Below are 115,343 nucleotides of genomic sequence, written 5' to 3'. Positions count from 1 at the left end.
CCCGCTGCATCGAAACTACCCCAAGCGGCTTCGAACTCCGCGGCGTCGATCCGCAAACGAGGTGCATACGCGCCGATGGCCGCCAGCCCTGACACAGTCATCGTGCCGCCTCCCGTTCAAGAATATGGACAACGGCGCTGCCGCCGCTCCCACCCACGTTGTGAGTGAGCCCGTACTTCGGGGCCGCTAGCTGTCGGTCCGCGGCGCTGCCGGTGAGTTGTTTGAACGCCTCGACAAGCTGTCCGGCCCCGGTTGCGCCGATAGGGTGGCCTTTCGATTTCAGTCCGCCAGAGACATTGACCGGCAGCGCCCCGTCAGGGTCAGTCGTTCCCTCCTCAAGTAACTGCGGTGCCTCGCCACGGTCGCAGAAACCGAGGTCCTCGTAGGCGAGTAGTTCGGCAATCGCAAAGCAGTCGTGCACCTCAGCGAAATCAATATCAGCAGGGGCAATCCCGGCACGGTCATACGCCGTGTCTGCAGCCGTCTCCGATGCAGAAATCGTGGTATAGCTGTCTCGCTGGAAGAGGCCGACCCGGTCACTGGCCGCCCCGACCCCGGCGACCCGGACCGGCTCGTCCGTATACTGTTCGACAACGTCCTCGCTCGCGATGAGAGCGACCGCCGCTCCGTCAGAGGTCGGACAGCAGTGATAGAGGTTCAATGGGTCCGCGACAACGGGTGCGTTGGTAGCGTCTTCGAGGGAGCATTCGAAGCCCAAGTGCGCCTTCGGATTTTTTGCGCCGTTTCGATGGTTCTTGACCGCTACCATCGAGAGATGGTCCGCGCTGGCCGCATACTTCTGGAAATACGCACTTGCCATCTGTGCGTAGACGCCCGAAAAGGTCGTCCCGGTCAGCCGCTCCCATTCCGTTTCACCGGAGACGCCGAGCCAGTACTTCGTCACATCGCTGCTCAGGTCTGTCATGACTTCGACGCCGCCGGCCAGCGCCACGTCGGCCATCCCGCTTTTGACTGCCTGCACCGCCTGTCGGACGGCGTAGCCTGACGCAGCGCAGGCGTTCTCAACGCGCACGCTGGGGACTCCGTGCAGCCCGGCGTGTTCGGTTGCTGCCGGTGCTGAGAGACCGAGTTGTCGACCGCCCACGCCGAGTGAGCCGACGATTGCTTCATCTATTGCATCCGTGTCGATGTCGTGGTCGACACTGTCGAAGGCTTCGGTGACTGCGTGGTCGAACAGTGATCTGTAGCTCTCTTCGGGCATCGAGCCAAACGGTGTCTGCCCTGCGCCGATGAGATACGCGTCCCGCATACCTGAAACACTGAAGGGACTGAAAAATAGCTTTGCATCACTTCCGGCAGCCCCACAGCAGGAGCACGGCTGGTGACAAGAGTGGTCAATCCCAAACCATTTTATCACTATCATTCCACTCTATCATTGACGATGGTGTACAAGCCACTGGAGGCGTCTGACCGTACAGAGCTGCGTGCGTTGCAAACTGACCGATTACAGGGGATTGTCACACACGCCTACGAGAACGTCCCCTTTTACCGGGAGAAACTCGACGAGGCGGGCGTCTCGCCCGACGATATCCAGAGCATCGACGACATCACGAAGCTGCCGATGACGACGAAAGAGGATTTCCGCGACGAGTACCCCGACGGCCTGTTCGCCGTCGACGATGAGGACGTCGCCCGCATCCACGCGTCGTCCGGGACGACCGGGAAGCCGAAAATCGTCTCGTACACGGACGACGACCTCGACACATGGAGTGAAGTTGTCGCACGTTCGCTGGCTGCGAGCGGTACCGAAGCGGGCGACACCGTCCAGAACGCCTACGGGTACGGATTGTTCACCGGCGGATTGGGGCTCCACTACGGAACCGAAGAGCTGGGGGCCTCGGTTATTCCCATCGGGAGCGGCCAGACACAGCGACAGGTCGAGTTGATGACCGACCTAGAGAGCGATGTGTTCACGTGTACTCCGTCGTATGCGCTCTACCTCGCCGAAACGGCCGAGGAGATGGGCCACGACCCCAGAGAGCTGCCGATTTCGACGATTATCTTCGGAGCAGAACCGTGTACCGACCCCATTCGGGCGGAAATTGAAGAGCGACTGGGCGTCGACGGCATCGATATTTACGGACTCTCGGAGATCATCGGTCCCGGTGTCTCGTGTGAATGCCACGAAGCGCAGGACGGACTCCACATCTGGGAAGACCACTTCTACCCGGAAGTCATCGATCCACACACGAAAGAGCCGGTCAAGGAAGGCGAGGAGGGTGAGCTCGTCCTCACGACACTCACGAAAAAAGCGTTGCCGGTCTTCCGGTACCGGACTGGCGACCTGACGACACTAAATTACGACGAGTGTGCGTGTGGACGGACGATGGTGCGGATGGACAACGTCACCGGCCGGACCGACGACCTTCTCATTGTCCGGGGCGTGAACCTCTATCCCAGCGAAATCGAACACGCTGTGCTGGACATCGACGGCGTCGCTCCGCACTACCGGATCGACCTCTACGAGGAGGACAACCTTGACGTCCTAGAACTCACCATCGAACGAACTGCGGATCAGGGGCCGGGCGACGACGCACTCGAAGACGAAATCATCGAACGTCTCGAAAACGTGCTCGCATTCACCCCAGACGAACTCGAACTCGTTGCGCCCGGCAGCATCGAACGAACGCAGGTCGGCAAGGTAAAACGCGTCTACGACCACCGTGATTAGCTGTCAGGGCCGGTAGACTCGCCCACGAAACGTCGCAATGCGTTCGCCGTCTTGCGCCGTCACCGTCACCTCGTACTCTGCGGTGCTGTCGGAGAGATGTGTCTCCTCAGCGGTCGCAGACACCGTTTCACCGGTTTCGACGGCCTCCAGATACGAGATATTCGTCTCCAGTGCAACCGCCGCCTCGCCGTGAGAGTTCGACGCGGCGGCGAACGCTGCGTCGGCGAGTGAGTAGATTGCACCGCCGTGAGGTGTGCCATGGAAGTTCAGCAGGCCCTCCGTAATCGTCAGTTCAGTCTGTGCGTACCCCGAGTCGAGTTCAACTACGTCGATGCCGAGAGTTTCGCAGTACGCATCCGATTCGATACGCTCTCTGACTTCGTCGGCGACGCCGGACATACGGGTCGTGATTTCATCACTAATAATAAATATATATCGGTCACTGCCAGTGCTGTCAGCGGAGCGTAAAAATATAAATGGCTGCTATTAGATGACAAACTATGGCGTACAGCTACGAGCCACACCACTTCGAGGACTTCGAAGCGGGACAGGAGTTTATCAGCGTCGGCCGGACGGTTACCGAGTCAGATTTCGTCATGCACTCTGCCCTGTCCGGCGACTGGACAGAACTGCATACGAACAAGGAATACGCGGAAGAACAGGAGTTCGGTGAGCGGATCGCACACGGGCCGATGACGTTCGTCCAAGCGACCGGGTTCGTCTATCGGACCGGGATCGTTGAGCGGACCGCATTCGCCTTCCTCGGGATGAACTACATGGACCTCCCGAACCCGGTCCACATCGGTGATACGCTCCAACTGGAGATCGTCGTTGACAAAACCAAAGAAGTCGGGCGCGACGACGCCGGATTAGTTGTCCTCGACACCGAAATGGAAAATCAGGACGGGACCGTCGTCTTCGAGGGCGATATGAAGTTCCTGATAAAGAAACGCGAGTGAGTCAACTGACGCGTCCGAAAGCGATGCATCGGTAGCGGATGGAACCGCAGTGTTGCAGCGTAAATGGCAAATCCCGCGCTTCCGCCAGCCAAACATTAATAATCAATAATAACAACTAAGACGCCGCGCACTCCCTCTGTTATTGCAATGGAGTACACCGGTCCGACAGACCTGTATATCGGCGGAGAATGGCGAGAAGCGACCAACGGCGACAGCATTGAGACAGAGGACCCGGCAACTGAACGGACTTACGCAACAGTACAAAAAGCCGAGACGCCCGATATTGACGATGCGGTACAGGCGGCACAGGCGGCCATCGAAGACGGGTCCGAGTGGGCGACGATGGACCCGGGAACGCGCCGGGCCAAAATCCATGCGATGGCCGATGCCATCGAAGAGATGAAAGACGAACTCTCCATGGTTGAGTCCCACGATAACGGGAAAACGCCCTTCGAGGCCGGGCTGGAAATCGACATGGTCACGGATACGTTTCGCCATTACGCCGGGTGGACGGACAAGATACGCGGTGACGAGATTCCAGTCGAGGACGGCCGACTCAACTACACCGTTCGTGAGCCAGTCGGTGTGACCGCACACATCGCGCCGTGGAACTACCCGTTCCAGCTCGCCGGCCGCGGTCTGGCACCGGCACTGGCGGCGGGGAACAGCGTTATCCTCAAACCGTCCGCCATGACGCCGCTGTCGGCACTGTACTACGCGAAAGCCGCGGAAAAAGCGGGTCTTCCGGACGGCGTCGTCAACGTCGTTCCCGGGAAGGGGTCCGAGGCTGGTGACGCACTCACCGGGCACGAGGGCGTCGACCACGTCACCTTCACCGGGAGTACGGGTGTCGGAAAGACCGTCCAGCGCACCGCTGCCGACGCAGTCGCCGACGTGACGCTCGAACTCGGCGGAAAAGGCCCAGCCGTCGTGTTTCCCGACGCTGACCTCGATGCCGCCGCCCGCGGCATCCAGTACGGGATTTTCATGAACGCCGGGCAGATGTGCTGGGCGAACTCACGTATTGTCGTCCATGAGGATGTCTACGATGAACTGGTCGACCGGATGGCTGAAATCGCCGAAAACATCCCACTCGGCGGCGGCATCGACGACGACGGCCAGATGGGACCAGTCGTCAGTGCGGACCAGCAACAGGAGATCCTCGACTACATCGAGACTGGCAAGGAGGAAGGGGCGACTGTCGTGGCCGGCGGCGGCGTTCCTGCGGACAGAGATACCGGTCACTTCGTCGAGCCGACCGTCTTTGCCGACGCGGACAACGAGATGACGATTGCACAGGAGGAAATCTTCGGCCCCGTTCTCACCGCAATCGAAGTTAGCGACGAGCAAGAAGCGATTGACGTTGCGAACGACTCACCGTTTGGCCTCACCGCCTGTGTCTGGACGAACGATCTGACTCGCGCACACACCGTCACAGACAGACTAGACTACGGGATGGTGATGGTCAACGAAACGCCCAACACGTGGCCACAGACTCCATTTGGCGGCACGAAACAGAGCGGCCACGGCCGAGCACAGGGCGAGCAAGCCATCGAGAGCTACACTGAGGTGAAAAACGTCCACATCAACCTCGGCTGACACTTCCTCAGACGAATCGGGGTCGGGCCACCAGTAATAGTGCCATGGGTAGAACCGCCGCTCTGTTTCATACTCTGAAACTTCGAAGGCAGGAGCAGAGAGTAGTACCTGCTTACTCGAACTTCGTGAACTGCTGCAGACACTCGTTGCAGTAATGAATCGACTGACACCGTGACGGCCCGCGTGGGTGTTTCCGCTCGGTGTCGGTCGAGCCACAGTACGGGCACTCCGCGCCCGTTTGTTCGCCGCTGGTCGTCACGCTGGGGTCGGGTTCACTCATCCGTCGAAGCTCATCCCGAAGTCCCGCAACGCTTCTTTGCCCTGTTCAGTGACCAGATCAATCGACCAGTCCGGGGCCCAGACCAGTCGGACCGAAGCGGTCTCGATTCCGTCGACGCTCTCGGCAGCCGCCTCGACCTCTTCGAGGATAATCTCGCGCGCCGGACAGCCGCTGTAGGTGAGCGTCATGTCGACTGTAACCTCACCGTCGGACACGTCGAGTCCGTATATGAGGCCCAAATCGACGATACTGACCGGCATCTCCGGGTCCTCGACCTGATACAGAGCCGCCCACACGTCGCGTTCGATGCCGTCGGCGTCTTCGCCCGTAGCTGGCACGTCGTCCGCCGCGTGGTCCGTGGTCTCGTAGTCAGTGTACGAACACGCGGTAGCATCAGCGTCCCCGCGGGGCCGGTCGTAGTCGCTACTCATCGTCTCTCGCCATTATCAGCGTCGCTTTATCCCGTCCCAAGTTCCGGTAGCTGGAAGTCATCTGTTCGTGAAGGTCGTGCCAGTGGTCCGTGTGTTCGTTGTCCCGGCCTGCCGGCGTTGCGGGGGTCGCGCCGGTCGGCACGTCGAATCCCAGTCCGGTCAGGAACGAGTCGACGCGAGTCTCCCACTCGGTGCACATCTCGTCGAGGGTCATCGTTCGGATGCCCAGCCGTTCGATGTCGTCCTCTACGTCGCCGACAGGTTCGAACAGCGTGAGGGCGTACGAATAGAGTTCATCGATAGCCGCCTGAACGCGTTCGCCGGCTTCCTCGTCCAGTGCCATCCGGTCCAGCCAGCTTTCGGCGTGTTCGAGGTGATAGCCTTCCTCGCCCTGAATGCGACTTGTTCTGTTTCGGATAATCTCATACGATGAGTTCTCAAGCGCGGAGAGGCGGATGTCTTCGGCAACGTCGTAGAAGTACGCTCTGACGATGGCATCGGCCCAGTCACCTTCCGCAAACGGTAGCTCGACGAGCGTGCTGTGCTGGAAGTCGCTGGGGTCGCTCTCGTAGATGAGCGATTCCTCGGAATAGCCGAGTTGCTGCACCGCGTCGTACCACAGTCGTGCGTGGCCCAGTTCATCCTGTGCGTTGTTCGAAATCGAGAGGTCCGATTCCAGCGTCGGCGCACGCACCTGCCAGAACGTGTAGCGTTCGGCCTGAATCAACTCGTCATCGGCGAGTCGAAGCAGTTGTGCCTCGACTGCGCGCTGTTCTTCCTCGGAGAGGTCAGCTGGACCGCCGAGGTCGGATTCCGTTGTTGCCATTATATCTCACCTCGCTGTTTTTCCGCTTCGATCTGCTCAGACTCGGAGGCTTCGACCTCCTCAGCGGCCGGGTCGACGTTGTACGTCTGTGCGAACCGGTAGGACTTGTTGGTCGTCCCACCGAAGCTTACGTCGTCATCCGTGACTTCGCCGATATACTGGTGCTGTACGACCCAGAGACTGTTCGGGTCGTCGTCAGTGTACGCCGCAATCGCCGCCTGTTCTGCCTCGGCGGTGCTAGCGGCTTCGACATCACCGCAGTGCGTGTGATACCCGCCGGGCTGGTCCTGCTGGAAGACAGCCCACGGCGTCTCGGCGCTGTCCCCGACCTCCTCGTGTGCCTCTGCGTCAGGATCGACCTGCGTGATTTTCTCTTGCGGGGCGACCCAGAGCGCGTGGGTCGGCTTCCGCCGTCCGTGCTGGATGACAGAGAACTGCTTTGCCATCTCTCGGTCGGGGGCGTGGACGTCCCGGCAGTGAACGAAATCTGCCTCCGGACTCTGTTGTCGGAATACTTCCCAGATCATTGTTCTCAGTCCGCTGCCTGTGACTGCGGGCCGCTGTTCGTAGTCGTCTGGTCGTCCATCATGTCACGGACCCACTGCACCGCTTCCTGCGCCTGCCGACGACCGGAAATCTGTTCGATGCTGCCGGCGTATTCGTTCTGTGAGACAGTGAAGAACTCGTCCCAGTCGAGATCGTCTTCGACGACCTCGTAGGTCCCGTCACCGTTGTCCCGGATGCGTGGCTCATCGGGCATCTCCAGCCCGTATTTCTTGGCCTTCGGGATGTACGTGTTCAGGAACGCGTTCCGAAGTTCGTCGTTCGTACACGTCTTCAGCCCGACTTCCGCGGCAAAGTCGTGATGGGTGCTCTGGTCGTCGGTCGGTCCGAAGAACTGCAGGATTCGGGGCCACCACTCTTCGAAGGCCTCCTGAACCATGCGCTGTTCCTTCCGGGACCCGTTCATCAGTTCGCGGAGGATCGACTCGCCGTGCTTGACGTGCATCCCCTCTTCGAAGCAGATTTTGTCCATCGCGTGGGCGTATGGCTCCCAGCTTGACTTTTTGAGCGTTGCCTGACGGCGCATCGCGGCCCCGTCGACGAAAAAGGCGATCATCGGCGTCTCGACGTAGCTCTCCATCGGGTAATGGAAGCAGTTCAGGAACTTCCCGTCCCCGTTTGCCAAGTCGTCGAGCATCTCTTCGCGGGTCTTGATACCGAGCGATTCCGCCGCTCGGTAGAGCATCTGTCCGTGGCCGATTTCGTCCTGTACCTTCGCGCTGAAGGCCATCTTTCGCTCGATGCTCGGTGCTTTTCTGATGAAGGGCCGTTCGAGGAACGCACCCATGATCTCGCTGTTGGCGTGGAACTCGAGCATCCGCGTGGCTGCCGTCCGATACTCTTCGGGGAGGTCGTCTTTCGGGCTGAACTCCCGGGGTCCAGCACGGTCTTTGACTTCGGCAACGTTCATATCTATCCTATAGATCGTGAGGAATGTTCTTACTAATTCGCCCCTATATAGACGGGTTTTATAAGCATATCCGCACAGATACGAGGCAATGATAGAGGAGTGTCTTATGGTCGAGTTTCGCATCGAGGGCGACAACTGTCCACTGGCAGATGCGAGCAGTGTCACGGGCACACCCATCGAGGCGGCCCCGCCGCTCCTCCGGGATGACCGTAATGTGTTGCTGCGGTTCAGTGCCAAGGCGAGTGAGGATCTTATCGACTACCTCGACGAGGACGACCGGATCCGCTATCTCTACCAGTCAGTTACCGATGGTCGGTATAATTACCGGTGTCTGTCACTCCAGCAGTGTGTTGTGCATAAACTCATCAGCGCAGGCTTCATGGTGGAATCGCTGACGTATCGCGACGGAAACGCGATTTTAGCTGGCGCTGTGGTGGGCCATGAAATCCTCCAGACTGTCATGGAGACGGCCGGTGAAACCGTCGGCGTGAAACTACAGCGGGTGTACGCACTGCGTGCAACAGAGGACGCCTCTATCGCACAGCAGTGGGACCTGACACCGGCACAGGAGGAAAGTCTCCGCTACGCGGTCGAGATGGGCTACTTCGTCGTCCCACGACAGACCACCGCTAGTGAAGTCGCCGCCGAACTCGGTATCAGTAAGTCCGCGTTCCTCGAACGGCTCCACCGCGCACAGCACTCGTTGTTCACACAATTGTTCGGCGGCGTCGGCGAGGGCCCGCCGGGCGACGACGGAGAGTAAAGTACCCGCGCGTGTGATGTACGACCATGCGCGTTGAAGACGGCGCTGTTCGACGGATCGTTTTCGATCGTCCCGATGTCAAAAACGCAATGACAGGGGCGGTTGCGACTGAGTTAGCTGATGCGCTCGCTGACCTCGACCCGGAGACACACGATGCCGTCGTCCTCACTGGGGACGGCGATGCGTTCAGTGCCGGCGGGGATATCGAGGCGATGAGCGAGCGTGAGGAGTCGACGACTGAAGCCTACGAGCGAGTCCGGACAACACTGGGCCGCGTGGCAAGCAATATCCTCTCAGCACCGGTGCCTGTCGTCGCGAAGGTCAACGGCGATGCAGTCGGTGCCGGACTGTCGCTGGTGGCAGTGGCTGATTTCGCATACGCCGCCGAGTCCGCACGGTTCGGTGCGTCGTTCATCAGCGTCGGTCTCGTACCGGACATGGGTGCGACTGCCATCCTCCCCCGGCTAATCGGGCTCAGGAAAACCAAAGAGCTCGCGTTCACCGGGAAGCTGATCGACGCCGAGGCCGCCGCCGAGATGGACCTGATCAACGAGGCGGTCGAACCGGCCGAACTCGATGCGCGGACAGCCGACCTGCTGGAAACGCTTCGGGCACAACCGACGGCGAACCTCGGGCTGGCGAAGGAAGCGATTCACGACAACATCGGCCAGCCGTTACAAACCGGGCTGCGCCGAGAAGCACGCATCCAGTCACTGGCGTACGATACGCCAGCACATACACATGGTGTCGAGGCGTTTCTGGACGGACGCGCCCCGGATTTCGACTAGCGGTCGAAAAAGTCTTGGGCGTTTTCGAACAGAATCTTCCGCTGGACATCCGTATCAAAGTCGGTGTCGCGAGCGAACGATTCGAGCCACGTTTCGGGGTCAATCATCGGATAATCGGTGCCGAACATCACCTTGTCTTTGAGGACTGTGCCGGCGTAATGGAGTACTTGGTCGTCGATATACTTCGGCACCCAGCCCGAGAGGTCCATGTACACGTTGCCCTTCTGCTGACAGATCGCTAACTGCTCTTTCTCCCACGGGAACGCGGGATGAGCGATGAGGATGTCAAGGTCCGGATGTGCAGCGGCCACGTCGTCGATAAGCATCGGGTTGCCGTACTTGACTTTCAGGCCACGGCCGCCGGCACTACAGGCCCCCAGTGTTGAGTTCCCGCCGTGGAAGACGACGGGAACGCCGAGGTCTTCGATGGTACTCCACAGCTGGTCGTGGCGTTCGTCCGAGGGGTCAAAGCCCTGTGCGATCTGCTGGAACTTAAATCCGGAGAGGTCCAGATCCTCAACACACCGAATCGCCTCCTGCACGCAGTCGTCTTTCAGTGGATCGACGCTCCCGAACCCGACGAAGAAGTCGGGATACTCGTCCCGGACCTCGGCGACGTAGTCGTTCGGGACGGGGGGATTCCCGGTGTTCGTCTCCGCGTCCCAGCCAAGCAGGACAGCGCCGCCGACACCCGCTTCGTGGTACTCCGCAAGCATCTCTTCGTAGTCCCACGTCTCCAAGTCAGTGCCAAAGCGGTCGGCGGCATCTTGCATCATTTCGCCGCCGGCGTCGTGGAGGAACTCACTGGTCGGCTGGTGTGCGTGCGTATCGAACAGTTGCCTGTCGGCTACGCCGGGGAGATCAGTTGTCACAGAGGGAGCTTTTACCCAGTCTCATAAAAATCCATGCCTGTTTGTACTGTGCAGAATACCCATCGGAGTGAACGCGTAATCGTGACGCCGATAGCTGATTCGAGAAGCGCCGCTGTTGACTGCGACAGACGGAGGACGTGCCAGTGGAACGGTCACCCCCGGCATAGCCGGGCGTCTATCCCTTACCATCTTACCGCTGGGGGGAGAAGGCACAGCTATGGTTCGTCGCAGTGTGCTGTTTGCACCGGGAGACAATGCAGAGTTGATGCGAAAAGCGGCTGGTGGCGACGCCGATGTCGTCGTCTTCGATCTGGAGGATGCGGTTGCACCGGCCGATAAAGAACAGGCGCGTGAATCTGTGCGGTCAGTACTCTCGGCTGTCAGTTCAGACAGCCACATCTGCGTTCGCATCAATCCCGTGGGCGTCTGTGCCACAGCTGACCTTGCAGCGATACTGACGGACGCCAGCCCTGACAGCGTGATGCTCCCCAAGGCTGGCTCCGCCGAGGACATCACAGCATTGAGCCGGCTTCTCGGAGAAAACGATACAGACCTCCCTGTGCTTGCGCTGGTGGAATCTGCTGCTGGCGTCCTCAACGCTGCGGAGATCGCGGCTGCTGCCCCCACCGATGCACTCCTGTTCGGGGCCGAAGACCTTGCGGCCGACGTGGGTGCGACCCGCACCAGCGACGGACGTGAGGTGCTCTATGCGCGCCAGCGGGTCGTCGTTGCGGCTAGCGCCGCGGGGATCGATGCAATCGATACGATCTATCCCGATTACGGCGATCTGGATGGCCTCCGTGACGCAACTGAGTTCGCTGCCCAGCTCGGGTACGACGGGAAGATGGCGATCCATCCGGATCAGGTCGCGGTCATCAACGACGCGTTCACTCCCAGTGACGATGAGATCGCGTGGGCCGAACGTGTCGTCACGGCCGACGACGAGACAGATGCTGGCGTTTTCGAGGTCGACGGAGAGATGATCGATGCACCGCTTATCGCGCAGGCAGAGCGCATCCTCAAGCGCGCTCGCGAAGCCGGACAGCGATAGTTCGCCGCGAACGCCGCCCGATATCTGTATTTCGGACCGATCCAAGAACGTTTGCGTGCTCTTAGCGCGGTTTGCGAGCGGCTTGACAACTTTCCGCCATCAGTCCGGTCGTATGTAGCCAACGACAACAACTATCTGGGACTCGACTGTGCTATCGTGTATGAAAGACGTCGTTCGCCAGAACTTCGATGCCAGCGTCGACGCCTACACCACATACGAGCGACGGACCAATCGCTTCACTGCGCTCGCGCGACTGCTCGCAGCCGAGATGGGCGCTCGGACGGACGGTGAGTTCGGGACTGTCCTCGATGCGGGCGCAGGAACAGGTGTGAGTACACGCGTATTCGCCGAGACAGCAGCGAACGCCATTGCTCTTGACATCAGCCGGGAGATGCTGCGTGAAATCGGGTCTGCTACCCGACTCCAAGCCGATTTCGACCACGTGCCGCTCAGGGACCAGTCAGTCGACGGCGTCGCGTTTACCGCCTCGCTCTTTCTGGTCCCTGACCCAGTAACTGCGGTACGGGAGGCCGCCAGAGTCCTCCGCTCAGACGGCGTGGTCGGCGCTGTCGCACCGCTTGGCTGGGTCTGTCCTGACGGCACGGACGTCTTCAAACAGTTCGAACGCGACTCACGCTCCCCGACCAAGACAGCGGCTATCCGAGACGCCCTCGCGGGCGAGTTCGCGACCACAACAGGGACGTGGCGGTTTTCGACGACTGCCGAAAACATCCGACTGTTCCACGCGATTCCGGCGATGGCCGCACGGCTCTATCCGAAGCTGGACACCGAAAAACGAGTGCTACAGGCCCGCGACCTCCTCAGTGCTCTCGACGGCACGTTCGAGCAACGATGGCGCTGGGTTATCGGTGTGCCCGAATAGGTAACTGGGATTCGCGGTTCGTTATCGAGCGGTCCCAGCGTCACTCGGCGTTGTCGCGTCGCAGCGACAGCACGGTGCGGTCGAACTCACAGACGAGGGTGTCGTCTGTCTCTGTGAGTTTGAACACTTCGACGTGCATCGTGACGATCCCGCGTTCACCGTCACTAGTCTCGCGTTTGTCGGTCACGGTCGACTGCACACGGATCGTGTCGCCGTGAAACACCGGATTCGGGTGCTCGACGCTGTCGTAGGAGAGATTCGCGACAATGGTTCCGTCGGTTGTCTCTGGGATGGTCAGCCCGACAGCTAAACTCATCGTGTAGAGTCCGTTGACCAGTCGCTCGCCGAACTCCGTCTCGGCTGCGAACTCGGCGTCGAGATGAAGCGGCTGCTGGTTCATCGTCATATCGCAGAACTGCTGATTGTCGCGCTCGCTGATCGTGCGGCGCTTCTCGTGTTCGATGGTCTCGCCGACCTCGAACTCTTCGTAGTAGCGTCCTGTCATAGCTCAGAGGATGGTGCCGTGTTTCTTGTCCGGGAGGTCTTTCTCGACGGTCTCGTAGAACGCAAACCGGTTCGTCAGTTCCGTTCTGAGGTCGCTGGGCGGAACGATGTCATCAACGACGACTTCGCTTGCCATTCGATGAATGTCGATATCCTCGCGGTAGGCTTCGCGGAGTTCCTGCTCCTTTTGCTGTCGTTCATCCTCGTCGTCGATCTCGGAGAGCTTGCGGGCGTAGACGGCGTTGATAGCCGCTTCCGGCCCCATGATCGCGATTTCGCCGCTCGGCAGGCCGATTGTCGACTCGGGGTCGTAGGCAGGGCCGGACATCGCGTAGATACCCGCACCGTATGCTTTCCGCACCACGACAGATTGTTTGGGTACTGTCGCCGAGGACGTGGCGTAGATCATCTTCTTGCCCTGTTCGAGGATGCCTTCTTTCTCAACCCCCGAGCCAGCCATGAATCCCGGCGTATCACAGAGGTACAATAGCGGGATGTTGTAGGCGTCGCAGGTCCAGATGAACTGAGCGGCTTTCTCCGCCGCGTCCGGGAAGATAGCCCCCGCGCGCTGGGCTGGCTGGTTTGCGATGACCCCGATTGGCCGGCCGTCGATCCGGGCAAACGACGTGATGATCTCTTTGCCGTACTCCGGTCGGAGTTCGAGCGTCGACCCGGCGTCGACGACCCGCTCAATCACGTCGAACATGTCGTAGCCTTTGTTCGGCTTGTCCGGGACAACGGCGTCGATGCCCTCCGGCGACCGCTTCGGGGCCGTCCCGCTGGTCTGGGGCGGGTCTTCGTCGGCGTTGTCGGGCAGATAGCTGATGAGTTGGGCGACGAGTTCCCGGGCGTGTTCCTCGTCGTCGGCGATGAGATCTGCACTGCCGGAGTGCTGTGCGTGGACGTCAGGGCCACCGAGGTCTTCGAGGCTGATTTCTTCGCCGGTGACCATTTCGACCATCCGGGGGCTGGCGATAGCCATTGCGCTCATATCCCGAACCATGACTGTGAAGTCCGCGAAGACAGGCGTGTACGCTGCGCCGGCGATACACGGCCCATAGAGGACACAGATTTGTGGGACTCGTCCGGAAAGCATCGAGTGGTTGTAGTAGTACTTCCCGATACCCTCGCGATTGGCGAAAAAGCCGGTCTGTTGGTCGATACGGCCTCCCGAGGAGTCCATCAGGTACAGCACCGGCCGCCCGGTTTTCAGCGCCCGCTGTTGCATCCGAAGGAACTTCTCGACACCTTTGGCGGCCATGCTGCCGCGTTTGACCGTGTAGTCGTTGGCCATGAAATGCAGGTCACGGCCCTCGAACTCCGCGGCCCCTGTGATGAGTCCGTCAGCGGGGAGCTGGTCGTCGGCGTCGAACTCCGCAAACTTCCCGTCCTCGAACAGGAACTCATCACCGAACCACAGATCAATGCGGTCCCGGACGAACAGCTTGCCCTCCTCTGGCAACTGTTCTTTATATTTTTCCGGCCCGCCTTCCAGAATCTTTTCAATCTCCTTGCGCAGCGTTTCCTCCCGTTCGGTCGGGCCGAGGTCGTCGTCGACCGGTTCCGTGGATTCGGCCCGTCCGTTGCCGTCGTACGTGGCACTGCCGACCGCTTCGCCGCTGTCAACGACGAGAGTGACGTCGTCCTCGAAATGCGCCGCGAGTGCTTCGGCAATGGCCTGTGCTTCCGATTCGGTCGCGTCGTCTGATATTCTGACTTGCATACTCACTCCTCTAATACAACCAGCGTGTCGCCCATGTCTACAGAATCGCCCTCTGCGACCGGAACGGACGCGACGGTTCCGCCCGTGGACGCCACCACGTCGTTTTCCATTTTCATCGCCTCCAGCACGCAGACGACATCGCCAGCAGCGATATCGTCACCGGCTGTGACTTCGGTCGAGAGAATGGTTCCCTGCATCTCAGCCGTAATCGCACCCGCCGTGGCCACGTCCGCTGTGCCGCCACCGGATGCGCCGCCGGCAGTACCACCGCCGGAGCCGCCACTGGCGTTTCCACCGCGCGATGCACGGGGGAGGCCATCTGTGACGACGACATCGAAGCGTCTCCCGTCGACCTCAACAGCGATTTCATCCGTCGATGCCGACAAGGAGTCGCTCCCGACCTCCTCGGTCCCCCACCGCGAAACGGCTGTGTCAAGCGCCTCGTCGTCGAGTTCTTGGTCGAGGTATTTCGTTGTGTGCGTCCCGGCGATGAAGGTGTCGTCGTCGAGCATCAACCGATGGAACGGAATCGTCGTATGGACACCCTCGACCGTGAAATGGCCGAGGGCACGCCTCGACCGAGCGAGGCAGTGGTCCCGGTCCTCGCCAGCGACGATCAGTTTCGCGATCATCGAATCGTAGTCTCCACCGATATCATCGCCCTGTGTGACCGCGTGGTCGAGACGAACACCGATACTGCTTGGCGGCGCGTACGTCGTCAGCGGTCCCGGCGTCGGCGCGAAGTCCTCGGCAGGGTTCTCCGCGTTGATCCGGTACTCGACGGCGTGGCCGTCTATCGACACGTCGTCCTGTGTGAAGTCCAGTTGCTCGCCCGCGGCAACCCGGAGCTGCCAGCGAACGATATCGATGCCCGTCACAGCCTCGGTGACGGTGTGTTCGACCTGAATTCGGGTGTTCACCTCCATGAAGTAGAACTCCCCGTCTTCAACGAGGAACTCCACTGTCCCGGCGTTCGTATAGCCGGCTTCACTGACTCCGCGTCTGGCGGCTTCGCCGATTTCCGCACGCAGGTCGGCATCAAGTGCCGGGCTCGGGGCTTCTTCGATGACCTTCTGGTGGCGGCGCTGCAGCGAGCAGTCACGTTCTCCAAGGTGACGGACGTTACCGTGTTCGTCTGCAAGTACCTGCACTTCGACGTGTTTCGGAGCTTCGAGGTACTTTTCGACGTACACCGAGTCATTGCCGAAGTACGCTTCGCCCTCGCGCTTCGCGCTCTTGAGCGCCTCCGCAACCTCAGCCTCGCTCCGGACGATCTTCATGCCGCGACCGCCTCCGCCACCCTCTGCCTTTATCGCGATAGGATAGCCGTACTCTGCACCCAGTTCGCGTACCTCGTCAGGCTCACTGACGAGGTCCGTCGTGCCGGGGACGACTGGGACACCGGCCTCCTGCATCACTGTCCGGGCCTTTGTCTTTTCCCCTAGCGTCTCCATCGCGTCGCTTGGCGGGCCGACCCACGTGACCCCATCGGTGGCCTCGACGCGGGTAGCGAACGCGGCGTTCTCCGCGAGGAAGCCGTACCCGGGATGGATTGCATCGGCCCCGGATCGCTCAGCGACATCGAGGATCGCTGTCTGGTCGAGGTACGACTCACTTGCGGGTGCTGGACCGATGTTGTATGCGTCGTCGGCGTACTCGACGTGGCCAGCGTTGCGGTCGGCGTCGCTGTAGACGGCGACCGTCTCGATACCCAGCTCTTCACACGCAGCCATCACACGGACCGCGATTTCGCCGCGGTTTGCGACAAGGACTTTCTCGAACATTAGTAGGATCTGGGGAAACCGAGATGCTGCCCGATGTGGTTGTATGCCATCTGCTGGGAGACCGGGGCCAGCCGCGTCAGGTTGATTTCACGCCACCACCGCTCGACATCGTACTCCTTCGCATAGCCCCAGCCGCCGAATGCTTGCATCGATTGCTTGACCGCTTCGATGCCAGCACTGACGGCCGTCGCCTTCGCGACGTTTGTCTCGTACCCACACTCCTCGCCCTGATCGTAGAGCCAAGACGCCTTCTCACGCATGAGCGCCGCCGTTTCCATGCGGGCGTACGCCTTGGTGATCGGGAACGAAACCGCCTGATGACTCCCAACGGGCGCGCCGAACACCTCTCGGTCGCTAGCATACTCGATAGCAGTGTCGGCGGCTAGTTTGCCGATGCCGGTTCCGGCAGCCGCAAAGCCGATGCGTTCCGGGTTCAGCATATCGACAAGGGTCCACCAGCCGTCGTCTTCCTCGCCAAGCAAGTTTTCCTCGGGGACCCGGACGTCCTCGATGAAGACCTCACAGGACTTCGAGTAGTTGATCCCGTGTTTGGGAATCGGCGACACGTCGATGCCGGGATCGTCCATATCGACGATAAACAGGCTTATGCCGTCAGTCCCGCGCTCGACCTCGTCGCGTGGGGTCGTGCGCGTGACGAGAATCATGTTGTCAGCCCGGTCCGCGAAGGTGATCCATGCCTTGTTCCCGTTCAGGACGTACTCGTCGCCGTCTTTCTCGGCGCGAGTCGCGACGTTTAGCGTGTTTGTCCCGGCCTCGGGCTCTGTGATGCCGATAGAGAAGTTCCGTTTGCCGTTGGCGATGTCCGGCAGGTAGGTCTGCTTTTGCTCTTCTGTCCCGTCCTCCCTGATACCGACGGCGGCCATACCGGCAGTGAGCACCAGATACCAAGTGCCCGCCATGCCACAGCCTTCGGCACAGAGCGTCTCCATGACCAGCCCCATCTCCTGAATGCCCATACCGGCCCCCTCGTACTCCGGCGGGACCAGCAATCCGTGGAAGCCGGCTTCGGCCAGTTCGTCCCAGAATTCCTGTCCGAACTCGCCTGCCTCTTCTTTTTCGCGCCAGTACTCCGGGCCGAACTCGGCCGCCACGTCCGCTGCGGTCGACCGAATCATCGAACGTTCCTCAGTGGATTCGAAATTCATTGGTGTTGTGTCTCTGTTATCGCTCGTGGTGCTTGATACCTTGTGTCAGGTCTCGACTTCGGCTTCTGCTTCGGCGTCGTCGTGGAGTTCTGTCCGTCGAATTTTCCCGGTCACAGTCTTGGGGAGTTCCTCACGGAATTCGATTTCGCGCGGGTACTCGTGGGCTGAGAGTTCGTTTTTCACGTAGTTCTGGATGTCCTCTTTGAGGGGGTCGGACGGCTCAGCGTCTTCGCTTGGCACGACGTAGGCCTTGACGATGTTCCCCCGCTCTTGATGTGGTTTGGGAACGACCGCCGCCTCGGCGACCGCGTCGTGTTCGCCCAGCGAACTCTCGACTTCGAACGGCCCGATGCGGTAGCCAGAGGAGAGGATCACGTCGTCTGCCCGCCCCTCGAACCAGAAGTAGCCGTCTTCGTCTTTGTGTGCAAGGTCTCCTGAGAGATACCATGTCCCGTCTTGCCCCTCGACGAACGCCCGCTGGGTCTTTTCTGGTTTGTTCCAGAACTCGGCGAAGAAACACGGGTAGTCGCCACGCTGAGCGATTTCGCCCGTCTCACCGGGTTCCAGAACGTCACCTGTTTGCGGGTCGACGATATCGGCCTCGATTCCGGGGAGTGGTTTCCCCATCGACCCGGGACGGAGCTCCATTGTCGGGTAGTTGTTGATGATCATGTTGCCAGTCTCAGTCTGGCCGTACGTGTCGAGAATCGTGACACCGAGTTTGTCCTCGCCCCACTCAACAACGCCGGCACTGAGCGGTTCGCCGATAGAAAGCGCATGACGCAAATCGAGGTCGACATCGTCAAGCACCTCGTCGTTTTCACGGAGCATCCGGTACGCTGTCGGGACCGAGAACAGGACGCTGATCGGGTATTCATCAAGTAGGTCGGCCCACTCGTCGGTATCGAACTCGCCCTCGTAGGTGAACAGCGACGCACCCCAGAACCAAGCGCCGAGCGTGTTGATGGCACCCGTCAGCCAGCCGAGGTCACCGGTCGACCAGTACAGGTCGCCGTCTTGCAGGTCAACGGCGTACTTCTGTGTTGCCGCGACACCGGCGATCCAGCGCTGTTTGTGGAGGACGCCTTTGGCCAGCCCGGTCGTCCCCGAGGTGTAGTACAGCAGCGCATCGTCCTCTCCGCTGGTCTCAGCGACATCGTACGCCGTGGTCGCGCCGTCGAGCGCGGTACTGAAAACCACGTCGTCAGCGGGCGCGCCACCGCCACGGTCAACAGTAATCACGTGTTCGACCGCAGGCGCGTCGTCCAGTGCAGCTTCGACTGTGTCGCGATTGTCAGTGGTGGTGACGACTACCTTCGCGTCGCAGTCGTCGAGACGGTACGAGATTCCATCGGGGCCGAACCGCTCGTTAACGCTTCCCCAGACAGCACCGTGTTTGAGTGTTCCGACCAGTGCCACGTAGTGCTCGGGGATTCGGGGCATATACGAAAAGACCCGGTCGCCCTGTGCAACCCCGAGATCGTCAAGGACATTGGCGAACTGGCTTGAGCGGTCAGCAAGCTCCCAGAACGTCATCTTCGACAGCTCTCCGTCGGTCCCGACCTGATAGAGCGCGACCTGTCCCCGGTCAGTCGCGTGTCTGTCAGCAACTTCGTGCCCGATGTTCAGGTCGTTCGGTGCGTCCCAGTCCGCGTCCGCGTAAATATCGTCCCAAGAGAATTCGTTCCGCGCTGTGTCGTAGTCCGGGAGGTTGTGGCTGGTCACCATACACCGCTCGGAATACCGGATTCCGGTATAACTGTACCGGTTATTTTCTTCGGTATATATATCGCACTAATAATTGGTTGTTTTCCTTTGTAGGTATTATTTCGGGACCGTGCTGCGAAAACAGTCCTGATTACGACATAGTCGAAGATATATACATGCGAGAGACACATTCAGCGGAATGGTTCGTAGGCAGTCGTCTCTTCGGTAGCGGAGTCAAGCAGTGTCGGGCTCATCCCACAGGACACGAGCCACGTCGCGGACGCCGCTCGGGAAGGAGTTCTCGAACGTGACTCGCGGCGCGATATACGTTTCCTTCCAGCGTGGGTCCCATGCCGAGTTCACGTACAGGCGCGAGCCGGTTTCGTTGTCCCGTCGGTAGTGAGGCCGTGTCGCTGCCGGTGCATCTGGCTCGCTGAACACCCAGTCGCGAGCGGGGTGCGATTTCAGCCAGAGGTCGGCCAGAACGCGGCCGAAGTCCTGTGGCGGAACGTCTTCGTCGACGATAACGACCGTGTCGAACAGCGACGAGAATGAAAAGAGGATATTCGCGAGTTGCCACTCGAAGCCGCCGTAAAGCACGTCACTGGCCACGAAACAGATCCCGAGTTCCGCCTCTGCCGGCAGCATCAGCCATTCGACCGGCGAGATGCCCCAGTAGTTGTTGAGCCGGTGGTACAGGGATGCGGCCGTCGCTAACCCCGTGAGCCGGAGATCATCTGCGAGCGGGCGACCGACTGGTGAGAGAGGGATAACCGGGGTTTCAGTTGTGCGGACGCGCTCGACCGACAGCGAGAGCGGGCCGCTCTCGACAACGTACTCCCAGCCCTCTCGGCGGTCGGAGCGAAAGTCGGGCTGGCGGTCCACAACCGTCGTCTCCATGACGACTTCCGTCGCGCTCGGGACGAGTCCGCCGTTGGTCGGAACGAGCGGGACGGTTCCGGTCACCCCACAGGACTGGATCGGCGTGGCAGTTTGGTCAGTGACAGCAAGCAGGTATGCCGTCGTGATCGCCGCCGGCGGCACGCCGAGTGCTATCGTTATTGTGGTCCCCTCAGCGACAAGCGACGACAGCGCGTCTGGAACACGCACCCTGAGCTTGTCGCCGCCTACGACCGAACCGTGGACCGGCCCCCAGTGTGTGCCGTCAGCGGTCGAAACCGATGCAACACCAAGCGTCACCGCGGGCCACGTGTCCGTTTCGCTCTGTGGGAACTGCAGGTCCTGTACGTCGATGTCTGTCGCCGAGGCTGCTTGCCCAGTGTATGTCGGCTCCGCAGTCCCGCCGGTCGGGCCGAGGGTGCTGATTGTCTCTAGCAGGTCGACAAGCGTGGCTTCCGGGTCAAGTCCGAGGCCGAGCGACAGCCGCGACCACGGCCGGGCCTCACGCTGCTGCGTCTGGTCCGGTCCGCTGAACACGCCGCTAACGAGGTCGATACCTGTGGGACGCTGGAACCGAAGTGCCGGTCCACTCGCGCGCAGCGCCTCCGCCGCCAGCACGTCAACCGGGACCTCGAATGGGCCGTCGAGTCGGACGAGGTCATCGTCGCCGGCCAGTCCACGGACGTACTGCGTGAACGGGATCACTGTGATTGCCCCTCCCGCTCGTCAAGCCGGTCGAACCGTGCAGCGTCTAGTCCCGCATCGACTAGCCGCTCCTGCGCTTTCTTCCGGGTTTCTGTGGTCGCCGTCATGTCGGGTGCGTCGCCGTCAGTCGTTGCGTCAATGTAGGCTTTGGCCGTCTTTGCCTTCGAAGTACCCACATCCGCGCTGCCCTTCTCGTCCGGCGTCTGGTAGATGTTGAGCGGAACTTTCGGCATCCGCTCGACGCCGAATTGATGGAAGTCGTCGTCCGGGTCGGCCTCAAGCGCGATCGCTGTCAGGACTGCCCGCGGGTCGAGCGGGTCGACAGCAGCGTCGACAAACACGAAAAAGTCGATGTGGAGCATCCCCCACGTCGTGAAGATAAAGTTCGCCAGTTCGTGGAGATAGCCCGGATACGGTCGATCCGTCGCGATGACCCAGACGGTGCGGGAGGTGAATCGCCACGGGACCGCCATCGAAACGTCGAATCCGGCGGCCCGGAGGCCGACAGTCGCGTCGGGACCGGCTGCGACGAGCCGGAGCGTACTGGTCGAGTTTTGCCCGTATCCGACACCGCTCCCCTCGACGCAAAACGGTATCCGCGGTTCGTGGCGGTGGGTAATCGCATCGACTTCGAACACCGGCATCGAACGTCGCGGGCCGTTCATGTAGCCGAAGTAGTCGCCGAACGGTCCCTCATCGAGGCGGTCGTCGGGTCGAACGTGCCCTTCGAGAACTAGCTCGGCCGTCGCCGGGACGTACAGATCACTGGTTTCACACTGGACAAGGTCCACAGGCGCGTTTTTCAGGCCGCCCGCGAAGGCCGCTTCGCTCCGACCTGTCGGAATCCACATGTCTGCAGTGCACTCGGCGGTGGGTTCCGCACCGATGACGACCGCGACTGGCATCGGTTCGCCCCGGGGCTCGTAGTCGTAGTAGTAGCGGTTCGGAACCTGCTCACCGGCTAGTAACAACAGACTGGCCTGAGAGCTGTCGTGGATCATCATTCGATGACTCGACCAAGTTCCCCACTCCGTGTCGGGGTCCGGAGCGACGATGGTGTGATGGTTCGAGTACCGCCCCCCGTCGCCTTCGTGAATATATGGCCACGGGAACGACAAGAGGTCGACCTCGCTTCCCGTCCGCACTGTCTCTTTACAGGGGGCCTTGTGACTCGCAACAGTTCGGGGCGCTTGCGGCGCGTTGAGGCGCTCGATCACTCGGTCGTAGTACGTACGACCTGATAGGCCACTCGGGAGTCCCAGCGCTTGCGCGAAGTGATCCCAAGGGCGAGTCTGGGGGCCGCGATACGGGTCGCCAACCAGTTTTGCCGCCATCTCTGTCCCTGCAATAGACTCGAACACCGGAATCGGGCCGTCGCGGATATTGGCGAGCATCGTCGCTGCACTTGCTTCAAGATCCCACGACACCGGCTGGTCAAACGACCGGAGCCAGCCGGTCGTGTCGAGCAAATCGAGGTACGCACGGAGCGAATTAACGGACATCTGTCACTCTCGTTTTTCGAGTACGCGCCTGAGTGGGTCGTCATCGAGGTCGTGGCGGACCTCCGCGTAGGTGTCAAGTAGAGCCGGGCGTTCTGTGGCGAGGTGGTCGAACGCGATCTCGCGAAGCGCATCGGACGTTGACTCGTACTCGCCAGTCTCGACGAGATACTGCAAGAGAACCTTCAGATCGTCGGACCGAGTATTGAGGATATTCGACGCCGTCTCCTGTTCGGCCGCCAGATGTGCCACGAGCTCTTGATCGATACCGGTCGCAGCAGTCTCATCGAGCAATTCGACGTATCTGGTCTCGCTGACGCTCTCGTGTGGCCCGGCGACGATTGTTAGCGGTTCCGGGTCAGTGAGTGCATCAGGGTCCCGGGAAATCCGAACGCGTGCCTCGAAAATGCGTTTCGTCTGGGCATCTGTGATCTGCAGTGTGGTTTCTGTCTGTGCTTCCTCGGGGAGATGGTCTGCTGACGTGATGTAGTGGCTCGACATTACCTGCCCTCAGTTGTTTTGCTGATGCTCTTAGCAACCTCTTGTTCCACTGGCATATATGTACCGTCGTCGGGACATCCTTGCACCGATTCGTGCGTCTCGGTCACAGTTTGATACCCTCATCAGACTTGAGCGTGAGCAGACGAATTCGGGCGGAACGTTCGCTGGTGGCCGGGCTTTTCGGCTGTTTGCCATCGACGACGCAACCGTCTGGACGTGCTAACAGCGGAACCAGTGGGGTGGCTAACAGCGGAACCGGTGGGGTCACGGACTTTTTTTCAGGAGTTCTGACAGGCCCGTTTTGATTGAGCTGATGGATTGCTCTAGCTCGAATTCCTTGTACTTCCCACCGCCTTTCCCCCGGTTGTACTCCGTTGAGGACACGATTCCAAGCTGTGTGAGTTCACCGAGATAGTCACGGACCGACCGCTCTGAAACCGGGTCCAGACCCTCATCACGCGCTAGTTCCTGATACGCGCCCAGAATATCCCGTGTCCGAGCTGGGGTGTCATTGTCTTCGGCGAGCCCAGTGAGTGCATAGAGAACGAGTTGCCCGTGATCAGAGTAGTTACGAATGCCCTCGACGACCTGATCAGTTTGAAGTCGTTGCCGGGCTTCGCGTACGTGGTGTTCAGTGACGAGTTCATCGTCATACTCTCGCGCAAGGTCACCAGCTTCAAGCAGGAGATCCAGAGCCTGACGGGCGTCCCCGGAGTCTTTCGCACCGTACGCAGCACACATTTCTATGACACCGTCATCGAGAACATCGTCCTGAAACGCGACGGCCTCACGCTGTTTCAGCACGAGCTGTAGCTCATTGGCGTTGTAGGCCGAAAACGACACTTCCTTTTCACAGAGGCTCGACCGGACTTTCGAGGACAGTTGGTTGCGGAAATCGAGGTCGTTCGAGATACCGATGACACCCAGCTTCGCCTCGGAGATATCACCGTTCGATCTGGCGCGGGGAAGTTTGTACAGCAGCGAATCGTCTTCGATGTGATCGACCTCGTCAAGAACAATAAGTACCGTTCCGCCCAGATCATCGAGTGCGTCGAAAAGGAATTGGTACACTGAAGCCTGTGGATATCCGGTGTTGGAGATTTGATTCGCCGGGTCACGAAGTGTGTTGACGATTGCGACCGCGGCCTGATAGCTCGAATTGAGACCATCACAGTTGACTTCGACCGTACTGAGGTCCAGCCCGTCAACATCTGCTGCATCACGTTCCAAAGCGGAGAGCAGGTACCGGGTGGCAGCAGTCTTTCCGACGCCGCTTTTCCCGTACAGAAAGATGTTTGACGGGGTTTCGTCGTTGATGACTGGCTGAAGAGCAGCGTGATACTTCTGGAGCTCCTCGTCACGCCCGACAAGCTCCTCAGGGGTCCACTCTTCGAGTAGTGCCTCGCGTTGTTCGAATATTGTGGAGGTCGGCGAAAACGTAATGTCGCTCATTTGTATGTAGTTGCAACACGAACTGTCTTAACCTTTGGTTCCGCTGCTTCCGCTGTTCGACTAAGTATATAAATGCCCAACCCCGGTACTTCCGCTGTTAGGTGAGTGGTGGAACACCTTGTTGACTACTCCCCCACCCCACTACTTCCGCTGTTAGCACGGTCGCCAAGAAGTGCCTTCTTCGAGGACCGGAACCCGATAACGCTGAGTGGTTGAACAGCGGAATTTCAGCGGTGAACCGACCACACCCACCCCACCACTTCCGCTGTTAGGCGAGAAAACGAGAATAGGCTAAGAGAGCGTGCCGTTTCTCCCGTCTGCGTAGGTCGAGTATCTCGGATTGTAACTGCGAGGGTGTTCACTGCCACTGTTAGAGCGAGTTTATCCCATAGAGCGGTCATGACTCTGGTATCTCCTGCTCCCAGTATCTCTGCCGTGAATTGTCGAAACAGAGTACACCATATGGGATGGGGGATACGCATACCCCCACCCCACTGGTTCCGCTGTTAGGACTGAGAGTCGGTGGGGATGCATTCGGACTGCAATCCGAACTACGGGCAGAATATTTCTAGAGCTAGTGAATAAGTTCAAGTGTGTCGGCAAAAAACCAGAACCGTAGCACGTTACCACAGTATAGCAAAGCACCCCCTCACATGGGGGTGGTGCCGTCTATTTATCTCCTAACAGCGGAACCAGTGGGGTGGGGGTGTGAAGCCAGTCCTGTTACAGCTTCTGAGACTGACATCTACTCCTTCCCTGCCACAGAATCGACTCAGACAATCACAACCATCCGTTCTCGAAATACACCTGATCGAAATACACCTGATGCTCTATTCCAAGCAATCACGGGGTGCGTGTATGCCCACTCATATCCACACAGTGCAGATAGTCCTCGGCGTTCCTCGCCAGTCCGCTTGCAGGCGACGACTGCACCGACGCTCAGGACCAACCGCCGATATCCGCTATGGAGTCGGCTTGCCTCTCACCGGGGTTCGAAGACGTGGACCGGCCAGTCGCTCTCGTAGTCGAGCGCAATTTCACGCTCTGTAGCCGTCGGCTCCCGTACCGTGAGCTCGACCTCGTCACCGATAGCGACATCGGCATAGTCGGCGGCCACGCGGCCAAGCAGGCGGCCACCGTCCGAGAGTTCCACGACGGCGACCGTGTAGGGCGCGTCCGCCGCGAACGCCGGCGGTGGCGTGTGGACTGCCGTGTACGAGAAGATCTGGCCTTCGGTGGACTGTGGTTCAACATCGACAGCCCGACTGCCACAGGCGTAGCAGGCCGGCCGCGGCGGCAACAGGACCTGTCCACAGTCCGTACAGACCCCACCCAGAAGTTCGCCATCAGCGAGGGCATCGAAGAAGCCCGGCAGTGTCCGCGGGTCGGTCGTATCGAGGGGACTGTCAGTCATTGTGCCTCCGCCGTCGTGAGCACGTGGCCAACGGTAACCGCGTCCGCGACGCCTCCTTCGTTGAGCAACAGGGCCGTCTCGGCACCTTCGACCGCCCGGTCGCCTGCGGCCCCCGTGAGCTGTTCGTAGGCTTCGAGCGCCTGCAAGAGCCCGGTCGCGCCGATGGGGTGACCGCGGGCCTTCAGACCGCCGCTCGGGCTCAACTGCACGTCCGTCCAGCCGTCAGCCCGCTCCGCTGGCGGCCGGTAGCTCTGATAGCCCGCTCCCTTGGGGGCGAAGCCGGCGGCCTCCGCAAGCAGCGCCTCGCAGACGGTGAATGCGTCGTGGACCTCCGCGATGTCGACGGCCGCGGCGTCGATGCCCGCTTCCTCGTAGGCCGTCTCGGCGGCATTCCGAGCACCTGCGATGTCGGTCATGTCCCGTTCGGCGACTGCGATGTTGTTCGCGGAGGCCCCGCTGCCCGCGACGCGAACTTGTGGCTGGTCGAGGTCAGCCGCCAGCTCGGCGGTCGTCACGAGGACGGTCGCAGCGCCGTCTCCGACCGGCGCACAGTCGAAGAGCTTCAGCGGTGGGGCGACGGGGTCAGATTCCATGACCGTCTCGACGTCGATCTCCTTTGGAAACTGTGCCCGTGGGTTGCGAGCGGCATTGGCGTGGTTCTTCACCGCGATCTCGGCGAGGTCGCGCTCCGTGGCGTCAGTCTCGTGGAGGTAGCGCTGGCCGAGCAGTGCGTACTGGCTCGGCGCGGTGATGCCGGAGCGTTGCTCGATGGCACGGTCAAACGCCGCCGACAGTGCATCCGTCGCGCCGCTCGTGCCTGCGGATGTCATTTTTTCGACGCCGCACGCGAGTACGGCCTCGTGTTCGCCGTTGCGGACATCCTTGACTGCGTGCCGTAGCGCGAGCGCGCCCGCGGCCGCGCATCCTTCGACCCGCTCGGCGGGCACATGACGGAGGCCGGCCCACTCGGCCAGCAGCGTCCCCTGCATGATCTGGTGTTCATAGGTCTCCGACTGGTTGCCGACGTACACTGCCTCGACGATCTCGGCAGGGTCGGGCAGTTCGTCGAACGCCTCCGCAAGAGCGACCGAAAACAGGTCGCGGCCCGGGAGGTCCGTGCGACCGAGCGGCGAGGCACCGACCGACGCGATGACTGGGTCTGGCATCTGTACGTCCCACATCTCTGCGACCCTAGTTAGTCATTCCCATTTTTTAGATAGTTGAAACATTACGCCGTCGGACCACGAACAGAAGACCGCAGGTGCCGCCGGGGGCGCTCGTCTGTGATTTAACTCCCTCCGAATCGGCGTTCGGATCGGCTTTTAGGTCGCGGTATCTTGTGTCCGAACTGTCAGTCGTCGGCCGAGGCACCGCTTGTCTGCAGTTCATGCTCGGAAAGCTCTGCGGACGGAGCGAGGAACGTGGCAGGATCGAACGCGGTCAGTTCTTCACCCTCCGAGACTTTCTCAGGCCAGTCGGGATTGGCGAGTGCACTCGTCGCCAGCGTTACTAGATCGGCCCCGCTATCGACCTTCTCGCGGGCCGCGTCAGGCGTTCCAAGCCCACCGTTGTCGATGATGACCGTCTCATCCGCGGCGTACTCGGCCGCGGCCTCGGCCAGCGTCGGTCCGTCGTCGCCAAACGCCGGCGTGGTCGCATCGGGTTCAGTAACGTGGATGTAGTCGGCACCGGCCGACGACAGTTCCTCGAAGAACACCGCTGCGGCGTCTTCACCCTCGGGCCACTGGTGGTCCTCATCAAGGGCGGTCGACTGTGAGACACGGATACCAACGACGAAATCGGCGGGCGTGGCCCCGTCGACTGCTGCGACAACCTCACGTGGATAGCGAACTCGATTTGCGGGTTCGCCGCCGTACTCGTCATCACGCTGGTTGAATTCAGCCGAGAGGAATTCATGAAGCAGATATCCGTTTGCACCGTGTATCTCGACCCCGTCGAATCCCGCTTCGATGGCGTTTTCAGCCGAGTTGACGAATGCGTCACGGATATCGTCGAGGTCGTCGACTGTGGCTGCTTTGGGCGTCGGGAATTCACCGCTCCCACCGTAGGCTTCGGCCTTTTCTCCGTCCGGTTGCACCGCTGATGGGGCGATTGTCTGTTCCCCATCGACATGCGGGTTCCCCTGACTCTGCGCACCGGCATGCATCAACTGGGCGAAAATCGGGACATCAGCGTCGTGGACTGCCTCGGTGACCTGTTGCCATGCGGCTGCCTGCGCGTCGGTCACTAGACCGGGCTGGTTCAGGTACCCTTGACTGTATGCTTTGTCGGGATACGTCCCCTCCGTGATCAGGAACGAGAATCCACCTTTCGCGAACCGCTGATAGTACTGTGCCATCTCCGCCGTAGCACGGCCGTCGTCGGTGGCGCTCACTCGTGTCATCGGCGCGAGACCAATCCGGTTGTCAAACGACAACTCATTGAGTGTCGTTGCGTCGAATACTGTCACAACGCCCGGTAAGCGGATAACACAATTAACGGCTGGTTCAGCATACGCCGAATCAGTCGCCTGCAGCTATCAAAAGTCAACGGTGCTCCAGTCTGGAGTCACACTTCTGTTTTCGTTCTGACGTGGTTGCGGGAGACGGAAGGATACCCTCCGAACGCACGGAGATAGAGGCTAGCTGCTCACTACGTGTATCGGTCAGTCATGAGGGCACTGTACAGGTACTGTCTGCTATAGAGAGCAATTATAATCATTCATTCTTCATGCCTTGCTGGCACAGGGTATGGTTCACAGTGGTGGCGGGAACGACCATGTATCGCGGCGGTCGGTTCTGAAAGCATCGGGGACTGCGCTCACGGTTGGGACCGTGGGTCTAGCCGGGTGTAGCAGTAGCAGTGGTGCTGGTGTGCGGCCGGTCAACGAAGACAGCCTCACTATCTGGCATGCCATGGGTGGTACCAACGGTGAGACGCTGCAGGGGCTGGTCGACCAGTTCCAGTCCGAGACAGGTATCAACGCGAACCTCGTCTTTCAGGACTCCTACGAGGGGGTACTGACGAACACACTGAGCGCACTCGACTCCGGCGAGGTCCCCGACGTCTTCCAGATCGACAGTCTGTTCGCCCAACAGGTCCTCGATACGGACGCCGTCGAGCCCGTTGAGAACCTGCTCTCCGACGACTATCCAGTTGATGACTTCCTGTCGAACGTGACCTCGTTTTTCACTATCGATGGGACGCTCACGTCGATGCCGTTCAATAACTCCAACGCCATCCTCTATTACAACCGGTCGGCGTTCGAGGAAGCCGGACTTGACCCGGACAGCCCGCCGACCACACTGGCGGAAGTACGCAACTACTCGCAGACGCTTGTCGACGAAGGCGTCACCGAAGCCGGTCTCACGTGGCCGAACCATGTCTGGTTCGTCGAGCACTTCTACGCCGTCGACGGACAGACGCTTCTTGACGCCGAGAACGGCCATGCCGGCCAGCCGACGACGATGCGAACGGACACCGACACGGCTCGGTCACTGTATGAGTGGTGGCATGAGATGGCTGACAATGGCCTGTTCAGCAACCCCGGAATCGAGGCTTGGGGGGAAGCAACGTCTACGTTCCTTACGGGGCAGGCCGCCATGTTGCTGACCTCGACGGCATCGGTCACTGGGATCCGGTCCGGCGCGGCGGAGAACGGATTCGAGGTCGACAACGCCTTCTATCCGACTATCGACGGCGACCGAACCGGGCCGGTTATCGGTGGCGCATCGTGGTTCGTTCCCTCCGGACTGCCACAGGGTCGCCAAGACGACATCGGCAGCTTTCTCGAATTCATGGGCCGGCCGGAGGCACAGATCACTTGGCACAAGGGGACTGGCTACTACCCGATCCGACAGACCGCTGTCGAGCAACTCGAAAGCGACGGCTGGTTTGCGGAGAACCCGATGTACCGCACCGCGTTCGACCAGCTGACACAGGCCGACAACACGCAGGCGACGAAACGGATGCTCATCGGCCCGGCTCGGCAGGTCCAGACAACGATTCAGGACATGTCAGTCGAGCTGTTCAGTGGTGAGGTCAGCGTCGACGAGGGGCTCTCCGAGCTGAAATCGGCTGTCGAAGAAGAACTAAACCGATACTACAGCTAATGTCCACGCGCGAAGTCTTCACAGACCGCCTGCAGGCCGGTGTGTTGCTGTTACCGACGATGCTCGTGTCGCTGTTGTTTCTCTATTATCCGACGGTCCGTGCGGTAGGGCTCAGCTTCTATCGGGCCTCGCTCGCTCGGGGTGACGTGTTTGTCGGGCTAGAGAACTACAGACGGTTAGCCGGCTCTTCGGAATATCTCCGCAGCGTCCTGATATCGGTCCTGTTCGCTACGTGTGTCGTTGTCGGTGTGATGGCCGTTGCCCTGTGTGTCTCCTTTCTCATCCACGAGGTCGAAGTCGGGAAAGGGCTGTATCTGGTGGCGGTTATCTGGCCGTACGCGCTCCCGCCGGCAGTCGCCGGGCTGGTGTTCCTGTTCATCGCACACCCGAACATCGGCATCTTCACGGGCTACATTGAGGCCCTTGGTGTCGATGTCAACTGGTTCAGCAACGGTCCACAGGCGTTCGTCGTCGTGTTGATCGCGGCGGTGTGGAAGCAGGTCGGGTACAATGTTATCTTCATGACAGCCGCTCTGGGAAACGTCCCCGAATCGTTGACTGAGACCGCCGAACTGGACGGCGTCTCCCGAACGCAACGACTGCTCCGCGTGTACGTCCCGATTATCTCGCCGACGCTCGTGTTTCTGGTCATCATGAACACGATCTACGGCTTTTTCGGTACGTTTGCGATGGTCGATCTCATGACAAAGGGTGGGCCCGCCGGTGCGACGAACATCCTCATCTATGACCTCTATCGGACGGCCTTCCAGTTTTACGAGTTCGGATTCGCCTCGGCGAAGTCCGTTGTGTTGTTCGTCGCTGTCGGGCTGTTGATGTACGGCCAGTTCCGGCTGAGCGACAGGTACGCCTACTACGGAGGATAATATGCTCGGATCACTTCTCACTGTGTTGACCGCCGCCGCTGAGCGCTCCCGGGCTGCGGGACGAACGGCCAGTGAACGCATCCAGCGATTCGAGACGGAGCAAGTCACGCTGCACGTGCTCGCAGCTACCGTCGTGTTTCTGATCGTACTGCCAGTGTTGATCGCGGCGCTTGTCTCGACGAAGCGGGCCGGGATTGTTACCTCTATCAGCGATTTGGCACCCGGTGGCCACGCGCTGTCGAACTACCGGCATGCCCTCATTGGTCTCGAATTCTGGCGGTTCATGCTCAACTCATTCGTGATGTCTGTTACCGTTGTCGTCGGGAAGCTGATCGTGTCGCTGCTGGCCGCGCTGGTGATCGTCTACTACAGGTTCCCGTACAAGAACGCCGTGTTCCTCTTTATTCTCTTTACACTCCTGCTGCCGGTCCCAGTCAGGTTTGTGCCACTCTATCGCTTGACGACCGAACTTGGCATGGGAAATACCGTCTTCGCGATCACTGTCCCATACCTAGCCAGCGCGACAACCGTCTTCATACTGCGCCAGCACTTCCTATCGATTCCGGCCTCGCTCGTTGAGACGGCCAAGGTCGACGGTGTCGGTCCGTTGCGGTTTCTGTGGTCGGTACTGATTCCGATGTCTCGTGCCGTCCTTGTGGGCGTGTCGGTGATCATGTTCGTGTACACGTGGAATCAGTACCTCTGGCCGCTGGTGATCGTCAACGCAGAGGACCTGCAGGTCGCACAGGTCGGCCTGAGTCTGCTTCGAGGACAGGCAAGCACCGGTGAAGTGGCTTGGTCAATGGTGATGACCGGGTCGATACTGACCCTGCTGCCCCCGCTGGCGCTGCTCGTGCTGTTCCGTCGACAGCTGCTGGAGACGTTTACGATCCAACAAAAATGAGAGGCTACCAATGACTGACGTAACCTTACAGGACGTACGAAAGGAATTCGATGGTGTCGTCGCCGTGAAAAATATCGACCTCCAGATCCCGGACGGGGCGTTCGTGACTGTGGTCGGCCCGAGTGGCTGTGGCAAAAGCACCACGCTTCGGCTGATCGCCGGGTTAGAGCAAGCCACTGACGGCGGGATACAGATGGGCAATCAGGACGTCACCGGCGTCGAACCGAAAGATCGGGACGTTGCGATGGTGTTCCAGAACTACGCGCTGTACCCCCATATGACCGCGCGCCGGAACATCACGTTCGGTATGAAGTCAGCCGGTGATTTCAGTGATGAGGAAATCGACCGCCAAGTGAAAGAAGCCACGGAGGTGCTCGACATCGACGATCTGCTTGACCGAAAGCCCGGTGAGCTATCCGGCGGCGAACGCCAGCGGGTCGCACTCGGCCGCGCACTGGTACGGGACCCCGAAGTGTTCCTTATGGACGAACCGCTGTCGAACCTCGATGCTAAACTCCGGATCAAGATGCGGGCTGAGCTGGCGAAACTCCACAGCGAGTTCGGCACCACCACGATCTACGTCACCCACGACCAGACAGAAGCGATGACCCTCGGCGACCGGGTGGTGGTGATGAACGACGGCCGCATCCAGCAGGTCGACAGCCCACAACGACTGTACGACTATCCCAAGACTCGGTTTGTCGCGGAGTTCATCGGCGACCCCGCGATGAATATGCTCTCCGTGGATATCACTTGTGACGGGACTGAATACGAGGCTATCGGGCCGACGTTTCGCATCCCCTTACCCGAGGGCGACGGATTGGAATCAGCCGCCGGAGCAGAGGCGCTGCTGGGCATCCGCCCAGAGAGCCTTTCGCTAGCCGATTCGGCCGACAGAAACTCGTTCGCCGCTGAGGTAACCGTCACCGAACCGCTCGGTGATAGCCTCTTGTTGGAGTGTCGGACTGGCGATCAGGAGTTCAAACTGCATGCCGAACCCCGAACGGCCGTAGAGCCGGGCGACCGAGTTCCGTTGACGGTCGATGCCCAGCGACTCCATCTGTTCGACCCACAGACAGGCAAAGCCATCTATCACGCGGCGGCGCAGTCACCCGAACAAACTGGCACAATCGATACCACTATCTAGGTTTCTCGGCGGATTCTCGACTCGTCGCTCGAAGCGGGGCCACTGATTTCCTTGGCTCGGTCCGTCGCTACTTTCTCGAACACGACGACCGAAAGTAACCTCAAGATGACACGCGCTCTCAGACCGTTACAGACCCGACGGAGTAACTGGATCAGTAGCCCTTCCAGTAGCAGAGCCCTGTCTCAGCACTGTTCGTAGCCAGATTACTATACAAAATCAGTTCTGTCTGACTCGTTCGCTACCTATCGTTTCAACATAACAAAGCCAGACATCCAACCGGTATTTATGCTATATATTAATATATACATCGTCTTTACAGCCAGTTCTACCGCTGTATAACCCAAATAAACTCAAGAAAACTGAATAGTATATATTGATATGACCAATCAATAGTTATATATAGATTGTGTAGGTAATAGGCCACGGAATGGTTCGAATACCAGACATATGCCGTCGCACTGTGCTGAAAAGTACATCTGCTGCCGCACTGGGGTCCATTATTGGAACTGCGGCCGGCAGGGAAAACGATCACAGCAGTCCCGAACCCCCCATCGCTTCCACACCAATCCTCGCTGCACACCGTGGCTACCGCGGCCTGTATCCACAAAACACCATCGCCGCAGTTCAGCAGGCGGCGTACGGCGGTCGTAGCAGTCATGGGTACGATACCGATATGATGGAATGTGACCTCGTCCCTGCAGGCGGAAAACCTTGGAAGGGCGAGGACTTCGAAATCGTTGTTTTCCACGACGATAAGCTCGACAACTTGACAGATGAATCCGGGTACGTCTGGGAGAACGACGTACAGACCGTTCTGAACGCTGAAATCCGTGACAGTGGACAGACGATCCCCCGATTAGACGAGTTTGTCGAAGCCACTCCGGACAGCATCCCGCTCAACATTGAGTGGAAGGCTGCTGGTGTCTCGCCTGATGATGACGCGTCAGAATCCGCCGTTGATACTTGGGATCCGTTCACAGAACAGGCGCTCGACGTCCTCTCCAATCACGAGAACGACTTTATCGTCCAGTCGTTCCAGAAGGCTGCCCTGCAATCCGTCCAGAACTCGAACCCTGAGATTCCGATAGCGTACTTGCTCTGGGATTCAATCGAAGAGGGTCTTTCTGTCGTCCGTGAACTGGATGCGGAGTACATCCAGCCGCCGTATAATATGATTATGAACACGCCCTTCTTCAACGAGGATTACTACCTCGAAGACCCGGATTTCGCTGAGATCGATCTGGTCAAGACCGCGCATGAGGAAGGTCGGAAAGTGATCCCGTACACGATAACGACATGGCATCAGGCGGAGCAGCTGGTCGAGGCTGGTGTTGACGGAATCATCGCTGACTACCCCGGAGTGCTTGACTGAGCTTTTGGGCAGAAACGCTTTTGGAAACAGGTACTCGCCTACTGTTTCCAGACCTACTGTCCGCTTTCTACGATGGCTGCCAGCTCTGAAAGGTCGGTCACGACGTGGTCAGCACTCACGTCACTTTCTTCTAAGTCTGCCCTACTGGTAACGCCGGTTAGTGGTAGCACCGTTTCCATTCCGGCCTGATTTCCCATCCTGATGTCTGTCTCGAGTCGGTCGCCGATCATGAGGCAGCGGTCTGGCTCTCCGCCGACCCGCTCAAGCGCCATCTGAAGGATTATGTCGGACGGCTTGCCAATCAACTGGTCCAGTTCCCGCCCGGTTACTCCTTCTATTGCCCCGATCATTCCTGCTGCATCGGGTATCTCACCCTCATCTACTGGACACGTGCGATCCGGATTGGTCGCAACAAAAAGCGCATCGTTCTCAGTGAGTGCAATTAGCGCATCTTGTAGCGCTTGGTAATCAAAACCAAAATCAAGTGATGCGATCACGGTACCCGCTCGTTCTGGGTCAGTTGTTGTTTTCAGTCCAGCGGCACGCAACTCCGCTACGAGAGCGTCCTCACCGATAACGTAGATCTCGCACTCTGGATACTGCGCGGATAGATAATCCGCTGATGCAGTAGCAGACGTGATTATGTCATCACTGCTGCAATCAATGCCCAGCGCGTTCAGCTTCTCGCAATACTTTTCGCGACGGTCAATCGGCTTGTTAGTAACGAATAGCGTCGACAGCCCTGCCTCACGCACTGTGCGTACTCCTTCTGCAGCGTTTTCAACTAACGAATCACCGCGATACACCGTTCCGTCGAGATCGATGATGGCACTGCTGTATGTCATCTAAAGCAACTCTGAACGGTTACCCCATTTCGAGGTTTGATCGCCGATGCATTTGCCTGATATCTTTACTGCCATACCGCCACATATATAACAAAAGTATATTATACTTTTCCATTCTAGAATTTGAATAATATATTTTCTAAAACGAGACATATTTAATAATACAGAGAACTCAGTATATCTCTCAATGCAGAGAAAGATATATTAGACACTCCTGTCTGTGTTATTGACTGATGGTACCACCAGTTGCGATAGATATCGACGGCACGATGACGACACCGGACGGCGGGATCGACCCACAACTGTTTCAGGCACTTCAGGACTGGCCCGAGCCTGTCGTTGTTGCGACTGGCAAAGCGTTCCCGTACCCTGTTGCACTCTGTGAATTCCTTGGACTTCCGACCCGAGTTGTGGCCGAAAACGGTGGGGTCGCCTGTACCGAGGACTCTCTTGCTATTCTCGGGAACGGCGAGGCTGCTCGAAACGCTGTTTCCGAGTTTGAGTCTGAAGGGCACGACATCCAACGTGGCGAGAACGACCTCCACAATCGGTGGCGCGAAACTGAGGTCTCTGTCGCCACCTCCGTTGCGTTCAGCACGCTGTCCGAATTTGCTGAAAAACACGGACAAACAGTCGTCGATACGGGCTACTCGTATCACGTCAAATCACCGGAACTCTCAAAGGCCGACGGACTCGCGTACGTCGCCGAGGAACTGGGGCGCAAACCAGATGACTTCGTCGCTGTCGGTGACTCGGAAAACGACACCGAGATGTTCCGTGCGTGCAAGCACTCGTTTGCTGTCTCGAACGCTGACGCCGCAGCAGAAGCCGCTGCTGACGAGGTCACAGACGCTTCCTTTGCCGCAGGGACCACGGAGGCCCTCGAAACACTCCGATAGCGCTGACTGGTCATACCAATTGGACGCTGATGACCACGCCGCCGATCCCGATGAGCGATAAGTAGAGCGACTTTCGCACGACCGGGGCCAACAGTGAGCGGTTGATACTCGTTGCAAACCCGATTTTCACAAGGATACTGGAGAGCGTCCCGGCCAAAACACCCTGTGCCGCTACTGTCGGCGATATCTGACCAGTTGAGGTCAGCGTCACTGCAGTCGTTGTCGTCGTGCCACTCGATACGATTCCGCTGAGGAAGCTCGTAATCAGGAACCCTGCCGTTCCGAATATCCGCTGTGCTCCAGCGGTCAGAATCAAGACGGCGAGGAACAGTAATCCGAACTTCAGCGCGTTTGCGCTGCTAAACGGCGAGTCGAAATCCAATTCTAGGTCTCCCTCCCAGTCGCTATCGTAATATGCGAGTCCGACGCCACTGATCGCGATCAGGCCGAGTGGCAGTCCGACGCTGACAGCTGACTCGGGGACGAATGCAACGATAATCGCTAAATTACGGACCGCCATCGCTGCATCAGCTATTAGTATCGTTCCAACTGCGAGTTCCGTGATACCTGCATTGTTCTTTGCACGGCCTGCGATTTCGCCAATCACGGCGGTGGAGTTCACTAGACCGCCGAAGAAACCAGTTACAGCGATCCCCTTGCTGCCGTATCGTTGCATCACGATATAGTTGACAAACCCGATACCACTGACTGCGATCACGAGCATCCAGACCAATTTCGGGTCAATCGCATCCCATGGCCCGTAGGTCCCGCCGGGCAGGAGCGGATACACGACGAACGAGATGATCGCAAACTCGCCCGCGCTACGTACTTCTTCCCGTGAGAGCTGATTCGCAAACTCGTGAAGCTCCCTTCGAAGGACCAGCAGGAACGACGACGTTATGCCAATGATGACGCCGATCAAGACGTGATTGGCTCCAACCAATATCCCGACCGCGTACGCGACGAGCAGCGAGGTCGAAGTTGTCAGTGACAGGCCGAAATCTAATTCACCATCGTCGCTAGTCCACTGTGCGACTATCCCTCGGATCCCAAGCAACCCACCTTGCACGAGTACCAACGCCCCTCCCAAGGCGAGTAGTATCCTCTCGTCAAGCGACATTGCGGCAGCGCCGACCAAGCTTGTCAGGGTAAACGTCCTGATTCCTGCAGACTTGTTGGCCCACTCTCGTTCGAGCCCGAGCAGCATACCCAGCGCACCCGCAATAAACAGGTGAAGTATCTCAGTATCGACAGTTATCCCTTCTATACCTCCGAAAACAGCCGTATTCGCGATTGCACTCGTTACAGTCATCTTAGCTTACAAACCGTGGTTCCGTCATTTTTATATAGTCTATATACTACTATGTTCTATATGGAGACAAACATACTGATGGGTAATAGGTGTTGGCCTTGAGGCTCGCTTGAATAACGCCGTGGCCCCATGCGGAAATCGAAAATCTCCCTCACCTAGTCGATAGTATACGCTACATAACATATATTGGAATCTAATACTTATTTTGGAATCGACATTAACAGTATCTAACACTCATTATTGCAGGCTTATGTTCTTGTCAGATTCAATCATAAATACTTTTTAACCCAGATTTCGCATATGTCTCCGTCGACAATGAAACAGAACCCAGTTGACCGACGATCTGTGTTGAAAATTGGCGCTACTGCGCTCGCAGCGGGCGTTGCAGGCTGTTCGCAGGAGAGTAGCCAAAGCACCGAAGCATCTGGCGGAGACAGCACTGACAGCAGTGACGGTTCCAGTAGCGGTGACGGTAGCTCCGGACAGAGTAACAACTACCCCGAGTTCGACCCGGCGAGCCCGGAGTTCCCGCAGCTGATGCAGACGCTCATCGAGGCCGGGTTCGAGACGGGGTCCCTGCAGGACCTGAAGAACATGCAGGAACGCGAGAAGCCTCGCTACGGTAACCCGGTCCAGAGTACCCCCAGTAACGAAGACGATCTCATTGACCCGGACCGGATTGCGTTTGCGATGACGCCGACGGAGGACCCGGCAGTCTACCGGGATACGATGCAACCGCTGATGGACAACATCGCTGAGGAGACAGGGAAATCGGTCAAGTACTTCCCTCTCAACTCGTACGCGTCCCAGATTGAGGCGATGCGATCCGAACGGCTCCACGTCGCCGGGTTCTCCACTGGGCCGACGCCGTTCGCCGTGAATCTGGCTGGTGCTGTCCCGTTCTCGCTCCAGATCTCGAAAGAAGGGGACTTCGGCTATCGGCTGTGGCTTGCCACACAGGCGGACAATGACGACATCTCGTCGCTTGAGGATCTCAAGGGCAAGCGTGTCGCACACGCCGAACCGTCGTCTAACTCCGGGAACCTCGCTCCGCGTGCGCTGTTCTCGAACCAGGGCGTTACCCCGGGAGAAGACTACGAAGTCAGTTACTCTGGCGGGCACGAACAGAGCATCCTCGGAGTGGCAAACGACGACTACGATGCTGCCCCCGTCTGTAGCACCTGTGTCACGCGTGTTGCAGAGGCTGACAACATTGATCCGACGGACCTCAAAGTTGTCTGGGCCAGCAATCCGTTCCCCACGACGAGCTTCTGTTACCGCTACAACCTGAAACCAGAAATTCAGGAAGGTATCAGGGCAGCATTCCTCGAGTACGACTACTCGGACACCAAGATCGCGGAGGTATTCGGTGGTCGTGGAAAGTGGACGGAGATCGACTACGCCACTGTCTACGATATCATCCTCCAGATCCAAGAGAACAACGAGATCAAGTACAACACCGAGAACATCGAAGGCTAAGAAGAGACCCGAATAATGCTCACTGTAGATAATCTGGAAAAAACGTACGACTCCGGTGATAAAGCACTCAAAGGTGTCTCATTCGAAGTCAGTGGTAACGAGATCGTTGCGATCATCGGGCCAAGCGGGGCCGGAAAAAGCACGCTCGTTCGTAGCATCAACAGACTGACCGAGCCCACTGGCGGTCGCGTCTCGCTCGACGATACAGAGGTGACTGGCTTGGGGAAATCAGCCCTTCGCGATGTCCGTCGCGATATGGGCATGATTTTCCAAGAGTTCAATCTCGTCGAGCGCCTCACGGTCATGGAGAATATTCTCTCTGGTCGCCTAGGCTATCTCAGTACATGGAACGCGTTCCGGCGGAACTTCCCACCAGAAGACATCAGGCGCGCACGGGAGATCCTCAGTCGGGTGAACCTAGAGGGCGTCGAGAACAACCGTGCAGACGAACTCTCCGGTGGCCAGCGGCAGCGCGTCGGTATCGCCCGTGCCGTCATTCAGCGGCCAAAAATCCTGCTCGCTGACGAACCGACGAGTGCGCTGGATCCTGACACCTCCCGAGAGGTCATGAGCCTCCTGACAGACATCGCTCATGAAGACGATATCCCGATCATCATCAACATCCACGAAGTCGACCTAGCGATCGACTACGCGGACCGGATCATCGGCCTCAGCGACGGTGAAATCGTCTTTAACGGCCCACCGGACGATCTGGATCAGGCAGCCAGAGACGAGATCTATCGCGGTGGTGAATCCATTGCGGACCGCGAAGAGCCGAGTGCTAGTAGCAACACCGACTCTGACGACGTCATTGCTGAACGAGGTGACTAATCAATATGGCTGCTGAATCTGGATCGGCTGTTGAAGGATCGTGGGAGCGACCCACAGCCTTCTACAACAAGAAAGTCAAGTATCTCATCTACGGGCTTATCTTGTTGTTCTTCGCGTATAGCTTCTGGAACCTTCGGATTTCCCCCAGCCGATTTCTGCGAGGAATTGGCGCCGGTGTCGAGCTCGTCTCGAGTATGCTCCCGCCAGCGTACACTCCGTCGCAACGGGAACTCCTCATACAGGGTATCCTCGAGAGTATTGTGATGACGATTGTCGCCACGACAATCGGTATCATCGTCAGCGTGCCGGTCGCTGTCATGGCTTCCAACAACCTCTCGCCGAAGCCAGTGTACTACGTCGGTCGCAGCATTGTTGCCGTCACGCGCTCACTCCACGAGCTCATTGTTGCGATTGTTATGGTCAAAGCGGTCGGGTTCGGTCCGCTCGCTGGTGTCCTAGCACTCGCTTTCAAAACTATCGGATTCTTCGCGAAACTCCTCGCAGAGGAAATCGAAGATATCGACCGTGGGCAGATGGAGGCGATCACTGCTGTCGGCGGGACGCCTGTCCAGACGTATGTCTATGGCGTTCTCCCACAGGTAATGCCCCGGATTGTTGGACTGTCGATCTACCGGCTGGACATCAACCTCCGTCACAGCACTGTCGTCGGGATTGTCGGAGCGGGTGGTATCGGGATCACGCTGCTGAACTCCTTCGATAAGTACGATTACCAGTTCAGCATGGCGATTATCGCTGTCATCGTGGCGATCGTCATGGTCGGTGAAGGTGTCAGCGCTCTCGTCCGGAGGCGGATCCAATAATGTCAAACAGCACTGACTCTTGGAGTCGGTTCGATCGACGTGAGCGCTTGCTCCGGTTCTTCGGGCTGCTGGCCGGACTTGTCATTCTCGTCGCAGCTTGGCGCGCCATGGAAGTGAATTACGGCTATGCCGTGACTGCCCCGCGTGAGCTGGCCGACCTCTTCGGCCGGATGTATCCTCCTAATGTGGGATACTCCCGGAAGATTGTGGGGCCGCTGCTCGAGACAATCAATATCTCGATTCTCGGCACGGCACTGGCCATCGTGATGGCCGTCCCAGTTGCGTTCCTCGGCGCCAGCAACACGACACCCAACAAGCCCGCGTACCTGCTGGGTAAGTTCATCATCTCGTTTACCCGGTCGGTCAACGTCATCATCTGGGCACTGATCTTCGTGGTCATCTTTGGACCCGGGGCCCTCGCTGGCGTGCTGGCGATCTCGATCAGGTCAATCGGATTCACTGCAAAGCTAATCGCGGAAGCTATCGAGGAAATCGACCGCGGGTCTGTCGAAGCGATCACTGCAGCTGGGGCATCACCCGTTGATGTACTCATCTACAGTATCGTTCCACAGATCAAGCCGGCGTTCATCAGTGTCGCGACGCTTCGCTGGGATATCAACGTCAGAGCGTCGACGATCATTGGGTTCGTCGGTGCAGGCGGTATCGGCGTCCCGCTACAGACCGAGATTAATTACTTCAATTGGGAAGCAGTCCTGACGATTCTCATCTCGATTCTGGGCCTTGTGCTCATCAGTGAAGCTATCTCGGCCTATCTGCGCAAGAAAGTAATGTAGGCGAGCCTCCAGCTCGTATCGCCTACTATTCTCCGTCTATTTGGGAACATAATATTATAGAATACCTGTCAAAAGACTTATGTGTTTGCGGTATATATAGCCAGTGGGGCCAACGCCAGTGTCTGCCAACCTGGTTTTCCCCTTCTCCGTTTTGCAAATCCCAGTATCTCTGGATACAGCGTCACGAGGCAAGTCATTCTGGAAGGAGAATAGGACATCGAGGCCTTGCCACGGTCCGAATACCTGAGTGTTCTTCTGGGGTTCGCTTGTTGGTGCTCGTCGCGGAAAACTTGACCACGATAACTCCATCATAGCCAGATCGACGAAGAAGTGTTCAAACCACTCTGTAGCCGCTTCGCTGCTGGCGAGACACGGCATGACGCCAGTCGAACTTCCCGATAAGTGTCACGAGGATCTCCAGTTCCTTACTTCAGGGTAGTAAACGAATGGTGGGCAGCCGGGGGGAGTGGCGTGCAACACCATTCAAAGTCGTCATCCACGACGACAGGTTCTGGACTCGGGCCAATCGATGATTTGAGTTGGATTCGGGGAAATGGAGCAAGGACCAGAACCCAACTGACCGATATACATTTGGTAACAAAAACTCCTGTGATGTCTGCTTGCAGTTTATCGGTTCTGCGATTGTTGCGCGGCAACGAACGCGCTATCGGAAAGGGTGAATTGCCCAGCTGATTGTCAGCGGAAGCGTCGCAGGTACGACCATTTCTTCGCAGGAAACACCGGCGAGAGTCCCGGAATGACTGTCACTCTTTCGGCCGTCTCGCAAGCTGTTACTTCCCTGTTAGAAAACCACGAGCCGAGTGCTGGTGACTCTTCAATACCTGTCTTGCGGAACGACTATCGCCACCTATTCCGGGAGATAAAAATCGGATTTCGGTTGCCTGTGCGGGGACGAGTCCCTGAGCTTGGCGATTTTGGATGGGTTTCGATGTCGAACGATGACGACGTCGTAGGCGTCGTCCGATGCGATTGACCCCCCAACGCTGCTGATGCCTGTGACGAGATGGCCGGCGTTTTCGCTTCCGATGAACACCATTGACGCGTCTTCTCTCTTGGCCAGCTTGCGAATGGCTTTCGCGACAGCCCCAGCCGGCGCGTATCGATCCACGACCGTATGTCGAAAATCAGAACTCGGACACAGGTCCATCACCTGTTCGTGTAGCGAGGTGACGACTGTCTCTAGGTCGAATTCCTCGTTTGGCTTGAGCCAGTCGCGTTCCCGAGCGTATTTCGCATTCCCTTTCCGGATGACGCTGACGGCCAACACGTCCTCCTCGAAGACTGTGCCGAACTCCGTCGCCCGGACGAGTGCTGCCTCAGCCAGTTCGGAGCCGTCGAACGGCACAACGAGTGTCATGTGCCGACTATTGGGGCGGAAGACAAGTAACATTCCCTCCATTCTTACAACGCGAGAAGGGACGCTAGGGGCCAGTACCGGATCCAGACCCGAGAGCACCCACACGTAGAACGGTCGTCCATCAACTCCCGAGGGACAACCGTTCGTCGCCCATCCGCTTGCCCTGCGCAACGAGCCGCTCTCCGTAGTCGGTCCGGGCCTCGTCCCAAGACGCCAGTGCGCCTCCAAGCGAACTGTGGCGGCCGAGGGCAGCCTTGAGTTCAACGGCGTCACTGGCCGCCTTTGCAGTGCCGGCAGCAGTATGCGGTCGCGCGACGAACGCCGCATCACCCAGCAGACAGGCCCTGCCGACTGTCATCTGGGGGCTCTGGAGATCGTAAATCGCCTGCACAAAGGGGGTTGCTGTTGTTGCAACGAGGTCGGCAAACACAGGTGGCAGTATCTCGGTCGCCCGCTCACGCTGGCGAGTTTCGACGGGATCTTGGAGCTGTCCCGGTGAGACGCTGAACTGGTGGTTCGTGCCAGTCGTGTCTGTGAAGACAGTCTCACGCTCTCGCCCGGAGAGTGTGTCGTACCAGACCCAGTTGAGACGGCGGTCTCCGGGGGCTGTGCTGCCGTCTCCACCGGGGATGAAGTACGCGAGAATAAGCATTCGTTCCCCCTGATAAAACGTGAAACGGCCATCGAACGCGTCGATGACTGTGTCCGAAAGGTCTGCTTCCGGGACGACACCACGCCAGGCGACGTAGTCGGCAAACGTAGCCTCGGTGTCGGGAAACAGCTGCTCACGTGCTGTGGACTGCCCGCCGTCGGCAGCGACGACCAGCTCTGTGGTAGTCTGCTCCCCATCGGCGAATCGAACCGTGCCGTCTGTGGCCCTGATTCCCGTGACCGTCCGGCCGGTGTGGTACCGGTCATCCGGGAACGCTGCCCGCAACTGTCGGTAGACCGCGTCCCAAGACGTAAACACCATCGAATCCGCTTTTGACGTCCGAACATCGCCGTTAGCAGTCAGAAAGCGACGTTCACTGGCTCGGGTGGTTATGTTTGTCGGGTCGACGATGTCGTGACGTGAGAGGAACTGGCGAATTGATTGTTGGGCGACGATGCCGCCGCCGCGGCTTCGGAGGGTGCCAGTCGATTGCTCGGCGATAGTTACGTCGTGGCCTGCACTGTCGAGAGCGATGCCGGTAAACAGGCCGCCCATCGACCCGCCGGAGATGGTAACAGACACGGAATCGGCTGGTTCGTTGGCGAGGTCTTGGGACACAGACCTCTTCAGCGCCTGCCGTATGAAAGGCCACTGGTTTGCCGGGCAGTGACACGCTCGCTCCCGGATATCAGCTCTGTGCGGCTCTAGTGACGCTTTTGTGATGATTTCGCTGTAAATCGTTCTGCTACGGACTCGCGGCGGTGACATCGAACCGAGTCGGACTATTAATGTCAGTCTACACTAAACACGACGTATGCGAGTCGCGGCAGTCGGAATCGGCGGCGCTGGGGGCCGGATCGTTGAGCGGCTGTGGCAGGACAACAAACGCCGCGATACGACGTATCTCGGGGCGGCCTGTGCCATCGATACGGACACCGAAGCGCTCGACGAACTCGACGCACTCCCGGACGACCGGCGGTATACCTTTGGACTCTCCGAAACAAATGGGACTGGGACGAACGGGGACCGGACGACTGGCACCGCCGCCATCGAAGACGAACGGCTCGAAGTACGACGGGCGCTAGACCAACTGGTAACGAGCGACATCGACGCCATCCTTCTCGTGGCCGGGCTTGCTGGCGGGACGGGCAGTGGCACTACGGCCCACATCGCTGCCGCACTCCGAGAGATTTACACGATTCCCGTCTACTGTCTATCGGTGTTGCCTGCCGGCAGGGACAACGGAGCAGCCACAAACACGCTCCAAGCACTCCGGGCGCTGGAAGCGACCGTCGACGGGCAGATACTGTTCGACAACGACGTGTGGCTTGGGAGTGGGCAGACGGTCGAGGCAGCCACCGAGACGCTGAACGAGACCGTTGTGACGCGGCTGGGTGCGTTATTCGCAGCTGGTGAGGCGACGGCAGCCGATGCTGTGGGCCAGAGTGTCGTCGACGCCAGTGAGATAATCAATACCTTCTCAGACTCGGGTTTCACAACGCTTGGCTATGCCAGTCAGGAACTGCAAGCGAACGATGGCCGCGATAACGGGACAGTTATAGACCAGCTCAGGAACCGTTTTCTCGGCGGCGAATCCGAGGATGTCGATGAAATCGAGGCATACAACGCCGTCGAGACGACACTTCGCCGAGCGGTGCGTGGCAAACTGACGGCGGAGTGCGAACTAGATTCAGCCGACAGGGCTCTGGCCGTGTTTGCCGGGCCACCCGCGTGGTTGATTCGGGATGCCGTTACAGACGGTCGGCGATGGCTCACGGAGGAACTCCAGTCACCGGAGGTTCGGAGCGGTGATATGCCCACGCCCGACCGGGACACGTTGTCGGTACTGGTCGTGCTTAGCGGCGTCACAGAACTCCCGCGCCTGACGGAACTCAAAACGCTGGTCGAAGACTCAAGATGAGGAGACTGCATTTGTACCAACTGGAGGGGACTCCAGTTAATCCTGCTTCTACCTGAGAGGCAGCAAATCTCACCCAGCAACGTCGGTGGCCCCGCCGATGGGACCAAGACGGCCGGCCTTTACTGTGGACGAGCAATGTAGATGCTCGGGTAGAGCGACCCCTATCCGGCGAGGTCACTGCTGGAGAGATAGCCAGCATAAACCCCTTCGTCGGCAAGGTAGAAGCCCTCCATGTCTCTGGTGGGCAACTACGGACCCTCTTGATGCGGCCTTCCGTCCCCACCGCGACGACGGACGGCTCTGGCATGGCGACGACAGCGGGATGACCGTTGAGTTCGATTCTGAGACTGGACGGCTAATCAGTGTGGCAGTCAACGGCCAGAATCTGGAAGTCAGTCGAGAGTACAGACTCGCAACCAACTCCTCCGTCACAGCCAGCGATGACTGGCCGATTCCACACGAAGCAACCGCCGATTCGTTCGGTCCCCCGTTCAAGATCGCCGCAGACTACGCTCGCGAAGAGGGTATCACTGTCCGAGTAGGGGGACGACTCCGAGACTGCTGACTAGTTCTCGTTATGGATGGTCCCTTCTGTACTGCCTCCATCAGGCACCGACTGGCTTAGAACTACCCTGTAGTAACCAACAATACTTGCTAGCAACAGGCCTTGTTTAGACTCTTTCATAGACTGCCCCTATTCAGTCGATGTTCGGCGCAAGGATGGCCACAGAGACGTTTCCGCCTGCGTCTCTCGTGGCATAGATGTCACTGCTGGTGAATACCTTCTTAACGGTACGAAGTAAATGACCGCGCATGGGACTGCGCTGTGAGCTATTTGGACACGACTTCGGGGAGTCGACGATAGAGAAGTCGTATGACGAAGGCAAGCGCGGCACTGTTCTGACTGTTCGGGAATACAGGTCTTGCAAGCGCTGTGAGCATATCTGGGATATCTCTGAGAACCAAGGCCTGATATCGACCATAGAAGACTCGAAAGCAAATAGCGAGGAGTCGGATGACGTCGAACACAGAACCGAAACCAAGCGGCAAACGGGGGTGGGAGAGCATGCAGAGGACAGGGCTGAAGCGACAGACCCGATGCAGGCGACGGACGAACCGGAACCGACCGATACGCCCGCATCGACGGTGACCGTGTCAGACAACGTGGCAGAACCATCTCCAGATGCGGAGGCGAGTGGCGAGCCATCAGCGGCGACCGAATCGGCGCGTCTGGAGACGACCGATGACGCCGTGATACTGCCTGCGTCAGAGACACAAGAACCGGATGACGACAACTACACGCCGCCGAATAGTGACGGTGCAGTCATCATTGATGATGCTGCTACAGGCACGGCAGACTCGTCGTCTGAAACCCCCGAAAAATCGGATACTGGCAACGGTCGAGACGGGCATTCGCATACGGCGGCCCACTCAAAACATACTACAAGCGACTCGGTTCCGACGTATCAGTGTCCAAGGTGTGGGTTCGAGCTCCCCGTGAGTAAATCGTCGTTCTTTACCGGTGATGTGTGCCCACAGTGTCGGGTCGGCTACCTCGAGGACGTAGCGGATAGTGAGTCGTCGTCGCCCGATGCGGCGTAACTTCGTGGAGAGGTGGTCGATGTCAGCCGGTATTTTCGCGACTAGAGTCCGTTCAGTAGTTTTGAAACAGTAGTTTTCGGACGTCGTCTTTCGTCCGTGCGCTTACCGTGGAACCGTCGGGGAGTGTGACTTCGTATGGTTCGTCATTCTCGTCTGATCGGGTCCACTTCTCGTCATGTTCGGTTAACAAGCGGTTGGCAGCGGAAAGAGTGTCACTCGGAGTGTCGTCAGGTGCCTCGGTCGACTCGGCCGCGTCGGAGCTTTCGGTGGTGTCGGGCGACGAACTGGTCTGTGTCGACGTACTGTTCTGTGCGACGCCGTCGTCTGGCATGTCCCCTGCCCTAGTTGGGTTGGCGGCCGCCTCACCCTCATCCCCTTCGTTCGCTCTTTGTTCAGGTTCGATATCCGCGAGGCGAGCCGCAAGTTCACTCGTTCCAAGTGCTGAGAGGAGTTTCCCTCGCATCTCGTCGGCCTCAATACCGCTCCCGGGAACTTCCGGCACCTCAGACGCAATGTGTTGGAGCTCCGGATACTCAGCCGAGGCAATACGCTCGTAGTCGGTACGGCCTATGCCTTGCTCGTCTTCGAGCTTGTCCGGCGGTGTGTATGTGTCGAGGAGGTAGTCAACGACATCTTGCGTGCGAATATGACCGTATGTCTCGATGAATGCGTCTTCAAGATCATCCTTAACCGATGCCAAATCCGCCTGTTGCGTGTCTGTAATCTCGATCTCCGGCATTGCCTCCACCATCGGTCGCCCATCTCATAACTCGTTCCCTAAACGGCGAGAACTGACGGAACCATTGTATAGGAGAGACACGCATAGTGTAGTATGCGGTGTCCCCGCTGCGACTCCGACCTCAGCACGTATACGCTTGCGACCGCCGACCAGACAGCGATCGTCTGTGAATCGTGCGGCTTCGCGGACATCTCTGCGTCGCATCACAACGAGGCATCCCCTCCAGAGTCATGGGAATTCGCTCTCGCTCGTTTCAACCAGCATCCTGATTCTAACCTCGGTAAACCCGAAAATACTGGCCGTACACCCAGCGTTCCGATTCCAGAAAGGGACGAGCCCACAGACCGACCAGAGTTCTCGCTTGAACAGGCTGGTGTCGCGGTGGGTGTCTCTTTAGGGTCTGACGTGAACAAGCTCCGACAGGATGCCGCTGACGAACTGAACCGCGTTATCGACGAGAGGGAAACTGAACAGCGCAGAGCGGTTACAGCCAAATGCGACGAGAGCGACGAAAACAGTCAAAATACGGAAACTGAAGCCGATAAAAACGGGGCAGAAACCGAGTAGCCTCCGACGTCGGTTGTATTACCTGAAACGAGGACCAGTAGTGTATCCCGACTGACGCCGGTGAACCGTGCTTCTATTCGAGACCAACCGTTACTCGGCGGTGGTGTCAGGTTCTTCGGTCTGCTCGCTTTGCCCCTCGCGCTCTTCTTCCGACCGCGCTGCGACGAGTGCACCCTGTGCGACACTATATAGTGGATTCTCGGCTTGGCGGACGTCACTGATCGAGAACGGTATCTCAGATTCGTTGATCCGTTCGGCAAACAGCTCTTCGAAGCCGTCAGGACTGGATGTCCCACCAGTCACGACGACCGGGACATCTAGTCCCTCCTCGACATCTTCCTCATCGACCTCACTGATGATGTTTTCGATGACATAGTCGAGCAGATTGTCGTAATAGATACTCAGCGCACCTTCGATACCGCCGACGTCCGTCTCGAAATTGAGCGCGAAGTCTTCTTCTTTAACGGAGGTAACCTTATCTACGGGTGTGCCTGTTGCCTGTGCAGCCTGCTCGTCGATCCAGTCGCCACCACGTGCGATAGAGAACTTCATTACGGGGACCGCATAGTATGACAGACAAACGTTGGTCATTCCGGCGCCAAAGCTGATACCGAGTCCGGTGAACTCACGATTTGCAAGCTCGGAGTAGATGACGGCCATCCCTTCATTGATCGGTTCTGGGCTGTAGCCCATATCAGTGAGCAGGGATTCGATCGTCTTCTGATGATACAGTGTCGAGACATCGGCATCGATTGGGTCCGCAGGAACCGAGAAAAACAGGCGCTCGTTCGGGAACTCCGGCTGTCCCACCACCTGTTCAGTAATGAGCTTAATCATCGGGATCGCTGATTGCTCGTCGCTTGAGAGTATCCCGGCTTGCATCGGGCGGCGTGTCTCCTCACTGAAGATGTTCGCGAAATTCAGGGCGTCATCGCCAACGATGTAGACCCGGTCATCCTTGCGGATGTGGAGAACATCACTTCTCGACAGCATCTGTTCGGCCATGTCGCTGTAGTCAATTTCGACGAAAGAGTTCCGCTGCTGCACGAATACCGTCTCGTTACCGTCTTGACGTGCAGACAGGAGGTTCATCGTACCGACATCGAGACCTTGGGGCATACAGTTGTATTCCTCCCACCAAGTTGAAAAAACTATCCTGTTTTGTTCCAACAAGTAACCTTTTATTTATGAAAACTCAGATTGACTGACTCGTAGGGACATAATAATACGATCACACTCACGCAACGAGAGAAGCACAGCGGAGTGTCTGTGGAGGAGTTCAGTCCGCTTATTCAAAAAACCATGACCGAAGACGACTAACAATGCCTTGTTGCTCTTTGACACCGGTTTCCACATCGTCATCTTCGCCCTGCTCATTTCGAAACTGCGTGAGAGCGTTGACCTGATCTTCGGTGCCGGCGCTTCGCTCAGTCTTTGATTGGCCACCCTGTAGCTGCCTGAGCCCATCCACCGCGTCATCAACATCATTGCTGTCGGCTCGGGTCGTGGTTGCCTCAGAATTCTCGATAGCCGTCCGATCGAGGTCCGAGTCCGTTTCTGGCATATCCAGATTTAACCGCTTAGTTTTGGGCTGCTGTTCGACGCCACCCCACGATAGTTCCGCCCCTTCTAGTGCCTGTTCGATATCGTTGTCCACATCTGCTTTGCTGACAGACTCAGACTCGCTCTCGGCCGACTCAACCGGTTCAGTTGACTCGCCTGTGCTTGTCGCTTTCTCGAGGTAGTGTGCAACCAGCGCCGCCCCTGTCGAGGCCGCAAGCATGACCAGCCCAGTGGCGTAAACGCTGATTGTCCAGACGCTACCGTTGATTCCGCCACTATTCGTCCATCCATACGGAAAGACATCAACCAGAATTATGGTTGCGGCGAGACAGAATAACGTGCCAGCGGCACTAACGATCCGAGTTTTGAAACCGACCGGGAGGAGCACGACGACGCTCAACAGCACGGAGGGCAGTCCGATGAACCCGACGACGAGCGCAACCTCACGAATCTGCCAGTACAGTGTGCTCCCGGATTCTAGAACGTTACTGTACAGAAAGAGGCAGAATCCGACGATGGCAAGCGTGACCCCAGCGAAGAAGAGGCCAAATCCAACATAGATGTCTCGCTCTTTGGCTGGTTCACCGACATATTCGCGATAAAGCGATGTAAGCGTGTCACGATAGCCCGACACGGGATCGGCAGACTCGGGGGACCTGTCCGATGTAGATGCAGAGCTCATTCAATTTGTTATTTCGTTCGGATGGGTGTTAAAGATAGGCTTACCCTATCTCGTTCAATCCTGCCTGCAAGGGGGAGGGGAAGATGCAACACGCTGGTTCAGGTACGCGAGGGAGTCACTCCTTCCTTGATTGTGATCCCTTCGTTCTGAATGTGGATGAAAATAGTCTGTTCGGGTTCATCAGAGACTGTCACGGTAGCGACTGATTCGTGTTGTTGATCGAGAACGGCTTTAACCTTGTAGCAGCCAGCCTGTAGCAAGTTGACCGAACAGCCGGACTGGCCTGACAAGAGCTGATAGTGTGCCGTATGACAACACACTTTGTTGTCGTCGTATATTTCTATGCCGATATCACGCTTGGTATCCGTGGTGTTTCTGACGTGGAGGTCTTCACGCGCCAGACGCCACTGTTCACTGGTCGTCGAGAGAAGCTTACGACTGCTGGAGGGCATGTCGACATTGTACCTATGCTGCAGTTACGAATATGTCTTTTGGATGGACAGTACTTTCCCATGTCACTAATATAATACACATGTAATATTAATATGAAATGGTCTTCAAATGATACTTATTCAGGTCTAATCTGGTAACTTATTTCTCAAATATCTCGGAAGCACAAGAAGCTAAATAACAGTGCAGAGCACACGAAACTGGGGCGTCGATGTCAGGGTGTCACCCACAGACGCACAACACGCCTCCGTGACTACAAATACGTAGCAACGCCCCACCGGAGCGACCGTCGTCTCTGGGGGCGGCCGTACAAGGATTGGTCAATATGGTTCGACGGACTGCATAGACAGCCCTCTCAGTGGCCGGGTCGCCCGCACGAACCGGCTACCTAATGACAGGTTCAACCGGTAGTTACTGACCGGAGAAGCCTCCTTGGGAGTGGCTACGCTGTCGCATCAGTGGCGAACCGTCGCCGACAGCGACGACTCTGTCCTCGACTCGCGGCGTTCAACCAACATCGATGACTCATCACGACAGAACAAGTGAATCAGGTCAGGTTAACCGGTAATGCTCTGTGAGGTCTTGATAGTGTGTATGCGACACATATCCTGTGTGACGGCTGAACACGGCCGGTTCGAGACCGTCCATTTATATACTCCCCTCCCATCGGATATGATGCGAAGGTCGCACCGGGCAGCGAGCCCGGGTCGACACGCTCGGGTGGCCACCTAGGTCGGCCGAGCTACGAGAAATTCTCGCCTTCCCTTCTGGGGTTGGCGAGGTTTCATCCCATGAGGATTCCACCCCTGCGGTCCGCCGTCAAGATGGAATCTGATGTGAGCCCACGGACCCATGCAGTAGTCAACACTGGCGTAGGAACCAGTGTGTTAGCTTCCGACGGAGTGCAACCACTTCCGCCGCTGATGTATATCAGCACATTCCGGTTGATCCTGCCGGAGGCCATTGCTATCGGAGTCCGATTTAGCCATGCTAGTTGCACGAGTTTAGACTCGTAGCATATAGCTCAGTAACACGTGGCCAAACTACCCTACAGACCGCGATAACCTCGGGAAACTGAGGCCAATAGCGGATATTACTCTCAGGCTGGAGTGCCGAGAGTGAGAAACGTTCCGGCGCTGTAGGATGTGGCTGCGGCCGATTAGGTAGATGGTGGGGTAACGGCCCACCATGCCGATAATCGGTACAGGTTGTGAGAGCAAGAGCCTGGAGACGGTATCTGAGACAAGATACCGGGCCCTACGGGGCGCAGCAGGCGCGAAACCTTTACACTGCACGACAGTGCGATAGGGGGACTCCGAGTGTGAGGGCATATAGCCCTCGCTTTTCTGTACCGTAAGGTGGTACAGGAACAAGGACTGGGCAAGACCGGTGCCAGCCGCCGCGGTAATACCGGCAGTCCAAGTGATGGCCGATATTATTGGGCCTAAAGCGTCCGTAGCTTGCTGTGTAAGTCCATTGGGAAATCGACCAGCTCAACTGGTCGGCGTCCGGTGGAAACTACACAGCTTGGGGCCGAGAGACTCAACGGGTACGTCCGGGGTAGGAGTGAAATCCTGTAATCCTGGACGGACCACCAATGGGGAAACCACGTTGAGAGACCGGACCCGACAGTGAGGGACGAAAGCCAGGGTCTCGAACCGGATTAGATACCCGGGTAGTCCTGGCTGTAAACAATGCTCGCTAGGTATGTCACGCGCCATGAGCACGTGATGTGCCGTAGTGAAGACGATAAGCGAGCCGCCTGGGAAGTACGTCCGCAAGGATGAAACTTAAAGGAATTGGCGGGGGAGCACCACAACCGGAGGAGCCTGCGGTTTAATTGGACTCAACGCCGGACATCTCACCGGTCCCGACAGTAGTAATGACAGTCAGGTTGACGACTTTACTCGACGCTACTGAGAGGAGGTGCATGGCCGCCGTCAGCTCGTACCGTGAGGCGTCCTGTTAAGTCAGGCAACGAGCGAGACCCACACTTCTAGTTGCCAGCAACACCCCTGCGGTGGTTGGGTACACTAGGAGGACTGCCATTGCTAAAATGGAGGAAGGAATGGGCAACGGTAGGTCAGTATGCCCCGAATGGACCGGGCAACACGCGGGCTACAATGGCTATGACAGTGGGATGCAACGCCGAGAGGCGAAGCTAATCTCCAAACGTAGTCGTAGTTCGGATTGCGGGCTGAAACCCGCCCGCATGAAGCTGGATTCGGTAGTAATCGCGTGTCAGAAGCGCGCGGTGAATACGTCCCTGCTCCTTGCACACACCGCCCGTCAAAGCACCCGAGTGGGGTCCGGATGAGGCCGTCATGCGACGGTCGAATCTGGGCTCCGCAAGGGGGCTTAAGTCGTAACAAGGTAGCCGTAGAGGAATCTGCGGCTGGATCACCTCCTACTGACCGGGATCAGGGCTTTGCCCTGACCCACCTACATTGACTGGTGACCACAAGTCACCGCGAGTCGGTAAGCGCCGACTACTGCATGGGCCCGCTGGGCTCACACGACCTATCCGAGGCGGATATCCCCTCACGGGGATGTCGGGTGCAACTCCCGACGGGTCCGTACTTCGTACCACCGCCGAATCCGTCCCCTTAAGTGTGGGACGGCGTTCGAGTGTGGTACGACGACAGATGCACCAAGCCGGGTGAAACCGCGCTTGGGAAGGGTCGATTCGCCCACCATCTCCACCTTGGGGGCGAGAATGAAACCGTGTGTACGTGCGATCCAGGCGTCCACTGGACTCGTTCAGTTGAACGAGTCACAACGACGTTGGCTACTATGCCAGCTGGTGGATTGCTCGGCTCAGGCGCTGATGAAGGACGTGCCAAGCTGCGATAAGCCATGGGGAGCCGCACGGAGGCGAAGAACCATGGATTTCCGAATGAGAATCTCTCTAACAATTGCTTCGCGCAATGAGGAACCCCGAGAACTGAAACATCTCAGTATCGGGAGGAAAAGAAAACGCAATGTGATGTCGTCAGTAACCGCGAGTGAACGCGATACAGCCCAAACCGAAGCCCTCACGGGCAATGTGGTGTCAGGGCTACCTCTCATCAGCCGACCGTCTCGAGGAAGTCTCTTGGAACAGAGCGTGATACAGGGTGACAACCCCGTATTCGAGACCAGTAGGCTGTGCGGTAGTGCCAGAGTAGCGGGGGTTGGATATCCCTCGCGAATAACGCAGGCATCGACTGCGAAGGCTAAACACAACCTGAGACCGATAGTGAACAAGTAGTGTGAACGAACGCTGCAAAGTACCCTCAGAAGGGAGGCGAAATAGAGCATGAAATCAGTTGGCGATCGAGCGACAGGGCATACAAGGTCCCATGACGAATGAGGGAGACGCGAGTCTCCAGTAAGACTCACGGGAAGCCGATGTTCTGTCGTACGTTTTGAAAAACGAGCCAGGGAGTGTGTCTGTATGGCAAGTCTAACCGGAGTATCCGGGGAGGCACAGGGAAACCGACATGGCCGCAGGGCTTTGCCCGAGGGCCGCCGTCTTCAAGGGCGGGGAGCCATATGGACACGACCCGAATCCGGACGATCTACGCATGGACAAGATGAAGCGTGCCGAAAGGCACGTGGAAGTCTGTTAGAGTTGGTGTCCTACAATACCCTCTCGTGATCTATGTGTAGGGGTGAAAGGCCCATCGAGTCCGGCAACAGCTGGTTCCAATCGAAACATGTCGAAGCATGACCTCCGCCGAGGTAGTCTGTGGGGTAGAGCGACCGATTGGTGTGTCCGCCTCCGAGAGGAGTCGGCACACCTGTCAAACTCCAAACCTACAGACGCTGTTTGACGCGGGGATTCCGGTGCGCGGGGTAAGCCTGTGTACCAGGAGGGGAACAACCCAGAGATAGGTTAAGGTCCCCAAGTGTGGATTAAGTGTAATCCTCTGAAGGTGGTCTCGAGCCCTAGACAGCCGGGAGGTGAGCTTAGAAGCAGCTACCCTCTAAGAAAAGCGTAACAGCTTACCGGCCGAGGTTTGAGGCGCCCAAAATGATCGGGACTCAAATCCACCACCGAGACCTGTCCGTACCACTGATACTGGTAATCGAGTAGATTGGCGCTCGCATTGGGTGGAAGCAGGGATGAGAATTCCTGTGGACCGATGCGTGACGAAAATCCTGGCCATAGTAGCAGCGATAGTCGGGTGAGAACCCCGACGGCCTAATGGATAAGGGTTCCTCAGCACTGCTGATCAGCTGAGGGTTAGCCGGTCCTAAGTCTCACCGCAACTCGACTGAGACGAAATGGGAAACGGGTTAATATTCCCGTGCCATCATGCAGTGAAAGTTGACGCCCTGGGGTCGATCACGCCGGGCTTTCGCCCGGTCGAACCGTCAAACTCCGTGGAAACCGTAATGGTACGAAGCGGACGAACGGCGGCATAGGGAAACGTGATTCAACCTGGGGCCCATGAAAAGACGAGCATGATGTCCGTACCGAGAACCGACACAGGTGTCCATGGCGGCGAAAGCCAAGGCCTGTCGGGAGCAACCAACGTTAGGGAATTCGGCAAGTTAGTCCCGTACCTTCGGAAGAAGGGATGCCTGCTCCGGAACGGAGCAGGTCGCAGTGACTCGGAAGCTCGGACTGTCTAGTAACAACATAGGTGACCGCAAATCCGCAAGGACTCGTACGGTCACTGAATCCTGCCCAGTGCAGGTATCTGAACACCTCGTACAAGAGGACGAAGGACCTGTCAACGGCGGGGTAACTATGACCCTCTTAAGGTAGCGTAGTACCTTGCCGCATCAGTAGCGGCTTGCATGAATGGATTAACCAGAGCTTCACTGTCCCAACGTTGGGCCCGGTGAACTGTACATTCCAGTGCGGAGTCTGGAGACACCCAGGGGGAAGCGAAGACCCTATGGAGCTTTACTGCAGGCTGTCGCTGAGACGTGGTCGCCGATGTGCAGCATAGGTAGGAGACATTACACAGGTACCCGCGCTAGCGGGCCACCGAGTCAACAGTGAAATACTACCCGTCGGTGACTGCGACTCTCACTCCGGGAGGAGGACACCGATAGCCGGGCAGTTTGACTGGGGCGGTACGCGCTCGAAAAGATATCGAGCGCGCCCTATGGCTATCTCAGCCGGGACAGAGACCCGGCGAAGAGTGCAAGAGCAAAAGATAGCTTGACAGTGTTCTTCCCAACGAGGAACGCTGACGCGAAAGCGTGGTCTAGCGAACCAATTAGCCTGCTTGATGCGGGCAATTGATGACAGAAAAGCTACCCTAGGGATAACAGAGTCGTCACTCGCAAGAGCACATATCGACCGAGTGGCTTGCTACCTCGATGTCGGTTCCCTCCATCCTGCCCGTGCAGAAGCGGGCAAGGGTGAGGTTGTTCGCCTATTAAAGGAGGTCGTGAGCTGGGTTTAGACCGTCGTGAGACAGGTCGGCTGCTATCTACTGGGTGTGTAATGGTGTCTGACAAGAACGACCGTATAGTACGAGAGGAACTACGGTTGGTGGCCACTGGTGTACCGGTTGTTCGAGAGAGCACGTGCCGGGTAGCCACGCCACACGGGGTAAGAGCTGAACGCATCTAAGCTCGAAACCCACTTGGAAAAGAGACACCGCAGAGGTCCCGCGTACAAGACGCGGTCGATAGACTCGGGGTGTGCGCGTCGAGGTAACGAGACGTTAAGCCCACGAGCACTAACAGACCAAAGCCATCATTCATACGCACTGTGACTCATTCACCGACGAATTATCTCGTCGCTGACCGAGTCCAGGCGCAAACTGGATCGCACGGACACACGGTGGAGTGTTGATCGAGACTGGTACTTTCACGGTTCGATTCCGTGACTCGACGTTAGGCGGCCATAGCGGTGGGGTTGCCTCCCGTACCCATCCCGAACACGGAAGATAAGCCCACCAGCGTTCCGGGGAGTACTGGAGTGCGCGAGCCTCTGGGAAACGCGGTTCGCCGCCACCATTCATACCTATCATAGCCCACTCAGGAGAGGGATCTCTCTGGAGTGGGCTTTCTGTATTTCTAAGCAGTTGAACCATTCCGTAAGTGTGTAATCCTCACAACTGTAATTGAGTATATCACTTGCAAACCGAACACCGCTTCTGATAGATGGCATTATTCATTCAAATCAGCCGAATTAGTGTCACTCTCTACAAATTAGCGCCATAATCTTATACCAGCTGACGACAACCACTCAGTACAGTGAGCCAATCAGCAGAGATTTCAGTTCTTCATGTTGATGACGACCCTGATATTGCGGACCTGACAGCCGATATGCTTGCAGAACAAGCAGGCCAGTTTACCATCGAGACGGCAATGAGCGCAAGCGAAGGTCTATACCGACTTGCCGAAAGTGACGTTGACTGTATTGTGAGCGACTACCAGATGCCTGGCCGGAATGGCATTGAGTTCCTTGAAACGGTACGCGAAGAGTACCCTGATATACCGTTTATCCTCTATACTGGCGAAGGGAGTGAGGCCGTCGCAAGTGACGCAATTTCAGCCGGTGTCACGGACTACCTACAAAAAGAAACCGGGACCGGACAGTACACTGTCTTGGCAAACAGGATTCACAATGCGGTGGAGAAGCGACGGAGTGAACGGGCTCACCAGCGACACCTCGAAGCTATTAAAACGGCCCACGAAGGTATCAGCATCCTCGATGAACAGGGCTACTTTCGCTACGTCAATGAGGCATATGCCGACCTTTACCGGTATGATCCTCAAGAGTTGGTCGGCAAGCACTGGGAAGTAGTCTACCCTGCTGACGAGGTGAATCTCGCCCATGAAGAGATATTGCCAACGGTCGAAGAAACGGGCTCTTGGTCTGGGATAACGACTGGACTCCGGTCCGATGGGAGCACGTTCCGCGAGGACCATCGAGTCGCTGCAACCGATCACAATGAACTCGTCTGTACCGTGCAGGATATCACCGAACGCAAACAGCGCGAGCAAGAGCTTGGTCGGACAAGTACCGTTCTCCGGACGATCATTGATAATCTTCCAATGGGCGTGCTGGTTGAAGATGCTGACAGCAACGTGCTCATGGCAAATGACCAGTTGGGGGAAACACTTGGCATGTCACGCACTGGTGATGAACTCATTGGGCGCGACTGCGGCACAGCAGCCCATGAGGTCAAAGATCTGTTTGCCGACCCTGAAAGATTCATTAACGACATAACGGAGCGACTTGAGCAGCGGGAGCCCGTTCAAAACAAAGAACTAAGCCTCGCTGATGGTCGCATACTCGAACGAGACTACGTGCCGTACAGCCTACCCAGCGGTGAGGGGAACCTGTGGCTGTACCGCGAAGCAACAGAACGGAAGCATCGTGAGCAGAAACTAAATACCCGCCTCAAGGCCATGGAAGCCTCGATTGATGGAATCGGGCTACTCAACAGTGATGGTGAGTACAGTTACATCAACGAAGCCCACGCTGACATCTATGGGTATGATGATCCAGAGACTTTTATCGGCGAGACGTGGCGGATGTGCTACGACGACGCGACAGTAGCTCATTTCGAGGAAGAAATCGTTCCGAAACTGCGTGAGACCGGCCGTTGGCGCGGCGAAGCCACCGGTACCCGCAGAGATGGAAGTACATTCCCACAGGAGCTGTCCCTTGCAGTCACTGACGAGGATCAAATAATATGTATTGTCCGTGACATTACAGAGCGCAAAGAACATGAAGAGACATTGGAACAATTACATGATGCCACACGGGATCTGCTGACGGCAACGAGCACTGAAGAGGTGGCGACGATTGCGTCTGAAACCGCTACACAGGTCCTGAAACATCCGATGAACGGCGTCCATCTATACGACGCAGAAGCGGACGCACTCGTCCCCGCGATATGCTCAGATGAGACGAGAGACCTCCTCGGTGGCCCGCCACCTACACTTGATCTTAATGACAGCTTAGCAGGACAAGTCTACCAAGCGGGGGACCCACAGAACTATCCCGATCTTCAAGACATCGAAGACACGATTATTGCTGACACGCCGTTTCGCAGTGAATACATTTGTCCGCTTGGGGCCCACGGCGTGTTTATCGTCTCGTCACAAACGCCAGACGCGTTCGACGCTACTGATAGAGCACTCACCGAGGTCTTCAGTGCCAATGTCGAAGCCGCCTTTGACCACGTTGAGCAGCGACAGCAACTGGAGCGTGAACGTGACAGGCTAGATAAATTCGCTAGCATTATTTCTCACGATCTTCGCAACCCATTGAGCGTTGCAACGGGACACTTGGAATTAGTGCAGATGGAGTGTGATTGCGACCGTCTTGATGAGATTGCTCAGGCACACAGCAGGATGGAGAGACTTATTGACGAAATCTTAACGCTTGCTCAAGAGGGCGAAGTCGTTGACACACCGGAAGCAGTTAATCTCGCTGACGTGGTTGGCGACTGCTGGCGGAGCATTGAAACAGGCGACGCGACATTCACGGTCGAGACGACGCAAACGCTTCAAGCTGATCCGAACCGACTGCGGCAACTACTAAAAAACCTGCTTCAAAATGCGGTCCAACACGGTGCTGAAGGAGAAGTTATCATCGGTGAGATAACTGAGGGCGGCTTCTACATCGCCGATGACGGCCCGGGCATTCCAGTGGATGAACGCGAGACCGTCTTCGAGGCTGGGTATTCAAATACAGCTGACGGGACGGGGTTCGGGATGAACATCGTACAGGAAATTGTTGAGGCGCACGGATGGGACATCACGATTACCGAGAGTAGGGCTGGTGGAGCACGAATAGAGATTACAACGCTGAGTGAACAGACCAGTGACTGAGATGTGAGGCAACTGTACTGAACTCTCGAAAATTCCTCTACAGTGTCGTTCTTATCTAGCCACCCACTCAAACCCCCGTCACATCGTCGAGATGTACGCCTCAACGAGTGATGCCTCGGCTTTACGCAACCTGTACGACACTGGAGCGCGGCCAATCGAGTTCTGCTGCAACCTCATCAAGAGTCGTCTCGCGGGGTGTCTCATAGACCCCTTTTCGGCGGCTAGTTCGAGCACCCGGCTCCGCTCAGGCCGAATAGAAACTGAGTCGAACAGCGTGAGTAACGGACCGGTCGCGTCGCTGACGTGGTCAAAGTGGAAAGACAATCCATTTTGGAGCAAGCCGCCCAGCGTGTCGTACAGCATGCCGACTTTTTTTTATCATCCGCCATGAGGATGCGCCAGCACTCAGTGTTCTCCTCTCGGATAATTTCGAAAAGTAGCACCCCAGTTATGTACCGGTTAGTAACCGTCGGGACTGAGTCGCAGTGGACAAAATCCTCAAATAACTGTAGACGAGACTTCGCTGAGACCGTTTTCGAGCACGTCGCTGTAGTGGCGGCCACCGCAGATGCGGTCGCTGATACTTGTTGGTTGTACGTCGAGTCCGTCAACAGCGTCGTCGCGTCTTCACCGATTGAACTGGCCCCGTTATTCGGTCTAACCGCCAGAGTTGTGCGTTCCCCATCGAACAGATGAACGTCGTCGAACGGGCTTCCGGTGTCTCGATGAACAGATCGATTAGCTCGTCGACACCATCCTCGTACCGGATCTCGAACACAAACTCCCGCACCTAGACCATTTTGAGTGTAGATCGGACAGCCAATTTCGGTTCCCGTTGTTCGCTCCCAAGGTCCATGGAGTTCGCGTATATGCTGACACCGTAGCCGTCGCCTCCCGTAGTTGTCGTAAGACAAGGCAAACTACAGGCCCCCACGGCAAGAATACAGCCACATGAGAGACACTACAACTGATGACTCTCTTCCGTGGTTCGTCAAAGTTGTTATCGCGATTACGCTGTTGGTACTCCTCTTTATTATCGGTATTGACCTGCTAGCGTTTGCCGAAGCTTGGTAACCAGTAGGCAGTACCCAGCCCAACACTGCGTCAATGGCTGCTGGTTTCTGTGTATAGTTGTCCGTCGCCAAGGGTAGCACACAAGACCTCGACCCGGGTGACGACGGTACGCGACAGCAGCAGCGGTTGCAGCGTGCTGTCTTTGGCCACGGTCGTACGGTCCTCTGGGACGTTAGGGCCGCTGAAAGCCGAGTACAGCGTGATGAAGTACGCCGCGACCAGCGGCAACAATAGCGACGCGCCGATAGTCATCAGGTTCAGCGGCAGCCTCGAGACAATGGCGTCCTGAACGGTGGTGCCCGTTGCTGGGTCGACGGCGGGGTCCATGAGTATCGCGATGACGGCGACGAGGTTGTAGGTCATGACCGCCGCTCCGAGAGAAGCTTAGCTCCCATTTTGTCGAGCGACAAGGATACGGTTTACTTGGCGAGTGACTTTCAAGGTGATACTGTGTCCGCTCTACCGTCGGACTGCTACCACGGTGAATGGCAGCAACGTGGCCGCACGTAGAGCTTGCCGCAAGAATCCCAGCATCGGCCGCTTGTTGGCGACTGTAAATGAGTGCGGATGTCTTGTCTGTATTGCACAATAGAAAGAATATTACGCACACGGCACTAAGTACAGGTATGGACAGAAATGTCGGTGCTACGGACAAGCGCGTCAGAATCGGATTGGGTGCCATCGCCGGGCTCGTCTCGATTGCGATACTGGCGGGCGTACTCTCGCTCCCGTTACTGGTAGCTCCTGTTCTGGGACTCGGTGCAGTGATACTGCTCGTGACCGGTCTGACGGGGTTCTGTGGCCTGTACTCGCTACTCGGTATGGACACATGTCCAGCCGACACCCGGTGAGGATTTATCAGTAATCCCGAAATTGTAGACAACGAGCGGCTTTAGCTACTCCAAAACAAACATCTGAGAACGTGAAACAGCTGTTGGCACGAATCTTCGCGATACCCAGTTGCTCCTGAACTTCCCTCGTAGTGACGCGTCTCTCGCCGATACGCACACCCCTGTTTGCTGCTTCCAGCACGAACATCCCGCAGGTACATGCAGTGTCGAGTTCTAACTGTGCGACGAGATCCCGGGAGAGCCACTGCCGTCTGGTCCCTGAGTCGGTCATATCGACTTGACGCTGTGGGAGACGATTGAGGAACCGTTCTGATAGCCTTGGAACCGTCGACCGAGCCCCAACACCAAGTCGAGTTCGTCCGCGAGTATCGGCTCAGCGAGACGGTTGATGTCGGTCAGGCAGTGCTCACCGTCCGCGTCGAACGTGACGATAACCTCGGCCGTACTCTCACGGAAGCCGCGTTTGACCGCCTCGAGACAGTGACTGTGGCTTGGCCGCCAGCGTCCGGCTACAGTGTGCCGACCATGCTACCGTTCACCCGGACTCACACTGCCCGGGGCGGCGGGACGAGGAAAACGTTCCCCGCTGCCCGTGCGACAATCTCCTCCGAGACGCTGCCCAGCAGGAGTCGCCGGATGCGGCTTCGCCCCTTTGCTCCGACGAGGACTGTCGACGGCGTTCCCTCCGCTTCGACGGCGAGGATTTCGTCAGCGGGGTCGCCTTGCCGGACCTCGGTTCGCGTCTCGATATCCCAGTTTTCGAGCGTGCTCGCGTGCTCGGCTAGCCGCTCACGCGGGTCGATACCGGCGTCAGCTCCCTCGTCTTTCGGCGACTGGACGTGAACGAGCGTTGCCTCCTCGGTTGCGTGGCGGAGGTATGAGAAGGCGTCGAACGCTCGGTCAGCGTGCTCGGAAAAATCTGTCGCGAAGAGGATTCGCTGAAAGAGGTGTTCGCGGAGGACGTCGGGGTCGTCGGTCGCCCGTTCGATGCGGTTGACCAGCAGTGGAACGACAGTGGTCCGTGCGAGGTTGCGTGCGGTCGAGCCGATGATACGGTTCTCTAGCGGGCTCTGGCCCCGTGACCCGACGACTGACATGTCGGCCTGAACGGTCTCGGCGATACCGTTGATACGGCGATACGGCGTTCCACGGACAACGTGGGTCTCGACGTCGAATCCCGCCCCTTCTATCACGGTTCGATACCGATCTAACCCCCGCTGACGGCGCCCGTCGAAGTCCACGCCGGGCATCCCGGAATGGACGTTTGCCGGAACAACTGTCACGAGATGAATCGTATCGATTCCGATACGTCCCAGACATTCGAGACAGGTTTCGTTCTCTATTGCAGCCTCACTGGCGGCCGATAGGTCGGTCGCACACAGGGCCCTCATATCGGCCACTTCGCCGGGGACCGACAACATAGTTCGGTTCGGTTTGCGCCTGCGCGCACACTCGGTCGGAAACCGACTGGTTTTGAAACTACATGCACCGTTACGTTATCTATAACTTACCGGTACTCCAGTCGAGGTTACTCGAATATAGTATTGTGCGACATTCCCAAAACCGTTATACCCGTGAACCGGATAGAAGGTATTGAATAGAAATGTGGCAACAACGAACTACCGAGCCTGACAGTCGGAGGATGAATCGATGGCTGGACTAGAAGTACCCACTTGGGACCCAGAGACAGCCTTGCTCATCGGAACGATTCTACTGGAGGCAATCGTACTGTACGTGGGGTATGGAGGTATGGAGCGGCTCTTCGGACCCTATTTAATGAAGCTCCTGATCGGGGGTGAAACGGATGCTCGATAGCCTCCCCGACGGACTCGGAATCCTGGGGACGAGTCCCGAGATGCTGGCGTTGTTCGTCGGTTTCGGGCTCGTTGTCGGAGTTCTGTTCGGCTTCTTCGGTATGGGTGGGTCGTTCCTCGTTACCCCCGCCCTGCTGATGCTAGATTACCCGGCACCCGTTGCGGTCGGTAGCGGGATGGCGTTCGTCTTTGGGACGGCTGTCATCGCGACCCTGAAGCACCACGATCTCGGCCAAGTCGACTACAAGCTCGGCGTGATTATGATTACTGGGACGACCATCGGCATTGAGGTCGGACGCGCCAGCGTTTACTACCTCGAATCGCTGGGACTTGCCGGTGGTATCATCAGTGTCGCATACGTCGTCCTCCTCGGCGGCGTCGGTGCCATGGTTACCCGTGACGCCCTGAAAGGTGACGCTGACAGTGGCCTTGACCACGAGGCGACTGACCAGGAACTCAGCGAGTACGAGATTCCCGAAATCGCGAGGACCATCCAGCAGACGGTTCGGATCCCACCGATGGTGACGCTTCGCGGTGATGTCCGCGTTTCCGCGTGGGTCATTACGGCTGTCGCCTTCGCGACCGGCCTCTTGTCGGGCTTTCTGGGCGTCGGTGGTGGCTTCATTCGGATGCCCGCAATGATCTACGCGATCGGCGTCCCTGTGCCGGTGGCTGTTGGGACGGACCTCTTCGAGATCGTCTTCTCCGGCGGCCTCGGGAGTTACCTCTATGGACAGGGCGGCGGCGTCGACCTCGGTATCGTCGTTCCGCTCCTGTTCGGGAGCGCACTCGGTGCCCGTATCGGCTCTGCAGCGACCGCTGTTGTCGACGCCGACGGCATCAAGATATATTTCGGCGGGATGTTACTGGTCGGTGCCATCGCGGTGGGTGTCGGGGAAGTCGGCTCCTACATCGGCAGCCCGACCCTCGAACTGATCGGACTGGTGCTCGTCATCGGTGCGGCAGTCGTCGTCGCTCTCGCGATCCTCTATACGGCGATATCTTCACTCCGTGTGACGCATCGCCAGCAGACTTCGGCTGCGGATTAGTCGGTTTCACGCCGAACTTACAGGATCACATGTAAATCGTTGACCGCTACTTTCGACAGACGCCCGTATCCAGCACACAGACATAATTCACCATCTCCTCCGAGAGAAACAGACTATGAGGGTCGTCCTGACGTAGCTACTGATGGGAGTGTCATCGGCGGAAACGCTGTGGAATCTGCATCCCAAACAGGATGTTCACTGAAGCCACGCAGACTTCCACAGCGGAAGGCCAATCAGCTAATAAGGCTTCAGCTGGAATTGATATCTCAGCTGTTGAGTTGGCGGTGCATGAGGTGATAACCCGTCGACGGATCGCAAACGAATCTTGCCAATTGTAGTGTGGCTTTACTCGGGAGCCAATCTCTCGTTGTCACCCATTGGGACCGAACTCTTGACAGCCGAATCTCTCCCTGTTTTCCGGCTGTGCACAGAGATAATCGAGCCGTTTTTCCATTTCTGATCGTGACATCCCAGCTTGACTTTCCCGTGACTCCGCGAGCCGGGCTTGACTGGCATTTAGCATTTTTTCTTTCGTTTCTAGCTCCGAAACAAGTGTGTTTACGTCCTCGTTGCGCGTTTCTAACTGTCTGTTGAGCTCTTTAGCGCGGGCTTTTGCCGCCTGTCGGTCTTCCCGACTCTCGTTCAGCTGTGCACGCAATTCCTCGTTTTCAGCGCGGAGGGCTTCGTTCTCTGTCTGTATGTCCTGTGCAGAATCCTGAAATGCAACTGTTGTCCCGACCGTCCCGCTGGTGGCCACCACAGTGGCGATGATTAGCCAAGAACTGATATTGCGTGCAAGCGTGGTCACCGGTGATCCACCTCTGTTGTAGCCAGAGTACTGTACTGCTGCCTCTCCCGGTGCAGCAGTACCAATGGTTGAGTCATCATGCCCCAGTCTGATTGGTATGTGCTACTAATCGTAGTTTCCAGTTAGTAACGCATAGATAGCGGCGAATCCCCAATAGTATATCAACGCTGGTGTAGAACCGAAACGAGCGGTCCGATTATTTCAGTCTAGCACGTAATGTAATAGGTTGTTCCTATCAGTGAACCATACTTTCCTTGGTATTTCGGGGTATGACGGCTCTAGTCGACCCTCTCCGAAAAATTTGCGTTTTTACGAACGATATTGTTGCGTAATATCATCTGAATTATCGGCTTCTATGAAGAGGCACCGACTTATCGGCGGGTGGAAAAATCGACTAGCCTGTTGCTTTTCGGTGCCTTGATGACTTACTCTGATGAGAGAACTGGAATCCGTAGAGTGACAGTCGTTCCGGTCGAGTCACTTGACTCGATATCGACTGTCCCACCTGCGATATCGGTTCCCCACAAAACCAGCGCAAGCCCGAATCCGCTCCCGTGTTTTAGCGGTGTTTCCGAGCCATGTTCTACGAGAGCGAGTTCGTTGGAGTCAATACCGGGGCCGTTGTCCTGAACAGTGACTTGAACGTATTCGCCGTCCTGTTCAACTTTGACTGCTACCACAGGATCGGAGGAGGTGTTGTGTTGAGCGGCGTTTTGAATGATATTCAGACAGACGACGTCAAACAGACAATCCACCGCGCAATCGGCCTGTCCGGAAGCATACTCGAACGTGACCTCGGGATACGATTCGCTGGCCGAATCGACACATTCGTCAAGGATAGAGTTCAGGCTGAGAGTCTCTCGCTCCTTCCGACTCTGTTCAAAGATATTAATAACTGACCGGACTTTCTCGCCGAGGTCATTTATCTCGACGGCGTGTTCTTGTAAGGTTGCGGCTTTCGACTCACTGTTGTGCGTGGCTAGATACGCAGCATTGCCGAGGATGACCTGCACGTTTGTTCGGATGTTGTGCCGGAAGGCCCGGTGGAGAACCTCCAGTCGTTGCTGGTCGCGCAGAAGGGAACTCACATCATGGAGCGTAACGACGCGGCCGATAGTCCGATCATGAATGTCTGTAACAGGGCTTTCAGAAACATCGTACGACTGGGTCGATCCCTGGGGACGATAAATCGTTTGCCCGGCCTGTGTTGCGCTACCGAGCGCTGATAGATCCGGACTGATTTGCTCAAGTGGTCGGCCAAGGGCTTCACTCGGTGTTGTTTGCAGGGCAGTAGTCGCCCTCTCATTCATGTCGACGATATGATTGTGCGTATCCAACACGAGAGCCCCTTGCTGCATCTGCTGAAACAGCGAACTTCGAGCATGGCGGATCGGTGTCGGATTTGCACCGAAGAGTTGGAACTTGGTGAGTGCGCCTAAATACGCGAGACCTGACACAGCAAAGGCAATCGGTGTCGGATCGACACCGGCAGATGGGAGTGACCCCATCAAAAAGAGGACGTTCGTCACGCAGGGCGCAAGGAGGCCAATAAGGAGGGCTAAGCTCTGGCCGCGGAACGGATCCACCTGACTCGTGACGAGTTTCAACAGCGGAAGAGCCCCGAGAAGGCCCAGAAGGTACGTATAGCCAGCGATAATCCAAAACCAGATACCCGGCGTCCTGTTCAACGTCGCAATCCCGTTTTCCTGCATGATGACAGAATTGGTGTACAGCAACTGGTGGGAGTGGCTCGTGAGCCCTAGGAAGACGGTAATAGCGGGGACGATTGAATAGAGCAGGATGTGCTTACGGGCCGTATACTCGGTATAGCCGGCGTATTCGAGCGAAAAAAGTAGCCACGCGATCGGGATGATTGCAACACCGATCCACGAGACGTCAACCCAGAAAACTTTCGAACTCAGGGTCGCTGCCTCAATCCGAAATATCAACGTCGCAGACCACCAGCACTGGCCTGCCAGTAGCAGAATAAGTGGGTCGGCGCCGGGTTCGGGGCGCTCTCTCCAGGCGAGGAGGCCACCCGTAACGCCGACCCCAATCGTGGCGACCAGCACCAGCTTCATCAGCGTCAGTGAGAACACAACTGTGTTGAAGATTAATTGCGCGCCATCGTTATAACCTATTTGCCTTCGAAAGTATACAAAATTGACAGAATGGGCATTAGAGGGCCGAATACTGGTGGGAGCGGGATGCTTTACAAATAATGGTAATTTATATGATAGTGCTACTGACTGAGCAGCGGAAGGACCACAATAACGAACGCTGGTAAGCGAGTACACTCCGCTGCGACCGCAAGTGCACTGTCGTTTTCGGTTCGGTTAAGACAGAAGATGACGCCATTCAGGAAGAGCAAACTAACTAAAAGGACGACTGCTTCGCTGAAATTGATGATATTTGCGACAAACGCAACACCGAGCAGGACCGCTGTCAGAGTCGTGATTCCGTAGAGAATATACTTAGTCCAGCGAACACCGACCACAACCGGGAGCGTCCGGACACCGATTTCGCTGTCACCCTCCTTGTCGCGCACATTCGGGATCTCTGTATTGACGAACGTCGCCAATACAAAGAACAGGAACACGACACCGACCGCTGGAGAAGCGGCGGCACCTGCGTACGTTAGCGGCAAGCACACAATTATGAGCGCCCAAGCTACAGCGACGAGAGTTGAATTGAGAAGGAAGACCTCCTTCAATCGCTGGGTACCGCTCGGAAGGCTAGGGATCCAGTCGCAGGCGTAGAGAATCCAGAACACACCCGGTAACAGCGATAGACCAAAGCTGATGGGGCCACCTAAGACAGACAGGGCTACCGCGAGGCCGTATGCGATAGCCGCCAGAACGTAGAACCCATCCTGATATCGTCGCACGAAGGCAGTCCGTGCGGGGGCCGTTTTCGCATCAGTTTCGAGATCTGTCAATCGGTCGTTGCCATACACCGCGAACGTGAGCAGTCCTGCCACGACCGGAGCGGGTGTTAGCGGGAGTGCCAGTAGCTTACTCACAAGGACTACTTCTGCCATCGCAATAACTGCGAGATATACGGAACTGTAGAGAAATAGATTCCTGACTGGTCTCGTCAGTGTAGATAGTCTTGTAATCAGAGAGCGGTTCCTCACGGATTCTATGTCAGGCTGTTTGCCTGAATTTTGTGCATCGGTCGGCATAGCTGCAGTAGAATATCCGCGAACTATACAGTAAAATCCTATTCTATATTAAATAGCTTTGAACGTCGAAGTAATATCGGTTTGACTTCGTCGTGGATGAGCGCATAGTCAACTGTGCTGAATACCTTCGTCTCTGTTGGCGAGCGCTGTCTGAGCAAGCGACCGCGGGATAGAGTGAGCATAGGCGACTGGACGATACTACGACAGGTGAGCACCAGACTTCACGAGCAGTTCGGCGACGGTATGACCTGTTTGCTTTCGGACAGATCAATAGAGCGTCCACATCAATCTCGACCCCAACAATTAGCTAGCTCAAAGGATCAGCAGCCGTCCCGTATTGTGTATTCGTATTCCGACGTTACAGGATCAAAAGTAAGCTTTTTTTACATTGTGTCTCACCCAGATACGTGACTTCGATATCGACGCTTCGGACGGTGAGTCGGGCTGCGAGCAAATACTTCGTTGTCTGGGTTATCGTGCTGGCGGGGCTTGCTCTCCTCAGGCCAGAGCCGTTCGTCCCAGTGTTGAACTATGTGTCCCCGCTGCTCGGGCTAATCATGCTTGGGATGGGCCTGACTCTCCAGCCAGCGGACTTTCGCCGGCTTGTCGAGGAACCGGTGGATATCGGTATCGGCGCTGTCACGCAGTGGCTGGTGATGCCTGCCGCTGCGTACGGACTGTATGTCCTGCTTGATCTGCCAGACGCTGTCGGTATCGGTCTCATTCTGGTTGGTGCCGCCCCCGGTGGAACCGCATCGAACGTGATGACGTATCTCGGTCGGGGCGACGTGGCCCTCTCCGTCGCAATCACGACGCTTACGACCCTTGCAGCACCGCTCGTGATGCCGGCTTGGGTGGTGTTTACTCTCGGCGAGCAGATCAACGTCACCTTTGCCGAGATGTTCCAGAGCATCATTCAGATCGTCATCGTTCCGGTGTTGCTCGGGTTTACGATCCGGTATTCCTTGGACCGGTATTCACCCAAAGCCGCCGAAATCGGAACTGACGTGTTCCCGGTTATCAGTGTCGCCGCCATCGTTGCGATTGTCGCTGGTGTCGTTGGCGCGAACGTGGACAACATTCTCACGGCTGGTCTGCTTGTGGTCGTGGCGGTCGTTGCGCACAACGCTATCGGGCTCGGCTCGGGATACGGCGTCGGTCGCGCAACGGGGATGTCGAAAGACCGCGTTCGGACCTGTGCGTTCGAAGTGGGTCTCCAAAACAGTGGTCTAGCCGTCGCGCTGGCGACGACGCTGTTTGAGCCCGCGGCTGCACTCATCCCCGCGCTGTTCAGCGTCTGGCACAACATCACGGGGCCGGCGCTGGCAAGCCTCTTTAGCTGGCAGGACGACGGGCAAAAATCGGCTGCAGCTGTGCCGAACGACGACTGAGACTCGGTTTCACGCGGTTCCCCAGTGTCGTTATTTCACCCTCTCTCTCATACCGGCTGTCTGTGTAGGAGTGCCATAGCTCACGACCCCCAACGCTGATCGAGAGTACCTTCTTGAACAGGGGCCGTGAGCTACATCGCGCCGTCCATGAGTACGAGCACAGTGTCGTCGGACACTGCCTGTTCGATATCGTACGTCAGCCACATCGAGGAGCATCTTCGACCCCGTTTCGTCTGCGGCCGGCGTCGGCAGGCTGTTCGTTTACGCCACGTATTCGGTGGTATTCTCCAGCATCACACCTCACCCAGATTCTCGCTCTTCCGCATCAGGTACAGGAAGTACGGCCCGCCGACTAGTCCGGTGATGATGCCGACCGGGAGCTGGACCGGGTTGAGTGCTAGGCGTGCGCCGACATCAGCACCGACCAGTAGCGCCGGCCCGACGAACAGACACCCAAACAGGAGTCGCTGCGAGTCGCCGCCGACGACGCTTCGCACCATATGCGGGACGATCAGCCCGACGAATCCGATGAGACCCGCGACCGCGATGGCGGCTGCCGTCGACAGCACTGCGATGCCGGCGACTGCGAACCGCATCTTTTCGACCGGCATCCCGAGCGAGCTCGCGGTTTCCTCACCAAGCGCCAACACATCCAACTCTCGGGTCACGGTGAACGCGAGCGCGATCGCTAGCACAGTGAACGGCAGCGCGATGCGGACCTCGCCCCAGTCGGTGTTCAACAGCGACCCAGACAACCACGCTTGTGCGGACATCACCGTACTGAGGTCGTCGATGAAGAAAAAGAGCGCACGCTGTACAGACCCGAAGATGGTCCCGACGATGACGCCCGCGAGCACCAGCCGGACCGGACTCGTCCCGTTCTTCCAAGCGATGACGTACACCAGCAGGAACGCCACACCACCCCCGAGTGCCGCGAGCACGGGCACGAGCGGGAGTAACTGGGAGAATGCCGTCAGAATAACGAGCACTACGAGGCCCGCTCCGTCACTGACGCCGAGGATGTACGGGCTGGCGAGTTCGTTCCGCGTGATGATCTGGAAGATAGCGCCCGATACCGCGAGGTTCGCGCCGACGAGCCCGCCGACGAGGATACGCGGCAGACGGATGTTCCAGACGATGTGCTGTTGCTGGGTGAACCACTCGGGGTTGTCGCCGCCGAGCAGAAACGACCGCCACGCCGCCGCGCTGAACACGATTTCGGGGTCGAACACCGCACCCCATGCGTCTCCGAGGGTCAGCGGAAACGCACCGAAGCTCACCTGTAGCAGCGTCGCGCCGACCAGAACGGCGATGCTTCCGAGTACAAGGCCTGTAAGGGTCGAATCAGCGTACCAACGGCTGGCCGCCGCTCCACGGTCTGTGAGTCGGTCGAACAGTTCCGCCATCAGTCCTACAGGTCTCCATGGACGATGTCGAGGAGGCGCTGGCGGTCGAAGAGCTGCTGGCTCTCCGGAACGTCACCGACAGCCCCCGGCCATTCGCCGAACTCGTCAGGGTAGACCTGCTTCGCGACGGCTTCCGTGGAGAACATGTCGACGATAGGGCCCATGTACTGGCCGCCGCTACGGATGACGTTGCCGTTCTGGACGGCGCTGAGCTGCTGGCCGCTCTCGTTGTTCTCGAAGGGCTCAATGACGTTTGTGACAAATTCCTCGTGAGTTGAGGAGGTGAGCGCGCCGACGGCACCGATGTAATCGGGGTCGGCTCGGAGCAGTTCCTCGTAGCCGACAGGACCGTCCGGATACTGCCCCGCGAAGGCGTCCTGCAGACCGACGCGGTAGTAGGACTTGGTGTTGTTTCCGAGTCGGTGGAGGGGGGCGATACGGAACTGGCCAGAATCCGGGTTCACACCGCGCCAGATAGCAGCGATGGTGGGCCGTTCGTCCTCCGAAGGCAGGCCGTCCTCGATTGAACTCATGAGGTCGTTGTGCAGTGCCTGCCATGCTTCGAACTGTTCCTGACGCTGGAAGATGTTCGCGACTTTCTCAAAGGCCTCGTACATCGTGTACGGGTTCGGTTCGTTCTGGACGGCGGACTGGGGGGCAAAGCGAAGTGTCGTGCCGAGGAAGGGGCCGGTGTGGGACTCAACATCCTGAAAGTCGGCGTCGTCCCAGCTGACATAGCGACCGATATTTGTCTGTGAGATGAGCCAGACGTCGGCGTTAGCGGCATAGAAGTTCTCCTTGTCGTAGCCCGACTCGGCACCGCTTGCGAGTTTGGTGATCTGGCTCTCGTCAAACTCCAAATCGAGAGCATCGTAGAATTTGAGCGGCGCGCGCTCGAGGCCGGTGGTCGCGCTCGGGTGAATCCCGAGTGCCATCCCCATATCCAGAAAGGGACTGGTGCCGACGCCGTACGTCTCGGGCACTTCCTCGAACGTGTAGGGCTCGTTGGGTTCCATCTGGACCGTGTACGGCGTCAAACCCTCAGTGGTCGCCTGTTCGGTCTCTGTCGCCCGGTTCTGTGTGCCTTCGGCTTCTGTCGTCGGTGTTGCATCTTGTTCGGTCGAGGCTTCGCTCGAACTCCCACCGGTGCAACCGGCGAGGGCGGCCACGAGTCCGGCACTACCTGCAAGTACTTGGCGTCTGTACGTCATCAATTTTCAGGTGTGCCTAAAACAGTTTAGTGATTCCTCCCTTACGACGTAACACGGTGTGTACGATGTTCACCCCGTGAAATTTCGATGGGCTATACGCCGTCCGCAGTCTGTACAGGTGTCACCGACACTTGGAGACGCTGAACGAGTGCTGGCATTGCGGGCAGTGATAAATAGTGGTATATTCGGTGCTCGAAACGTCCCAGTCTCCCCCGATCATACCACTCTCAAAATCACAGTCCGGACAGAACAATACCGTTTTTGAGGGCATCCTAATAGTGTCTGTAGTTTCCTTACGAGCCATTTGCATTGATAGCGTAACATGATAAATGGAGGGCAATATATGCTACCCCCCGGTTTTCAGTATTTGATATCGCATCCGACCGGTGGGTGGAGTATCACTGGTGTTACTACCTGACACCGGTGTCTGCGAGCACTTTTACACTAGCTGTACCTTCTTGTTGATGCTGAAATACCTACCTCGAACCAATATGTCCCAACAGAAATCAGAGTACGCAGACGACGCGGATATCGATGAATCACTGGACGAACTGGCCTCGGAAGAGACCATTGAAGAGACTGTCGAGAACTTGGAGGCAAACGGGTTCGATGTCATTGTCGTTGACTCGGCTGACGATGCGCTCGCGGAACTGCAGTCAGTCATCCCCGAAGAGGCGTCCGTGATGAACGGCCACTCGACGACGCTCGAAGAAATCGGGTTCGTCGAGTACCTGAGTGACGGTGACCACGAGTGGGAGAGCCTCCCCGACGAGATCTGGAGTATCGACGACGACGCAAAGCGCCAGGCTGCCCGCCGAGAGTCGCAAACGGCCGACTACTTCCTTGGTGGCATCAACGGCATTTCCCAGACCGGCGAACTCGTCGCGGCAGACCGTTCGGGAAGCCGCATCGGTGCGTATCCGTTCGCAGCCAGTAACGTCGTCATTGTCAGTGGCGTGAACAAAATCGTGCCAACACTCGAAGACGCGCTCGACCGACTGGAAACCGTCGCGTACCCCCTCGAAAACGAGCGTGCGAAGGAGGCCTACGGCGTCGACTCCGCGATTGCCAAACAACTCATCCTGCGGCAGGAGCTAGAGGAGAACCGCACTACCGTTGTCCTCATCCGCGAGCACCTCGGCTACTAACTGGCCTACAGTCAACGGCTGGACGGCGGTCATCGGTTCCGGTCTACTACGTCGGCTGTACGTCTGTCAAGAACGATACCATCCCGGGGTGGCAAACCTCTTACAATAGGTACAGCCGACAGTATAACCACGCTATCGAAAAACCGCGATTGAGTGTGTTTCTCCCCTCCGTATTCCAGCAAAAGTCACCTATCGACCGGCGTGATCCAAACCGTATGATAGGGAGAGTTCGCCAAGGGCCATACCGACAGGAGCTACGAAATCAAATGTGACTCGATATATGTGGAAAGGGACGATTTCGCCGCTACCGTTGCGGCCCCACGATTGGTCGTGAGGCGGCTATACATCGTTCCTTTAATCGTTGCCAGAATGTGCTCGGCCACGTGTGCCGGATTCACCGCACGAAACACGTTTGCGTCTATGCCTCGACGAACCGTTTTTTCGATGATTGTGGAGAGTCGAGCATCGATCTCGGTGAACTGCTCGCGAAACACCTCCTGATCCAGCGCTTGCGGGGCGAGCGTAACTAAAACGCTGTGAAGCTGACGTTTCTCCTCGGTCAACTCACACGGCAGGAGCGTCGTAATGATGTGGTTGAGGTCTTCTTTCGGGTGGTCACCGATGCTCGTATTGATTGTGGCTTCGAACCGGTCAACGGTGAATCTGAGAAAGCGGAGTAGTAAGGCGTCTTTTGAATCGTAATAGTGGTAGATCGTCGATTTCGCCTTGTCGAGTTCGTCAGAGATAAGCGATATCGAAAGCTCAGCGTACCCACTGTTTACCAGCGCTCGATGGGTTGCGTGCATAATCTCTTCTTCAGTTGCACTTAGGCCGTCACTGTCTCTAGTCATACAGACAGTCGGCCTCCTGATTGTGGATGGGCTGACGGCACAGGGGCTTCTTCGAACTCTGCACCGGAGCAATCCCGACCAATCCGTTCAGTTTGCTCATCACGGGCCACAGGTGGGCGGAAACCGAAACGAGCGGGCCGCATTAATTCATGCTCCGTGCTGTGCGTGAGGATAGCAGTGTCTCAAGCGCTCCACGGCTGTGGTCCCAGATGACAATCGATGCTGGGAGGACCAGTATGGACGCAATGAACGAATAGAGGACGCTAAGGGCGATCAACAGTCCAAACTGGCCCAGAATCGGGACAACCGCGAGGACGAGTACCCCGGTTCCAGATGTTGTGGTGACCATACTGCCCGCCAGTGCGCCACCGGTTCCGCGGACACTAATGTCGAGTGCTTCAAGCAAGCCGGTGTCGCCGCGGTACTCCTCGGAGAACCGATGCACGAGGTGGGCGGAGTAATCGATACCAAGCCCGATGCCGATTGATAGCGTCGTTCCGGTGAGGACGTTGAACGGGATGTCCAGATACCGCATTGTCGCAGCCAAGGCGGCGATAGTGAGCAGTATCGGCACGAGATTCGCAGCCCCCAGCCCGGGACGGCGTTCAAGTAGCCAGTAGGCAAAGAACAGGAACACTGCAGACGCGAGGATCGCGAGGCCTAAGCTGATGTACGCTGACTCGGCGATAACGTCAGAGACCGCTTTCAGGACTACAACGCTACCAGTCGCGGTCGCCTCCATCCGGAACTCATCCGCAACGGCTCTCGTATCATCTGTCACTTCCTGTTGGCTCGCATCAGACTCAACGGAGTACACGATGCGCGTTCGCGCGTAGTCGTCAGTCATGTACGATTCCGCGCGGTCGCCGTACGGTGACTCATACAACGCGTTGTAGATTGTCGGGAGATTCTGGTCAGGGACGCCGTTACCGTTCTGGTCGTTCTGTGCGACGAGTTGCCGGAACTCCGGCGACGCACGCTCGTACCGGTTAATAACGGTGAGGATGCTTGTCGTATCTGCACTCCCGCCGGCTGTAACAAAGGAGTCGGGCGGGTCCTGATTCGCCCGATGGATCTCCTCCAGCGCTGTTCCGTCCTGTAACGACCCTTCGACGTATATCGTTACTGTGTCACTCTCGCCGCTCTCGAACGTGTCTTCGAGATAATTTATCTGCTTCGTGACTGTGTACTCGCTCGGAGCCACAGCTTCCGGCAGAACCTCAACGTATTCGGGGTTCTCTTCCGGTGGCAGGAAGTCCTCCGTAGTGAACCGGGTATCAATCCCAGTTCCATACGCCCCCAAAGCCGCCGTAGACACCAGTACGAGGGCAAAGAATACGTACGGGGCTCGACGGGCGATTGTCACACCGACAGTTAGCGACTTCCCGACTGCGGAGTCCTCAGAGCCAATCGGGGCGATGCTGAACTCAGGGAGGTCGTATCGCACACGCTGGCGATCCATGAAGTGCTTGAACGACGGGAGGAAGATACCGAAGATGAGGAACGTAAATATGATGCCGACGCTGGCCACGAAGCCGAGATCGCGGATCGGACCGAGCTGGCTGGTCCCGTTTGCGGCGAATCCCAGCACTGTCGTTCCTGTCACAATGAAGAACGCCGGGAGCAACTGGTCGGTTGCGGTCCGCATTGCAGGCGTCGGTTCGATCCCTTCGACCCGCTCTTCGCGGTATCGGTTTACAGCGTGAATCCCGAAGTCAATCCCGATTGCGAGAAGCAACGGCGGGACTGTGATCAGCATCTGCGTGAAGGGGATACTGGCCCATCCCATGAACCCGAATGTCCAGATAATCGCCATCGCAAGGGAGACGAGGCCAATCAGCAGATCAAACGGGTCTCGGTATGCGATAATAAGGAAGAACAGTATCAGGACCACGGCGGCTGGGACGACGAGCCCCAGCGAATCGGAGATGACACTGCTCAGTTCTGCAGAGATGAGTCCACTGCCGAACACAGAGATATCACCGTCAACCGAACTGACAATGAACTCCGCTTCCTGTTGAATGGGTGTCAGTGGTGATGACCCCTCTGTCCCAGCACTGCTTGACACACCCGAAACCTCGTGTGTAACAGTCGTCAGCGTTGCAGAGGCCGACGGCGCTTCTCGGTTGAGGTCGTTGCTGAGCAGCCCTGCAACTGCCGGCTGGCGCTCAAGCGTCGTTCTGGTGGCCGATTTAATCTCCGTCTGTGAGGCTGCTTCCACAGTGTCGATTTGTTCGGGCAGTGTGTTCGCGTCCGGGTCAAGTGTCTGGGCGACGGCCTGTGCGACACTCGTCGTTCCGACAACGTCCTGTGATTCGCGCTGCGTAAGCCGGTGCTGCGCTTTCAGCATGTTGAGGATGGCCGGCTTCGACAGGACGTTCTGGTCCTTTTGAATAAGTGTCGTAGAGCCGGTCCCTTCACCGAACGGTTCGCGCTCGAAGTTGTCATTGACCTCGTCGAACGCTTCCTGTGCAGGAACGCCGTCAGTGAACTGTGATGTCCCTGAGTCGGTCGCAGTCATGCCGAACCCCGCCGACAGAATGAGGGTTGTGACGATGAACACAGCGACGACTGTCTTGTCACGGTTGACAATCCAATCGTCTAGTACGTCGATATATTTCTGATAATCTAACATTGTGACATATACGTTAGCCTCGGACGGTTACTGTCGCCTGTACCAGACCACGCCGCCGACGACGGCAAGGAGTCCAATGCCACCGACCAACCACAGCGGCGTCCCTCCGCTTCCGGACTGGTCACTGACTTCTATCGGGAGACTGTAGGTGTCAGAAACCCGTTTCTCCCCATCAGGCGTCTCATACTGGAAGTCCAGATTGAGCGGATACGTCTTATCCAGCGCATCGCTCCCCGCCGAAAGCTGGACGGAGACCGTTTCCGACTCTCCGGGTTCCAGTGTCGCGATGAACGTTTCATCGTCACTACTGCTGAGCGGGTCATTGACGAACGCTTTCCCCTCGATGCTTGTCAGCGTCTTGTCCTTTGTGTTGGTTATCGTAAACGTGACTGACCGGGCCTGTCCCACACCGAGCGTCGAATTTTGCATCTCGATGTCGAATTCGTCCTGACTACCAGCCACTTCTGAGCGGATTTCGAGTGTGTCCGCTCCGACCCTGTCACCGTTGTCGTCGCGGTAGCTCACGCCGAAGTCAAACTGCCGAGCGCCCGCCTCTGCACTGTTGGACACATCAACACCGAAGCTGAAGTTGGCTGATTCGCCCGCAGCGAGATCTCCAACAGCATACTGTGACTCTTTTGGCGACAGTGTCGACTGCTGGCTTTCCCATCCGATGACGACGTTCTCGACGTCACGTGTTCCAGTGTTTGTAAGGGTTGCACTCAGTGATCCGTCTTCGCCGGCCTGAAGCGACGTGTCAATGTTGGACACGCCGAAGTTCTGTTCAGGCGCAGGAGTGAGGCTTAACGGCACATCATCATATGTGCTGGTATCGCCTTCCGGGTCGTCATACTGCACGCTGGCCGACAGCGCGTAGCTTCGATCCTCGGCATCGGGGCTCGCCGTCGTGTCGACGCGGACAGTCCGGACTTCCCCGGGTTCCCATGCCCCCACGTAGGCGGTCGTCGAAGAGCTCTTTCCAAACGTTATATCGGCGTTCTGTGAAACAAACGAGACAGATGCGTCGTCAACAGTCAGCGGGCCCGTGTTTCGGAGTTGAACCTCGTACGTTCCCGTATTACTGACCGCGACAGAACTGCTTGAATTGACGACCGAGAACCGCTGTTCCGGGTCAGGTTCGACCGCGATAGATTGTGCGACGGATTGTGTTCGGAGGCCGTCTTCGTTGTCAAATGCGACCGACAGCTCAAACCCGTAGGGCTCCGGTTCCGCGGCTTCGGCAGCGCGCACACGGTAGTTGAACGTTCGGACTTCTCCCGGTTCCCACTTATCAACAAACCGTGACGTGGCATCGCCGCCGCTCACTGTGAGATCCTGATTCTGTGATTCCAGTGTTACCGCAGCGTTCCGTGCAGAGCTATCCCCAGTATTTTCGACGCGAACTGCTACCGAGCCTGTAGAGTCGACGCGTGCGTTCGAGTCAATATCGGTCACATTAAACGTGGCGTCATCGGTGACGTCGATTTCGATGTCGACAGTTCTGGTTTTCCTGTCTTCGTCTCGTGACCCTGTCCCTTCGGAGATATAGCTTGTGTGCTTGTAGTTGAGTCGCAGTTGTGCATCGTACGTTCCAGAACTGGCGTCTTCGTTCACGCTGATGTCAAACGGCACTGTTACTTTCGGCCCGGCCTGTAGCGTGCCGAGGCTGCGTTTCGAGTTCTTGACTGAGATGGGGGCGTCGCCTGACCCGAGTGACACAGTAAGCCCCTTTGCCGTTGTTACTTCGCTGTTCAACGCCGGGTTTCGAGTGGAGCCACTGTCGAGTTCCCCGCTGTTGACCAGTGAGATTTCTATGGTCTTCTGTTCGCCCGGGGCAACGGTGTCGTCTTCAAGCGTTGCCGCGATATCGGGGCTTCCAACGACTGCAGCAGTTGCCGTCCCACTAGTCACGGTAATCCCGATTACAGCCAAAAGTAGCAGTTTATGTCTTGTAGCGGCCATCTTACTTGCGGGTCCATTCAAACCGCATCTCGTTGTTAGCGATAATCCGCCTCGGCATTCTTCGTTTGTGAGTAGTCATTTCGTGGTATTGACTAAACGTTCAATCACATATAGTGCTTTCGTATCTTTTGAGAGCTAGATGCTGACAGCCGCCAGATCAAAAGCGACACTACCCGGTTGTCTGTTTCGCAATCAGCCAATTCTAAGCGTCTATTGCTGGAATTTACGGGTCTTAGAGACTGTGAAACACTAGGGGAAATATGTCTCCGAGCACATAGAACTAGAGGACAGTCCAGTGTACTTCGGTGAGATAGTGATCGACAATACGCTTAAGTTCATTGAATGTATAGTCAACAGTGTAGTTATCTGCAACCTGTACCCGCTATTCAGTTCAATGATAGACAACATAATTCAGATTGGCCTCGCATCTGCAGGGAGGAAACAGTAAAACCGTGAGCCATTTGAACCGTACCAGACAAGCAGGAAACGGTCGATGTAACGATGACTAACGAGATATCCTTTTTCCAGAATCCAGAGGGAACCCGCGAGGAGATTCTTGAAGCTACGTTCTATGCATTACGCCAGCACGGGTACGCGGATCTTACTATTTCAAAGATAGGTGATGAATTCGGGAAGAGCCAATCCCTCATATATCATCATTACGATAACAAAGACGAGCTGTTGGTAGATCTCTTGGATTATATGTTGGAGCAGGTCGAGAATCAGGTCCCGTTGCCTAACCAGTCTCCCGAAGAGTATATCGAGATCATCGTCGACGAAATATTTGGCACTAGCAGTAACAGTGATGTCGAGTTTTCGCAGGCTGTAATTGAATTGCGGGCGCAAGCAGCACACGACGACGATTACAACCGCCTCTTTCGCAGGAGTGATGATTTCATTCGAAAACAGATCGCCCGTGTCATCCGAGCGGGTGTTGATGCAGGGGCATTTGATGTTGAAGACCCATCCCAGACAGCCGCGCTGTTCCACACCGTTTTAGTCGGGATTCAGGCTGAACGGATTACCAGCGACAAGGAGACTATCGACGACGTGCGAGCCGAATTTCGGCGGTATGTCGAGAAGTGTTTACTCTCCGAGTAGCCGGTCAAGGTCAGGGCCTGCTGAGCGATTAACTGCCACCGTCAGCTGGCATACCACCGCCGGACATCGAGCGGCAGTCTCCTTCGGGTTTCTGGATCGGCTCAACTGAACCCCAAGAGTGGAAGTCCCACCGCATTGACTCGGCTTCAATACGTCGCGGATATCCGGAATCCGCGAGGATGTAGTATGTCACCGGCTCCGGGGAGCCGTCCTGAGCGATTTCATACACTAGCACTTCCTCACCATCGATGGTATCTCGGCCGACCGGTGTGATATCGGGGTTTGCCGCCGGTTGATCGGAGAACCGACCCGGATTAACCTCGTCGCGGTCCATTCCCTGTTGCATCGTTCCCCGGAGGCACTGCCCTCCAGCTACAGTATACGTGTTGTTCCCGAGATGGTACATTTCCATCTTCGCTCTTCTGTAGAAGATTGTTGGTGAGTTGCAGTAGTAGCTGGAAGTCACAGCGGGCAAGGGTGGCGCGGCCGCGCCACCCGACGAACAATGTTCCCATTGAAGACGTTCGTCTCGGAGCGTCGGGCCGCGAATCTGCTGGCACAGATTCGCTGGCGTAACGGCATCTATTGCCCGCGCTGCCGTGACGAATCCGCGATTCGGTACGGCAGCTATCGGGTGTTTCAACGGTATCTGTGTAAGGATTGCGACCGCACGTTCAACGACAAGACTGGCACAGTCTTCGAGTACTCGTCGATACCACTCAGGAAGTGGTATCTCGCCGTCTACACCTACATCCGGCTGAACACGAGCATCAGGCAACTGGACGCTGAACTCGCCGTCACCTACAAGACGGTCTACCGGCGCGTCCAGCGCTTTCTGCGGGCCCTGGACGCGCCTCGGCCACAACTCGAAGGCCCGGTGGAAATCGACGAACTGTACGTGAAAGCCGGGAAGAAAGGCCGCGAGCGCGACGGTCGGTCGCGCTCGCGTGGCCTGTCCACGCGTGGGCGTGGAACGTATCATGAGGACAAGCCGCCGGTGTTTCTCCTCGCTGACCGTGGCACTGGAGAAACGTACGTTCACCCGGCGAAAGCCGCCGACGAATCGACGATTCGACTCCTACTAGGAAACCGCCAGCAGGAGTCGCTGACTGTCTACACCGACGGCTTTCGAGCCTACGAGCCACTAGATTCGGACGACACGTTCGACCGCCAGTATGTCGTCCATGGCGAGGGTGAATACGCTGATGGCGACGTTCACGTCAATACGTGCGAGAGCCACGCGTCGCTGGCACGACGGTGGCTCTCGCCCCATCGGGGCGTCTCCAAAGACAGACTCACACCGTATCTCAGAGCGTTACAACTTCGGAAGCGCGTTCGCCGCAAACCCGGCGATGAAGCACTCAAAACCATCCTCGAAACTGCGCTATGACGCCACCAACAATCGCTTACCCAAGAGCGTCCATCTTTTGTCCCTGCTGGTCGAAGGACCAGTACATATCTCCTTGATAGAAACGGCCAGTCATCTCCATAGTCCGTCCCTCGGACTGTATCGTGGCTGTCATCGCATATGACTCCGGAAACCGCGCGACCTGTCCGAACTGTGTCGACCCGTCATTGTTTCCGCTGACCGTCGGTTTATCCGTGGCAGTTGGCTCAGGCGTCGGTTCGGCTCCGCCGCCACTCTCTGTCCCGTCTGACCCACTATTTTGGTCGCTGCTGCAACCGGCGAGTACGGCCAATCCCGAACACGCGGCAGCGAGTAACTGCCGTCTTGATGGTTGTGCATGGAGGCGGATACCCTCAACAGATGAGTATGTCATGTATTTTGATTATCGTTATCATCATGTACGTCCCACTCTGACCACGAATGGATTCATCGTATGGGCTAGGTAGTAGTATCCAGTATAGCTATACCGAATAACTCACCTTGATATCGATTTGTTCGAATCAAGTTAGAGAGGCTCTGGTGAATCGCTGGAAAGCGTCGACTTCGACCGTTAGAACTAGTGGAATGAAGCGGGAAACCGCCGATGGTTCATGTCGAAAATTTCCCGCTTCACGAGCAATGTCGTTCAGTTAGCTAAAAATGCTGTTGGTGAGCGAGGCGAAGTCGCCGCCCCCGAAGGGGGTGGCGGCTTCGCCGAGTATGCGGTGGTGTCGCTGCACTGTCTGCGGGTTTACCTAGGAAAGTCCTACCGAGAAGCACTTGATTTGCTGAGCGAGATGCCACAAATACTTGGGAAGATCGGCCTTGACGCGGCCGATCTCCCCGATCACTCCACGCTAGTCAAGTGGTTTGACAGAATCAAAACCGAACTCTGGCGAGTGCTGCTGCGCCTGTCGGCGCAGCTGCACGAGCCAAGCGATCACGCCGCTATCGATGCGACGTTTTTCGACCGCGAAAACGCTAGCAAACACTACTGTCGGCGGACGAATTACCGGGTTCAGACGCTCAAAGCGACAGCTCTCGTCGACACAGAAAGCCAAGCGATTCTAGACGTTCACTGTACGACTGAGAAACGCCACGACACACAGCTCGGCTGGCAGGTCGCCCGACGCAACGCGGGCGACCTCGCCAGCCTCGCTGCGGACAAAGGCTATGACTGGATGGATTTACGCGAAAAACTCCGCGAAGAGGGCGTAAGACCGTTGATCAAACATCGTGAGTTCCAGCCCATCGATCACGCGCATAACGCGCGGATCGATGGACCTCAATACCGCCAACGAGCGATGTGTGAGACCGTTTTCTCCACGATTAAGCGCACGCTCGGCGACACCGTGCGTGCGCGAACTTGGTACGGCGAATTTCGTGAACTCGTCTTGATGTGTGTCGTTCACAACATCAAGCAGTTTCTGAAACCGTGAAATCAAGCTACGTCTGCTGATTCACCACGGCCGTTAGAGAGATAATTCGAGGGGTAATTGTTATGCCCGAATATTCATACAGATACTATATGTGCGTTCCAGTTATTTGCTAGATAGATGACCGACAACAGCCAGAGCGATGAGGCTGATGGAGATGAGAGACTATTTTCGGCGCCGAGCGGCACCCTAACTGAAGTTCAGTACAACCCAACCAGTGATCAGGAGCTTACTGCAGTCATCGTTGAGGCCATCACCGATCAGACGGGAATAGAGACAGAAACGTACCATGAGTCGCCGTTACACGACTACATTGATGTCGATGCGATTGAGACGCTACTATTCGGTACACAGCCAGACCAGTCAACCGGACCGGCGACCCAGAACATCACCTTTCGGTACCGTAACATTCTGGTGACTGTTCGCGCTGACGGAGTGGTCCAGCTGTCGGGCGCTGGCAGCAGTACACGAACGAACTAAGCGCGGGGGTACAGGACTGTCCATCTGGGCCGGTCGTCTTTTGTGTATGTACTTCGCTGCCCAGACTGTTCACCACCTGCATTGCAGACTTATTCCCACCGGATGGCCCAGACCACGACAGGCTTCAAATGTTCCCAGTGATAAACGAGCGAGTCTCTGACTTTCGAACAAGCAATCAGTTGACGCGGCAAACTAGTATCACCGTCTGTAATCTCAGTTTAGCTTGGGCTGTCCCGGAACGACCAACAGAGAGACAACCACTTCAGAGACAAGATAAACGCAAGTACAATACAGATTCTAACACGGCCCCTGCTTCGGCTTGGGCTTCACTGCTGGCGTCGCACTGGGCATGCCTGTCACTGGAGTGCTCCTGACCACCTGTCGCGATCTCTAACGGACGCAAATCGGCCATTGAGTCATACTTCCACACCGGTCGGCAGTAGACCGGTTGCCAGCCATAACTACAGCCATTATCTGAAAACACGTTCGACAAGCCGTGCCTCCGCCTTTCTGAGATGATTCGATGTGGTACTCGGAGCACAACCGAGTTCCTCAGCAACGTCCTCGACGCTCCCATTTCGCGGGACGTCGTAGTAACCGATTTCCCGTCCTACGGCGAGTGCCTCGCGCTGACGTGCAGTGAGGTCGATGGCGAAGGTTCCGGGCTGGGCATCGTATTCGCCGACTTTCCGGATGGTTACGGTGATTCCATCGGGAAGTGCATCCCGGACTTCTTCGAGAGCGACCGGTTCGCCGACGACATCAAATAGTACGATACCGTGTGGTCGGTACGCCACCGGTGGAACCACCATTAGCGTCGGCTGTTCGAACGCCGCGTAGAATTGCCGTGATTGCTCAGTCTCGCGGCCACGGACGAACGCGTAGAATGCCTCGTCTCGAACCGGTGTGATATCGTAGTTCTCCACGGTATCGACCGCAGAAAGCGCCGATTCGTAGGGTTCGCGGTCGCCAACGATGTAAAATAGCGTATAGGCCATCCCGTCTTCGACGCCGACTTTCCACGTAACGAGCCATTCGTGCTTGATGGCATCGCTGTCGGTCATAAAGCGATGCATCGGACGCTGATGCTCCGGTGCATACTGAATCTCCAAGCGGAGATATCTCATAGGCGGTCTCTGGAAGTGACTACCATATAAAGACACTAGTGTGTTCGACAGTTCGCGTATTCGCTCCCACAATCTATCTGTCTCTGTTCATGAGCAGTGACCGGCGGAATGTGGACGACGCACAGGCTGATAAGCGTCCATGTTGTGGCAGACACACGAACAACCGATTTAATTCTACACTCCGTGAGGTGCTTGGTTCGTCACCATTCATTCTCACGAAATTCGACACGTTCCTGAACTGGGTCCGGGGATCCTCGATGTTCGTGCTGCAGTTCGGTATCGCCTGTTGTACCATTGAGATGATGGGCACGCTCGCCACAAAACACGATCTCGACCGTTTTGCTGCCGGAGTCCCTCGGGCATCACCGCGACAGGCAGATCTGATTATCGTCCCTGGGACCATCGTTTCGAAGTTCGCACCGCGGATGAAGCGCGTGTACGACCAGATGCCAGAGCCGAAATTCGTCGTCTCTATGGGGTCATGTACCATCTCCGGCGGGCCGTTTCAGGACGGATACAACGTCATCAAAGGTGCGGAGCAAATCATTCCGGTCGATATCCACGTGCCGGGCTGTCCGCCCCGGCCCGAGGCGCTCATCTACGGTGTCGCCAAGCTACAGGAGCGAATCGCGGAGGGCGAGTCCTCACCGGTGACGGTCAAGCCATACGAACTGGAGCAGTTCGGCGACCTCGAACGGGACGAACTCGTGGACAAACTCGCCAGCGAAATCGACGAGGAGGACCTCGTCATGCGGTACGACTGGACAAACTCACCTTGATTTGCCGTGCAGTTGTGAGAACGCGGTCTTGACCGAACGATACCAGCCGCGTGACTGTAGTAGGAGCTTCGGCCCGGATACAGTCGTCGCTCTGGCCGGATGTGCCAGAACCCCACTGCGGCATGAGACTCGGTTCAGATGTTACGACACTGCTTCAGTGTGGGTCACTTCGAACGAGGTCGTTTCATTCTCATCGAGGGTGGTATTCTCCGCGCTGAGCAGAGACGTTCCCAGATAACTCCCAAACGTAGGGCACGTACCGTCAGTGTCAGCCCGTCCACGACAGGACATCGGCCTCACTGGGGTTGTTTATGCCTTGCTTGCAGTGCGAGTGACTAATCACACATTGTAGTGGATGTCAACCAACCGGACTCTGTGACGATACCTCGGAACTTCTCTGCCCAAACTATGTATTTGCACCTATTGATTGGAAGTTCACTATTGTACAGCCATGATAAACCAAATACGACAACAATGAAAGTAGTAACAATGGATTCAGGGATGTATAAGAATAATAAATAGGACTAGTGCTATTCTTTCATCTAGAAATAATATCAACAGCTAAAGGCAGCATTTATCTCCCCAAACCGAGCTATATTGGAACTAGATATCCGTAGATACTAAAGAACAATCGAATTCAACTTGTACCTGTTGTCTTTGGCATCAAATCAGTCCGTAGTTATATCAATCACAATTTTCCGATACCAGCGGCCGATGAGGGCCTGTCGGGTTCACTGCTGGCACACCCATAACACATGTACAGCTGTTATTGTATTCTTGTTTCACCCTTTGGGAACAGCTTTTTAACTGATACCCAGTACAATATGTAGTAAATCTTCGTTGCGACTATCAGCTAACTATGGCTGCCAAAACAGATTTTCAATTCTGGATAGGGCAGCGGAGTGGACTCATTTACTCGGGAATACATCTGAAAGAATATACTACGATAGTGCTGTACTCCGCCTTGACTGGAATAACACGTAGCCGTTATCGGTACCTGAACAACTCTCAGGACAGTTAGTCAGCGATGGCATCAGATAACTCGGAGCGATTCAGTTACAGTTCGACGACATCGCCGCTCTCGGCGGCTTTGTGAATCGCTCTGATGATCCGCATATCTTGAAGACCGTAGCGGCCGTCCGGGACAATATTAGCATCAGTCAGAACGCGGTCGGCGAAGTAGTCGAACTCCTCTCGCATTTCGTACTCCGCGTCAAAATTGTCGTGCTCGACAGTTACTGTAGTCTGATTTCGAGACATGTGAAGTTTCGCCTTTCCGTGGAATGCTGGACGGAATTCGATTTGCCCGTCTGTCCCAGTTATTTTCAGTTGTGTATCACTGTGGGCGTTCTGGCTGTCGGTCGTGACCATTTTGACACCGTCTTCCAGCGCAAGCAACGCCCCGGAGCGTTCATCAGGCACGTCTTCGAAGGCGTCTCCATGCGAATCCATCTGTGACTGCACCGCCAGTGGCTCCCGGTCGAGCAGAAACCGAGTCGTGTTAATCGAGTAAATCCCTAAGTCCATTACTGAGGTACCGTAGCCCGAGAGCTCTGGATCGAGTCGCCACTGGTCCGTATTCGGATTCATCTCAAGCAAGGGCTGACTATTGTTGCCGTACACGGATACTGGCTCACCGATGAATCCGTCATCGATGAGCTCTTTTGCACGCCTAACAGCGGGATCAGTCTGCATCCGGTAGGCAATCATCAACGGTACCGCGGCGGCCTCACAGACTTCAACCATTTCCTGCGCCCGTTCGACTGTCGATTCCATCGGTTTCTCGCACAGGATCGCCTTGTCTAACTCCGCGGCTGTCTCGGCATACTCCAGATGCAAGGCGTTCGGTGTCCCGATGTAGATGGCATCGAACGCATCTGCTTTCTCTCCGTCATGGAACTTTTCATAACTGATCCCGTGGTCCACGTCGTTCTCATCGGCGAGACGCTCAGCTTTCTCCGTGGAACTACTGATGAACGTCGTAACTTCACCTAGATCAGAGTCCTGAATCGCGGGGAGTGCAAGGTCAATCGTCCACCAACCGAGGCCTAACAGTGCATATCGGACCGTTCCGTCGGTAGTGGTTTGCCAGTCACGCTCGTTATAGGTATCAATCCAGTCTTTCATACAAAGTTATTTTAAACCTTGGTGCTAAAATCTTCGGATTCTGGACACACAAACACCGTCTCGGTGGTAGTAGCCCATTGAGTCTCACCGCAACTTCTGGTTTTCGACGACGGTGCTTGATGACGTCTGAGGTTTTGTCCTTTCCACGTCCAATTGCTGGTGAGTGGGTCACGTCGCTGGAGTCAGCCACTGTTCTGTGTTGTAATCTAATTATAATTGGCCTTCTTCAGTTAGGTGCTACGCTCTTGGGTAAGCGATTGTTGGTGGCCTCATAGCGCAGTTTCCAAGATGATTTTGAGCGCTTCCTCGCCGGGTTTTCGGCGGACGCGCTGGCGTAGCTGAAGTCCTCTGAGATACGGCGTGAGCTTGTCCTTGGAGACGCCCCGATGGGGCGAGAGCCACCGTCGCGCCAGCGACGCGTGGCTCTCGCAGGTATTCACGTGAACGTCGTCGTCAGCGTATTCACCCTCCCCGTGGACGACGTATTTGCGGTCGAACGCGTCGTCCGAGTCAAGTGGCTCGTAGGCCCGAAAGCCGTCGGTATAGACAGTCAGCGACTCCTGCTGGCGGTCGCCGAGCAGGAGTCGAATCGTCGATTCATCGGCGGCTTTCGCCGGGTGGACATACGTTTCACCAGTGCCACGGTCAGCGAGGATGAACACTGGCGGCTTGTCCTCGTGATATGTTCCACGCCCACGCGTGGACAGGCCACGCGAGCGCGACCGACCGTCGCGCTCGCGGCCTTTCTTCCCGGCGTTCACGTACAGTTCGTCGATTTCTACTGGCCCTTCGAGTTGTGGCCGAGGCGCGTCCAGCGCCCGCAGGAAGCGCTGGACGCGCCGGTAGACCGTCTTGTAGGTGACGGCGAGTTCAGCGTCCAGTTGTCTAATACTCGTATTTAGCCGGATGTAGGTGTAGACGGCGAGATACCACTTCCTGAGCGGTATCGACGAGTACTCGAAGACTGTGCCAGTCTTGTCGTTGAACGTGCGGCCGCAATCCTTACACAGATACCGTTGATAGAGCCGATAGCTGCCGTGCCGAATCAGCGATTCGGTACGGCAGCGCGGGCAATAGACGCCGTCACGCCAGCGAATCTGTGCCAGCAGATTCGCGGCGCGACGCTCCGAGACGAACGTCTTGAGTGGAATCATGCTTTCGTCGGGTGGCGCGTTAGTACCTAGCGTAACTTTTGAAGATAACTGCCGAGATGATTGTCGATCCAAGAGGCCGCGAAACTCAGCTGAGCTGTGAGCTTCTCAAAGAGTTCGGTGAGGAGAGCGCGGTATTCTGCCGCGTTCTCCACAATCAACGGTGACGCTTCCCATTTCAGACTCTTCCAGACCTGCTCGATTGGGTTGAGATCCGGTGAGCCAACGGGGAGAAACACGAGGTCAATCCCGAGTTGATGGGCTCGCTTGCGTGTATACTCGCACACGTGTGAAGAGAAGTTATCCAAAACGAGCAGAATCCGAGCCAGCGGATTCTGCTCGCGGATCCCCTCGAGACACTCGCAAATTCGCTCTTTCTCCTGAGTGGTTGGAAACTGAAGTACACTCTCACCAGAGAGTGCATAGAACCCGACCGCTGGTTCGTCTAACTTCACCAGCGGTCGGGTGATGTGAGGGTCGTCGACGGTGTAGAGTCGCTGTGAGTTGTCCCACGGTTGCGGATGCGATGTGTCGAGGAATCCAAGTACAGTTCCACCGTCCGTACGGATCTCTTCGTCAACGACCCAGCCTTCCTCGTCGTCTCCATCGCGTTTGTTGTGGGGCTCATCAGACCCCTCGTCGAACACGTCGCTGACGCGTTCGTCGAGGATCTCTTCGGCATTCTCTGGCCGTGATGGACGCTTAGTCCGTGGAATTGCGTAGGAGAGGCCGAGCTTTTCGAGGAATGTAGTGAGGTGGGCTGGGTGAAATTCAACGTCGAACTCCTCGTTGATGAGGTGCTGTATCTCCTGTTTCTTCCAGGGTTGGCCCTCACGGAGCAGGTCCAGGAGGCGTTCTCGTTGGGCTGGGCCGAGCTTCGGGGGCCTGCCGCCCCCGAAGTTCGGCATCAAAAGTCCGAGACCACCCTTGTTCCACCGACGAGCCCAGCGTGTTCCTGTTGCGGAGGACCTGCCGACGTCGTCGGCAGCGTCCTCCAGGGTCGCCCCCTTGTACAGCCGCTTAATGAAGATCAGCCGCTCAGTGAGTTTCTCATCCGTAGACTCTGTGAGGAGTCGATCGAGATCGTCCTCACTGAGGTGACGAACGATCTCTTTGCGGCGATCTCCAGACATACTCATACATCATATTCCACCTTCATAACTTCCACTAGCCACTATCGCGCCACCCTTGCCCGCTACGACTTCCAGCTACTGCTGAGAGCTTACCAACAATCCTCTACAGAAGAGCGTAGGTGCTATTATACTCTCTCTGACTATGGAAAAATAGACAGAAATCACTGCTCAAACACCCTCGTTCAGACAGCTAACACAGTCTTATGTTGGTAAGTATATCCTAATAGATATGAAACCGCCAGAACCACTGTCAAGATATCTACTATATGAAGGTATTATATAATTATAACTTAGAATTTGCTATGGGATGACATTTATATAAACTACCTGAAACACTAAGTGGGTTTAAAGCCTCTAAATTGATGCCTCATTCCAACCTTTGAGAATTGCTAGAATGCTCTGGGTTCGTCTTTATCAGCCAATAATGCTGATTGACCAGCCTATCTTCCATTATTTCATTTATTATAACAGCTATGGCTGTCAATTACATATAAATATGTACTCTATATCCGACTGTGGCGCAGCCGTAGTAAGCGTATATTGATGTTTTGGGGAAGTCGTTTGTAAACACATTGGCGCATCTTACAGGGAGTCACAGCGCATGAACAACAATGCAAATCGAACGTTGATTTCGGGAGGAACTGTTGTTACGCCGACCACCGAAATTGAGGATGGGACAGTAGTCTTCTCCGATGGAAAAATCGTCTCAGTGGAAGCCGAATCTCATAATTCTCCAGATATTGATGCGACGGGGAAATATGTCCTTCCCGGATTGGTTGATCTCCACGGTGATGATATCGAACAGCACCTTTTTCCGAGAGCTGGTGAGCGCGTGGATACGACTGTCGGTCTGGATCGGTGTGATATTGCAAATGCCAGCGCGGGAGTTACGACAAAGTATCATGCCATTGCATTTGAAGACGTTCCAGATGATAACCGGAGCATCGAATTAGCCCGTCGCTTGGCTGAGCATATCCGAGATTTTAACCGTGAAACCGGCGGTAGGGTCGACAACAGGCTCCATCTGCGGTGTGAACTCACCAACGAAACGGCCGTCGACGCCGTCTCGCAAGAAATTCAATCGGGAGGAGATCTCGTTTCCCTTGTTTCACACATTCCCGGAACAGGCCAGTACGCTGGCGAAAACACACTTGCACAACGCTATAATCTCCCGGATGAGACCTCAGAAACAAGCCTTCAGACTCTCGAAAAATGCCGCACTGGTGTCTCTGAAGCAGAGATAATCTCACGTGCCCGAAAGATCACAGAGCTGGCGAGCAATAGAAATATCCCAGTCGCCTCACACGACGATGAAAGCGTCTCGAGTGTAGACAACGCCGCTGCTATCGGAGTGGATATCAGTGAATATCCGCTCTCCCACTGTGTTGCACAGCGTGCAACCGAGCTAAACTTGGCCGTTGTGATGGGCGCACCGAATGTGGTTCGTGGTGGGAGCCTGTGGGACGGGCTCGACGCTTCTCAGGCAATCAGAGACGGTGTTGTCGACATCCTCTGTAGCGACTTTCGTCCGCAATCACTGCTTAGCTCTGTTTTCATCGAAAACGGTGATTCTCTCACAGACCGGGTGTTACGTGTGTCTACTGCACCAGCTGCTGCTGCCGGCCTGTACGACCGTGGCCGATTGGAGTGCGGGGCAAGGGCCGATCTTATTATTGTTGACCCAGACCCGGTTCCATCGATAGCACGAACATTTGTTGCCGGCGACGAAGTCTATCGCTCCGCATAGCCTACTCGTGACGTCTACCGAGTAAAACTGCACGCGAACCAAACCGTTCTTATCGGACTACTCGCTGTCTGCCTTTTCGCGTTCAACTGACCAGTGATACACCGAACATGCCCCTGCAACACCTACTACCAGAGAAAACAGACCTAAAACCGTGCTTCCGGAAAGAGAGAAGGCGACAGAGGCGGCTAGGACCATCGCACCCAGCACCGAGACAGCCGCGTAATACTGATACCACTGTTCTCCTTCCTCCTCTTCAGAGCGGTCAAGGTACTCTTCAAAGTCGTTGGCCTTCTCGGTAAGGGTGATATGCCCTCTGTCTTGGTTAAAATCGATGACACCGATGTCGTCCATCTTCGGGAGATGGCATTGGTACAATCCTACGTACACGCGCTTGCGCTCACTTGATGTCAACGCATCAGTTGTGGTTTCGTTCTCGATGGCTGCGACGTGTTCTGCGAGTTCTCCAAGAGAGACCTGTTCGTCTCGTTCTCGAAGAAAGTGGAGGACCTCTCTCCGACGGCTGTTTTTCAGTATTTCAAAAATAACATCTAGAGATGCACCAGATTCGTCCTGCTCCTGCGGCGCCGTCTGGTCGGTACTGCTTTCCTTTCCTTTTGGCACCGGGACAGATTCGTCGCTTAGTTCATTATTCGGTTCTGCTTTCGTTTGTGCGGTGTCTTTGACTCCCATATTTACCCACTTCCTGTGTGCTGCGACATCGTCCACCCGTCTGGAATCGCGCTCACACAGCCCCCCGGCTGTATCGACGGAGCGTTACGCTGTCAGCCAGCATTTCAAATCAACATCACCTTGCCACTTAATACTTTGTTATGTGACTGGTTAGATAATTTTTCTTTGATTACCGCAGGGGTAGTGAGTAGTTGTTTGGGTATTCCGGGAGTAACAGCGTTCTTCGACTCGATATCTGATGATCCATACTGAAAGCCTGCCTCAGTGTGTACTGAGATGCGAAAAATACGTGGAATACCTGCCATAATCGCCTAGACACTCTAATATTGCGGGTAAACGCAACTGAAATCCTCGAAATTGTACCGGATAAATTGTAGCGTATATCCACCGTTTCTGTGAGCTGTTCCAGTAACGTAATCTTATGAGTTGCAATTGAACGGCCATCTGTATCGAAGAGATGCACCCGTACGGGCGAAGGTCCCGAATACATTCTCTTCTGGGTTGTCGTCAGGAATTGGAGCCTTACGGACTTCGCAGTCTTTGTTGTTGACCGGTTGCTGTCTAATGGCTGAGCACGTAGATGAAATACGCGTTTTTGTGAACAGAGTGGAAGAGGGATATTACTCACCACATACTCAGTATATCAACCAAAATCGTGTATGGCTACGAAGCGAGAGCAAAAGACACGAGCGAAACAATTAACCATAGGCACATGGAATATCACTGTACACGAGTCTGTGTCCAAAGAAGGTAGCTGGTACACTCGTGCATACGAATAGATACGATGGCAGACTTTGATCAGTGGGACGAAGTGAGCTACGTAATCAGTTCACGGTATCGAGTCGAGACTCTCCGTCGGTTGTCAGAAGGCCCTGCGACACCGTCGTTAATCGCGGACGACAGGGAAATGAGCATTGCTCATGTTTCACGCGCCCTGCAGGAGCTCCGTGAATCGGAACTCGTTGACCTATTAGTTTCGGAAGATCGGAAGAAAGGCCGCGTGTACGACATCACCGAGAAGGGTGTCAATATTTGGGAAACAATCGAGCGGAAGAACATGGCGTAACTGTCGCGACTCGGCCTCGGGCTGACAGGATCGCACAACTGCGTCGACTTAGAACCATCTCTATCTCCCGTTTCGATTCGAATTGAATTTATAAACCGATATGAGTATTTCGCGTAGACGTTACTCCGTCACACTAACTCTATGATTCTCTCACAATACGGTGTGCTCTCCATAGATTCGGTAACCCCAGTCGTTTAATCGAGACGTCAACGAACGGTATCGGCTTACTACGACTATGGCTGGAAGTTCCCATCCTGACGGATGTGTCCGGTGGTAAACGAACGCTACCCCTCCCGAGACATCCCCCTGAAGAAAGCTATTCTTAGAGATTGAACGCAAAGAGTGTCTACTGGCGGGTATAGCGGCCGTAACAATAATGATTTGTAACCTACCTGCGTACGCATGTTGTCCATAGGCTACGGAAAATTATTGATCGGGTGCGCCGCTGGACTGTTACTCCTTGGAGGCGCTACGCTGGGGCTTGGAATCGGTGGCTTCGCTGATGTGCCGGCGGATTCTGGGGCCACTGTGGGCGAGGATGAAATGGAGATCCGCACTGTGCAGGCACCAACCGAAATTCGGCCAGATGAACCGTTGCGTGTGCAACTTCGAATCATAAACGTGGGATCGGAAACGACAACGCAACAAGTAGCACTACGATTGAACGGGGACGGAGACCAACAGCCACCTGAAACGGTAGCAACAAAACAAGTCGAGGTTTCGGCTGCAGAACCGACGGACGTGACGTTTGCTGTCGAGTCCGGTCAACTCGGCTCCGGGGAATACACGTACGCCGTTACCGTCGGTGAATCATCGTCCCCGAAATCAACCGGGAGCGTGGCTGTCCTCACCCCGCCTACGTTCGTACTCGCCGACACCACCGAAAACGCTACCATAGTCCGTGGAACGAACGCCTCTATCCGAGCAAATCTGACCAACGTCGGTGCATATCGCGGCGTCCAGACAGTGCGAATCGCTATCGATGCGAACCAAAACGGCCAGTACTCCGACGCTGAATTGCTGAACGAGAACGTCCACTCGCTTGCGGCCGGCCAGAGCAAGATGAGCACTGCTACGGTCCATACCGCTGATCTGGCACCCGGACGATACCAATACAAAGTCCACACCGGTAACACAACAACGACCGGGGTACTCCGTGTCCAGCAACCGGCGACGTTCCGGGTGCAGAATACGACCGTACCGGTCAACGTAACGAAAGGAGACACTGCTAATGTCTCAGCAATCGTCGAGAACGTTGGTGACGTGGACGGGACCGACACTGTCAGACTCCGCAGTGAGTCCATGAACACCACCTATTCGCGCTCTGTTTCACTTGCTGCCAACGAAACGAGAACGGTGTCCATTGGAGTGAATACGACGAGTTTGAGCCGCGGGACACACAACTATTCACTTGGAACTGCTAACGACACAGATACCGTCTCGATGACGGTACAGGACAGTCATTTCGACGTGTCAAATCTGGCGGGACCGAATGTCCTGTATGTCGGCGATACGGCTGTGTTTTCCGCCGATGTGACGAACACGGGTGAGATAACGGGATCCCAATCGATCCAGCACCGCATCGACAGCGATGACGATGATCGACCGGAGGCCTACGGAGTCGACAGAAACGTGACGCTTGCACCCGGCGAATCGACTCGTGTTCGGTTCGAAATCGAATACACGGTAACTGACTCGACGGACTACCCTGTGGAACCACTGAGCCTGCAGACGTACGTCTACGGCATTTATTCAGGAGACGCGCGTGCGTCAACAGCCATGTCGGTCAAGCCGTCATGGGCAAAAGACGGCGAGTCCAGCGGTTCCAGCGGAAGTACCAGTGTCTCTGATGGAGACCGCGCTTCTCTCGATGAAATAACCCAGGACAAGTACGGACTCTACTATGATGAGGTGAGCGGTGAAACGAAGCGCCAGATCGAGGAGATTCACGAACGTCAGCCGTTTGCCGAGGGCCTTGCGGCTACAGAGGTTCGGACGCGTGAGGAGATCGCTCGGCAGGAGTACGGTGCCGATGTGAAACCTGGCGATAATTTCAATTTCACTGGGTTAGATATTGAAACTCAACAGAAGGTCGAAGCAGACTTCGATGCACAGTTTCAGACTGAGTCCAGTGACCGAATTGAATCTTGGGACGAGCTAGCAAACGACACGTACGGAAAGTCGTACGAGAAGTTAACCGCCAGTCGCCAGACGGATATCAGGACGACGTATCAGGAGCAATTCGAATAACCACTCCCCCTAACAACAGTAATCGCCGGACGCAGGCACGTTTCGGAATCGGCCTAACGAGATATTTATCGACCCGACAGTTCACTGTATATGACTGCTAACCTTGGAAAGTAAGGAATAACAATAGATTGATTGGTCCAATGCGGCGACAGAGAGGGCCCTGTTGGTAGCCGGTAAGCGGCCCTACAACCTACCATGACTATCACTGAACCAGAGGTTGCTATTGGAGCGTGGGTCTGGCATGAAAGGCGACCCGAGATAACCCGCTCCTTTTTCAGTCGCTCTGTGCGTACCGTAGTGAACTCGCTCCAGCAACACAACTGTGCTGTACAACTCACAGAAGCGAAGCAGCATTCCTCACTCTCAAGGAGGACATAGCGTGTATAAAGGCTCGACTGTCGGTGTCGTCGTTCCGGCATACAACGAAGAGGGGTTCATCGGTGAGGTCGTTGACTCACTTCCGGAGTACGTTGACCAAGTGTTCGTTATCGACGACTGCTCGACAGATGGCACGTGGACTGAAATCAAGGAATACGTCGACACCGAGGAAAAACAGGCAGGTATCTCTAGCGACTCTTCAAAACAAATAGTTGTGGCCGATGGGGCCGGGACAACAATCTCTGAAAGTCAGACGTTCCTCGACAAGCGGATCGTCCCAGTCCGCCATCAGACCAACGGTGGTCGCGGGGCCGCCGTACAAACTGGATACGAGCTAGCGCTTATAAGCGGTATGGACGTGGTTGCGGTCCTTGATGGCGACGGCCAGATGGACCCGGACATCCTTGAGAAGATACTCGACCCGGTCGTCGAGGGGGAAGCGGATTACGCGAAAGGCAACCGACTGATATCCCGCCGTCACTGTACTCAGATGTCCAACTGGCGGTTGTTCGGGAATGCTCTTCTCACGCTGTTGACAAAGATGGCCAGCGGACACTGGAAGATGCGCGATCCACAGAACGGATACACTGCGATCTCTGCGACGGCGCTGGAGGCACTCTCGCTGAACGACCTGTTCGACGATTATGGGTTCCTGAATGATATGCTCATTCAGTTAGACGCCAATGGAATGACTGTTCAGGACGTGCCGATGGAGGCGCTTTATGGCGACGAGTCGAGCGGAATCAGATACAGCTCGTTCGTCCCGAAGCTATCTCTTCTGTTACTTTATGGGTGCATCTGGCGGTTACAACAAAAGTATCTCTCCCGAACAGAACCGGAGTAACCACTCAAGATGGGTGTACGTCGTTTCTGGTCCGGAAGCGACGTAATCAAACGCCGGTATGCAGTTGTTACTTATTACAGCGTAGGCGTGAGCGGAACGCATGGGAAGGTGGTCTGATACTTTGCCAGCGACTGTGGATTTGCTTGCTGCCGTTGGGTACACAGCGGTTGTGCTCCTCGCTTCACTCTCGTCTCTTGAAGGAGTCTTTCTCGCAGCCATCGCGCTCCCGTTCTTGCTATTCGTCCCGGGTTATGCCGTGGTCGCGTCGCTGTTTCCCACTTGGAACCCGGAGTACGAGAATCACAGATTGATTGCCACCGAACGGCTACTGTACTCAGTTGCGGCGAGTATCTGTTTGGCAATCATCGTTGGAGTCAATATTGAGTTCACACCGTGGCCGATTCACCCAACACCAGTTATTACTGCCCTTGCTATCGTAACTGTGGTGACAGCCGGGATCGCATGGTATCGACGCCACCAAAGGGCTCCGACGGGCCTCGGCCAAGCCTCAATGCCCTCTGGAACTTCACAGGCAGCCAGTGGACGTTCCGACGGGGAGAGAATACAGTTAGGAACTATCGCTGTGAGCGTGGCGATTCTTGTCACGTTCGCCAGTGTAACATTGGTCGCGGCTCAGCCACAACGCGGCGAAGCGTACACAGAGTTTGGGCTGCTGACCGAGAGTGAGGCTAGCGATCTGGAGGCCAGTGGCTACCCAGAACAGATCGCGATGGGCGAGTCCAAACAGATGTATTTCACTGTCACCAACCACGAAATGGAGACAACTGAGTACGTCGTAGTCGTGCAGTTGGCCAGAGTCGCGCCGACTGGAGAAGTGACCGAGCGGACACGGCTTGATAGTTATAACAACCGGACTGCGACTGGAGACCGCTGGCTGCAACGTCACACGGTTACGCCAGTACTGGAAGGGGAGCGCTTGCGGTTGACGTATCTGTTGTACAGGGGCGGCCTCCCGGATCAACCCACAGCTGAAAATGCGTACCGTGAGACCCACATCTGGGTCGATGTAACGTGAGCTACCAACGACAGGAACCTGCAGGTCGGTTTGGGACAGTTTGATGATTATTGTAGGACAGCCTAACTCATGACGGGGTGAGTGGCTCGGAACGGCTACCGACATTATTGGTGCCCTCCACAGACACGACGTTTCGAATAAACGCTTCGTACTGATCGATCACGGCTGTCGGGGCGAAATCGGTCGCACGCTCAACCAGCACATCTCTCGGGAGTGGGTCGTCGAGCGTCGTCTGGATGGCCGCTGCAAGTCCTTCATCGTCATCGACATCCACGAGTGGGCCAAACTCACCGTCTTTGAGGATCTCTGCTGGGCCACTGGGACAATCGGTTGAGACGACTGGACATCCGCAGGCAAGTGCCTCGATGAGGACGGTCGGCAGACCCTCGTGGATTGAAGACATTGCGAGGACATCGGCACTCGCCATGTAGCCGTAGGGATTGTCGACAAAACCGGGAAACGAAACTACATCGTCGATACCCAACTCGGCTGCGAGCCTTTCGAGTTCGGTCCGCTTCGACCCACGACCCACAACTATTGCACGCGTGTCCGGTTGAGCAGCATGGATCCGTTTGAAAGCGCGGAGGAACGACTCAAAGTTCTTCGCTCTCTCTAAGCGTCCGACACCGAGAACAACGTCGAGGTTCGGCGAGTGGGTCCATGGATGATCCACCGATTCCTCTGCCCGCTCCTGTACCTCTTGGACTGGGATTGGGTTGTGGAGAACGGCCACCTTCTCGCGGCCGACGCCGACGTGTTCTACGACGCTGTTGGCGACACCTTCAGAGACGGCGACGAACTGGTCCGACTGATGGGCGAGGCGACGCTGCAACCATTGGACGAGCTTCTCTTTCGACCCCTTCTGCAGCCCGAGCGTGTTATGAATTGTCGAGATTGTGACAGTATCTGACCCAGATAGCGCCTGTGAAATCATATGAATATCGTTAGCATATGTCATCTGTGAGAAAAGTATCTCGGGAGACCGTCGGCACAGATATCGCACGAAAGCGGGAATGCTCGCACCGATTCCTATCCCTGGAATCCGCCGTGTTCCGAGGTCAACCATATTTACACTCCCAAGAACATCGGACCGGAAATCTCCCTCGTTGTACGACACCACAAGATCTACCTCATATCCACGCTTCGAGAGTCCATTCGCGACAGAAACGGTCACACGTTCAGCACCACCGACTGTCAGAGAGGGAACGAAGAACGCTATCGGCCCAGTGTTTACCATTAGTTTCACAATCTGTGTGGGAGGGCTTGTTTATACTCACCTTACACCGTTTCTCGGTGTGCGTTTCTGACTTTTCGGTAGTGATTTCGTTGGTTCGAATCTCTCGAACCAACTCGGCAGGTCGTGTATTGGGGGGCGGACTGCTCTCTATGAGAGTGACACAACGAACTAGCAGACCAGACGTAGGTAGCATAGCGCGGAGAATAATCCATCTAACTCGTCCGTGTAGGGAGGGTATAATTTTGAGCACCGGTGTAGATTACGTGAGCAATGTGTGGAATCTGTGGTCAGTATCTTCGATCTGGCTCACCTGTAACTGATGATCTTGAACGTATGAACGACTGTCAGCGTCATCGAGGTCCTGACGATGACGGAATTTTTACAGATGGAAGCGTTGGACTCGCACACCGACGACTCAGTATTATCGACCCCGAGAGCGGCGGACAGCCAATCGATAACGAGGACAGTACGGTAACCGTCATCTTCAACGGGGAGATCTATAATTACGGTCGTCTCAAAGATCAACTCATATCCGCTGGACACCGGTTTACCACTGAGACCGACACGGAAGTGCTGGTTCATCTCTATGAGGAAGAAGGTCCAAGTTTCGTCGACGAACTCGACGGAATGTTCGCGTTCGCTCTGTGGGACAGTGATCGAAACCGTTTATTACTGGCCCGGGACCCGATGGGTATCAAGCCGCTCGTTCTCGCCGAAACGGACGACAAGCTCGCGTTTGCCTCCGAGCTCAGTTCCCTGTTCGAGAGCGATATGGAACTCGGCGGCATCGACCGAGACGCACTTGCTCAGTACTTCGCATTCGGCTATATCCCGGCACCAAAAACGGCCTTCCGTAACGTCTCGAAGGTCCAACCCGGCGAGCGGATACTCATATCCGACGACGGTATCGACCGCGACAAATACCACGAGCCATCGATCACTCCCCGCGACCCTGACATTGACACTGCTGCCTCACACCTACGCTCGCTCATCGAATCGGCGGTCGAAAAACGTCTGATGGCTGATGTTGAACTTGGAGCGTTCCTCAGCGGGGGAATTGATTCGACAATAATCGTCGGGACGATGGCACAGTTACTCGATGAGCCGATAAAAACGTTTACCGTCGGTTTCGACCAAGCTCGATTTGATGAGTCTTGGGCGGCACGAGAGGTGGCGTCTTTCCACAATACCGATCATCACGAGATCACGCTCACAGCCAATGACGTCCGTGAATCCGTGCCGGATGTTCTGAATAAATTGGGGGAACCCTTTGCTGATCCGGCACTGATGCCGAGCTACGCTGTGTCTCGAGCCACGAAAAATAACGTCAAGGTCGCACTCTCAGGGGACGGTGCCGACGAACTGTTTGCTGGCTATGATAAGTACCGGGTTGAGTCCCTGTCAAAATACTATCGAGCGCTGCCATCGCAAATACGAAAATACGCCGTTGAACCGGCTGTGAATGCGCTACCAGCCTCGCGTGGGACTGCAATCGGAGACGCCGTATACAAAGGACAGTGGTTCATAAACCGAAGTGGAGAGCGATCGGTTCCCGAACGTCACTTCGATTTAATGCGTGTATCCGATGACCAAGCTATCCAGTCCGTCACGAACGTTGACCCAATCGAAGCTGGGCAGAGCACCCTCCGGACACAGCACGCCGCGATATCGCCCGAACTGACTGATCAGGCAAGTCTGGCACGGATACAGGCTGTTGACACCCGCTTGTCGCTCCCAGATCAAATGCTCACGAAAGTTGACCAGGCCAGTATGTACAATTCACTTGAAGTACGTGTTCCGTTCCTCGATACTGATGTCGTTGAGTATGCACTCAGTCTCCCAACAGATCACAAACTAACTGGCCGTGATCGAAAACGCGTGCTGAAACGAGCCTTCGATGATGTGCTGCCGGAGTCTATCTTACAGCGAAGCAAACACGGTTTCGACATGCCGATCGGTGAGTGGTTCAAAGACGAACTCGCAGACGAGTTCGTCTCGATGGTCCGTTCTACCGATTTGGGCATTCTCGATACCGCTGCGGTTTTAAATCTATTCGAGGAGCATCTCAATGGAAACCACGACCACTCGCGGTTCCTCTGGACGGTATACGTTTTCAAACACTGGGCTCTGCGCATGCAAGAACAGGGAGTCCTCGAATAGGCAAACGAAGTCAAGATTCAATGTGATCGCACGCCACAATTTGGTGTCGCGAACCGGTTATAGAGGCGTATTACTCAAAAAATCGGACTATTAACTATACCCGTCTACCTGTAATGATCGGCCGAAATAAATGCACATACTCCGGGTCGCGCAAGATATCTTTCCTGAAACCGTCGGTGGTGCGCCATATCACATACATGCCCTGAGCCGCGATCAGGCTGCGATGGGCCACGAGGTCACCGTATTGACTGTTTCGGACGATGTCGAAGAGCGAGAGGTCACTGACCAGAACGGGTACACTCTGATCAAACAACCGCCGAAGCTAGAGCTCCTCGGGAATCAAATCTTCGCCAATACTGTCCGTGATTTGCGTGGTGTGGAAGACTACGACGTGGTTCATACCCATTCTCACCTGTTTTTTTCGAGTAACGTGGCCGCACTGTACTGCCGAATGGCTGATATCCCAGTTGCAATCACATGCCATGGTCTCAACTCACAACGAGGTCCGTTCTGGTTCTCGCGTGCACACCTACGTACGCTGGGCAAGTGGACATACGATTCGGCCGACATCACGCTTTGTTACACCGATGTTGAGCAATCTAAACTCCGTGATCTTGGTGTCGACGCTGACATCGCGGTTGTAAACAACGGGATCGATACCAGCCGCTTTTCACCTACTGGACGAGATTATCCCCGTATCGCGAACCAGAGCGGTCAGGCAATTGTATTTGTCGGCCGCTTAGTCGACGGGAAGCGGCCCCAGGACGTATTAGATGCGTTCGATACGATACGAGATCGGTGCCCAGACGCATCGCTGTTTTTCTGCGGCGATGGCCCGCTTCGAGACAGTCTTGAATCGACGGCTGCTGATAAAGGACTTACAGATGCTGTGGAATTTTTGGGCCGTGTTCCATATCAGCAAATGCCCTCGGTATTCCGAGCAGCGGACCTCTTTGTGCTTCCGAGTCGGACTGAAGGGTTTCCACGGACAGTTATCGAAGCGTTAGCCTGTGAAACACCAGTCGTTGCCAGCAATCTTGAGCAGACCTCGGAAATAGTTAACCAAACTGGAGAAGCAGTCCAAGTCGGCAATGCTGAGGGATTCGCGACAGCGATTGTTGATTTACTTAGCGACCAGCACCGTCTCTCAGAACTCGGAGAGCACGGTCGAGAAATAGTCACGACGCGGTACAATTGGGAAGAAACAGTGCGAGCAACGACACAAATACTGGGCCAAGTGGCTGAAACCGGCGACTCTGTGATTCAAGAAAAAACGGAGTCAACCAGCAGCCCCGCGCCCGTGATTAAGGACGAACTCTGAACGAATGGCGTATCGAGCCCCGACTGGTTCAGGTTGCTCAGTTCTATGCCACTGTCGCAATTTCATAAAACAACCAACATTTTTTCTTAGGTGGTTTATTGGCGCTGTCCGTGGCCTGAATTCGATGAGAGTGATCGTCTCAAACGCATTAGTTGCTGATTACTTAATATCTACTGTACATAAGACTGCACAAGAAGTTGACATCACGCTGTGTGGCAGGTCAGAAGGGGAATAAATGAGTCACGAGACTAACCTTGATCAGGAGTCGTTTGACAGCTTTGAGTTCGCCAACCGCGATATACAGGAATATCTGGTCATACTCTTGTCCGGGATTCTTGTCCTCGAGACCGTGCTTTTCCTGTCCATTCAACCGGTAACCGGATATGAAACCTCGCTGGTAGACGGACTATCCCACCTGTTCTGGTTCGCCTTCTATTCGGTTCTGATTGGTGGAATATTGACACTGATAGCAGCAGCTATTACGCAAACGAGGTACTGGCGACATGGTCTTGGCCTCGTGCTTTCAAACTATGCGCTGTATTTTTTTCTTCCGAAAGCCCGCGGTTATCGGTTTTATGGACAGGGAACGGCAGACGCGTTACAACACATCGGCGACGTCAGGGCGATTCTGGAAACCGGCTCACTTCCGGGAATCTGGTACCCGGGCGAACATGTGTTGATGGCCGAGATGGCAATGCTAGGTGTCCCGATGGACGCGATGCCATATCTGATAGCGTTGCTGTTTACGACGCTCCAGATTATCGGAATCGGGGTCCTTGTGAAGACACTTTCTGATAAACGAGGGAGTCTAGCGGCTGGATTAGCAGCTGGCAGCACACTCCTGTATACGACCTTCCATCTCTCAAACCATCCGGCCATGAACTCATTCATGGTCGTCCCAGTTTTACTCACGCTCACAGAACTGTATCGACGGAGCAACGACAATGAGTATCTTCTCTTGATTCTCCTATTTGGTTTGTTTGTCATCTACTCGCACCCGATGACAACCTTGTTTATGTTGGGTATACTACTGTTGACTTCGGTTTACTCCGGGGTATTCGGACGGCTTTCCCTTTCGTCCACCCCGCAACTCAGCCCGCGACTTGGCGTGGCCTTCCTTCCGCTCCTATTCGCTTGGCTCACCAACTTCGGTCAGACGCGTCAGGCTATAATAAAAGTCGTTGCGTCGCAAGATGACGTGAATCCAGCGGCTAGAGAGGTGCAGCGAGCGGGGTCCGTCCAGTTTTCCCCGGTGGAACTCGCTGAAAAATTCGTCACGCTGTACGGCTCGACCACAATTTACTTCGCTATCGCTGGGTTATTCGTCCTTTTCACGCTGTACTGGTTTCTCTCCAAGGAAATGCAGTACGAGTGGGGCTTCGGTTCGGTTCACTTTGTCGCGGGGATCGGTGTCGCAGCGACCTTCCTCTTGGGCAATCTTATCGTGAAAGGAATAATCAGAATAAACAGATACGCACTCTTGTTCGCTGCAGTCCTTGTCGGGCTGGCGCTAATCAATAGCGCTGTCAGGCGGCACTCAGTAATCACGGTTTGCTTGACGGTGCTCGTGCTTTTGAGCGCCTGTCTCGCTGCAAACGCTGCCTACGAGCCAAACCGTCACATGACCTACGCAGAGTATGACGGGTCTCAATTCATGGCAACGAATATCGATGAAGGGGTTCCTATTCATGCGATGGATACGTCACACAAGATGGAAGCGTTCGTCTTGGGTACAAACCATCCGCGCTACTACCCGCAGAGTTTCGGTGTGGACAATAACTTGCCACGGAATCTTGGCTATTTTAGTCCGGATGTTATTGCAGCTGACACATTCGGCCGAGGCTACGTCGTCACCAAAACACACGATGTCAAACAGCACACTGCTTCGTATTATACAAAAGACCAACAGGAGTATCTATTCCGTTATGATGAAGACAGTCTGGTGAGGATGCACAACGATCCGACAGCAAACAAGGTTTACACCAATGGTGGGTTCACTGGCTGGTCTGTGACGCCCCAAAATTAGCCAGCAAGGTGACGCATAGCCAGACACTAACTTTACTTTGATACCCCAAACCACCACCAGTTATATGCCAAATCCTCTCGTCAGCGTTGTCCTCCCAACATACAAACGACCGGACAAGCTTCGGAGTGCAGCACGGAGCGTCGCAGATCAGACGTACTCAAACATCGAACTCATCGTTGTAGACGATCATTCTCCGCAACCGGCAGCTGATACACTTGCTGGAGAGTCACTAAAGGGTATCGAAATCAACTGTGTCCGTCATCAAGAGAACAGAGGAGCGAACCAGGCACGGAACACAGGAATTCAACGGGCAGATGGGGAGTACATCGCGTTGTTAGATGACGACGATGAATGGGACCCGGAGAAGATTGCTCGACAGGCCTCTGAGATGGAAGAGAGCGCTGACAGCGTCGGCGTAGTCTACACTGGCTGTGAGTATGATTACGGAGACTACACACGGGAGGTTATCTTTACCACCGAAGGGAACGTGACAAAAGAGCTCCTCTTAGGTGAGTCATTCGGTGAATTCTCGACACTGATGGTCGCGACAGATATTATCCCACAAGCTGGCCTCCCAGACGAGCGGTTTCCCAGCTGGCAAGATAGAGAGTGGCTGATACGACTCTCGTTACACGCTGAGTTTCGTGTCATCCCGAAAGCATTGACACGTCGGGATTGCCCGCAAGGTACAGACCGAATCAGTAACAACTACACTGAAAAACGAGACACTTCCTACCCGCTGATGGTCGAGAAACACCGGGCGCTCGCTGCGCGGTACGGACGAAAATATGAGCGGGCCTTCCTCGCGTCACTGCTGTTCATTCTTGGACAGGAAGCGCTACGCGCCAGAGCATACTCCGATGCGAGAACACAACTACTTAAATCAGTGTACTACTGGCCGTTTCGAACTGACAGGTGGATGTTCGCACTCGCTGCGCTCGGGGGCAGATTTAGCTACAAACCGGCGAAAAGCGCAATGAAGACTCTCAACTCGGTTAAAAATGAAGCAATTACGAAATGAGTCAGTTCAAATAGATGCTCTGCATAGCCATCTGGTAGTGTTTTTACCCGCTGCTTCATACTTCGTAGGGGTGTCTTTACTATACTGCTGTAGTAGCCAACCTCTGGTAGCATGGATCTCGAGGTAGAGAACGTCCTCATATATGTCGACGATGCTGTCAGATATAACGCAATTAACGATGATCTCGCGGAACTCGGGCAGACCCACAAGACGGTTGCAGCATCAACACACACGCCCACGTCGTTCGGGAGTCTACTGACCGGGCTATTACCACCGAACAGCAACATCCACAGTTTCAAGCATTCTGTGCCCGCGAACGTCCGCTCAGCATTCGATATCGAGAGCCACAAGGTTTCAATAGCCGCTCAAGGGGGCATGAACCACAGTATTGCGGAGATGTTTGCTAATCCCCCCCGAAAATCGATTAACGAGATCGAGCCCCCCTTTGTCCACGTTGCGCGTCGGCCCGGTGGCCACGCGCCGTATAACGGATTCGATTGGGACAACTACGAATACCGCAGCGAGACCGCTCTTGAATACCTCTGGCGCGTATCGTCAGACCCGAACACGGCGCGAGAAGACTACTACAACGGTGTTGGCCGCTCGTTCGAAGAGTTCAAGAGCGTACTTCAGACGCTCGAACGTAGGGGGCTTCGTGAAGATACTCTCGTCATCTATACCAGTGACCACGGCGAGGTACTCGGAGAATACGGGTACTTCGGACACACACACCTTGCGACGCCTGAAGTCGTCTACGTTCCGACGTCGTTCATTCATCCGGATCTGGCCCCCTCTGGTGAGAACGGGCTCTTACATCATGTGGACATCTTACCGACGGTCGCGAGCGCGATGTCCTCCAAACCTGATTTCGGTCGGGTGGATGGAAACAGAGAAGGAGAGGGTCGGACGACCGGTTACACCCACCTGAACCACATTCGGTACGGCTCGTTACCGGGACCCGCTGAGAAGGTCGTCAGTTTCACTGGCGGGTTTGAGCGGACGATCAAGAGCCTCTGGGACGAACATGGTGGCCACACGTTTGTCGACGGGCACAAAACGACGTCATCGATCATCTATCTGGCACTGCTACTCGAGAAGCCCTTCGGACGACAGGTCTTCCACAACAAGAAGATTCGAGACTCATATCGTCGATTCACCCCGGGACATCAGACGTATGGCAACCCACAGTTTACCGCGGAGGAAGCGCGGACGGATATCGCGGCCATCCTCTCCGGAGAGAGTGAGGAGGAAGTACGTGATATCGACGAAAGCACGACAGAACAACTCGAAAACATGGGGTATCTCTGAGTATGATCGTTCGCATGAACATGGAGTACACACTCTATCGCAATAGCATACAACCAAGCGGAGTGACACAGGAATGACCGCGGAGCGTACGACCCTCTGGTACTTCATCGGCGCGCTGGTCGTCGGTGGTGCCGAGCGCACACTTGTTGACCTCGCGAATGAGGTCAATGGAGATGAGTATGATGTCACCATCTGGACAATATTTTCCACGAATCCGCTTGCGACAGACCTTTCCCCGGAGGTCACCGTTCGGTCGCTCACGGACGCTGGTCGTGTTTCAAACGGGGCGATAGATGGAGTCGAAAGCCCACTCGTCTATTTGTTCGCCCCGCTCAAGTTCTGTCTCGTCGCCCGCCGTGAACAACCCGACCTCATACAATCGTTCCTTTTTTACGACAACGTAATCGCTAGGATCGCTGGCGTGGTCTGTTCTGCAACCATTATTACCGGCATTCGAGAAGTACCTAACGAGGAACCGTTTGTCCGCCGTGTTCTCGATCGGATGACGATCTCACTCTCACACGCCATCGTTTCGAACTCCACAGCGGGACGGAAATACGCCATTGAACGTGGTGCAGACGAAGAAAACGTGGCGGTGGTCTACAATGGGCGGGACGTAGAACAGTATCGGACAACAGACCCAGCGAACCTGCGATCAGAGCTAGACATCCCGACGGAGGACACTATCATCGGAACCGTCGGTCGTCTTGTTGAGCGGAAAGGCCACTTTGATCTCCTCGATGCATGGCCAACTATCGTCTCCGAAATCCCCGAAGCACATCTTGTTTTCGTCGGTGATGGGGCCGACCGAGAGCGGCTGACGGAACGAGTCGATTCACTCGACTGTGCTGATTCAGTTCATTTCCTCGGCACCCGACAGGATGTTCCAGCAATTCTCGGCTCGATAGATGTCTTCGTCTTCCCTTCTCACTACGAGGGACTCCCTGGCGCAGTGATCGAAGCGATGGCTGCCGAGCTTCCAATCGTCGCGACACCTGTAGACGGTACTAACGACCTGCTGGAGAATTACCGGACGGGGTTGTTCGTCGACGTACAGGCACCCGATGAAATTGCGTGGGCGACTATACGGCTACATCAGCACCAGTCTCTTGCCGAAACCCTTGGAACCGCCGCAGGGCAGCGAGCGGCGAGCGAATTTACGACCGACTCGATGGTCGACGGCTTCGAGCGAGTGTATCGGGAACTGGAAAAAAGGCCTGAAGGGACCGCCTACGCACAACCGCTGATCGAATAATGGCTCCCCCGAAATTTTATTTGAAGAGTAGCATCAGCATATTTTACTTGGTTTGTGTAAAGTGATCGATATGGCAAAAGAGACGCCGAATCATAGCTATCAGCGTCCGGATCGTGGTACACAGGACTGGCATATCCCGCTGAACGAAAATTTCTCTCGCATCGACACGGAAGTCGAAATCAAGGATGCTGCAGAAAACTTGGACCAGTATCAACCGAAGGAGGGTGCCAAGTTCCTCGCAACAGATTCGCGACGTATCTTTTTTGGAAACGGGGAGGAGTGGCTGGAGTTCGGTAGCGCGGCAGGACTCGCGCGCTCAGTCTCACTTGGCGAGAACAGTGGGAGAACCACAGTAATGAGTGACGGAACGTTCATCGCTCAACCGGGGCAGCTACACGATGTTATCGATACCGCATCTACTGGATCTGAGTTCGGGCAGGCTCCTGCACAGACCGTCAAGATGGTATCCGGTGAGACGTACGAAGTATCCGAGACTATCCGTCTAAAGAGAGGAGTCAGACTGGAGTGCAATGGGGCTAAAGTAGTTCCGACGGGCGATTTCAACGTCTTTGAGCTCGCCCGTGATACAGTTCTCATTGACCCGTTTGTCGATACCCGCGGCAAAAGCTGGAGTTCGATACAGGTCGTTATCGGTCCTCAAAACGCACAAAAGTTGGATACAGCCAACCGCGCTTGGGTGAAAGACGCATACCTCCTTGGAGATACAGGCAAGGGCATCGGCATACAGTTCCGCGGTGGTTCGAAACCCTGCTCGATGCAGACCGCAAACGGAACTATCGATGGCTTTGACCGGGCCATAGATTTCTACGCTACCGGTGAGAACCGCGATCCACAGGGCGACTGGTCGAACGGGAACCAGTTCTGGGGACGGATACAAGACTTCCGGATCGGGATTAGTATGCGGTCGGACGGTGCAGAGGTAAGCGGAAATACCGTTCGTGTTCAAGCTCAGCCCGAACCAGAGGTAAGTGAATGGCTCTGGAAAATGGCGGACGATCCACGTGAGTCCCGAGATGATAATATGTACGTCATGAAAGGCAATACAGTAATGGCATATCCTTGGGATGTATCCTCGTTCAAACGGAACAACTCATACTATTCAGAGAGTGATCGAGATGCGCCATTCTGGTTTATCGGACGCGGTCGCCGGTATGGAAACTCACTTGTGGATATGAGCGGGGCGCGGGGAAACCAATACGTGCTCAACAACTCAGATACACCAGACAGAAATGGCATCTTCACTGCACATGGTGGATTCGTCGTCGGCACCACGGAGTACGAGACAAGCCCAGCTTACCAGCAAAACGACAGCCGAAATTGGCACCCTCAGTCGCGCAATGAGGATGAGTAAACCGCTGCCTCGTATTGTCAGGAGGGTTTAGTGAGTCCTCCGACGGTTAGTTCTTCGAGTCCTCGTGCCACATCCGACTATCGCTGTTCCGCTGGTACGCAGGCGGGTGTGAGAACTGTCTGGTGCCGGTGACCTTCCCACCATGATAGGTGAAAACCCCGTTCCGATCTGGGTAGTCCGAATTGTTGACGATGTACTGGTTCCCCAGCTTCCCTGACTGGTCAACGAGTGAATTGCCGTAGTTTATCCCCTCGCCGATGTACCATATCGGCGGCTTCCGGTCGTCGCTCTCGGCAAACGGATTGTTATCCATGTAATTATTGTTATCCCACGGATACACCATCATGGTGTTCCCGGACTTCCGGTACATATTGTCGTCCCGGTCGCTGTCAGAGCGGGGATCGTCCTCCATGTACCAGAGCCACTCGCTCACGTCGTTGTCGGGTTGGACCATCAACTTGAAGACGTTCCCCGAGACTTCGGCGCCCTCAGAGCGCTGGTTGACGCCAACACGGAAGGCCTCTAGTGAGCCGTAGAACTGGTTCCCGTTCGACCAGTCGCCCTGTCCACTGTAATCGTCCCCACTGGCATAGAGGTCGATCGCGATATCGAACCCGTGTATTGTTCCACTAGCCACCTGCATTGAGCAGGGCCTCGTCCCGCCTAAGAACTGCAGTCCGATACCCTCTCCGGGAGTTCCCCAGAGATAGGCGTTTTCAACGGTTGCACGGTTCGCCAGTTCGATCTTGTCTGCGTCCGGTGCGCCGACGACGACCTGTGTCGAATTCCAGCTAACAGACCGGGTATCAATGAACGGGTCGATGAGTTGTGTCCCACGGTACATCTCGATGACGTTGAAGTCGCCTTCTGGAATGATCCGAGCACCGTTACATTCGAGTCGGACGTTCCGTCTCAGTTTGATAGTATCCGACGGGAAGTAGTTCTCCCCGGAGACGAGCTTTACAGTCCGACTTGGGCCCTGTGCCCATGTATGTGACTTCGACGCCTGATCGATCACGGACTGTACTTCGCCCGGCGGGGCGATGAGCGAACCGTCGTCGGCTTCAGAAACTGAATCGTCGGATGTACTGAGGCTCCCGACGCGGTTCCAGTTGGTGCCGTCGCCGATGTATACTGTGCCGGTATCGGTCGCCAGGAACTTCGACCCTGTCTTCGGTTCGTACTGGCTGATGTTAGACTCAGCGTCCCGGAGTTCGACGTGATTGTCGAGTTTTTCGAAGTTTTCGTTAAGCGGTACGTGCCAATCGAGCGTGCCCTCCGCGGGCGTGTTGTATCGTTCTGCCATTGATATAGTGCGTTATTGGGCACCCCCGTACCCACCCATTCCGTAGCCTTCGCTTCCGAAGTTGTCAGTATCTGACTCGGTTGCGGTCTCGGTTTCTGTTGCTGTCTCCGTTTCTGTCGATGTCTCGGTTTTAGTTGTTGTCTCCGTCTCTGCCGCTTCACTGAATTCGAACCAGTTGAAATCAATGCCGGAGCCGATTGCTTTCACTTGGATGACGTGAGTACCACTATCCTGAACCGTTACGTCAGGAAGGGTCGCTGTCTCCCATGCTGTCCAGCCACCGGTATTTGGCACATCGACTGTCCCAAGTTGCTCACCGTCGAGGCTGAACTGCAGTTGTCTGGTATCGCGTGTCGTCGCAACGCGGACGTTGATATCGTATGTTCCGGCCGGCACCTCAGCGGTATATTCGAGCCATTCGCCGTCCTCGAAATACCCGACGTTGTACGTCCCGGAACTGTCCTGCGTTTCCCGGATGTCGACGTCAGAGCCCCGATAGCCGAGGTCGTACTCATTACCAGTAGTGGTATCATGATACGACACGCCTTCGCCGCCTAGGTCGTACGCTTGGGATTGTATCCTGCCGGGAAGCGTCGGAACGTCGTCGAGCGGCTGATTCCCGGCGATCTCAAACTCAGCCCAATTGAAATCGATACCTGACCCGATAGCTTCGACCCGAAGCACTCGCTGGCCGTCGGCGTCGATGGTAACGTCCTCTAACGTCGCAGTTGTCCACGCTGTCCAGTCGCCCGTGTTGGGGACGTCAAGGGTGCCGAGCGTCTGCTCGCCGAGCGTGAACCGGAGTTGTCTGTCGTCCCGGGTCGTCGCCACGCGGACCTTGATGTCGTACTGGCCCGGCGAAACGTCGGCCGAGTATTCGAGCCACTCGCCATCCTCGAAGTAGCCGATATTGTACTTGCCGGAGACGTCTTGTGTCTCTCGGATGTCGACATCGGAATCGCGGTACCCGGTGTCGTATTCGTTGCCGGTTGTCGTATCGGAGTACGCGACCCCTTCGCCGCCCGTATCGTACGTCTGGGCCTCGATACGGCCGGGAATCGTTGCGGATGTCCCGTTGTACGGTTCTTGAACGTCAACTTTCTCGAACTCGACCCAATTGAACTCCACACCGGAATCCAGCGCCTCGACTCGAAGGGTCGATTGCTGGTCGGCCGTTATTTCGACATCCTCTACGGTGACGGTTTCCCATGAGGTCCAGTCGCCCGTGTTAGGTACGGTGACTGTTGCGAGAGTCCCGTCGCCCATAGACAGTTCGAGTTGTCCGTCCGAGAGCGCCGACGCGACTCGCAGACTGATATCGTACGTTCCCGGAGAGACGGCGGTCGTGTACTCGAGCCACTCCCCGGCTTGGAAGTAGCCGACGTTGTACTCCCCGGACTCATCCCCCGTCGATCGGATGTCGACGTCGGTGTCCCGGTTGGCGGGCCCGTAGACGTTCCCGGCGGATGTGTCGTGATACGCTTCGCCCTCGCCGCCGATGTCGAAGTTCTGTGCCTGAATACGGCCCGGAATCGACCTGACCGTTCCCTCGTAGGGGGACTGTGACTGCGTCGTGTTGCCAGCCGAGAGGGCCAGCGAGTAATCGCCACCGCTCCGACTGACATCCATGACTTGCAGGTAATATGTCCCGCTGTCTGAGAGCGATTCTGGGAGATACACGGGGGCGTCCGAACTCGCGTACGCCTGTGACAGCAGTTCGCCGTCGGGGTCGAATACCCCGAGGGCCGCGGGCCCCGTGTCGGGGCCGGGCGTGAACTTGACGGTTACGTCTTCGGCGTCAGGCCTGAACGCAAAGAGGTCTGACGTGCCCGTCGAGAGCGCCGTCGAGAGCGTCGAATCAACGCTGAGGCTACTGACCGACTTCGCCACGCTTGCGTTTCCGGCTACCTCCGAAACGTCGACCGCGGCGAGTTGGGATGTCACTGCGGGCTCGCCCCCGTATCCGAACTGTGTCGCCGAACTACCTGTGGTAGGACTACCTTTACCGGCACATCCCGCCAGGGACGCAGCGGCAACACCTACCAATTTCATGCACGTGCGGCGGTCTACGACGGTCGTGCCCGTCGGACTCCTGTCTTCCCGCGACACCCCCTCACTGTCGTGCGAGCGATTCTGTTCTTCGTTGGTCACACTCCGGTAATCCCTATTTACTATTTTATTCGTTGTTGCGGGTTGACTGCTGTTTGAAGTACTTGCCACCCATGCAGTGTAACTTGCGTACCAAAATTGAGAGAAAATTACAAACGAAAATGACAGCTAACCTATTAAACGTCGACTGTTATCGCCGAACGACAGCGGTAGTAGGATAGTATTAACGCTCCATTACAGTAGGTTCTTACCGATCTCCCTCCAGTCCGTGACTCACTTGCAGACCCGCTGTCACGTGGTTCAGATCCAGCTACGACGCGACCGGTCCCGTCAGTCAGTTCACGTAGCCGAGATGTTCGAGCCGTTCGCGGGCGGTTTCTCTGTCCTGTTCGGTCGCGTCCGAACCGTCGGGATTCTCAGCGGTGATTTCCGGGCGGTCGCCGCGCTCGTATGTCAGCCACGGAACCGTGACCAGTCCGTCGGCGTACACCCCTCCCGGGTGTCCGTACTCCCGGATCGGTACTGGGAAACTCCGCTCGCCGATGACTTGCCCGTGGTCTGCTGTCACGACCGTTTTACCCGAGAACTCGCCGAAGAGTCGTTCGACCGCTGGCAACACCACGTCAAGGTTCTCTCTGAACGCGCGCTCGACGACCTCATCGGAGACGTCCAATTCACCACTGAGGAGCTTGTACCACTCGAAATCGAGCCGGTCCAGGTCGAAACGCTCCTGTCCGGTCGGTCCAAGAAACGGGTAGTGTGGTTGGAGGTAGTGGACCAGCAGTCGCTTGTTGGGGTACCGCTCCTTCGCCTGTATCGCGGCTTCGGTCATCGTTTCGGGGAGGACCGTCCGGTATTCCTCGTTCCATCCATCCTTTCTCCACACGTCGACGATGTCGTGAAACTGCGTCTCTACCTTGTCCCGGTGTCTATGCAACATCGGGCTTCCCGTTACGTACACCGTATCGAGGAACTCGCGTCCGTGGAACTCCGCTCCTTGAACATATCGTAGCGACACGCATCCAAGATGAGGAGGTGGTCCCAGTCCCTAGCAAAGATATCGATGCCGTCCCGGTTGTACGGCCACGTCCGCAGCCGGCGGTGGTAGAGGCGGTTGACTTCCTGTAAAATTTTGTGTGGCTCGTCGAGGCCGTGTTTCAACGACTCCAGCGTGTACATCTCTAATTGGTGGGACCGCTGTCGAACGTATTGTTATACCGTCTAAAACTGGGTCACTTCGCTAGTTTACGTCCTGAGTTTACTGCCAATCCGTGAGCCCCAACCCGTTCCCGACCAGTCCTCACCGTGCAGTGTCGCACCGGGAACCAGCACCGGCGCTTCTATCGTTCCCCCGTCGGGTCGTCGATGTCGACCCGACACCGACGCTGTAAGGACTCCTCGTCGCTTGCGAGACACGACAGCGAGATGATGGTCTCCCGCTCCAGTAGGGAGGTCTGAAACGAGATGTGGTCCCCCACCGTGGTCCCGCTGTAAAGCGTTCTCGACGTCCGGTACTCCGTCGTTCCGGTCCGACCCAACATCGCGGGGCCGTCGTCGTGGTGGCTGACCGTTAGCTGGAAGCGTAGCGAATCGTACCGCTCCCGCAGGGCGTTCGCTGTCCCGGCCGGAACACCTCCGGGCGATTGCCCGAGCACCTCTTCGTGTTCGGCTGCGACGGCGGCCCCGTCACTGTCGATGACGACGAGTTCGGTCGCTTCCCCTGCCACGGTCCCGATAAGCCGCTTCTGGACGATTTCACCTCGGTTGGCGAACAGGAGCTGGTCTACCCAGCGTCCGACTCCCAACAGTGGGAGTGCGCCGCCGAGTAGCGTTCGTCGTTTCATCGCACTCTCCCCCGCCCTCCGACTCGACTGCTCTGTATTCTCTGTCTCATTCTGATCACGCCAAGGCATCGAAGATGGATTCGAGGTTCTGTTTCACTTCCCAGTCGAAACTAAACATGAGTGCTAGTGCCAGGGCTACGTAGACCCCGATACCGACGAGTACCAGCAAAACGAACTCCAGCAGCGGTGCATCGAGCGTCACCGTCTGATACACGTAGGTCACGGCGGCCGCCATCCCGACGCTCGCCGCAAGCGGATACGACACCTCCCTGAACACTCGTATCGGCGACGCTTCCACGGTCCGGGCGATGAGATACGCGTCTATCGGCATCATCGGGAAGATGTAGACGCCCGTGATGAGCGCCGATGTCCCCTCGATCCCATATCTCATTGTGACCGGGTAGATGAATATGGCAATAAGGACTACACGCAGAGCGGAGAGTTTAGCGATGTAATCCGGTCGCCCGACCGCCTTCCAGACCGGGCCCATCGTTGCACCCATTGAGCGTAACAATCCGTAGATAGCTAGCAACTGCAGCACTGGT

General features: G+C 56.5%; 94 protein-coding genes, 3 rRNA genes and 4 pseudogenes (2 of these 101 cut by a window edge). 47 read left to right on the top strand and 54 right to left on the bottom strand.

Translation table 11 applies throughout. The features are described from left to right. Both Har1129_RS19610 and Har1129_RS19605 read right to left on the bottom strand, forming a co-directional pair. Positions 1–101, bottom strand: the 5' portion of a protein-coding gene (locus Har1129_RS19610) for a zinc ribbon domain-containing protein (RefSeq protein WP_151102490.1). Its footprint begins 1,336 nt before the window's first position; 101 of the gene's 1,437 nt are visible here — the first part of the coding sequence; its start codon is at positions 99–101; its stop codon lies beyond the left edge, outside the window. Further along, positions 98–1,270: a thiolase domain-containing protein gene (locus tag Har1129_RS19605; protein WP_151102489.1), complete on the bottom strand. Its 1,173-nt coding sequence runs from the start codon at positions 1,268–1,270 to the stop codon at positions 98–100. Before Har1129_RS19605 ends, Har1129_RS19610 begins: the two co-directional genes overlap by 4 nt. A gap of 132 nt (positions 1,271–1,402) precedes the next feature. Between Har1129_RS19605 and paaK the strand changes: the two genes are divergently transcribed. Then, complete coding sequence (paaK, locus tag Har1129_RS19600) at positions 1,403–2,692, top strand: phenylacetate--CoA ligase PaaK (protein WP_151102488.1); 1,290 nt, start codon at positions 1,403–1,405, stop codon at positions 2,690–2,692. A gap of 3 nt (positions 2,693–2,695) precedes the next feature. Here paaK and paaI read toward each other — a convergent pair whose 3' ends face one another. Next, positions 2,696–3,091 carry a hydroxyphenylacetyl-CoA thioesterase PaaI gene (paaI, locus tag Har1129_RS19595; RefSeq protein ID WP_151102487.1) on the bottom strand — a complete coding sequence of 132 codons (396 nt, stop codon included), beginning with the start codon at positions 3,089–3,091 and terminating at the stop codon, positions 2,696–2,698. Positions 3,092–3,192: 101 nt separating this feature from the next. Here paaI and Har1129_RS19590 point away from each other — a divergent pair, with 101 nt between their 5' ends. Then, a complete protein-coding gene (locus tag Har1129_RS19590) occupies positions 3,193–3,651 on the top strand; it encodes a MaoC/PaaZ C-terminal domain-containing protein (RefSeq protein ID WP_004517456.1) in 459 nt (152 codons plus the stop codon). Between the two features lie 147 nt (positions 3,652–3,798). Beyond that, complete coding sequence (locus tag Har1129_RS19585) at positions 3,799–5,250, top strand: aldehyde dehydrogenase (RefSeq protein ID WP_151102486.1); 1,452 nt, start codon at positions 3,799–3,801, stop codon at positions 5,248–5,250. 112 nt (positions 5,251–5,362) lie between these two features. Here Har1129_RS19585 and paaE read toward each other — a convergent pair whose 3' ends face one another. The 6 genes and pseudogenes from paaE to paaA form a co-directional block, all read right to left on the bottom strand. Further along, positions 5,363–5,530: a 1,2-phenylacetyl-CoA epoxidase subunit PaaE gene (paaE, locus tag Har1129_RS20790; protein ID WP_191906217.1), complete on the bottom strand. Its 168-nt coding sequence runs from the start codon at positions 5,528–5,530 to the stop codon at positions 5,363–5,365. Beyond that, the gene (gene paaD / locus Har1129_RS19580) at positions 5,527–5,961 is read right to left on the bottom strand and encodes a 1,2-phenylacetyl-CoA epoxidase subunit PaaD (RefSeq protein WP_151102485.1); all 435 of its coding nucleotides are present in this window, start codon (positions 5,959–5,961) and stop codon (positions 5,527–5,529) included. Before paaD ends, paaE begins: the two co-directional genes overlap by 4 nt. Further along, the gene (gene paaC, locus Har1129_RS19575) at positions 5,954–6,787 is read right to left on the bottom strand and encodes a 1,2-phenylacetyl-CoA epoxidase subunit PaaC (RefSeq protein ID WP_151102484.1); all 834 of its coding nucleotides are present in this window, start codon (positions 6,785–6,787) and stop codon (positions 5,954–5,956) included. The genes paaD and paaC overlap by 8 nt, the downstream gene beginning before the upstream one ends. After that, positions 6,787–7,080: pseudogene (locus tag Har1129_RS21405) on the bottom strand (PacF protein); the annotation flags it as partial. The gene paaC and the pseudogene Har1129_RS21405, both read right to left, overlap by 1 nt. Before the next feature lie 54 nt (positions 7,081–7,134). Beyond that, positions 7,135–7,314: pseudogene (locus Har1129_RS21400) on the bottom strand (PacF protein); the annotation flags it as partial. 5 nt (positions 7,315–7,319) lie between these two features. Continuing rightward, positions 7,320–8,261: a 1,2-phenylacetyl-CoA epoxidase subunit PaaA gene (gene paaA / locus Har1129_RS19565; RefSeq protein WP_151102482.1), complete on the bottom strand. Its 942-nt coding sequence runs from the start codon at positions 8,259–8,261 to the stop codon at positions 7,320–7,322. A 106-nt stretch (positions 8,262–8,367) separates the two neighbouring features. On the opposite strand from paaA, the gene Har1129_RS19560 reads away from it, so the two are divergent. Together Har1129_RS19560 and Har1129_RS19555 are read left to right on the top strand one after the other, a co-directional pair. Then, positions 8,368–9,024, top strand: coding sequence for a helix-turn-helix domain-containing protein (locus tag Har1129_RS19560; RefSeq protein WP_151102617.1), 657 nt, complete (start codon positions 8,368–8,370; stop codon positions 9,022–9,024). 26 nt (positions 9,025–9,050) lie between these two features. Further along, positions 9,051–9,812: an enoyl-CoA hydratase/isomerase family protein gene (locus Har1129_RS19555; protein WP_151102481.1), complete on the top strand. Its 762-nt coding sequence runs from the start codon at positions 9,051–9,053 to the stop codon at positions 9,810–9,812. On the opposite strand, the gene Har1129_RS19550 is transcribed toward Har1129_RS19555, so the two are convergent. Continuing rightward, positions 9,809–10,684, bottom strand: coding sequence for an amidohydrolase family protein (locus tag Har1129_RS19550; protein WP_151102480.1), 876 nt, complete (start codon positions 10,682–10,684; stop codon positions 9,809–9,811). The two genes, Har1129_RS19555 and Har1129_RS19550, sit on opposite strands and share 4 nt — an antisense overlap. Before the next feature lie 217 nt (positions 10,685–10,901). Between Har1129_RS19550 and Har1129_RS19545 the strand changes: the two genes are divergently transcribed. Both Har1129_RS19545 and Har1129_RS19540 read left to right on the top strand, forming a co-directional pair. Next, a complete protein-coding gene (locus Har1129_RS19545; protein ID WP_151102479.1) occupies positions 10,902–11,735 on the top strand; it encodes a CoA ester lyase in 834 nt (277 codons plus the stop codon). 160 nt (positions 11,736–11,895) lie between these two features. Next, a complete protein-coding gene (locus Har1129_RS19540; RefSeq protein WP_151102478.1) occupies positions 11,896–12,618 on the top strand; it encodes a class I SAM-dependent methyltransferase in 723 nt (240 codons plus the stop codon). 40 nt (positions 12,619–12,658) lie between these two features. Here the strand turns inward: Har1129_RS19540 and Har1129_RS19535 are convergent, their stop codons facing one another. From Har1129_RS19535 to Har1129_RS19480, 12 genes are all read right to left on the bottom strand, one after another. Beyond that, positions 12,659–13,123 (bottom strand): MaoC family dehydratase, encoded by a 465-nt coding sequence (locus Har1129_RS19535; RefSeq protein ID WP_151102477.1) that lies wholly within the window; start codon positions 13,121–13,123, stop codon positions 12,659–12,661. Positions 13,124–13,126: 3 nt separating this feature from the next. Beyond that, entirely contained in the window at positions 13,127–14,845 is a 1,719-nt protein-coding gene (locus Har1129_RS19530) for an acyl-CoA carboxylase subunit beta (RefSeq protein ID WP_151102476.1), read from the bottom strand. Positions 14,846–14,847: 2 nt separating this feature from the next. Then, positions 14,848–16,629, bottom strand: a complete 1,782-nt coding sequence (locus Har1129_RS19525; RefSeq protein WP_151102475.1) for an acetyl-CoA carboxylase biotin carboxylase subunit — start codon at positions 16,627–16,629, stop codon at positions 14,848–14,850. Then, a complete protein-coding gene (locus tag Har1129_RS19520) occupies positions 16,629–17,795 on the bottom strand; it encodes an acyl-CoA dehydrogenase family protein (RefSeq protein ID WP_151102474.1) in 1,167 nt (388 codons plus the stop codon). The genes Har1129_RS19525 and Har1129_RS19520 overlap by 1 nt, the downstream gene beginning before the upstream one ends. A gap of 45 nt (positions 17,796–17,840) precedes the next feature. Further along, positions 17,841–19,523 (bottom strand): acyl-CoA synthetase, encoded by a 1,683-nt coding sequence (locus tag Har1129_RS19515; protein WP_151102473.1) that lies wholly within the window; start codon positions 19,521–19,523, stop codon positions 17,841–17,843. Positions 19,524–19,736: 213 nt separating this feature from the next. Then, positions 19,737–21,107, bottom strand: a complete 1,371-nt coding sequence (locus Har1129_RS19510; RefSeq protein WP_151102472.1) for a UbiD family decarboxylase domain-containing protein — start codon at positions 21,105–21,107, stop codon at positions 19,737–19,739. Then, positions 21,104–22,609, bottom strand: coding sequence for a UbiD family decarboxylase (locus tag Har1129_RS19505; RefSeq protein WP_151102471.1), 1,506 nt, complete (start codon positions 22,607–22,609; stop codon positions 21,104–21,106). The genes Har1129_RS19510 and Har1129_RS19505 overlap by 4 nt, the downstream gene beginning before the upstream one ends. A 3-nt stretch (positions 22,610–22,612) precedes the next feature. After that, a complete protein-coding gene (locus Har1129_RS19500) occupies positions 22,613–23,107 on the bottom strand; it encodes a ubiD operon protein (RefSeq protein ID WP_151102470.1) in 495 nt (164 codons plus the stop codon). A gap of 264 nt (positions 23,108–23,371) precedes the next feature. Continuing rightward, positions 23,372–24,559 carry an orc1/cdc6 family replication initiation protein gene (locus tag Har1129_RS19495; protein ID WP_151102469.1) on the bottom strand — a complete coding sequence of 396 codons (1,188 nt, stop codon included), beginning with the start codon at positions 24,557–24,559 and terminating at the stop codon, positions 23,372–23,374. A gap of 982 nt (positions 24,560–25,541) precedes the next feature. Beyond that, complete coding sequence (locus tag Har1129_RS19490) at positions 25,542–25,973, bottom strand: Zn-ribbon domain-containing OB-fold protein (RefSeq protein WP_151102468.1); 432 nt, start codon at positions 25,971–25,973, stop codon at positions 25,542–25,544. Beyond that, positions 25,970–27,139: a beta-ketoacyl synthase N-terminal-like domain-containing protein gene (locus Har1129_RS19485; protein WP_151102467.1), complete on the bottom strand. Its 1,170-nt coding sequence runs from the start codon at positions 27,137–27,139 to the stop codon at positions 25,970–25,972. Before Har1129_RS19485 ends, Har1129_RS19490 begins: the two co-directional genes overlap by 4 nt. 185 nt (positions 27,140–27,324) lie before the next feature. Beyond that, entirely contained in the window at positions 27,325–28,443 is a 1,119-nt protein-coding gene (locus Har1129_RS19480; protein WP_151102466.1) for an NADH:flavin oxidoreductase, read from the bottom strand. 445 nt (positions 28,444–28,888) lie between these two features. Between Har1129_RS19480 and Har1129_RS19475 the strand changes: the two genes are divergently transcribed. The 5 genes from Har1129_RS19475 (at position 28,889) to Har1129_RS19455 (ending at position 34,392) form a co-directional block, all read left to right on the top strand. Further along, complete coding sequence (locus Har1129_RS19475; protein WP_151102616.1) at positions 28,889–30,085, top strand: ABC transporter substrate-binding protein; 1,197 nt, start codon at positions 28,889–28,891, stop codon at positions 30,083–30,085. Further along, positions 30,085–30,969, top strand: coding sequence for a carbohydrate ABC transporter permease (locus tag Har1129_RS19470; protein WP_151102465.1), 885 nt, complete (start codon positions 30,085–30,087; stop codon positions 30,967–30,969). The genes Har1129_RS19475 and Har1129_RS19470 overlap by 1 nt, the downstream gene beginning before the upstream one ends. 1 nt (position 30,970) lies before the next feature. Then, positions 30,971–31,873, top strand: a complete 903-nt coding sequence (locus Har1129_RS19465) for a carbohydrate ABC transporter permease (RefSeq protein ID WP_151102464.1) — start codon at positions 30,971–30,973, stop codon at positions 31,871–31,873. Between the two features lie 10 nt (positions 31,874–31,883). Continuing rightward, positions 31,884–33,020 (top strand): ABC transporter ATP-binding protein, encoded by a 1,137-nt coding sequence (locus Har1129_RS19460; RefSeq protein WP_151102463.1) that lies wholly within the window; start codon positions 31,884–31,886, stop codon positions 33,018–33,020. 427 nt (positions 33,021–33,447) lie between these two features. Further along, entirely contained in the window at positions 33,448–34,392 is a 945-nt protein-coding gene (locus Har1129_RS19455) for a glycerophosphodiester phosphodiesterase (RefSeq protein ID WP_225307881.1), read from the top strand. 53 nt (positions 34,393–34,445) lie between these two features. On the opposite strand, the gene Har1129_RS19450 is transcribed toward Har1129_RS19455, so the two are convergent. Beyond that, positions 34,446–35,237, bottom strand: a complete 792-nt coding sequence (locus tag Har1129_RS19450) for an HAD-IIA family hydrolase (RefSeq protein ID WP_151102462.1) — start codon at positions 35,235–35,237, stop codon at positions 34,446–34,448. 233 nt (positions 35,238–35,470) lie between these two features. Between Har1129_RS19450 and Har1129_RS19445 the strand changes: the two genes are divergently transcribed. Continuing rightward, on the top strand, positions 35,471–36,136 hold the full coding sequence (locus tag Har1129_RS19445; RefSeq protein WP_151102461.1) for a phosphoglycolate phosphatase: 666 nt from the start codon (positions 35,471–35,473) through the stop codon (positions 36,134–36,136). A gap of 10 nt (positions 36,137–36,146) precedes the next feature. On the opposite strand, the gene Har1129_RS19440 is transcribed toward Har1129_RS19445, so the two are convergent. Further along, complete coding sequence (locus Har1129_RS19440) at positions 36,147–37,448, bottom strand: MgtC/SapB family protein (protein WP_151102460.1); 1,302 nt, start codon at positions 37,446–37,448, stop codon at positions 36,147–36,149. A 300-nt stretch (positions 37,449–37,748) separates the two neighbouring features. Here Har1129_RS19440 and phnD point away from each other — a divergent pair, with 300 nt between their 5' ends. The 4 genes from phnD to phnE (Har1129_RS19420) are packed head-to-tail and all read left to right on the top strand — an operon-like array spanning position 37,749 to position 41,373. Further along, positions 37,749–38,927, top strand: coding sequence for a phosphate/phosphite/phosphonate ABC transporter substrate-binding protein (phnD, locus tag Har1129_RS19435; RefSeq protein ID WP_191906218.1), 1,179 nt, complete (start codon positions 37,749–37,751; stop codon positions 38,925–38,927). Between the two features lie 15 nt (positions 38,928–38,942). Continuing rightward, positions 38,943–39,758, top strand: coding sequence for a phosphonate ABC transporter ATP-binding protein (gene phnC / locus Har1129_RS19430; protein WP_151102459.1), 816 nt, complete (start codon positions 38,943–38,945; stop codon positions 39,756–39,758). Positions 39,759–39,763: 5 nt separating this feature from the next. Then, positions 39,764–40,579, top strand: a complete 816-nt coding sequence (gene phnE, locus Har1129_RS19425) for a phosphonate ABC transporter, permease protein PhnE (protein ID WP_151102458.1) — start codon at positions 39,764–39,766, stop codon at positions 40,577–40,579. Then, the gene (gene phnE, locus Har1129_RS19420) at positions 40,579–41,373 is read left to right on the top strand and encodes a phosphonate ABC transporter, permease protein PhnE (RefSeq protein WP_151102457.1); all 795 of its coding nucleotides are present in this window, start codon (positions 40,579–40,581) and stop codon (positions 41,371–41,373) included. The genes phnE (Har1129_RS19425) and phnE (Har1129_RS19420) overlap by 1 nt, the downstream gene beginning before the upstream one ends. Before the next feature lie 868 nt (positions 41,374–42,241). Here the strand turns inward: phnE (Har1129_RS19420) and Har1129_RS19415 are convergent. Both Har1129_RS19415 and Har1129_RS19410 read right to left on the bottom strand, forming a co-directional pair. After that, positions 42,242–42,751 (bottom strand): universal stress protein, encoded by a 510-nt coding sequence (locus Har1129_RS19415; RefSeq protein WP_151102456.1) that lies wholly within the window; start codon positions 42,749–42,751, stop codon positions 42,242–42,244. Positions 42,752–42,872: 121 nt separating this feature from the next. Further along, a complete protein-coding gene (locus Har1129_RS19410) occupies positions 42,873–43,985 on the bottom strand; it encodes an FAD binding domain-containing protein (RefSeq protein ID WP_370455453.1) in 1,113 nt (370 codons plus the stop codon). 232 nt (positions 43,986–44,217) lie between these two features. Here Har1129_RS19410 and Har1129_RS19405 point away from each other — a divergent pair, with 232 nt between their 5' ends. From Har1129_RS19405 to Har1129_RS19395, 3 genes are all read left to right on the top strand, one after another. Next, on the top strand, positions 44,218–45,324 hold the full coding sequence (locus Har1129_RS19405) for a tubulin/FtsZ family protein (RefSeq protein ID WP_151102454.1): 1,107 nt from the start codon (positions 44,218–44,220) through the stop codon (positions 45,322–45,324). Between the two features lie 322 nt (positions 45,325–45,646). Further along, positions 45,647–45,889 carry a hypothetical protein gene (locus Har1129_RS21035; RefSeq protein ID WP_225307879.1) on the top strand — a complete coding sequence of 81 codons (243 nt, stop codon included), beginning with the start codon at positions 45,647–45,649 and terminating at the stop codon, positions 45,887–45,889. A gap of 248 nt (positions 45,890–46,137) precedes the next feature. After that, positions 46,138–46,926, top strand: a complete 789-nt coding sequence (locus Har1129_RS19395; RefSeq protein WP_151102453.1) for a hypothetical protein — start codon at positions 46,138–46,140, stop codon at positions 46,924–46,926. Positions 46,927–46,978: 52 nt separating this feature from the next. Here the strand turns inward: Har1129_RS19395 and Har1129_RS19390 are convergent, their stop codons facing one another. Further along, complete coding sequence (locus Har1129_RS19390) at positions 46,979–47,665, bottom strand: hypothetical protein (RefSeq protein ID WP_225307878.1); 687 nt, start codon at positions 47,663–47,665, stop codon at positions 46,979–46,981. 93 nt (positions 47,666–47,758) lie between these two features. On the opposite strand from Har1129_RS19390, the gene Har1129_RS19385 reads away from it, so the two are divergent. Continuing rightward, entirely contained in the window at positions 47,759–48,232 is a 474-nt protein-coding gene (locus Har1129_RS19385) for a hypothetical protein (RefSeq protein ID WP_151102451.1), read from the top strand. Positions 48,233–48,322: 90 nt separating this feature from the next. Here the strand turns inward: Har1129_RS19385 and Har1129_RS19380 are convergent, their stop codons facing one another. The 3 genes from Har1129_RS19380 to Har1129_RS19370 form a co-directional block, all read right to left on the bottom strand. Beyond that, positions 48,323–49,351 (bottom strand): hypothetical protein, encoded by a 1,029-nt coding sequence (locus Har1129_RS19380; protein WP_151102450.1) that lies wholly within the window; start codon positions 49,349–49,351, stop codon positions 48,323–48,325. Between the two features lie 169 nt (positions 49,352–49,520). Continuing rightward, positions 49,521–50,429 (bottom strand): permease, encoded by a 909-nt coding sequence (locus Har1129_RS19375; protein ID WP_151102613.1) that lies wholly within the window; start codon positions 50,427–50,429, stop codon positions 49,521–49,523. Positions 50,430–50,575: 146 nt separating this feature from the next. Then, positions 50,576–50,929, bottom strand: a complete 354-nt coding sequence (locus tag Har1129_RS19370; protein WP_151102449.1) for a hypothetical protein — start codon at positions 50,927–50,929, stop codon at positions 50,576–50,578. 935 nt (positions 50,930–51,864) lie between these two features. Between Har1129_RS19370 and Har1129_RS19365 the strand changes: the two genes are divergently transcribed. From Har1129_RS19365 to Har1129_RS21265, 5 genes are all read left to right on the top strand, one after another. Further along, a 16S ribosomal RNA gene (locus Har1129_RS19365) occupies positions 51,865–53,336 on the top strand. 369 nt (positions 53,337–53,705) lie between these two features. Further along, positions 53,706–56,635: ribosomal RNA gene (locus tag Har1129_RS19360) — 23S ribosomal RNA — on the top strand. 133 nt (positions 56,636–56,768) lie between these two features. Beyond that, a 5S ribosomal RNA gene (gene rrf, locus Har1129_RS19355) occupies positions 56,769–56,891 on the top strand. Together the 16S, 23S and 5S rRNA genes form the textbook arrangement of a ribosomal RNA operon. 240 nt (positions 56,892–57,131) lie before the next feature. After that, positions 57,132–59,723, top strand: a complete 2,592-nt coding sequence (locus Har1129_RS19350) for a PAS domain S-box protein (protein WP_151102448.1) — start codon at positions 57,132–57,134, stop codon at positions 59,721–59,723. Between the two features lie 951 nt (positions 59,724–60,674). Continuing rightward, positions 60,675–60,797 (top strand): hypothetical protein, encoded by a 123-nt coding sequence (locus tag Har1129_RS21265; RefSeq protein WP_255518369.1) that lies wholly within the window; start codon positions 60,675–60,677, stop codon positions 60,795–60,797. 159 nt (positions 60,798–60,956) lie between these two features. On the opposite strand, the pseudogene Har1129_RS21395 reads toward Har1129_RS21265, so the two are convergent. Continuing rightward, a pseudogene (locus Har1129_RS21395) lies at positions 60,957–61,163 on the bottom strand (cytochrome D ubiquinol oxidase subunit II); the annotation flags it as partial. Positions 61,164–61,423: 260 nt separating this feature from the next. Here Har1129_RS21395 and Har1129_RS19335 point away from each other — a divergent pair. Next, complete coding sequence (locus Har1129_RS19335) at positions 61,424–61,648, top strand: DUF2892 domain-containing protein (protein ID WP_151102447.1); 225 nt, start codon at positions 61,424–61,426, stop codon at positions 61,646–61,648. A gap of 267 nt (positions 61,649–61,915) precedes the next feature. On the opposite strand, the gene Har1129_RS21390 is transcribed toward Har1129_RS19335, so the two are convergent. Both Har1129_RS21390 and Har1129_RS19325 read right to left on the bottom strand, forming a co-directional pair. Beyond that, positions 61,916–62,080 (bottom strand): hypothetical protein, encoded by a 165-nt coding sequence (locus Har1129_RS21390; RefSeq protein ID WP_151102612.1) that lies wholly within the window; start codon positions 62,078–62,080, stop codon positions 61,916–61,918. 113 nt (positions 62,081–62,193) lie between these two features. Then, the gene (locus Har1129_RS19325) at positions 62,194–63,039 is read right to left on the bottom strand and encodes a universal stress protein (protein WP_151102446.1); all 846 of its coding nucleotides are present in this window, start codon (positions 63,037–63,039) and stop codon (positions 62,194–62,196) included. Positions 63,040–63,452: 413 nt separating this feature from the next. Between Har1129_RS19325 and Har1129_RS19320 the strand changes: the two genes are divergently transcribed. After that, positions 63,453–64,511, top strand: coding sequence for a sulfite exporter TauE/SafE family protein (locus Har1129_RS19320; RefSeq protein WP_151102445.1), 1,059 nt, complete (start codon positions 63,453–63,455; stop codon positions 64,509–64,511). A gap of 370 nt (positions 64,512–64,881) precedes the next feature. On the opposite strand, the gene Har1129_RS19315 is transcribed toward Har1129_RS19320, so the two are convergent. From Har1129_RS19315 to Har1129_RS19305, 3 genes are all read right to left on the bottom strand, one after another. Beyond that, positions 64,882–65,319, bottom strand: a complete 438-nt coding sequence (locus tag Har1129_RS19315; protein ID WP_225307875.1) for a hypothetical protein — start codon at positions 65,317–65,319, stop codon at positions 64,882–64,884. A 425-nt stretch (positions 65,320–65,744) separates the two neighbouring features. Further along, on the bottom strand, positions 65,745–67,400 hold the full coding sequence (locus Har1129_RS19310) for a histidine kinase N-terminal 7TM domain-containing protein (protein WP_151102444.1): 1,656 nt from the start codon (positions 67,398–67,400) through the stop codon (positions 65,745–65,747). Positions 67,401–67,561: 161 nt separating this feature from the next. Beyond that, positions 67,562–68,503 (bottom strand): UbiA family prenyltransferase, encoded by a 942-nt coding sequence (locus Har1129_RS19305; protein WP_151102443.1) that lies wholly within the window; start codon positions 68,501–68,503, stop codon positions 67,562–67,564. A gap of 434 nt (positions 68,504–68,937) precedes the next feature. Here Har1129_RS19305 and Har1129_RS19300 point away from each other — a divergent pair, with 434 nt between their 5' ends. Next, positions 68,938–69,894: a bile acid:sodium symporter family protein gene (locus Har1129_RS19300; protein ID WP_151102610.1), complete on the top strand. Its 957-nt coding sequence runs from the start codon at positions 68,938–68,940 to the stop codon at positions 69,892–69,894. A gap of 293 nt (positions 69,895–70,187) precedes the next feature. Here the strand turns inward: Har1129_RS19300 and Har1129_RS19295 are convergent, their stop codons facing one another. Further along, positions 70,188–71,300, bottom strand: a complete 1,113-nt coding sequence (locus Har1129_RS19295; RefSeq protein WP_151102442.1) for an iron ABC transporter permease — start codon at positions 71,298–71,300, stop codon at positions 70,188–70,190. Between the two features lie 5 nt (positions 71,301–71,305). Further along, positions 71,306–72,511, bottom strand: a complete 1,206-nt coding sequence (locus Har1129_RS19290) for an ABC transporter substrate-binding protein (RefSeq protein ID WP_151102441.1) — start codon at positions 72,509–72,511, stop codon at positions 71,306–71,308. Between the two features lie 491 nt (positions 72,512–73,002). Between Har1129_RS19290 and Har1129_RS19285 the strand changes: the two genes are divergently transcribed. Further along, positions 73,003–73,659 carry a lactate utilization protein gene (locus Har1129_RS19285; protein ID WP_151102440.1) on the top strand — a complete coding sequence of 219 codons (657 nt, stop codon included), beginning with the start codon at positions 73,003–73,005 and terminating at the stop codon, positions 73,657–73,659. A 254-nt stretch (positions 73,660–73,913) separates the two neighbouring features. Here Har1129_RS19285 and Har1129_RS19280 read toward each other — a convergent pair whose 3' ends face one another. The 3 genes from Har1129_RS19280 to Har1129_RS19270 form a co-directional block, all read right to left on the bottom strand. Continuing rightward, a complete protein-coding gene (locus tag Har1129_RS19280) occupies positions 73,914–74,510 on the bottom strand; it encodes a TetR/AcrR family transcriptional regulator (protein ID WP_151102439.1) in 597 nt (198 codons plus the stop codon). A 142-nt stretch (positions 74,511–74,652) separates the two neighbouring features. Further along, on the bottom strand, positions 74,653–77,145 hold the full coding sequence (locus Har1129_RS19275) for an RND family transporter (protein ID WP_151102438.1): 2,493 nt from the start codon (positions 77,143–77,145) through the stop codon (positions 74,653–74,655). A gap of 27 nt (positions 77,146–77,172) precedes the next feature. After that, complete coding sequence (locus tag Har1129_RS19270; protein WP_151102437.1) at positions 77,173–79,107, bottom strand: COG1361 S-layer family protein; 1,935 nt, start codon at positions 79,105–79,107, stop codon at positions 77,173–77,175. 501 nt (positions 79,108–79,608) lie between these two features. Between Har1129_RS19270 and Har1129_RS19265 the strand changes: the two genes are divergently transcribed. Next, positions 79,609–80,208 (top strand): TetR/AcrR family transcriptional regulator, encoded by a 600-nt coding sequence (locus Har1129_RS19265; RefSeq protein WP_151102436.1) that lies wholly within the window; start codon positions 79,609–79,611, stop codon positions 80,206–80,208. Positions 80,209–80,236: 28 nt separating this feature from the next. Here Har1129_RS19265 and Har1129_RS19260 read toward each other — a convergent pair whose 3' ends face one another. Continuing rightward, positions 80,237–80,554 carry a hypothetical protein gene (locus tag Har1129_RS19260; RefSeq protein WP_225307874.1) on the bottom strand — a complete coding sequence of 106 codons (318 nt, stop codon included), beginning with the start codon at positions 80,552–80,554 and terminating at the stop codon, positions 80,237–80,239. A gap of 159 nt (positions 80,555–80,713) precedes the next feature. Here Har1129_RS19260 and Har1129_RS19255 point away from each other — a divergent pair, with 159 nt between their 5' ends. Continuing rightward, entirely contained in the window at positions 80,714–81,598 is an 885-nt protein-coding gene (locus Har1129_RS19255) for an IS1595 family transposase (protein ID WP_151102434.1), read from the top strand. 16 nt (positions 81,599–81,614) lie between these two features. Here Har1129_RS19255 and Har1129_RS19250 read toward each other — a convergent pair whose 3' ends face one another. Further along, complete coding sequence (locus Har1129_RS19250) at positions 81,615–81,989, bottom strand: hypothetical protein (RefSeq protein ID WP_151102433.1); 375 nt, start codon at positions 81,987–81,989, stop codon at positions 81,615–81,617. A 217-nt stretch (positions 81,990–82,206) separates the two neighbouring features. On the opposite strand from Har1129_RS19250, the gene Har1129_RS19245 reads away from it, so the two are divergent. Both Har1129_RS19245 and Har1129_RS19240 read left to right on the top strand, forming a co-directional pair. Then, the gene (locus Har1129_RS19245; RefSeq protein WP_151102432.1) at positions 82,207–83,034 is read left to right on the top strand and encodes an IS5 family transposase; all 828 of its coding nucleotides are present in this window, start codon (positions 82,207–82,209) and stop codon (positions 83,032–83,034) included. 117 nt (positions 83,035–83,151) lie between these two features. After that, the gene (locus Har1129_RS19240) at positions 83,152–83,511 is read left to right on the top strand and encodes a HalOD1 output domain-containing protein (protein WP_151102431.1); all 360 of its coding nucleotides are present in this window, start codon (positions 83,152–83,154) and stop codon (positions 83,509–83,511) included. 470 nt (positions 83,512–83,981) lie between these two features. On the opposite strand, the gene Har1129_RS19235 is transcribed toward Har1129_RS19240, so the two are convergent. Further along, complete coding sequence (locus Har1129_RS19235; protein ID WP_151102609.1) at positions 83,982–84,575, bottom strand: helix-turn-helix domain-containing protein; 594 nt, start codon at positions 84,573–84,575, stop codon at positions 83,982–83,984. A 152-nt stretch (positions 84,576–84,727) separates the two neighbouring features. On the opposite strand from Har1129_RS19235, the gene Har1129_RS19230 reads away from it, so the two are divergent. Further along, on the top strand, positions 84,728–85,417 hold the full coding sequence (locus Har1129_RS19230; RefSeq protein ID WP_151102430.1) for an NADH-quinone oxidoreductase subunit B: 690 nt from the start codon (positions 84,728–84,730) through the stop codon (positions 85,415–85,417). 1,056 nt (positions 85,418–86,473) lie between these two features. On the opposite strand, the gene gfo6 is transcribed toward Har1129_RS19230, so the two are convergent. The 3 genes from gfo6 to Har1129_RS19215 all read right to left on the bottom strand — a co-directional run bounded on the left by gfo6 (position 86,474) and on the right by Har1129_RS19215 (position 89,828). Continuing rightward, positions 86,474–87,544 carry a D-xylose 1-dehydrogenase Gfo6 gene (gfo6, locus tag Har1129_RS19225; RefSeq protein WP_151102429.1) on the bottom strand — a complete coding sequence of 357 codons (1,071 nt, stop codon included), beginning with the start codon at positions 87,542–87,544 and terminating at the stop codon, positions 86,474–86,476. A gap of 269 nt (positions 87,545–87,813) precedes the next feature. Further along, positions 87,814–88,698, bottom strand: coding sequence for an IS1595 family transposase (locus Har1129_RS19220; protein WP_151102428.1), 885 nt, complete (start codon positions 88,696–88,698; stop codon positions 87,814–87,816). A gap of 26 nt (positions 88,699–88,724) precedes the next feature. Next, entirely contained in the window at positions 88,725–89,828 is a 1,104-nt protein-coding gene (locus tag Har1129_RS19215; protein ID WP_151100351.1) for an IS630 family transposase, read from the bottom strand. A 601-nt stretch (positions 89,829–90,429) separates the two neighbouring features. Between Har1129_RS19215 and Har1129_RS19210 the strand changes: the two genes are divergently transcribed. Further along, positions 90,430–91,575 carry an alpha-D-ribose 1-methylphosphonate 5-triphosphate diphosphatase gene (locus Har1129_RS19210; protein WP_151102427.1) on the top strand — a complete coding sequence of 382 codons (1,146 nt, stop codon included), beginning with the start codon at positions 90,430–90,432 and terminating at the stop codon, positions 91,573–91,575. A gap of 57 nt (positions 91,576–91,632) precedes the next feature. On the opposite strand, the gene Har1129_RS19205 is transcribed toward Har1129_RS19210, so the two are convergent. Then, on the bottom strand, positions 91,633–92,265 hold the full coding sequence (locus Har1129_RS19205) for a hypothetical protein (RefSeq protein ID WP_151102426.1): 633 nt from the start codon (positions 92,263–92,265) through the stop codon (positions 91,633–91,635). Positions 92,266–93,049: 784 nt separating this feature from the next. Between Har1129_RS19205 and Har1129_RS19200 the strand changes: the two genes are divergently transcribed. From Har1129_RS19200 to Har1129_RS19185, 4 genes are all read left to right on the top strand, one after another. Further along, the gene (locus tag Har1129_RS19200) at positions 93,050–93,331 is read left to right on the top strand and encodes a winged helix-turn-helix domain-containing protein (RefSeq protein ID WP_151102425.1); all 282 of its coding nucleotides are present in this window, start codon (positions 93,050–93,052) and stop codon (positions 93,329–93,331) included. A 402-nt stretch (positions 93,332–93,733) separates the two neighbouring features. Further along, a complete protein-coding gene (locus Har1129_RS19195) occupies positions 93,734–95,581 on the top strand; it encodes a hypothetical protein (RefSeq protein WP_151102424.1) in 1,848 nt (615 codons plus the stop codon). Positions 95,582–95,960: 379 nt separating this feature from the next. Next, on the top strand, positions 95,961–96,803 hold the full coding sequence (locus Har1129_RS19190; RefSeq protein WP_151102423.1) for a glycosyltransferase family 2 protein: 843 nt from the start codon (positions 95,961–95,963) through the stop codon (positions 96,801–96,803). A gap of 100 nt (positions 96,804–96,903) precedes the next feature. Next, a complete protein-coding gene (locus Har1129_RS19185) occupies positions 96,904–97,839 on the top strand; it encodes a DUF1616 domain-containing protein (protein ID WP_151102422.1) in 936 nt (311 codons plus the stop codon). 67 nt (positions 97,840–97,906) lie between these two features. On the opposite strand, the gene Har1129_RS19180 is transcribed toward Har1129_RS19185, so the two are convergent. Beyond that, complete coding sequence (locus Har1129_RS19180) at positions 97,907–99,076, bottom strand: glycosyltransferase (protein ID WP_151102421.1); 1,170 nt, start codon at positions 99,074–99,076, stop codon at positions 97,907–97,909. Positions 99,077–99,346: 270 nt separating this feature from the next. Between Har1129_RS19180 and asnB the strand changes: the two genes are divergently transcribed. The 7 genes from asnB (at position 99,347) to Har1129_RS19145 (ending at position 109,539) form a co-directional block, all read left to right on the top strand. Next, positions 99,347–101,236 carry an asparagine synthase (glutamine-hydrolyzing) gene (asnB, locus tag Har1129_RS19175; protein ID WP_225307872.1) on the top strand — a complete coding sequence of 630 codons (1,890 nt, stop codon included), beginning with the start codon at positions 99,347–99,349 and terminating at the stop codon, positions 101,234–101,236. Between the two features lie 130 nt (positions 101,237–101,366). Continuing rightward, positions 101,367–102,557, top strand: coding sequence for a glycosyltransferase family 4 protein (locus Har1129_RS19170; protein ID WP_151102420.1), 1,191 nt, complete (start codon positions 101,367–101,369; stop codon positions 102,555–102,557). A gap of 235 nt (positions 102,558–102,792) precedes the next feature. Next, positions 102,793–104,583 (top strand): hypothetical protein, encoded by a 1,791-nt coding sequence (locus tag Har1129_RS19165; protein WP_151102419.1) that lies wholly within the window; start codon positions 102,793–102,795, stop codon positions 104,581–104,583. 64 nt (positions 104,584–104,647) lie between these two features. Further along, positions 104,648–105,604, top strand: a complete 957-nt coding sequence (locus tag Har1129_RS19160) for a glycosyltransferase family 2 protein (RefSeq protein ID WP_191906219.1) — start codon at positions 104,648–104,650, stop codon at positions 105,602–105,604. Positions 105,605–105,715: 111 nt separating this feature from the next. Then, on the top strand, positions 105,716–106,912 hold the full coding sequence (locus Har1129_RS19155; RefSeq protein ID WP_151102418.1) for a sulfatase-like hydrolase/transferase: 1,197 nt from the start codon (positions 105,716–105,718) through the stop codon (positions 106,910–106,912). A gap of 73 nt (positions 106,913–106,985) precedes the next feature. After that, positions 106,986–108,167, top strand: a complete 1,182-nt coding sequence (locus Har1129_RS19150; protein ID WP_151102417.1) for a glycosyltransferase — start codon at positions 106,986–106,988, stop codon at positions 108,165–108,167. Between the two features lie 70 nt (positions 108,168–108,237). Continuing rightward, a complete protein-coding gene (locus tag Har1129_RS19145) occupies positions 108,238–109,539 on the top strand; it encodes a hypothetical protein (RefSeq protein ID WP_151102416.1) in 1,302 nt (433 codons plus the stop codon). Positions 109,540–109,585: 46 nt separating this feature from the next. Here the strand turns inward: Har1129_RS19145 and Har1129_RS19140 are convergent, their stop codons facing one another. The 5 genes and pseudogenes from Har1129_RS19140 to Har1129_RS19120 all read right to left on the bottom strand — a co-directional run. Beyond that, positions 109,586–110,845: a hypothetical protein gene (locus tag Har1129_RS19140; RefSeq protein ID WP_151102415.1), complete on the bottom strand. Its 1,260-nt coding sequence runs from the start codon at positions 110,843–110,845 to the stop codon at positions 109,586–109,588. 12 nt (positions 110,846–110,857) lie between these two features. Next, the gene (locus Har1129_RS19135; RefSeq protein ID WP_151102414.1) at positions 110,858–112,996 is read right to left on the bottom strand and encodes a carbohydrate-binding domain-containing protein; all 2,139 of its coding nucleotides are present in this window, start codon (positions 112,994–112,996) and stop codon (positions 110,858–110,860) included. Between the two features lie 292 nt (positions 112,997–113,288). Beyond that, positions 113,289–114,133: pseudogene (locus tag Har1129_RS19130) on the bottom strand (hypothetical protein). 161 nt (positions 114,134–114,294) lie between these two features. Beyond that, complete coding sequence (locus Har1129_RS19125) at positions 114,295–114,798, bottom strand: hypothetical protein (RefSeq protein ID WP_151102413.1); 504 nt, start codon at positions 114,796–114,798, stop codon at positions 114,295–114,297. 55 nt (positions 114,799–114,853) lie between these two features. Next, on the bottom strand, positions 114,854–115,343 hold the 3' portion of the coding sequence (locus Har1129_RS19120; RefSeq protein ID WP_151102412.1) for a lipopolysaccharide biosynthesis protein. Its footprint extends 1,016 nt past the window's final position; only the last 490 of its 1,506 coding nucleotides appear in the window; the start codon falls outside the window, past its right edge; it ends in the stop codon at positions 114,854–114,856.

It is taken from the genome of Haloarcula sp. CBA1129, assembly GCF_008729015.1.
Classification (GTDB): domain Archaea; phylum Halobacteriota; class Halobacteria; order Halobacteriales; family Haloarculaceae; genus Haloarcula.
The sequence above is the reverse complement of the archived record's forward strand: the minus strand, read 5'-3'. Positions and strand labels throughout refer to the sequence as shown.

Coding starts and splice junctions, on each gene's coding strand:
- Har1129_RS19275 (WP_151102438.1), bottom strand. CDS start 77,145: ATGTTAGATTATCAGAAATATATCGACGTACTAGACGATTGGATTGTC.
- Har1129_RS19125 (WP_151102413.1), bottom strand. CDS start 114,798: ATGAAACGACGAACGCTACTCGGCGGCGCACTCCCACTGTTGGGAGTC.
- Har1129_RS19180 (WP_151102421.1), bottom strand. CDS start 99,076: ATGGTAAACACTGGGCCGATAGCGTTCTTCGTTCCCTCTCTGACAGTC.
- Har1129_RS19605 (WP_151102489.1), bottom strand. CDS start 1,270: ATGCGGGACGCGTATCTCATCGGCGCAGGGCAGACACCGTTTGGCTCG.
- paaA (WP_151102482.1), bottom strand. CDS start 8,261: ATGAACGTTGCCGAAGTCAAAGACCGTGCTGGACCCCGGGAGTTCAGC.
- Har1129_RS19490 (WP_151102468.1), bottom strand. CDS start 25,973: ATGACTGACAGTCCCCTCGATACGACCGACCCGCGGACACTGCCGGGC.
- Har1129_RS19535 (WP_151102477.1), bottom strand. CDS start 13,123: ATGACAGGACGCTACTACGAAGAGTTCGAGGTCGGCGAGACCATCGAA.
- Har1129_RS19170 (WP_151102420.1), top strand. CDS start 101,367: ATGCACATACTCCGGGTCGCGCAAGATATCTTTCCTGAAACCGTCGGT.
- Har1129_RS19325 (WP_151102446.1), bottom strand. CDS start 63,039: ATGAGGGCCCTGTGTGCGACCGACCTATCGGCCGCCAGTGAGGCTGCA.
- Har1129_RS19485 (WP_151102467.1), bottom strand. CDS start 27,139: ATGCCAGACCCAGTCATCGCGTCGGTCGGTGCCTCGCCGCTCGGTCGC.
- Har1129_RS19380 (WP_151102450.1), bottom strand. CDS start 49,351: ATGCCCCAAGGTCTCGATGTCGGTACGATGAACCTCCTGTCTGCACGT.
- Har1129_RS19280 (WP_151102439.1), bottom strand. CDS start 74,510: ATGACTAGAGACAGTGACGGCCTAAGTGCAACTGAAGAAGAGATTATG.
- Har1129_RS19450 (WP_151102462.1), bottom strand. CDS start 35,237: ATGACATACAGCAGTGCCATCATCGATCTCGACGGAACGGTGTATCGC.
- asnB (WP_225307872.1), top strand. CDS start 99,347: ATGTGTGGAATCTGTGGTCAGTATCTTCGATCTGGCTCACCTGTAACT.
- Har1129_RS19520 (WP_151102474.1), bottom strand. CDS start 17,795: ATGAATTTCGAATCCACTGAGGAACGTTCGATGATTCGGTCGACCGCA.
- phnE (WP_151102458.1), top strand. CDS start 39,764: ATGGCTGCTGAATCTGGATCGGCTGTTGAAGGATCGTGGGAGCGACCC.
- Har1129_RS19305 (WP_151102443.1), bottom strand. CDS start 68,503: ATGCCGACCGATGCACAAAATTCAGGCAAACAGCCTGACATAGAATCC.
- Har1129_RS19310 (WP_151102444.1), bottom strand. CDS start 67,400: ATGAAGCTGGTGCTGGTCGCCACGATTGGGGTCGGCGTTACGGGTGGC.
- paaE (WP_191906217.1), bottom strand. CDS start 5,530: ATGAGTGAACCCGACCCCAGCGTGACGACCAGCGGCGAACAAACGGGC.
- Har1129_RS19590 (WP_004517456.1), top strand. CDS start 3,193: ATGGCGTACAGCTACGAGCCACACCACTTCGAGGACTTCGAAGCGGGA.
- Har1129_RS19265 (WP_151102436.1), top strand. CDS start 79,609: ATGACTAACGAGATATCCTTTTTCCAGAATCCAGAGGGAACCCGCGAG.
- paaC (WP_151102484.1), bottom strand. CDS start 6,787: ATGGCAACAACGGAATCCGACCTCGGCGGTCCAGCTGACCTCTCCGAG.
- Har1129_RS19555 (WP_151102481.1), top strand. CDS start 9,051: ATGCGCGTTGAAGACGGCGCTGTTCGACGGATCGTTTTCGATCGTCCC.
- Har1129_RS19545 (WP_151102479.1), top strand. CDS start 10,902: ATGGTTCGTCGCAGTGTGCTGTTTGCACCGGGAGACAATGCAGAGTTG.
- Har1129_RS19195 (WP_151102424.1), top strand. CDS start 93,734: ATGTTGTCCATAGGCTACGGAAAATTATTGATCGGGTGCGCCGCTGGA.
- phnC (WP_151102459.1), top strand. CDS start 38,943: ATGCTCACTGTAGATAATCTGGAAAAAACGTACGACTCCGGTGATAAA.
- Har1129_RS19320 (WP_151102445.1), top strand. CDS start 63,453: ATGCTCGATAGCCTCCCCGACGGACTCGGAATCCTGGGGACGAGTCCC.
- Har1129_RS19525 (WP_151102475.1), bottom strand. CDS start 16,629: ATGTTCGAGAAAGTCCTTGTCGCAAACCGCGGCGAAATCGCGGTCCGT.
- Har1129_RS19440 (WP_151102460.1), bottom strand. CDS start 37,448: ATGACTGTAACGAGTGCAATCGCGAATACGGCTGTTTTCGGAGGTATA.
- Har1129_RS21265 (WP_255518369.1), top strand. CDS start 60,675: ATGAGAGACACTACAACTGATGACTCTCTTCCGTGGTTCGTCAAAGTT.
- Har1129_RS19285 (WP_151102440.1), top strand. CDS start 73,003: ATGTCCCAACAGAAATCAGAGTACGCAGACGACGCGGATATCGATGAA.
- Har1129_RS19295 (WP_151102442.1), bottom strand. CDS start 71,300: ATGGCGGAACTGTTCGACCGACTCACAGACCGTGGAGCGGCGGCCAGC.
- Har1129_RS19160 (WP_191906219.1), top strand. CDS start 104,648: ATGCCAAATCCTCTCGTCAGCGTTGTCCTCCCAACATACAAACGACCG.
- Har1129_RS19445 (WP_151102461.1), top strand. CDS start 35,471: ATGGTACCACCAGTTGCGATAGATATCGACGGCACGATGACGACACCG.
- Har1129_RS19255 (WP_151102434.1), top strand. CDS start 80,714: ATGTTCCCATTGAAGACGTTCGTCTCGGAGCGTCGGGCCGCGAATCTG.
- Har1129_RS19200 (WP_151102425.1), top strand. CDS start 93,050: ATGGCAGACTTTGATCAGTGGGACGAAGTGAGCTACGTAATCAGTTCA.
- Har1129_RS19335 (WP_151102447.1), top strand. CDS start 61,424: ATGGACAGAAATGTCGGTGCTACGGACAAGCGCGTCAGAATCGGATTG.
- Har1129_RS19385 (WP_151102451.1), top strand. CDS start 47,759: ATGCGGTGTCCCCGCTGCGACTCCGACCTCAGCACGTATACGCTTGCG.
- Har1129_RS19495 (WP_151102469.1), bottom strand. CDS start 24,559: ATGAGCGACATTACGTTTTCGCCGACCTCCACAATATTCGAACAACGC.
- Har1129_RS19210 (WP_151102427.1), top strand. CDS start 90,430: ATGAACAACAATGCAAATCGAACGTTGATTTCGGGAGGAACTGTTGTT.
- Har1129_RS19235 (WP_151102609.1), bottom strand. CDS start 84,575: ATGACCGACAGCGATGCCATCAAGCACGAATGGCTCGTTACGTGGAAA.
- Har1129_RS19240 (WP_151102431.1), top strand. CDS start 83,152: ATGACCGACAACAGCCAGAGCGATGAGGCTGATGGAGATGAGAGACTA.
- Har1129_RS19540 (WP_151102478.1), top strand. CDS start 11,896: ATGAAAGACGTCGTTCGCCAGAACTTCGATGCCAGCGTCGACGCCTAC.
- Har1129_RS19470 (WP_151102465.1), top strand. CDS start 30,085: ATGTCCACGCGCGAAGTCTTCACAGACCGCCTGCAGGCCGGTGTGTTG.
- paaK (WP_151102488.1), top strand. CDS start 1,403: ATGGTGTACAAGCCACTGGAGGCGTCTGACCGTACAGAGCTGCGTGCG.
- Har1129_RS19215 (WP_151100351.1), bottom strand. CDS start 89,828: ATGTCTGGAGATCGCCGCAAAGAGATCGTTCGTCACCTCAGTGAGGAC.
- Har1129_RS19505 (WP_151102471.1), bottom strand. CDS start 22,609: ATGTCCGTTAATTCGCTCCGTGCGTACCTCGATTTGCTCGACACGACC.
- Har1129_RS19405 (WP_151102454.1), top strand. CDS start 44,218: ATGCGAGTCGCGGCAGTCGGAATCGGCGGCGCTGGGGGCCGGATCGTT.
- Har1129_RS19500 (WP_151102470.1), bottom strand. CDS start 23,107: ATGTCGAGCCACTACATCACGTCAGCAGACCATCTCCCCGAGGAAGCA.
- Har1129_RS19455 (WP_225307881.1), top strand. CDS start 33,448: ATGGTTCGAATACCAGACATATGCCGTCGCACTGTGCTGAAAAGTACA.
- Har1129_RS19465 (WP_151102464.1), top strand. CDS start 30,971: ATGCTCGGATCACTTCTCACTGTGTTGACCGCCGCCGCTGAGCGCTCC.
- Har1129_RS19290 (WP_151102441.1), bottom strand. CDS start 72,511: ATGACGTACAGACGCCAAGTACTTGCAGGTAGTGCCGGACTCGTGGCC.
- Har1129_RS19530 (WP_151102476.1), bottom strand. CDS start 14,845: ATGCAAGTCAGAATATCAGACGACGCGACCGAATCGGAAGCACAGGCC.
- Har1129_RS19370 (WP_151102449.1), bottom strand. CDS start 50,929: ATGCCCTCCAGCAGTCGTAAGCTTCTCTCGACGACCAGTGAACAGTGG.
- Har1129_RS19560 (WP_151102617.1), top strand. CDS start 8,368: ATGGTCGAGTTTCGCATCGAGGGCGACAACTGTCCACTGGCAGATGCG.
- Har1129_RS19140 (WP_151102415.1), bottom strand. CDS start 110,845: ATGGCAGAACGATACAACACGCCCGCGGAGGGCACGCTCGATTGGCAC.
- Har1129_RS19585 (WP_151102486.1), top strand. CDS start 3,799: ATGGAGTACACCGGTCCGACAGACCTGTATATCGGCGGAGAATGGCGA.
- Har1129_RS19145 (WP_151102416.1), top strand. CDS start 108,238: ATGGCAAAAGAGACGCCGAATCATAGCTATCAGCGTCCGGATCGTGGT.
- paaD (WP_151102485.1), bottom strand. CDS start 5,961: ATGAGTAGCGACTACGACCGGCCCCGCGGGGACGCTGATGCTACCGCG.
- phnD (WP_191906218.1), top strand. CDS start 37,749: ATGTCTCCGTCGACAATGAAACAGAACCCAGTTGACCGACGATCTGTG.
- gfo6 (WP_151102429.1), bottom strand. CDS start 87,544: ATGAAAGACTGGATTGATACCTATAACGAGCGTGACTGGCAAACCACT.
- Har1129_RS19205 (WP_151102426.1), bottom strand. CDS start 92,265: ATGGGAGTCAAAGACACCGCACAAACGAAAGCAGAACCGAATAATGAA.
- Har1129_RS19475 (WP_151102616.1), top strand. CDS start 28,889: ATGGGTGGTACCAACGGTGAGACGCTGCAGGGGCTGGTCGACCAGTTC.
- Har1129_RS19515 (WP_151102473.1), bottom strand. CDS start 19,523: ATGGTGACCAGCCACAACCTCCCGGACTACGACACAGCGCGGAACGAA.
- Har1129_RS19460 (WP_151102463.1), top strand. CDS start 31,884: ATGACTGACGTAACCTTACAGGACGTACGAAAGGAATTCGATGGTGTC.
- Har1129_RS19415 (WP_151102456.1), bottom strand. CDS start 42,751: ATGACACTCGTTGTGCCGTTCGACGGCTCCGAACTGGCTGAGGCAGCA.
- Har1129_RS21035 (WP_225307879.1), top strand. CDS start 45,647: ATGACCGTTGAGTTCGATTCTGAGACTGGACGGCTAATCAGTGTGGCA.
- phnE (WP_151102457.1), top strand. CDS start 40,579: ATGTCAAACAGCACTGACTCTTGGAGTCGGTTCGATCGACGTGAGCGC.
- Har1129_RS19250 (WP_151102433.1), bottom strand. CDS start 81,989: ATGACATACTCATCTGTTGAGGGTATCCGCCTCCATGCACAACCATCA.
- paaI (WP_151102487.1), bottom strand. CDS start 3,091: ATGTCCGGCGTCGCCGACGAAGTCAGAGAGCGTATCGAATCGGATGCG.
- Har1129_RS19270 (WP_151102437.1), bottom strand. CDS start 79,107: ATGGCCGCTACAAGACATAAACTGCTACTTTTGGCTGTAATCGGGATT.
- Har1129_RS19390 (WP_225307878.1), bottom strand. CDS start 47,665: ATGCCGGAGATCGAGATTACAGACACGCAACAGGCGGATTTGGCATCG.
- Har1129_RS19185 (WP_151102422.1), top strand. CDS start 96,904: ATGGGAAGGTGGTCTGATACTTTGCCAGCGACTGTGGATTTGCTTGCT.
- Har1129_RS19150 (WP_151102417.1), top strand. CDS start 106,986: ATGACCGCGGAGCGTACGACCCTCTGGTACTTCATCGGCGCGCTGGTC.
- Har1129_RS19395 (WP_151102453.1), top strand. CDS start 46,138: ATGGGACTGCGCTGTGAGCTATTTGGACACGACTTCGGGGAGTCGACG.
- Har1129_RS19220 (WP_151102428.1), bottom strand. CDS start 88,698: ATGATTCCACTCAAGACGTTCGTCTCGGAGCGTCGCGCCGCGAATCTG.
- Har1129_RS19260 (WP_225307874.1), bottom strand. CDS start 80,554: ATGCAACAGGGAATGGACCGCGACGAGGTTAATCCGGGTCGGTTCTCC.
- Har1129_RS19230 (WP_151102430.1), top strand. CDS start 84,728: ATGAGCAGTGACCGGCGGAATGTGGACGACGCACAGGCTGATAAGCGT.
- Har1129_RS19165 (WP_151102419.1), top strand. CDS start 102,793: ATGAGTCACGAGACTAACCTTGATCAGGAGTCGTTTGACAGCTTTGAG.
- Har1129_RS19245 (WP_151102432.1), top strand. CDS start 82,207: ATGTCGAAAATTTCCCGCTTCACGAGCAATGTCGTTCAGTTAGCTAAA.
- Har1129_RS19155 (WP_151102418.1), top strand. CDS start 105,716: ATGGATCTCGAGGTAGAGAACGTCCTCATATATGTCGACGATGCTGTC.